We start from the raw sequence: 112,010 nt of genomic DNA on the forward strand, positions 1-112,010 counted from the left end.
CGGACTTGATCCGGGATCCATGGTGTGCAGGGGAGATGGACCCCGGGTCTTCGCCCGGGGTGACAAAGGCAAGATCTTCACCCGGGGTGAAAGAGGCAGGCTCTTCACCCGGGGTGACAGAGGCAGGCTCTTTGCCAGGGGTGAAAAAGGCAGGGTATTTGCCCGAGGTAACAAACTCAAAGAGTTGGCTTCTCGAGATACCAAACCAAGGGCAATCCCTGAGTTCGGCAATCCGAAAGACCCGGTTCAGCATTCGAAGATTGTCCAGAATCACTGGACGCCGCAAGATACATCAACCCCCATTGGGGTGACGCTGGTTCGCCAGTGGTTCGCCCCATGATTTCCAGGAGAACAACATGAGCAAAGCAGGATTGGTTCAAGACAAAGTCGTCGTCGTCACCGGCGCAGGTGGCGGCATTGGCCGCGACATCGCGCTGGCCATGGCGCGTGAAGGCGCCAAAGTGGTGGTCAACGACATCGGTGCTTCCGTGTCGGGCGAAGGCCAGGATACAGGCCCCGCGCAAAAAGTCGTGGACGAAATCAAAGCCATGGGTGGTCAGGCTGCGGCCAACACCGACAGCGTGTCCGACGCCGCAGGCGCAGCCCGCATCATCCAAACGGCCATCGACAGCTTTGGCCGCATCGACGTGGTGGTCAACAACGCAGGCATCTTGCGCGACCGCTTCTTCCACAAGATGAGCATGGACGAGTGGGACGCGGTGCTCAAGGTGCACCTGTATGGCGCCTTTTACGTCAGCCGCGCTGCCGCCACGCATTTCAAAGAGCAGGAAAGCGGCAACTACATCCACATGACCTCCACCTCGGGCTTGGTGGGCAACTTCGGCCAAGCCAACTACTCGGCGGCCAAGCTGGGTGTGACGGCACTGTCCAAGTCGATCGCGCTGGACATGCAAAAGTTCAACGTGCGCTCCAACTGCATCTCGCCCTTTGCCTGGAGCCGCATGATCGGCTCGATCCCGACCGAGACGCCCGAAGAGCAGGCCCGCGTGGAGCGCATCAAGCAGATGACGCCCGCCAAGATCGCGCCCATGGCGGTGGCCTTGGCCAGTGACGCTTCGGCCCATGTCAACGGCCAGGTCTTTGCCGTGCGCAACAACGAAATCTTTTTGATGAGCCAGCCGCGCCCGATCCGTTCGGTGCACCGCAGCGAAGGCTGGACCCCGCAATCCGTGCTGGACCAGGCCATGCCCGCGCTCAAGTCCAGCTTCTTTGACCTGGAGCGTTCGGGTGATGTGTTCAGCTGGGACCCGATCTGAGGCCGACACGATGAGCGACAACGCAAAAGGGGTGCTCGCGCAGCACCAGGCCGCCCTGGACGAAGGCCGCTTTCTGATTCAGAAGTGCGGTGGCTGCGACCAGCACATTTACTTCCCGCGTGAGGTCTGCCCGCATTGCGGCAGCGACGACTTGGCGCTGGTGGCCCCCTCGGGCTTGGGCACGGTGTATTCCGTGACCACGGTCCGTCGCAAGCCCGACGCGGGCGGCGACTACAACGTTTGCCTGATCGATCTGGACGAAGGCGTGCGCCTGATGAGCCGGGTGGAGATGAGCCCTGTCGATGCCGTGCAGGTGGGCCAGCGTGTGCAGGCCCGTGTGGTGCTTGAAAAAGACCAAGGCGTGGTGGTGTTTGACCCGGTCAGCACAGCGGCAAGCGCGGTCAAACCTGTGCCCCGTGGCCCGGCCGCCTCGGCGGCAGTGCACACCTCGTCGGGCCTGCAGGCCTTGCGCGGCAGCGCTGCCATCGCGGGCGTGGCCACCTTTGGTTGCGGCGAAGCGACGGGTTTCACCGAGATGGAAGTGCTGGCCCGTGCTGCCCGTGCGGCGGTGGCCGATGCCGGTTTGAAGATGAGCGACATCGACGGGCTGTGCACCGCCAGTGTGCTCTCCACCATGTGGCCCATGCCCGTCACCGAATACCTGGGCATCAACCCCCGCTACATCAACGGCACCATGCTGGGCGGCTCCAGCTTTGTGGCGCACCTGCTGCCCGCCATGATGGCTTTGCAGTCGGGCCAGTGCAATGCGGTGCTGGTCTGCTACGGCAGCACGCAGCGCACCTCCACCTTTGGCCGCGCCGAGATCGCCCAGGCACGCCGCGTGATGGACCCGCAGCCTTACGAAACCCCTTACGCGCCGATGCAGCCGCTGAGTGCTTATGCCTTGGCTACGCGTCGGCACATGCACCAATACGGCACGACACGTCACCAGCTCGCCGAAGTGGCGGTGGCCGCACGCGCCTGGGCGCAGCGCAACCCTGAAGCCTTCATGCGCGATCCCTTGTCGATCGACGATGTGCTGAAAGCCCGCATGGTGTCCGACCCGCTGTCCGTGCGCGACTGCTGCCTGGTCACCGACGGCGGTGGTGCCTTTGTGCTGGTGCGCGCCGATCGGGCGCGTGACCTGGCCAAGAAGCCTGTGTATGTGCTGGGCAATGCCACCGCCAACTGGAACCGCCAGGTCTCGTCCATGCACGACCTGACCGTCACTGCCGCCAGCCAGTCCGGCCGCGAAGCCTTTGCCATGGCGGGCATGAAGCCCGCCGACATGGGTGTGGTGCAGCTGTACGACGCTTTCACCATCAACACCTTGCTGTTTCTGGAAGACCTGGGCTTTTGCAAGAAGGGCGAGGCCGGTGACTTTGTGCAAAACGGCGGCATCGCGCCGGGTGGTCACTTGCCGGTCAACACCAACGGGGGGGGCCTGTCGTGCACGCACCCGGGCATGTACGGCATCTTCACTGTGATCGAAGCCGTGCGCCAGTTGCGCGGCGAAGGCGGCGAGCGCCAGGTCGCGGGTGTGAAAACCGCGCTGGCCCACGGCAACGGCGGCACGCTGTCGAGCCAGTCCACCGCCATCTTCGGCCTCGAAGAGGTGCTCTGAACACCATGAACACGCTGCTGGCCCAGCCCTTTGGCACCTTGCCCGCCCTGTTGGCGCACCACGCGGCCACGCGTGGCATGCATCCGGCGCTGGTGCTCGATGGGCAGGTGCTGAGCTTTGCCCAGCTGCAGGTGCGTGTGCAGCAGGTGGCTGGCGCTTTGCAACGCGATGGTGTGCGGCCTGGCCAGGCCATCGCCATTTGCGCGGCCACCTCACTCGCGTATGTCTGCACGTTTTTGGGTGCGGTGCAGGCCGGTGTCACAGTGGCGCCTTTGCCACCCACCGCCACGCCTGCGCAACTGCAGGCGCTCAGCGCCAATGCCGGTGCTGTGGCCGTGTTCGTGGATGCCGACACCGCAGCGAACTGGGCCGATGGGCCTGTGCGCTGCTGGTCGCTCGATGAACCTGCCTGGACTGAGTGGCTACAAGGTGCGCCGGTGCCCAGCCCGGTCACACGCCAGCCGGGCGAGCCATTCAACATCATCTATTCCTCCGGGACCACCGGCATGCCCAAGGGCATCGTGCAGTCTTGCGGCATGCGTTGGGCGCAGCTGCAGCGCTCCCCGGCCAACGGCTTCGGCCCTGATGCCGTCACGCTGCTGGCGATTCCGCTGTATTCCAACCTCACACTCACCTACCTGTTTGGTGCCATGGGCCTCGGCGGCACGGTCGTGCTGATGGGCAAGTTCGATGCGGGGCGTTATCTGACGCTGGCCGAAGAGCACCGCGCAACGCACGCGGTGTTGGTGCCCGTGCAGTTCCGTCGCCTGATGGACCACCCCAACTTTGACCGCACCGACCTGTCTCTGCTGCGTCGCCGTTTCTGCGCTGGAGCGCCGTTTGTGGCCGAGCTCAAGGCCGAGGTGTTGCGCCGCTGGCCGGGTGAGTTGACCGAGTACTACGGTCTGACCGAAGGCGGTGGCCGCACCGAGCTGCAGGCCCACCTGCACCCCGACAAGTTGCACACCGTGGGTCGCGTGAGCGCGGGCAACGACATCCGCTTGATCGACGAAGAAGGCCACGAGCTGCCACTCACCGCCACAGGCGAAATCGTGGGCCACTCGGCCACCATGATGAATGGCTACCACGGCTTGCCCGAAGCCACGCGTGAGACCGAATGGTTCGATGCCAGTGGCAAGCGTTTCATTCGCACAGGCGATGTCGGGCGCTTCGATGCCGACGGTTTTCTGGTGCTGATGGACCGGCGCAAAGACATGCTGATTTCCGGCGGCCTCAATGTTTACCCCAGTGACCTCGAAGAGGTCTTGCGCCAGCATCCTGCAGTGGCCGACGTGGCGGTGGCAGGCGTGCCTTCTGCACGTTGGGGTGAGACCCCTGTGGCTTTTGTTGTGCCCGTACTCGGTGCCCAGATCGACGAAGACGCCGTGTGCAGTTGGGCCAACACCCGACTGGGCAAAGCCCAACGTTTGGCGGCTGTGCAATTCGTCGACAGTCTGCCACGCAGCGAAGTGGGCAAGGTGCTCAAACGCCAGTTGCGCGAACAGTTGCAGCGTGCCGTTCCCTGAAATTTTCCTAACCCTTGAACCACCATGATCCGAGACCCCGAAACCTTTGAAGCCCTGCTCGACTCCGTGCGCCGTTTTGTGCGCGAGCGCCTGGTCCCTGCCGAGAACGAAGTCGCCGAGACCGACGAGATCCCCGAAGCCATCGTGCAAGAGATGCGCGAGATGGGCCTGTTTGGCTTGACCATCCCCGAGGCTTATGGCGGCCTGGAGCTGACCATGGAAGAAGAGTCACGCCTCTTGTTCGAGCTGTGCAAGACCTCGCCCGCTTTCCGTTCGGTGATCGGCACCACGGTGGGCATTGGCTCGCAAGGCATCTTGATGGATGGCACTGAAGAACAAAAAGCCTACTACCTGCCCAAGCTGGCCACGGGCGAGTTGTCGGCCTCGTTTGCGCTGACCGAACCTGAAGCGGGCTCGGACGCGGCCTCGCTGCGCACCACGGCCATCCTGGATGGGGACCACTATGTGGTGAACGGCACCAAGCGCTACATCACCAACGCGCCGCATTCCAAGATCTTCACGCTCATGGCGCGCACCAACCCGGCCGACAAGGGCGCGGGCGGTGTGTCGGCCTTCATCGTCGACGCCAAAACGCCGGGCATCAGCCTGGGCAAGATCGACAAGAAGATGGGCCAAAAAGGCGCCCACACCTGCGATGTGATTTTTGACAATGTGCGCGTGCCCGCCGCCAACCTGATCGGGGGCAAAGAGGGCCAGGGTTTCAAGACCGCGATGAAGGTGCTCGAAAAAGGCCGCATCCATGTGGCGGCTGTGTGCGTGGGCGTGGCCCAGCGCATCCTGGACGACGCGCTGCGCTATGCGGTGGACCGCAAGCAGTTCGGTCAGTCGATCGCCGAGTTCCAGCTGGTGCAGGCCATGCTGGCCGACAGCAAGGCCGAGCTGTATGCGGCCGAGTGCATGACGATCGACGCCGCCCGCAAACGCGACGAAGGCCGCAACGTGTCGACCGAGGCCTCGTGCTGCAAGATGTTTGCGTCCGAGATGTGCGGCCGTGTGGCCGACCGTGCGGTGCAGATCTTGGGTGGCGCGGGCTACCTGTCGGAGTACGGCATCGAGCGCTTTTACCGCGATGTGCGTTTGTTCCGCCTGTACGAAGGCACCACGCAAATCCAGCAAATCATCATCGGCCGCAACATGGTGCGTGAAGCGCGCGGCTGAGCAAACCCGATTCTTTTTTCACCACAAACCACCGAGGAGACAAGACATGAAAAAAACATTCACACGTCGCATGACCCTGGCCGCACTGAGCAGCCTGGCCCTGTTGGGGACCACAGGTGTGCACGCGCAAACGGCTTACCCGAGCCAGCCCATCAAATTCATCGTGCCCTACCCCGCAGGCGGGGCTACCGATGCGCTGGCCCGCATGGTGGCGCAAAAAATGCAAGACAGTTGGCAGCAAACGGTGGTGGTCGAGAACAAACCCGGCGCTGGCGGCACCATTGGCAACAACCAGGTGGCCAAGGGCCCTGCAGATGGCCACACGGTGTTGTTCAGCATTGTGGCGTTGGTGCAGCAAATGACCTTGATGAAGTTGCCTTATGACCCGCTCAAGGATTTCGCGCCCATCAGCCGCGTGGCCATCAGCCCCAGCGTGTTGGCCGCATCACCCACACTGCCCATCAACAACTTGGCCGAATTCACCAGCTTGGTCAAAGCCAATCCCGGCAAGCACAGCATTGGTTCTTATGGCCCCGGCACCTCGGCCCACCTGCAAGGCGCTTTGCTCAACCTGCAGTCGGGTCTGGACTTGATGCATGTGCCTTATCAAGGAGGTGCTCCTCTGGTCACGGCCATGATTGGCGGTCAGTTGTCCTCGGCTTTTCTGGATGCAGGATCTTCCAAGCAGCACCTGCCCAAGTTCAAATTGTTGGGCGTGACCGGTACCGAGCGCCTGTCCTGGCTGCCCAATGTGCCCACACTCAAGGAGCAGGGCCTCAACTCTTATGAGCCCATGGGCTGGTTCGGCCTGTTTTTGCCTGCGGCCACACCCAAGCCGGTGATTGATAAATTTTCGGCCGAGACCCAGCGCATCCTCAAGCTGCCTGAGGTGCGCGAGAAGATTGAAGCCATGGGCCTGATTCCGGGTGGTGAAACCACGGACAGCTTTGCCAAGGTCATGAAGAGCGATGCCGACATTTACGCCCGCATCATCCGCGACGCCAAGATCACCTTGAATTGAATCTGGCATGAAGACCCGCGTCACCGAAAGGCTGGGCATCCGCTACCCCATCATCCAGGGCGGCATGCAATGGGTGGGCAAGGCCGAGCTGGTCTCGGCGGTGTCCAACGCGGGTGGCCTGGGCGTGCTCACGGCATTGACCCAGCCCACGCCGCAAGCGCTCGCCCAAGAGATTGCCCGCACCCGCACCCTGACCGACAAGCCCTTTGGTGTGAACCTCACCATCTTGCCCTCGATCAATCCACCGCCTTATGCCGAGTATCTGCAAGTCATCATCGACAGCGGCGTGAAGATCGTCGAGACCGCAGGCAACAGCCCCAAGGACTTCATTGCCCGCATGAAAGACGCGGGCATCACCATCGTGCACAAATGCACCTCGGTGCGCCACGCCCTGAGCGCCGAGCGCAATGGGGTGGACATGATCAGCATCGACGGCTTTGAATGCGCGGGCCACCCCGGCGAGGACGATGTGCCTGGTCTGGTGCTGATCCCGCTGGCGGTGCGCGCGCTCAAAGTGCCTGTGATCGCCTCGGGCGGCATCGCCGATGGGCGTGGCATGGCCGCAGCCTTGGCCTTGGGAGCCGAAGGCGTCAACATGGGCACCCGCTTTCTGGTCACGCAAGAAGCGCCGGTGCACGACAACATCAAGCAGGCCCTGGTGGGCGCGAGCGAGCGCGACACGAAGCTGATGTTCCGCACTATGCGCAACACCACCCGTGCCTGGAGCAATGCCGTCTCGCAAGAGGTGGTGGCCACCGAAAACCGCGAAGGCGGTTGCAGCTTTGAAGACATCCGCCATCTGGTGGCTGGCCAGCGCGGCAACCAGGCCCTGCAATCGGGCGACGTCAACGGGGGTGTGGTCGCTGCAGGTCAGGTGATTGGCCTGATCGACGACGTGCCCACCTGCGCCGAGCTGATTGAACGGATGGTGGCCGAGTGCCGACAGCACCTGCGCCAAGCTTCGCGCTGGGCCGAATCCGAAACCTCTCTCGCTTCAGAACACGCCGCATGAGCAACGACATCGACACTTCAAGCCTTTACGACAAAGTGGCTTTCGCCAAACTGCTGGACCTGCGCCGCGAGTTCGCCGAAGGCGGTATCTCGCGCATGGTGCTCGACGCCCGCCCCGAGCTGACCAACAACTTCGAGAACGTGCACGGCGGCGTCATCATGACCATGCTCGACATGGCCATGTCGAGCGCTGCGCTGTCCAAGGCCGACTTCAAAAAAGCCGTCATCACCGTGGACATGTCGACGCACTTTTTGCATCCGGGCAAGGGCCGTCTGGTGGCCCATGGCCGTGCGGTGGGCGGCGGCAAGAGCATCTGCTTTTGTGAGGCCCACATTGAGAACGCCGCGGGCCAACGGGTGGCCAGCGCCATGGGCGCGTTCAAGTACGTGGACCCACGTTGAGCCAGGATTGACTCACCAACCACAACCGGAGACAAAAATGAACCTACAGAAACCTTCCCGTTTGCTTGCTCGACGCAGTTGGGTGACGGCCTTGTGCCTCACCCTGAGCGGTCTGACAGGCCATGCCTGGGCGCAGGCACCCAATGCGGCGGCCACGGTCAAGCTCATCGTGGGCTACGCCGCAGGCGGCCCGGTGGACTCGGCGGCGCGTGTGTTTGCGCCCGTGCTCAGCCGTGAGCTGGGCCAGCCTGTGATTGTGGAGAACCGCGCCGGTGCCGGCGGTGCCGTGGCGGGCAACTCGGTGGTCAAGGCCGCGCCCAACGGGCTGGAGTTGTTTTTTGCCGCCAGCCCCACCATGACCATCAGCCCCCATGTGCTCAAGGCCATGACGTTTGATCCACTCAAAGACTTGGCACCTTTGGCAACCATTCTCAGTTATGCCAATGTGTTGGTCATCAACCAGAACCAGCCCTTCAAGACGGTGCCCGAATTGGTCGCCTACGCCAAGGCCAACCCGGGCAAGTTGGCCTATGGTTCGGCGGGCATGGGCGCATCCAACCACCTGAGCGGCGAGCTGTTTGCGCGTCGGGCCGGCGTGACCATGACGCATGTGCCTTACAAAGGCAATGCGCCAGCCATGACCGATGTGATGGGCGGGCAGATCCAGATGATGTTCGACATCGTCGGGGGGGCCAAAACCTACATCGATGGCGGCAAAGTGCGTGCACTGGCCGTCACCTCCAAGGAGCGCAACCCGGCATTCCCGCAGTTGCCCAGCATGACGGAGTTGGGCATTCGTGATTACGACGTGGGCGGTTGGTACGGCCTGTATGGCCCACTGGGCATGGGTGCAGAAGCCAGTCAAAAAATCACCGCCGCCACGGCCCGCGCTTTGCAGGATGCCGAGTTGAACAAGCGCTGGGTCGATCAGGGCTACGTGATCTGGAACAACAAACCCGCCGATTTGGCCGAACGCATGCGCCGCGAACACGCGCTGTGGGCCGAAGTGACCAAGGGCATGACGTTCGAATAAACCATGTCTTCACAGCACACCCGCCCCCATACCTGCATTCACCACCTGTTTGACGAGCGCGCCGCGCAGGCACCCGAGCACCCCTTTCTTTTCATGCCCGATTGGGTGATGACTTTGGGCGAGTTGGCGGTGCAGGTGGATGCGCTCGAAGCCGAGCTGCGCGAAGTCGGGGTGCGTGTGGGCGACCGCGTGCTGGTGGCGGCCGAAAACTGCCCCGAGCATGTGGCGCTGGTGCTGGCCTGCAGCCGCGTGGGGGCCTGGGCTTGCGGCGTCAATGCGCGCATGACCGCGTCCGAGTTGGCAGGCTTTGCCGACAAAGCCGATGCTCGGGTGCTGTATTTCACAGTGGGGGTGTCTGCTGCCGCGCGTCAGCACGCGGTGCAGCATGACACCCAGCCCAGTGCTTTGCCGGCCTTGCAGCGCACACAGGTCAGGCCGCAAGCCAGCGCGCAAACCGGCGCATTGGCCGAGCAAGTCGCCGCCATCATCTTCACCTCGGGCACGACCGGCCAGCCCAAGGGCGTGATGCTCACGCACGCGGGCTTGCTGCAGTTTGGCAAGGTCTCGGCGCAGTCGCGCCAGCTGACGCCCGCCGACCGGTCTTACGCCTATTTGCCGATGACGCACATCTTCGGTCTGGGCACCGTGCTCATGGCCTCGTTGCATGCAGGCGCGGGCCTGCTCATGCGCAGCCAGTTCGACCCGGCCGACGTGTTCGACGCGCTGGCCCACCAGGGCCTGACGCAGCTGCAAGGCCCGCCTGCCATGTTCACCCGCTTGCTGGCCTGGCTCGACAGTCAGGGCATCGAGCACCCGGCAGCGCCCGAGCTGCGCTATGTCTACACGGGCGCTGCGCCGTTGGACCTGAGCGTCAAAAAAGCCATCGAGGCGCGCTTCAAGCACCCCCTGCACCATGGTTACGGCCTGTCGGAATACGCAGGCGCTTTGACCCTGTGCCGCCGGGGCGAGTGGCGTGATGACACCAGTGCCGGTTACCTGGTCGAAGGTGCCGAGCTGCGTATCGTCGACGCGCAAGGCCAAGACCTGCCCGCAGGCGAGACCGGCGAGATCTGGATGCGCGGCATGGGCCTGATGCCGGGCTATTTCCGCGACGCGGAGATCACCGACCAGGTCATGAAGCCTGGTGGTTGGTACGCCAGCGGCGATCTGGGCCGACAAGACGCCGATGGCGCTTTGCAGGTGGTGGGGCGTCTCAAGGAGATGATCATCCGCTCCGGCTTCAACGTGTACCCCGGTGAGGTCGAAGCCGTCTTTCTGGCCTGGCCCGGTGTGCAGCGAGCAGCCGTGGCCGGGCGCAAAACGTCCGACGGCAACGAAGACATCCTGGCCTTCATTGAAGCCAAGCCCGGTGCGCAGATCGATTTGGACGCCTTGAAGGCCCATGCCCACGAACACCTCTCGCCCTACAAACGCCCGTCTGCCGTGACCCTGGTGGCCGAGATGCCCATGACCCTGAGCGGCAAGGTGCTCAAGCGCGAGCTGGTCGAGCAGTGGCAAGCCAAAGTGGGCGCTGCGTGAGCCCTTCAGGTTCGCCAAAGATGGTCTTTCACAAAGACAGACCAGCGCACCGTTGAACTCAACGAAGATATGAGCATGAACACACCCATCACCCTGGATGCCGCCCAGGTTGCGCACTTGCGCACCTGGGAAGGGCGCAGCGAAACGCTGACCGACGAGATCGTGGCCGCTCCTTTGCGTGGACAAAGCGCCTTGCTCGACCGCGACGATGCCCGCCAAACCGCAGGCAGCGAAGTGCCGCCGCTGTGGCACTGGCTGTACTTTTTGCCGCAGGCGCGGCAAAGCCAGATCGGGCCCGATGGTCACCCTCTGCGCGGCGGCTTTTTGCCGCCCGTGCCGCTGCCGCGCCGCATGTGGGCCGGTGGCCGCCTGCAGTGGCAGGTCGACAACCCGCTGCGCGTGGGTGACGCCGCGCAAAAGCGCTCGCGCATCGCCTCGGTCAAACACAAGTCCGGCCGCACGGGCGACCTGTTGTTTGTCGAAGTCGAGCACGCCTTCCACAACGCCCAGGGCCTGTGCCTGACCGAAACCCACGACATCGTCTACCGCGCAGCGGCCGTGCCCGGCGCGCCCGAAGTGCCGCCCACGGCCGCCGAAACCGGTGCGCCCTGGCAGCGCGAGTTCGTGCCCGATCCGGTGTCGCTGTTTCGCTATTCGGCGCTCACCTTCAACGGCCACCGCATCCACTACGACCGCAGCTACGTCACGCAAGAGGAGGGCTATCCCGGCCTCATCGTGCACGGCCCCTTGATTGCCACCTTGCTGGTGGACCTGGTGCGCCGCCAAGTGCCTGAGGCGCGTGTGGCCTCGTTCCAGTTCCGCGCCGTGCGCCCCACCTTTGACCTGCACCCCTTCCGGCTGAACGGCCGGCCGTCTGCTGACGGCAAGACGATAGAGCTGTGGGCCTGCGACCACGAAGGCTGGCTCACCATGCAGGCGCAAGCCACCTTGGCCTGACATTTTCTGGCCTGCAACCTTTCACCGATTCAAACCATGCACACCACACCCGACCAATACCAGGACATCCGCGACGCCGTGCGCGACCTCTGCGCCCAGTTCCCTGACGAGTACCACCGCAAGGTCGACGAAAAACGCGCTTACCCCGAAGAGTTCGTTGACGCGCTCACCAAAGCCGGCTGGATGGCCGCCCTGATTCCGCAGCAATACGGCGGCTCGGGTTTGAGCATGTCCGAAGCCTCGGTCATCATGGAAGAGATCAACCGCTCGGGGGGCAACTCCGGCGCTTGTCACGGCCAGATGTACGTCATGAACTCGATCGTGCGCAGCGGCTCCGATGCACAAAAAAACACGCTCTTGCCCAAGATCGCCACGGGCGAGTTGCGCATCCAGTCCATGGGCGTGACCGAGCCCACCACGGGATCGGACACCACCAAGCTCAAAACCACCGCCGTCAAAAAGGACGGCCGCTGGGTCATCAACGGTCAGAAGGTCTGGATCTCGCGCATCCAGCACAGCGACCTGATGATCCTGCTGGCGCGCACCACGCCGGCCGACCAGGTCAAGAAACGCTCCGAAGGCTTGTCGTGTTTCCTCATTGATTTGAAGCAAGCGATCGGCAACGGCCTCACGGTGCGCCCTATCCTGAACATGGTCAACCACGAGACCAATGAGCTGTTTTTTGACAACCTCGAAATCCCCGAAGACGCGTTGCTGGGCGAAGAGGGCAAGGGCTTCAAGACCTTGCTCGACGGCCTGAACGCCGAGCGCACCCTGATCGCCGCCGAGTGCATCGGCGACGGCTACTGGTTCATCGATCGCGCCAGCAAATACGCCAGCGAGCGTGTGGTGTTCGGCCGCCCCATCGGCCAGAACCAGGGCGTGCAGTTCCCGATCGCTGACGCCTTCATCGAACTCGAAGCCGCCAACCTGATGCGTTGGAAGGCCTGCGAAAAAATCGACGCCCACCAGAACGCTGGTGCCGAAGCCAACATGGCCAAGTACCTGGCGGCCAAGGCCAGCTGGGAAGCGGCCAACGTCTGCCTGCAAACCCACGGCGGCTTTGGCTTTGCCTGCGAGTACGACATCGAGCGCAAGTTCCGCGAAACGCGCCTGTACCAGGTGGCACCGGTCTCGACCAACATGATCTTCAGCTACGTGGCCGAGCACATCCTCGGTTTGCCCCGTTCCTTTTGACATGACATCCCCAAGACCCCTGGACGGCATCACCGTCATCTCCCTCGAACACGCGATTGCTGCGCCGTTTTGCACCCGCCAGCTGGCTGATCTGGGTGCGCGCGTCATCAAGGTCGAACGCCCTGGCGCGGGCGACTTTGCGCGGGCCTATGACACGCGGGTGCGTGGCCAGGCCTCGCACTTTGTGTGGACCAACCGCTCCAAGGAAAGCCTGACGCTGGACCTCAAGCAACCGGGTGCGCTGGCCGTGCTGCGCGAACTGCTCCAAGACGCCGATGTGCTGGTGCAAAACCTCGCGCCTGGCGCGGCCGCCCGCATGGGCCTGTCGTTCGAGGCGCTCAGCCCCACGCACCCCAAGTTGATCGTTTGCGATATTTCCGGCTACGGCGAAGACGGCCCCTACCGCGACAAGAAAGCCTATGACCTCTTGATCCAGAGTGAGGCGGGCATGCTTTCCATCACCGGCACGCCCGAGGCCCCGTCCAAGGCGGGCAACTCGATGGCCGACATTTCGGCGGGCATGTACGCCTACACCAACATCCTCTCGGCCCTGCTGTTGCGCGGCAAGACCGGGCAGGGCAGCCACATCGACGTGTCCATGCTCGAAGCGCTGGGCGAGTGGATGGGCTACCCGCTGTACTACGCCTTTGAAGGCGCAGCGCCGCCGCCGCGCACGGCCGCGTCGCACGCCAGCATCTACCCCTATGGCCCGTTTGCCGCAGGCGATGGTGGCACCGTCATGCTGGGCTTGCAAAACGAACGCGAGTGGAAAGTGTTTTGCGAAGTGGTGCTGGGCGATGCAGCGCTGGCCACCGATGCGCGCTTTTGCACCAACGCCTTGCGCAACACGCACCGCGCCGAGTTGCAGCAACTGATTTTGGGCGTGTTTGCGGCCATGACCACCGCCGAAGTCGAAGCGCGCTTGGACCAGGCGCAAATCGCCAACGCCCGCATGAACGACATGGCAGGCGTTTGGGCGCACCCGCAACTCAAGGCCCGCCAACGCTGGCAACAGGTGGGCTCGCCCGCTGGTGACATTCCGGCCTTGTTGCCGCCCGGGCGCAACAACCGATACGACTACCGCATGGACCCTGTGCCCGCCGTGGGCGAGCACACCGAAGCCATCTTGCGCGAGCTGGGTCTCGACGATGCCGCGGTGCAAGCCCTGCGCAATAAGCAGGCCATTTGAGACAGAACACAAGGAGACAACATGACATCCCACACCGCCCAACTCGCCGCCTTCGCAGCAGGACTGCGCTTTGAAGACATCCCCGCGCCTGTGGTCAGCAAAATCGAAGACCTGCTGGTTGACTGGTTCGGCTCGGCCGTGGCCGGGCACGGCTCGCGTCCGGTGGAGACCATCACGCGCTTTGCCCGATCGATGGGGCCTGTGCAGGGTCCGTCCGAGGTGATCGTCGATGGTTCCAGCAGCTCGCCCTATGTCGCTGCCATGGCCAACGCCGCTGCCTCGCATGTGGCTGAGCAGGACGATGTGCACAACGGCTCGGTGTTCCACCCGGCCACCGTGGTGTTCCCGCCCGCTGTGGCAGTGGCCCAAGCCCTGGGCGCGAGCGGCCAGCAGCTGTTGACCGCTTCGGTCGTGGGCTATGAAGTCGGCATCCGCGTCGGTGAGTTTCTGGGGCGTTCGCACTACCGCGTGTTCCACACCACCGGCACCGCAGGCACGCTGGCCGCGGCCGCCGCCGTGGGCCACTTGTTGGGCCTGAACGCGCAGCAGATGCAGCACGCGCTGGGTTCGGCCGGCACGCAGTCGGCAGGCTTGTGGGAGTTTTTGCGCACGGCGGCTGACAGCAAGCAGCTGCACACCGCGCACGCGGCCGCTGCTGGCCTCATGTCGGCCTACTTGGCCAAAGATGGCTTCACCGGCGCAGCCGACATTCTGGAAGGCCCGCAAGGCATGGCCGCAGGCATGTCGAGCGATGCCGATCCGAGCCGCCTGGTGGACGGCCTGGGCACACGCTGGGCCACGGCCGAGACCTCGTTCAAGTACCACGCCAGCTGCCGCCACACGCACCCTGCGGCCGATGCGCTGCTGCACGTCATGCAGACGAATGGCTTGAAGCTCGATAATCTGGCCAAGGTCGTCACGCATGTGCACCAGGGTGCCATCGATGTGCTGGGTCCGGTGGTGCAGCCCACCACGGTGCACCAGAGCAAGTTTTCGATGGGCACGGTGCTGGCGCTGGTGGCGCAGCACGGCCATGCCGGCCTGACCGAATTCGACCGCGACTTTTTGAGCCAGCAGACCCAGGCGCTGCGCGACAAGGTGAGCATGGAACTTGACGCCGAAGTGGACGGCGCTTACCCCAAGCGCTGGATCGGCAAAGTGACCGTCACCACCATCGACGGCCGCGTGCTGCACGGCCGAGTGGACGAGCCCAAGGGTGACCCGGGCAACACGCTTTCGCGTCAAGAGATCACCGACAAAGCCTTGCGCTTGGCCGCCTTCAGCGGCGGTACCACACCCGAGGCCATGCGCCAAAGCGTGGACGCGCTCTGGCAAGTGGCCAGCTGGCCCAAGGTCGGCGCGCTGCTGTCATGAGCGGGTTGATGCACTCGCCGTCTGCATCGCCAGCCCAATCCTTGCCGTCATCCAAGCTGGCGCAGGCGCGCAGCTTCTTGTTTGTACCCGGCAACCGCCCCGAGCGCTTTGCCAAGGCCTTGGACAGCGGTGCCGACGCGGTCATCATCGACCTGGAAGATGCGGTGCCGCTGGACGCCAAAGACGCGGCACGCGCTGCACTGGCAGCGGCTTGGGCGGGCTTTGCTGCAGGGCAACGCGCACGCCTTTTGGTGCGCGTCAACCCCGCAGGCACCCCCTGGCACGAGGCCGACCTGGCCGCGCTGGGCCACTTGCCCGGCCTGGGCGCGGTCATGCTGCCCAAGGCAGAAAACCCGCAGCAGCTCGAACATGCCTTCATGGCCAGCGGCGTGCCGGTGCTGCCATTGATCGAAAGCGCTGAAGGCGTGGGCCAGATGGACGCGATTGCTCGCGCACAAGGCGTCCTGCGTTTGGGCCTGGGCCACATCGATCTGCAGGCCGATTTGCGCATCATCTGCGGACCCGATGAAGCCGAACTCGCCCCCATTCGGCTGGCCATGGTGGTGGCCTCGCGCCGCGCCGGTTTGCCCGCCCCGGTGGACGGTGTGACCACCGCCACGACCGACGCGCAGGTGCTGGCGCAAGACGCTCAGCGCAGCCGCCGCTTTGGCTTTGGCGCCAAGCTGTGCATCCACCCCGCGCAGGTGGCGGGCGTGCACCAGGCCCTGGCCCCGACCGAGGCCGAATGCGCCTGGGCCGAACGCGTGCTGGCAGCGGAAGTGGAGGCCCGTGGCGGCGCCTTCAGTGTGGATGGCAAGATGGTCGACCCGCCGGTGCTGCTGTTGGCGCGGCAAATTCTGCAGACGCCCCGCGCTTGAAAAGCTTCGTCAGGAGGGGCGGGCAGTGCATTCTGATCGGCGACAATCAGAGCTCTGCCCATTCAAGTCATGCACACCAAGACCTCCCCCCTCCTTCCCCTGATCCTCGCCATCGCCGCAGGCGCTCTGGCGCCCAGCTCGGTGGCCTTTGCCGCCAAAAACGCCACAGGCAAACACGCGGCCAGCAAAGCCGCTGTGCCCAAGAAGGCTGCGTCCGGCAAAAAATCTGCCGCCGCCGCGAACGCGCTGCCGCCACTGGCAGCGCAAGTCGCACTGGCCGACAACGCCCCCGCTCTGCCCGCCAAGGCTTGGTTGCTGATGGACTACGACTCCGGCCAAGTGCTGGCCTCGGCCAACGCCGAAGAAGCCTTGCCGCCCGCCTCGCTCACCAAGATGATGACCAGCTACATCGTCGAGCAGGCGCTGCGCTCGGGCAAGCTCAAGACCACCGATTTGGTCTCTGTCAGTGAAAACGCCTGGTGCCGGGGCACCAGTGCCGAGTCGTGCATGTACCTGCCGCTCAACAGCCAGGCCACCGTCATCGACATCCTGCGCGGCATCATCGTGCAGTCGGGCAACGACGCATCCAAGGCCATTGCCGAGCACATGGCGGGCTCCGAAGCGGGCTTTGCCAAACTGATGAACGCCGAAGCCCAGCGCCTGGGCATGACGAAGACCACCTTCGTCAACCCCACGGGCTTGCCCGACCCTGGGCACAAATCTTCGGCGACTGACCTCGCCATCCTGGCGCGCGCCATCATCAAGGACGGCTCCGAGTACTACCCCATCTACGCCGAGCGCGAGTTCAAGTACAACGGCATCAAGCAAGGCAACCGCAACGCCTTGCTTTACACCGACCCCACCGTGGACGGCCTCAAAACCGGTCACACCGCCGAGGCGGGCTACTGCTTGGTGACCTCGGCTAAGCGCAACGACATGCGCCTGATCACGGTCATTCTCAACACCCACAGCGCGCAGGCGCGTGCCGATCAGTCACGCGAACTGCTCGGCTGGGGTTACAGCCAGTTTGAGAAAGCCACACCCATTCAGCCGAACGCGGTGGTCGCTACGGCCAAGGTCGGCTTTGGCAAGGCCGACACGGTCGCCGCCGTTTTGGGCGCACCGTGGCTGTTGACCGTGCCGCGTGGCCAGCAAGTGCAGACCACTGTCGAGCTCAAGCCCGGCCTGGAAGCGCCGATTGCCAAAGGCGCTGTGATCGGCAAAGTGATCGCGACGTCGAACGGCAAGCCTGTGGGCGAAGCCCCGCTGGTGGCGCAAGCCGAAGTGGAACGCTCGGGCTGGTTGCTGCGCGCATGGCAGCATCTGCTCCAGCTGTTCGGCAAGTGATGTTCGGCAGGTCAACCAGCGACTGCCCATGTCTGTGCACTTTGACCTGGTTGACCTGCGCCTGATGGTGCGGGTGGCCGAAGCCAACAGCCTCACCAAAGGGGCCGAGGCTTCGTTCATCTCGCTGCCTGCGGCCAGCACGCGCATCAAGAACCTCGAAGAAAGCATCGGCGCCAAGCTGCTCAACCGCCACAGCCAGGGCGTCACGCTCACGCCGCCGGGCCAGGCCTTTGTGCACCGGGCGCGGCTGGTGTTGGGGCAAATCGAACACCTGCGCGGCGACCTGCAGGAATACGCCAGCGGCATCAAAGGCCACCTGCGCGTGTACGCCAACACCACGGCTCTCGGCGAGTTCTTGCCCGAGGTGCTCAAGCGCTACCTGGCCACGCACCCGGATGTGAACATCGACCTGCAAGAAAAGTTGTCGAATGAAATCGTGCGCGCTGTGATCGACGGCAAGACCGACATCGGCATCGTGGCCGGATCGGTGCGCACCGAAAGCCTGCAGACCTTGCCCTACCGGTCGGACAGCCTGGTGCTGGTGGTGCCCGAGCACCATGCCGTGGCCGACTTGCCCAGCATGCAACTGATTGACGCGCTGGAGTTTGACCATGTGGGCTTGCACGAAGCGAGCGCCTTGCATGCCTTTTTGAACCGCGAATGCGAGCACCTGAACAAACCGCTCAAGGTGCGCATCCAGGTGAGCAGCTTCGAGTCGGCCTGCCGCATGATCGAAGCCGGTGTGGGCGTGGGCGTGCTGCCCGAATCGGCCGCCCGCCGCCACGCCCGCAGCATGGCCATCCGCCTGGTGCCGCTGTCGGACGCATGGGCCTTGCGGTCCATGCAGATTTGCGTGCGCAGCCTGGACGAGCTGCCGACCTTTGCGCGGGACTTGATTGATTTGTTGTCAGAGGATGCGCGCTTGGCGGCGGCTTGAGCAATGGCGTGCGTGGAGGCAAGTCTTGAAAAGGCGATGTCTGTAAACGGCCAGAAGCAGTCGGTTGCGAGCAATTTCAATAGCAGTTATTCGCAGCTAACAATCACCGAAAGCGGTCAACCAACGCCTTTGAATGCATGCAGCATACGAACAACTTGTTAAGCACTAAACACCATGCACACCGGACTGCCACACTGATACTTGCATTCGGTCGAACGCAATTTTCCTGAGTCTGTGTCTACAGCGAATACAACGATTGAGTCACTTTCTTCGTTCAACACGTAGAGCCAACGTCCATCTTTTGACAGAGCAAAGAAACGAGGGGTTTTCCCCGCTGAGGGTTGACTTTGGATCAAGGTCAATCGGCCATCGCTCTGATCGATTCTGAAGACCCCAATCGTGTCCTCACCCCGATTTGAAACATACAAGCTGCGACCAGAGCGATCAACCTCGATTTCAGAAGATCGACTGTTGTCAACAAAGGTGTCGGCCAGACCGCTGATGATTTGAAAAGGACGCAGCTCACCGCTACTCGCATCAAACCGGCAGGCCATCACAGAGGAGTCCAGCTCATTGGCAATATAGGCCCATGGCTGTTTGGGGTGAAAAGCAATATGCCGAGGTCCGGAGGCCTCTCGACCTGAAGCGGCAGGGAACTCACCAGGGCGCAGTTGTCCGTCTTCGAATCGGAATACGAAGGTTTTGTCCAGGCCCTTGTCAGGCACAACCACGAACTGCCCGCTTGGATCGAAAGGGTTGAAGTGGGGTTTCGGAAAAGGTTGCTCTTTGCGGTGCGGGCCAGGTTCGCCTTCCAGCTTGACCAACTGTGTCAGAGCACCGATAGCGCCATTGGCTTGAATTTCGAGAACCGCCAGACTGCTGGTGATGTGGTTATGCGGCCAATTGCTGCCCCACAAAATTGCCTCTGCATTCGCATGTGCCAGTGAATCAACATAGGGGCGCAAATCCGAGTAAGGCGAAGTAAGCTTTGAGGATAAATAGGGGCCGGAGAGCTTTACGCAGAGTTGCCCAGTTCGGATCATTTCCAACATCTTTTGCCAGAGTGGCGCTTTGGTGCCCTCTTCGACGGAGGGCAAGCCCAGATGATCCAAGACAAACAAGCGATTGGAGCGACCAATGGTTCGAGCAACACCCGCCAGAACACCAAGCGATACGTGCAGCTGGATATGCCACGACTCTGGCAGAAGGGCATCCAATTCTTCAATGAGGACGGCCGCTTCGTCGGTATCGAAAGAGCGATTGACCACCATGTTCAAACGGGCTCCGACGACACCAGCTGCCATCAAAGCATCGAGATCTTCTTTGGACGAATCCTTTGATATGACCGCAACTCCTTTCGCGCGACCATTCAACTGCTCAACGGCATCCAACAGGCACCGGTTATCGGTGCCATAAACGCTGGGTTGGACCAAAACGGTACGTTGAAGGCCCGTCTGATCCAAATACCTAGTCAACTGCTGAGCGTTCGCTGTATCAGGTGTAAATTTTCTGGATGCAGCATAAGGATAACGCTCAGGATCAAAGACGTGGACATGGCAGTCGCATGGGATTGAACCCATGGTTACTGCGCCTGGATGTTTGCAGCCTTGACTGTTTGCTTCCAGTTATTAACCTCATCGGCAATGAACTTTTGAAATTCCGAAGATGAGTTCCCAACTGGTTCTGCCCCAAGGTCTCGGAGCTTCTGCGCAACTTCAGGCGTCTTCAATGCCTTGACGATCAATGATTGCAAGTTCGCGAGGACATCGGCGGGTACTTTGGCTGGAGCGACCACGCCAACCCAATGGGTCACACCAAATTTCTGAATACCAGCTTCACTGAATGTAGGCACGTCAGGCCATTTAGCAATGCGTTTGGCTTGTCCAACTGCAACCGCTTTCACGCGTCCTGAAGCCAACGGCCCTTCGGTGCTCGTGATGCTGTCAATCAGGACGTCAATCTCACCCGCCATCAGAGCCTTGATAGATTCACCGCCCCCTTTGTAGGGCACGTGTGTGAATTTGGCGCCCGTGACACTGCCCAACAGCTCGGTGGTCAGATGTGGTGTGCTTCCGATGCCCCCTGAGCCATAGTTGAGCTTACTCGGGTTCTTCTTAGCAAACTCCATCAATTCCTGAGCATTCTTGAATGGAGAGGTAGACGGGATCATCATCACCATCGGTGACTCGGCAACCTTGGTGACTGCTGCCAAATCTTTCAGAGTGTCGTAAGGCATCTTCGACTGCAGGGCGGGTGCCATGGTAAAGGGCCCGCTAATGAATGCCAGCGTGTAGCCATCTGGTGTAGCTTTGGCCACGGCATCCGTGCCAATCACTCCACCTGCACCAGCTTTGTTTTCGACCACAAACGACTGCCCAGTCAGCACTGTGAGTTGTTGCGCCAGAACACGTCCCATCACATCGTTAGGCCCACCCGCGGCAAACGGCACCACCAAGCGAACGGGTTTGGTCGGATAGACACCTTGGGCGAGTGCGGTACTGGATAGACAGGCCAACGACATGGCAGCCAGAACAAAGCGACGTTGAATGAGATTTCTCGAATTTTTCATAGAAGCTGAACTCTCAGGTTGATTTGACGAAGAGACTTGCGCAGGCACAAGAGCTGTGCAATTATTGTATCCTGCATTGAAATGATACAACAACAAATCATTTTTGTGCTATTATTTTGAGTATGAATGATTCAAAGATTGCTTTGATACACGCAACGCCTTTGGCGATGCAGCCCGTCAGTGAGGTTTTTGCAGCCCTTTGGCCAGAGGCCAAATGCCGCAATCTGCTCGATGACAGCCTCTCCCCCGATTTGCAAGAGCAAGGATTGACTGCCGCCATGGTCGACCGAATGGTGGGATTGGCCAGCTACGTCAAAAGTCAGGGCGCACAAGCGATTTTGTTCACCTGTTCAGCATTCGGCCCTGCGATCGATGCCGCAAAAAAGACACACAACATCCCCATCCTCAAACCCAACGAGGCGATGTTTGATGAGGCCCTGGACCTGTGTGAGCAACGGGGCAAACCATGTCGAATTGGATTGCTCACGACTTTTGCACCGGCATCGGTGTCGATGCTGGCTGAGTTTCAAGAGGCCATTGAACAAAGACGACTCTCCGTGGTTGTCGAAAGTGCATGTGCCACGGGTGCACTAGAGAAGCTCAATGCAGGTGATGCGCAATCCCATGACCAGCTGTTGCTGGATACGGCCACAGCCATGCCGATCTGCGATGTGTATGTACTGGGCCAGTTTTCCATGGCCCGCAGCCAAGCATTGGTACAAAAAGCACTCCAAAAACCCGTTCTGACCAGCCCCGCTAGTGCCGTGCGACGCCTGCAGTCTGCATTGGCTATTAACCCCATCAACCCTGCCCCCCTGAATTGACCGGAGAACTACATGAAATTCATCGTTTTGCCCTGCGACGGTATTGGTCCCGAAATTGTTGAAGCCTCTGTACAGGTACTCAAGGCTGCAGACGCACGCTATGGCCTGAATATCCAATTGGACTATGAGTCTGTTGGCTTTGACAGCTTGCGAGACCATGGAATTACTCTGCGCGACGAAGTGCTGGCCAAAGCCAAGACATACGACGGCATCATCCTTGGCACGCAGTCGCATGCCGACTACCCAGCACCCGAAAAAGGTGGTCGCAATGTATCTGCAGGCTTCCGAATAGGTCTAGACTTGTACGCCAACGTGCGTCCTGCGAAGACCCGTTCTTTCCTTGAATCGAACATGAAGGCTGGCAAATCGATGGATTTGGTCATCATGCGCGAGGCGACCGAGGGGTTCTATCCCGACCGTAATATGAGCCGCGGCTGGGGCGAAGTGATGCCCAGTCCCGACATGGCGCTGTCCACCCGCAAAATCACACGCCACTGCAGTGAGCGCATTGCCCGGCGCGCTTTCGAGCTGGCCATGACACGTCGTAAAAAAGTCACGGCCATCCACAAAGCCAACAGCTTTCATATGACCGACGGACTGTTCCTGGAGGCTGTACGCCATGTCGCCAAGGAGTTTCCGCAAGTTCAACTCGATGACCTTCTGGTCGACGCTTCCACTGCGCACCTGGTGCGTAACCCGGAAAGTTTTGATGTGCTGGTCGCTACCAATTTTTATGGCGACATCTTGTCGGACTTGTGCAGTGAGTTGTCAGGCAGTCTGGGCCTGGCTGGCTCAGTGATGGCCAGTGACGACCTGTGCTGCGCCCAAGCGCAACACGGCTCTGCGCCCACCATTGCCGGAAAAGACATTGCCAACCCGACATCGATGATTTTGTCGGTTGCGATGATGGTTCAGTGGATCGGAGACAAGCAGGGCAATAAGGCTCTGCGGCAAGCAGGTGACGTCATGACCTCTGCGGTAGATCTCGTGCTGGCGAATCCCGCCACACGTACACCTGACATCGGTGGCACCATGGGCTGCAAAGCTTTTGCTCAAGCCGTAGCTGACGCCGTCAAAAGCGTTTAAAGCTGCTCATGGGTAAAGTGTTGCTGGGCTGCATTGCCGATGATTTCACGGGGGCCACGGACCTGGCCAGCAATCTGGTTCGAAGTGGCATGCGGGTGGTGCAAACGATCGGCATCCCTGCGCAAGCATTGAGCGAAGACTGCGATGCAGTCGTTATCGCCCTTAAGACCAGAACCGTTGCTGCCAGCGATGCGATTTCGCAATCTCTTCAAGCCTTGACATGGCTTCAGGCTCAGGGAGCACAGCAGTTTTATTTCAAATATTGCTCTACCTTTGACTCCACTCCTGAAGGCAACATTGGCCCAGTGACAGAAGCCCTGATGGACGCACTGGGCGAAACTTTCACCATTGCATCACCTGCTTTCCCGGAGAACGGCCGCACCATTTTCAAAGGGCATCTGTTTGTCGGTGACGTGCTCCTGAGTGCTTCGGGCATGAAGGACCACCCCCTGACCCCGATGCGCAACAGCAACCTGGTTCAAGTGCTGCAAGAACAGACAAAGCGCCAGGTAGGATTGATTGAATACAGCACAGTGACCAAAGGGCCACTGGCAATTCGCGAGCGCATCTCGCAACTTAAAAAGCAAGGGATTGGCCTGGCCATCGTAGACGCCCTAAGCAATGAGGACTTGATGAAGCTGGGGCCAGCGCTTGCTGATCTGCGTTTAATTACCGCTGGTTCGGGTGTTGCCATTGGATTGGCACAAAATTTCGGCATCGAATCGAGCGATCAGGCAGTGCAACTTCCAAGAGCCAACGGGCGTAAAGCGATCATTTCAGGCAGCTGCTCAATCGCGACCAATGCACAAGTGGCACATTTTTTAGCCCAAGGTGGTGCCGGGTTCGCCATCGATCCGCTGTCCTTGGCCCAGGGCCAACCTACTTTGGATCATGCGATGCGATGGGTAGAGCAGCAGAGCCCTGATCATCCAGTCCTGATCTATGCGACCGCCACGCCTGAATCTGTCCGCGCTGTTCAATCCCAATTAGGCGTTGCCCAAGCGGGCGCCATGGTGGAAGAAGCACTATCCGGCATTGCTAAATGCCTCGTCTCTCGGGGTATTCATCAGTTGGTTGTGGCCGGCGGGGAGACCTCAGGGGCCTGTGTAAAGGCCTTGGGTATCGAGAGCATGCGAATCGGCACAGCTATCGCACCAGGCGTACCTTGGTGCCATGCCCCATCACCCTTCGCTCAAGGCGGGCACCTGCACATTACTTTGAAGTCGGGCAATTTTGGGACTGAAGACTTCTTTACCCAGGCATTTCAGAAGCTGGCATAGGTAGTGTGTACAGTGTCGAGCTAGTCTCTGAAATCCGCCACCATGCCCCCCTCACCGATTGCTCAGCCAAAAGTCAGCCCGCTAATTCCTACGTTGGCCATGCGGATCGTTGAGATGATCCGTCGCGAGAACTACATCATTGGTCATCGACTCACCGAGTTGGCTTTGTCCGAAGAACTGAATGTCTCTCGATCACCTGTGCGCAAGGCCTTGCAATATCTTGAAGGTCAAGGCGTAGTCACTTCGCTGCCACGCAAGGGTTTCCAACTTTCCAAATCGGCTTCCGAATTGGCTTCGGTGGACTTGAGTGCACCTGAAACTTCAGACGAAGATTTGTATCTGCGTATCGCCAATGAAAGAATTCATGGCGATCTGCCTGAAGATGTCCATGAGTCGGACCTGATGGAACAGTTCGGCACTACGCGTCTACAAATTCAACGCGTTCTTCACCGCATGGCCAGAGAGAGCATGATTGACCGCAAGCCTGGCCGCGGATGGGTGTTTCGCCCCTTGTTGACCAACAGCGATTCCCACCGGGAAAGCTACCGCTTTCGCATGATCATTGAGCCATCCGCAATTCTGGAACCAGGCTACCAACCCGATTTGGCCGAACTTGAAAAATGCCGGAGAGAGCAAGAGGAGTTACTTCAAGGCGGCATTGAGAAATGCTCACCTGCAGAACTCTTTAGGGCTGGCGTACACCTGCATGAAACAGTCGTTGCAGGCGCTAAAAACCGATTTCTTCTCGACAGCTTGCGCACCATTAACCAAATGCGCCGTGTAGTGGAATACGGCACCCGGCTGGATCGTTCACGCCTTCACCAACAATGCAGAGAGCATCTCGCCTTGATAGACCTTCTTGTAAAAGGTGAGCGCATGGAAGCCGCTCATTTTCTACGCCAACACCTCAATGGTGCTCGCATTTCAAAAATCGGAGAGAGCTGACTCTTTTGCACGAAATCTCGACTCTGCAATGACTTCTTTAGGCCGCAGATTCAGATTTTGAATGCCCGCTTCTGACACTGGCCACTGACTGCAATGGGTGGCGGTCCTTTTGCAGTCTCTGCGAAAGTTAAGAAGACATCCTCGACAACACATCAAACACTGCCGCTGTGTCGTGCTCGGCGTGCCCCAGGGCCATGGCCGCGTTGTAGACGGGCACGGTGGCGGCAAACAGGGGGGCGGGCACTTGGGCGTCGGCCAGTGCGGCGGCGATCAGCTTCATGTCTTTTTGCCAGATGCCGACTTTCATGGTGGCGGTGTGCCAGCCTTCGCCTTCCATCAGGGGGCCGCGCACTTGCAGCATGCGTGAGCCGCCCGCGCCGTCGCTGAGCACCTTGACGGCGTCTTGGGGTCGGATGCCCCAGCGCTGGCCCAACAGCAGCGCTTCGGCGGTCGACACGTTGTGGATGGCCACCAGCAAATTGGCCATCAGCTTCATCTTCATGCCCTTGCCAAAGGCGCCCAGGTCAAAGGTGCTTTTCGAGAAGCCTTCAAACACCGGCGCCAGTTGCTTGATCGCCGCTTTGGGGCCGCTGGCATAGACCGTGAGGTCTTTGTGCACGGCTTGCGCGCCGGTGCCCGACAAGGGGCAGTCGAGCATGACGATGCCTTGGGCTTTGAGGGTGTCGCGTGCGGCGGTTTTGTCGGCGATGTCGAGCGTGCTGGTTTCCACCACCAGCAAGTCGCGCTGGCCGACAGCAGCGATCTGCTGCGCCCCATCGTGCAAGGCCTCGGGCCCGGGCAGCGAGCTGATGATGACTTGGGCATCGCCCGCCAGATCGGCTGCCGATTTGCGCGCTGTGCCACCGGCTGCTTTGAAGCGCTTCATGGCTTTGGGGTCGGGGTCGTAGCCCGTGACTTGAAAGCCGGCCTTCATCAGGTTCACGGCCATGGCCAGGCCCATGATGCCGACGCCCAGCATGCCCACGCGTTCTATGGGCGCTTTCTGTTTGGCGGGTCGAGCCTTTGGGGCCGTGCGGGGTTTGGGGGCCGGAGTGCTCATGCGGTTTGCTGCTGGTCGAAGTCGATGGTGGGTGAGAAGGCGGTGGTCCGCAAGATCTTGGTGCTTTGTTCGACGACCACGTCCAGCTCCAGCAGCGCCTGACGGTAGACCGGCCAAGCGGGGTCGGCCTCCATCAGGGCGCGGCGGCGCTCGCGTTCGGCCAGGCTGGCAAAGCCCCACAGGTGCACCACCTCGTTGAGCGGGCCGATCTCTGACACATAAAACCCGATCAGGTGCCCGAGGTACTGGTTTTGCAGCGGCAGCGCCGCTTGCTCATACAGCTTCAGAAAGGCACCCGTGTGCAGGGCTTTGAGGGTGTAAGTGCGGTGCTCAACGATCACGGTGGCGTCCTCAGTCGACCTTGATGCCAAGGTCGTTGATCACCTTGTTCCAGAAGGCGTAGTCGCCGTTGGCCACGGTGTCGAGTGCAGCAGCAGTGGTGCCCGTGGGCGTGAGGCCCAGCTCAATCAGGCGGGCCTGGATCTCGGGCAGCTTCACGATCTTGACGATCTCGGTGTTGAGTTTGGCGATGATGTCGTTGGGCGTGCCGGTGGGCGCAAAAATGCCGTGCCAAGAACTGCCGATGACGCCGTTGACGTCGAGGTTGGCGTCAAACTCGGTCATGGTGGGCACGTCGGGCAAGCCGGGGATGCGCTGCGCACCCGAGATGCCCAGGGCCTTGACCTTGCCGGACTTGATCAGTGGAATCGCCGTGGTCGATGCTTCGACCGAGAGGCTCACCACGCCACTCATCACATCGGGCGAGGGGTTGGTTTTGTAGGGCACGTGGTTGAGCTTGATGCCCAGGCGCTGCGACCACACTTCCAGCGCCACATGGGGCTGCGAGCCGACACCCAAGGATGCAAAGTCGATCTTGCCGGGGTTCGCCTTGGCGTACGCCACCAGCTCTTTCATGTTGTTGTAGGGCGCCTTGGGTGTGGCGGTCAGCACATGGGGCACTTGCAGAATTTGGGAGACGGCCTTGAAGTCACGTGGTGGGTTGTACTTGGTGTCCCGGTAAACGTTGGGCGCGATGGCGTGTGTGGCCTTGACGCTGAAAAACAAGGTGTAACCGTCAGCCGGTGCGGTGCCAGCAGCCACCGCGCCGATCATGCCACCCGCGCCGGGCTTGTTGTCCACCACCACGGGCTGGCCCAGGGCGGCGCCCAGTTTGTCGCCAATCAGGCGGGCCACCACATCGGGCGAAATGCCGGCCGGAAACGGCACCACCAATTTGATGGGGCGATTGGGGTAGCCCGCAGATTGCGCAAAGGCACTGGGCATGGCACTGAGCGTGGTGGCGGCGGCGAGGGCGAGCAAATGACGGCGTTTCATGGTGTTGTCTCCTGAAGTGTTGAAGGAAAGAGATGATCGGTGTCGAAGGCTCAGAAGTTCACCTTCTGTGCGCCTTTGAGCGCGAGGATTTGCCGGGCCTCGTCGGGCGTGGCGATCTGAAGGCCCAGGCCTTCTATGATCTGGCGCGCTTGGCGTACCTGCTCGGCATTGCTTTTGGCCAGCGTGCCTTTGCCCAGCCAGAGGCTGTCTTCCAGGCCCACGCGCACATGGCTGCCCATGCTGGCGCCCATCGCGGCGATGCGCATCTGGTGACGCCCTGCGCCCAAAACAGACCATTGGTATTGGTCGCCAAACAAGCGGTCGGCGGTGCGGCGCATGTGCATCACGTCTTCGGGGTGGTTGCCAATGCCGCCCAAAATGCCGAAGACCGACTGGATGAAAAACGGCCCCTTGATCAGCCCCTTGTCGGCAAAGTGCGCCAGGTTGTACAGGTGCCCGATGTCGTAGCACTCGAGCTCAAAGCGGGTGTTGTTTTCTGCGCAGGCCCGCAAGGCGTATTCGATGTCCTTGAAGGTGTTGCGAAAGATCAGGTCGCGGCTGTTTTCCAGGTGCTCGCGTTCCCACTCGTGCTTGAACTCGGTGAAGCGGTCCAGCATCGGGAACAGCGCGAAGTTGAATGACCCCAGATTGAGCGACGCCACCTCCGGCGCAAACCGCATCGAGGGCTGAATCCGTTCATCAATGGTCATGAAGGGCGAGCCGCCGCTGGTCAGGTTAAGCACGGCGTTGGTGCGGCTTTTGATCTGCGGCAAAAACTTGCCGAAGGCTTCGGGGCTTTGGTCGGGCTTGCCCGTGACCGGGTCGCGTGCATGCAGGTGGATGATGGCCGCGCCCGCATTGGCCGCTTCCACCGAAGCTTCAATGATTTCCTCAGGCGTCACCGGCAGATAGGGTGACATGGACGGCGTGTGGATGGCGCCGGTGACTGCACAAGTGATGATGACTTTGTTCATCGGATGGACCGCTGAGTTTGAATGTCAGGCCATCGTAAGGACGAGTCACAGGGCGGCACACCACGTTAACCCCTAAGGGCAGACGCATGGGTTACAGCTGAGCGCGGTTCAGACGCTCAAATGATCCCCCGCTGCAACAGGCCCTGCACTTGCGCCTCACTCAAACCCAACTCATCGCGCAGCGTCTGCAAACTGTGCTCACCCAAGCGTGGCGGCGCACGGTGCGTCACGGGCGATGCTGACCAGTTCAGCGGGCTGCGCACCACGCGCACGGTTTGGCCCGAGCTGTGGGGCAGCTCGACCACCATGTGGCGGTGCTGGGTTTGCGGATCGGCAAAGACCTGGGCCATGTCGTTGATGGGCCCCGCTGGGACTGTGGCATCGCTGAGTTGTTGCAATAACTGCGCCCGCGACCGGTCGCGCACCAGGGCTTGCAAGGCGTCACGCAGTTCGCTGCGGTGGGCGATCCGTTGCATGTTGGTGGCAAAGCGGGGGTCGGCAGGCATGTCGGGTGCGCCCAGCACGGCGCACAGTTGCTGGAATTGCCCGTTGTTGCCTGCCGCGATGATGATGCGGCCGTCGGCGCAGTCAAACACTTCAGAGGGCGAGGCGATCGGGTTGGTGTTGCCCACGCGCTGTGGCGCCTTGCCATTCATCAGGTAGCCCACGGCCAGGTGGCCGTTGAAGGCCACGGTGGCGTCCAGCATGGCCGCGTCGATGGCCTGGCCTTCGCCGGTTTTTTGCCGGTGCATGAGCGCGCCCAGAATGCCGATGGTGGCGTACAGGCCGGTCACCATGTCGGTCATCGGGATGGCGGTGCGCATGGGGCCGCCACCGGGTTGATCGTCGGGCAGGCCGCAGGTGCTCATGGGTCCGGCCAGGCCTTGCAGGATGAAGTCGTAGGCGGGCTTGGGCGCATAGGGGCCGGTCTGCCCAAAGCCCGTGACCGAGCAGTAAATCAGCTCGGGTTTCAGGGCTCGCAGGCTGGCTTCGTCGAGGCCGTATTTGGCGAGAGAGCCGACTTTGTAGTTCTCGACCACCACGTCGCAGCGCAGCGCCAGATCGCGCACCAGCTGCGCGCCTTCAGGGGTGGCGATGTCCACCGTGACCGAGTGTTTGCCACGGTTGTAGGCCAGGTACAGCGCCGAGTCGTTGCTGGGCTGGCCCGTGGCCGGGTCCTGCAAAAAAGGCCCCATGCGCCGCGTGTCGTCGCCTTCGCCGGGCTTTTCGATCTTGTAGACGGTGGCACCCATGTCGGCCAGGATTTGCGTGCACATGGGCCCGGCAATGACGCGGGTCAGGTCGAGGATCTTGATGCCTTCGAGGATGGCGCTCATGGGGTGTCTCCAGTGGCGGGGTTGACCAGCACCGAGGCGGGCACGCGCAGCGGCATGTCCAGCAGCATCTGCGCAAACGATTTGCCCAGCGGGTCTGAGCGCAGGCTGCACACGCCGCCACCGCCCAGCGCCTGGTGCAAGACAAAGTTGAGCGCCTGCAAGCCAGGCACTTCGTAGCGCAGCACCGGACCTTGCACCAGGTGGCTGAAATAGGCCTGCACCTGATGGGTCTGCAACTGGGTGCGCAGCCAGGTCCAGGCGCGGGCATGGCGTGCGATCACCCCGATGTTTTCATCGTCGCCCTTGTCGCCGCTGCGCGCCCAGGCCAGGTCGATCAGGCGGCAGTCGTGCAGGGGTTCATCACTGGCTGTCGTCGGCTCGGCAGTCGCTGGCGCATGGCTGTAAACGGGAAGCGCGTTGGCAGTCGGCGGCACGGCCACGTCGCTCGCGTCTTGCACACCGTCACCCAGCTGCATCTGCAAGCGCACCTGGCTTTTGGGCACCAGAAAGGAACACAGCTTGATCACGGGCTGGATGTCGGCGCGGCCCGAAAACGAAGAGCGTGTGCCCGGCCCCATCGAGGTGCCGCTGCTCGCGCATTCGCGTTGTAACACCGCCAGCGCCTTGGCCTGTGCGTGGCGCACCGCGATGCGCAGCACCACTTCGCGGGCGGAGTGCGCCTGTGCGTGGGGGCCGTAGTGGGACTCGCCGCCCAGCAGTTCAATACAAGTCTCGCTGTAGTCGCTAAAGCCCTGCTGCGTCATTAACAGCCGTGAGCGCGCCAGCAGGGCCTGCGCGGTGCGCTCGGCTTTCAGCGCTGCGTCGATGCCGCGAATGGCCATCATCAACTGCAGCTGGTGACCGTCTTGCCAGGTGGCGTTGGCTTTGTAGTGGGTGGGGGCGGGCAGGCCGCGTGCGCCGCTGACTTGTACGGTGCCCATGCCCGTGCGCTCCACCTGCACATGCCGCCAGTCGCAGCACACGTCGGGCATCAGGTACTGCGCGGGGTCGCCCACTTCGTAGAGGATCTGCTCGGCCACCGCACCGGGGTGGATCAGACCGCCCGTGCCTTCGGGCTTGCTCAGTTCCAGGCTGCCATCTGGGGCCACGTCGATCACCGGGTAGCCGATGTTGGCCCAGTCGGGCACGTCTTGCCAGTCGGTGAAGAGCCCACCCGTGGCCTGCGCGCCGCACTCGATCAAGTGGCCCGCCAGCGTGCCCGCCGACAGGCGGTCCCAGTCCTGCCAGGACCAGCTGAATTCATGCACCAGCGCGCCCAGCACCACAGCGCTGTCCACACAGCGGCCGGTGATGACCACATCGGCCCCGGCGTCCAGGGCCTGGGCGATGCCGCGTGCGCCCACATAGGCGTTGGCCGACAGGGGGCGCTCGGGCAGTTGTGCGTCGGCGGTGGTGCGCAGGCCTTGGGCTTGCAGCGTGTCCATCTGTGGCATGAGGTCGTCGCCGGTGACCACGGCCACGCGCAGGGCAATGCCTTGCTTTTGCGCGACCTGCAGCAACGCATCGCGGCAGCCTTCGGGGTTCAGGCCACCCGCATTGGCGATGACCTTGATGCCCCGCTCGTGGATGGCCTTCAGGTGCGGCGTCATGACGGCCTGCACAAAGTCGGTGGCGTAACCCAGCGCCGGGTCTTTGGCCCGCGCTCGCGCCAAAATGGCCATGGTGGTTTCGGCCAGGTAGTCGTAGACCAGGTACTGCAGGCCGGGCACTTGCAGCAGCTGCGGCGTGGCCATGGCCGAGTCGCCCCAAAAACCGCAAGCCCCGCCGATGCGCACGCGTTGCATGGCCGTGCTCATGCCGCCTCCGCCTCGATCTGCAGCAGCAGCGTGCCCTTGAGCGCCTGCCCGCCCGCTTGCGCCAGCAGCTCGCACACCACGCCGGTGAAGGGTGCGGTCAGCGTGTGTTCCATCTTCATGGCTTCCAGCACCAGCAGGCGCTCGCCCGCCTGCACGGTTTGGCCGGGCGTCACCATGACCTGCAGCACACGGGCGGTGAGGGGCGCCAGCACGGCGCCACTGCCCGCTTCAGGTCCGGCCACTCGGTGCAGGGGCGGGCATTCAAAAGCCCAAGCGCGGCCTGCATGAAAAAGGTGCACGCCAGTGTCGGTGCGGGCGATGCAGACCTGCTCGCGCAGGCCATCGCATTCCACGGCCAGGGTGCTGCGCGCGCTGTCCAGCCATTGCACATGCGTGAAGCTCAGGCTGATCGGTTCACTCTCGGCGTGCTGCGGCGTGCACTGCACCTGCCATGCTGTGACTGGGTCTGATGCGGTGGGCTGGATGCGGTACTGCCAGCGCTGCTCACCCCATTGCAGCAGACCCATGGCCTGGCCTTGCGCCAACGTTGGGGCTTGCAGATGGCCTTGCGCGTCACAAGGCAGCGTGGCGGCTTGCACGGCCAGGGCCGCCAGCGCCACGGTGCGCGTGCTGGGCATGGGCGCTGCCGGGGGCAAGCCCATGCGCTCGGCCACAAAGCCGGTGTGCACGCCCGTGCCTTGCACGAACACGGCATCGCTCAGGCCATCGGCCAAAAAGCCCTGGTTGCTCGGCAAGCCCAGCAGCACGCAGTGGCGCACCGCCGACAGCAGTTTGCGGCGGGCCTCTTCGCGGTTGCGGCCATGCGCCACCAGCTTGGCCACCATCGAGTCGTAATGCGGGCTGACCTCGCCACCTTCGAGCAGCGCACTGTCGATGCGCACGTCGTGGTCCGACGGAGGCCGCCAGCGCAGCACCGGGCCGGTCTGCGGCAAAAAGCCCGCTGGCACGTCTTCGGCGGTGAGCCGCACTTCGATGGCGTGGCCTTGCAGCTGGATGTCTTGCTGCGCAAAGGCCAGCGCCTCGCCTGCAGCCACGCGCAACTGCCACTCCACCAGGTCCAGCCCGGTGATGGCTTCGGTCACCGCGTGCTCGACCTGCAGCCGGGTGTTCATTTCCATGAAGTAAAAGTGGCCCTCGGCGTCCAGCAAAAACTCCATGGTGCCCGCGCCGATGTAGCCCAGCGTGCGCGCACTGTGTACGGCCGCCTCGCCCATGCGCTGGCGCAGCGCAGCGTCCACGGCTGGAGACGGGGCTTCTTCGATCACCTTTTGGTGGCGGCGCTGCACCGAACAATCGCGCTCGCCCAGGTGCACCACATGGCCGTGGCTGTCGGCCAGCAGCTGGATCTCGACGTGGCGCGGTGTGCTCACGGCCCGCTCCAGGATCAGCTCTGCGCTGCCAAAGGCGGTGCGCGCTTCCGAGCGGGCCGAGGCCAGCGCGGCGGGCAAGTCGCTCGCTTGCTGAACCAGCCGCATGCCGCGTCCGCCGCCGCCTGCAGCGGCTTTGCACATGATGGGGTAGCCGATGCGCTCGGCTTCGCGCACAAAGGTTTCGTCGCTTTGATCTTGATCTTCATACCCCGGAATGCAGGGCATGCCCGCCGCCTGCATCAGCCGCTTGGCCCCGGCCTTGTTGCCCATGGCGCGGATGTTGTCGCCCGAGGGGCCGATGAAGACCAGGCCTGCGGCATCGACCGCGTCGGCAAAGGCATCGTTTTCGGAGAGGAAACCGTAACCCGGGTGAATGGCGTCGGCCCCGGTCATTCGGGCGGCATTCAGGATGGCGTCGATGTTCAGGTAAGACTGCGCCGGGGCGGCGGGGCCGATGCACACGGCGCGGTCGGCGGCGCCCAAATGCGGGCTGTGGCGGTCGGCTTCGGAATACACGGCCACCGTGCCATAGCCCATGCGGCGCACGGTGCGCAGCACGCGCAGCGCGATCTCGCCCCTGTTGGCCACCAGCACGGTGTGAAAGGGGCGGATGTTTTTGTTCACGCTCATGGGCAACTCAGGCAGTGGATGACGAAGATGAAGACAAGGCAGTGATGCGGCCATGCAGCAGCGCCACATCAGCTGCTTGCAGCGTGGCGGACCAGGTGGGGACGCGACGCTCGCGGAAAGCGGCGATGCCTTCAGCCCCTTCGCTGCGCATGCATTGCGCAAAGCGCTGCGCGGCATCGTCGAGCCAGGCACCGAGGCCGTCATCAAGTGAGGCATCACCGGCCACGTCTCCACGCGACAGCAGGGCCTTGAGCGAGCGGTTGGCTTGCGGACCGCAGGCCAGGATGCGGCTGATCCATTGCGCCTGCAACGTGTCTAGCGCCTCGCTGTCAGCGGCCAGCGCATCCACCAGGCCCAGTGATTGCGCCAGCGTGCCGCTCACGCGCTCACCGCTTAGCCCCAAGCGCAGCGCCACACGGCGGCCCACGCGGGCCTGCACAAAGGGGGCGATCTGCGCCGGGATCAGGCCCAGGCCGGTTTCGCTCAGGGCAAAGCGGGCGTCTTCGGTGGCCAGCACGATGTCGGCGCAGCAGGCCAGACCCATGCCGCCGCCCATGGCCGCGCCTTCGACCACCGCCAGCACGGGCATGGGCAAGGCCGTCAGGGCTTGCAGCAGATGGCCAAAAGCGCGGTTGCGGCTGACCACCGGATCGCCTTTGCTGTGGTCGGTGGCCTGCAGGCGAGACTGGAAGTTGCCCACATTGCCCCCTGCACAGAAAAAGCCCGCGCTGCCGCGCAGCACCACAGCGCGCACCTTGTCGTCTTGTGCGGCTTGAATGAAGACATGGGCCAGCTCGGCCACCATCTCGGGCGACAGGGCGTTGCGTGTGTCGGGCCGGTGCAGCGTGACCCAGAAAATGTCGTGGGCGTGCTGCACCAAAAGGTGTTCGTAGTTCATGGGGTCTCCTTCAGCCAGCCAGGTCCATCAGCCCCATCTTGCGGGCGATCACCATCAGCATCACCTCGTCGGCGCCGCCGCCAATCGAGCCGAGCCGGTAGTCGCGGTAAGCGCGCGAGACACGGTTGTCCCAGGTGTAGCCCATGCCACCTTGGAACTGCATGCACCAGTCGGCCACGTCGCGGCCCAGGCGCCCGGCCTTGAGTTTGGCCATCGAGGCCAGCTCGGTCACGTCTTGCCCTTGCACATAAGCGTGGGTGGCCATGTAAATCAGGCCACGCAGGGCTTCGATCTCGGTCTTGAGTTCGGCCAGCTTGTACTGGATGAACTGGTTGTCGAGCAGTGGTTTGCCAAAGGCCACGCGCTGGCGCAGGTAGGTGGCGGTCTCATCGATCAGCTCGATGCTGGCCAGGCGGCGTGCCGCGCCGTCCAGGCGCTCTTCCTGGAATTGCTTCATCTGGTAGATGAAGCCCATGCCTTCTTCGCCAATGCGGTGGCGCACGGGCACGCGCACTTCGTCAAAAAAGATCTGCGCGGTGTCCGAGCTCCACATGCCGAACTTCTTGATCTTTTGCACCTCGATGCCCTTGGCGCGTCGGCCTGCCGCGTCTTTGAGCGGCACGATGATGAGCGATTTGTTTTTGTGCGAGGGGCCGTCCGAGGTGTTGCACAGCAGGCAAATCCAGTCGGCCTGGGTGCCGTTGGTGATCCACATCTTGGAGCCGCTGATGACGTAGTCGTCGCCGTCGCGTCGGGCGCGGGTCTTGAGCGAAGACACGTCCGAGCCCGCGCCTTGCTCGCTCACGCCAATGCTGCAGACCACTTCGCCTGCAATCGCTGGGGCCAGAAACTCGCGCTTGAGTTCGTCCGAGCCGAAGCTGGCCAACGCAGGCGTCGCCATATTGGCCTGCACACCAATGCCCATGCCCACGCCCTGGGCCTTCACATGGCCAATGGCTTCGGCGGCGGCCAGCGCGTAGCTGAAGTCCAGCCCCATGCCGCCATAGGCCTCGGGCTTGGTGATGCCCAGAAAACCGAGCTGCCCCATCTTGCGAAAGAGTTCGTGCGCCGGAAAGGTTTCGGCGGCTTCCCATTCGTGGACAAAGGGGTCGATCTCTGCGCTGATGAAGCGGCGGATGCTGGCCATCAGTTCGTGGTGTTCGGCGGTGTAAATCATGTGAGACTTTCCTCGGAGATTCAGAAACGGGGCACGGCGAACTGCATCGCGTGCGGTGTGCGGGCGGCGGCTTCGCGCACGGTGGCCAGCACCAGGGCCAGCACGTCGCGGGTCTGACGCGGGTCGATGATGCCGTCGTCCAGCATATGCCCGCTGGTGTAGAAGGCGCTGGCCTGGCTTTCAAACAGGCCCACGATCTCGGCTTTTTGGGCCAGAAGGCGAGATTCGTCGACCGGCTTGCCGCTGCGCTCGGCTTGCTGGCGCGCCACGATGTCGAGCGTGGTGGCGGCTTGCTCGCCGCCCATGACGGCGGAGCGGGCGTTGGGCCACGAAAAACAAAAGCGCGGGTGAAAGGCCCGTCCGCACATGCCGTAGTTGCCTGCGCCAAACGAGGCGCCGCAGTGGATGGTGATGTGCGGCACTTGCGAATTGCTCAGCGCCTGGATCATCTTGGCACCGTGTTTGATCATGCCGGCCTCTTCCGAGGCGCGGCCCACGATGAAGCCGGTGGTGTTTTGCAAAAACACGATGGGTGTGCCCGACTGGTTGCACAGGTGGATGAACTGCGCTGCCTTGGTGGCCCCGGCCGGATCGATGGGGCCGTTGTTGCTGATGAAGGCCACCGCATAGCCGTCGATGCGGGCGTGACCGCACACGGTGGCGCTGCCGTAGTCGGGCTTGAAGTCCAGCCAGGCCGAGTCGTCCACCAGCCGGGCAATGACTTCGCGCATGTCGATGGGCTGGCGGTGCTCCAGCACCATCACACCCGCCAGTTCGTCGGGCGACAGCCGGGGTGGGCGCGGGGCTTGGGTGGGCGCGGGCACGGCAGCACGCGGCCAGTCGATGGCGGCGAGCACATCGCGGGCCAGTGCAATCGCGTGGGCATCGTTTTGCGCCACGTACTCGGCCAAGCCGCTCACGGTGGCGTGCATGTCGGTGCCGCCCAGCGCCTCGTCGGTGGCGATCTCGCCCGTGGCCGCTTTGAGCAAGGGTGGCCCCGCCAAAAAGGCCTTGGCCTGTCCGCGCACCATGATCACGTAATCCGACAGGCCTGGCATGTAGGCACCACCTGCGGTGGACGAGCCGTGCACCACGGTGAGCACGGGCAAACCCGCCGCCGAGAGGCGCGCCAGGTTGTAGAACATGCCGCCGCCTCGAATGAATTTCTCAACCCGGTATTTGCGCAGGTTGGAGCCCGCCGACTCGACCAGGTGCACAAAGGGCAGCTTGTTTTGCAGCGCGATCTCCTGGCAGCGCATGAGCTTTTGGTTGCCCGCTTCGGTCAAGGCTCCGGCGTCAATGCCCGAGTCGGTCACCACCACCATGCAGCGCACGCCGCTGACCTGGCCGATGCCCGCCAGCTGCGAGCCGCCGGGCACGCAGCGCGACAGGTCAGGGTCGTCCATGCCGTAACCGGCCAAGGTGGCCAATGGCAAAAACGGCGCGCCGGGGTCCAGCAACTGCGCCAGCCGCTCGCGGGGCAGCAAGGCACCGCGTTTGGCAAAGCGCGAGGCCGATTGGGCCGAGGCGTCGCTGGCGCGCTGCTCCAGCGCATGCCAGGCGTCGATCAAGGCCAGCATGCCCTGGCGCTGCGCCGCAAAGGCTTCGGAGGCCGGATGGATCTGGGTCTGAAAAGTGCTCATGCACCGATTGCAGCGCAGCCCACGCACCGTGAACATGCCCGGCAAACCCGATGTGCATAATGTGCACATGGTGCTTTCCCTAGGGGTCTGCCCTGTGAAGTGGTCAATGGTCAAAGTGTTGTGGTTTGTAGGTCGGTGGCTTGAGCCCCGACAAGTGCCTACGCCCAAGCTCACAACGTCGGTGCTGAAGCGACCGACCTGCGAGGTGAATGTGCAAAAAATGCAAACTTCAAAGTCCCCTCGCCCGGGCGCGCAGAGCATCGAGCGCGCCATGGGCTTGGTGAACCTGGTCGCCCGCCACCACGATCAGGGCATCAGCCTGCAAGCCTTGGTGCAGGCCAGTGGTCTGGACCGCACCACCGCCTGGCGCATGTTGGGCAGCCTGCAGCACGCCGGGCTGGTCGAGCGCGATGCACCCAGCGGCCTTTACACCCTGGGCGTGCAGGCCACGGCCTGGGGCGCGGCCAGTCTGGGGCAGGCGGCCTTGATCCGCCAGTGCCAGCCGGTCATGAAGACCCTGGCGCGCCTGAGCGGGGACAACGTGTTTCTGGTGCTGCGCCTGGGCGACTACAGCCACTGCCTGCACCTGGAGCAGGGCGCCCATGCCGTGCCGTCCTTTCGCCAGACGGTGGGCGAGACGCGTCTGCTGGGCCTGGGTGTGGCCAGCATCGCCATGCTGGCCGCGCTGGACGATCCGGCGGTCCAGCAGCACCATGCGCAGCACCGCGACGCGTATGAACTCGAAGGCGTCACGCGTGCGCAGCTCATGCGCTGGGTGCAAAGCACACGGCAACGTGGCTTTGCTTACCGCAACACCGCGGGCATCGCAGCGGTGGGGCTGCACTGGGCCTTGGGTCAGGCAGCGATTGCCGCCTTGTCCATTGGCGCGTCACGCGTGCGTCTGCCGTTGAGTCGGGCACCGGAGCTGGCTGCGCTGATGCGCAGTCAGTGGCCGGTGTTGGGCGGTGGTGCTTGAAGCACCCTTGGCAGGTTTTGCCAGCGGTTTTGTGCTTTTCAGCCATTTGAGCTGTTCCCTGCTGCCCTTAACCTGAGGGCCAACAAGGAGACGAGACATGAATGGATTCCCGGTTGACCGCAGGCAGGCGCTGGTGGCGCTGTCGGCCATGGCGGTTGGGGGCGTGGCCCAGGCCCAGAGCCGACCCGCAGACGCCTTCCCCACCAAACCAATCCAGCTGGTGCTGCCCTTTCCCCCGGGCGGCTCGATGGACCCGATTTTTCGCACCTTGGCCGAGGCCGCATCCAAAGAGCTGGGCCAACCGGTGGTGCTGATGCACAAACCCGGCGCGGGCGGGGTCATGGGCACAGCAGCCTTGGCCACCATGCCCGAGTCAGACGGCTACACCGTGGCCGTGATGCACAACTCGGTGATCCGTGCGCCGCTGGTGCAAAAGGTCAACTTCGATCCGCTCAAGGACTTCACTTACCTGATTGGGCTGTTCAACCTGACCACCGGCATTTGCGTGGCGGCTGATGCACCCTGGCAGACGCTGGGCGATTTGTTGGCCGATGCCAAAAAGCGCCCCGGTGCGATCAGCTGGGGCACGGTGGGGGCGATCAGCATCAACCGCATCGTGGCCGAGCGCCTGGCCAAAATGGCGGGCACCTCGTTCAACATGGTGCCTTTCAAGGGGGGTGGCGAGGCCTTCACCGCGCTGATCGGGCGGCACCTGGATGTGTACGGTGACCCCGGCTTTGGCGCTCAGGTGCGCGGGGGCAAGGCGCGCTTGCTGGCCACTTTCACTCAGGAGCCGCTCAAGGCCTATCCAGGTGTGCCCACCGTGAAGGCGGCGGGTTTTGACATCACCATCGATTCGCCCATGGGCTTGGTCGCGCCCAAGAACTTGCCGCCCGCGATTGCGGCCAAGTTGGCGGCGGCGTTCCGCAAGGCTTCGGCCGACGTGGCGCACCAAACCCAGCTGGAGAGCTTTGACATGCAGCCCAACTTGATGACGGGCGAGGTCTACACCGCTTACGCCCGCACAGCCTATGAGCGCGATGCCAAGATGCTCAAGGACATCGGCTTCAAGCTGGAATGAAAGTGCGCCCATGAAGCCCGTCACCTCCGACGACCCCAAAGCCATTTTTGCGAAAACGCCCTTCACGCGCCTGATCGGGATGCAGCGTGATTACTCCGAAGGCGGCAAGGCACAAATCTCGCTCGACCCGCATGCTGATTTGGGCAATGTGATCGGCGCGGTGCACGGCGGCGTGGTGGTCACGCTGCTCGATGTGGTGATGGCCAGTGCAGCGGTGTCGCGGGTGGATTTTCAGAAGACCGTGGTGACCTTGAACCTGGACACCAGCTTTCTGGAGCCAGGCCGGGGCCCTTTGACCGCGCAAGGCGAGGTGGTGAGCTGTGACGATGACGTGGCCTGGTGCCAAGCCAAAGTCTGCGATGCGCAAGGCCGTGTGGTGGCCAAGGCGCAGGGCTCCTTCCGTTACTTGCCCAGACCCCAGTGAAGCGGGCGCGTTCAAGCTCGCATTCAAGGACACCACATGAGCCCTTCCCATGAAACCCCAGCCACGCTGCCCCGCAGCGCTGTGATGGCCATGCTCGACGAGGCCATGCTCCAAGCCGCTTCGGCACGCGTCAACGGCGGCAATGCCGAGCACAGGCCAGTGCGTGCGGTGGTGGCGGTGGACCTGCACCTGTCGTTCATGCGCCCCGCCACAGGCCAAGCCGTGGCCACCGCCCAGGTGGTGGGCGGCGGCAAGACCATGGTGTTTTGCGAAGCGCAGTTGCGCAACGCCCCGGGCGATGTGGTCGCGCAGGCGATGGGCACCTACCGCGCCCAAAACGCTTGATGGCCCAGCGCTTCAGCGCTTGACGTTCACCACCACGCGGCCACGCACTTGGCCGGCCAGAATCTCGGCACCCAGACTGATGGCGTCGGCCAAGCCCACTTCGCGGGTGATGCGCTCCAGCTGCGCCGCATCCAGGTCTTGGGCCAGTCGCGCCCAAGCGGCTTCGCGAACGGCGCGTGGGGCCATCACGCTGTCGATGCCAGCCAGCGTCACGCCGCGCAAGATGAAGGGTGCCACGCTGGATGGAAAGTCCATGCCCTGGGCCAAGCCGCAGGCGGTGACCACGCCGCCGTATTTGGTGCTGGCGCAGGCGTTGGCCAGGGTGTGGCTGCCCACGGTGTCGACCACGCCCGCCCAACGCTCTTTGGCCAGTGGCTTGCCGGGGGCAGACAGTTCGGCCCGGTCCATGACGTCGGCTGCGCCCAGTTGGCGCAGGTAGTCGGCCTCTTGCAGGCGGCCTGTGCTGGCCACCACGCGGTAACCCAGCTTGGCCAGCAGCGCGATCGCCACGCTGCCCACGCCGCCGCCTGCGCCCGTGACCAGAATGTCGCCCTTGTCGGGCGTGACGCCGTGCTTTTCAAGCGCCATCACGCACAGCATGGCGGTGTAGCCTGCGGTGCCAATGGCCATGGCCTGGCGCGGGGTGAAGGCGGCAGGCAACTTGACCAGCCAGTCGCCTTTGAGGCGCGCCTTTTGCGCCAGACCGCCACTGTGGCTTTCGCCCACGCCCCAGCCGTTCAGAACGACTTTGTCGCCCGCTTTGAACAGTGGGTGCTGGCTCTCGGTCACGCTGCCCGACAGGTCGATGCCGGGCGTGAGCGGGAACTTGCGCACCACGGGCGATTTGCCGGTGATGGCCAGGCCGTCTTTGTAATTGACGGTGGAGTAGTCCACCTGCACCGTCACATCGCCCTCGGGCAAGGCGCTGTCGTCCAGCGTCTTCAAGGTGCAGCGGTAACCGGCATCGTCTTTTTCAATTTGCAGGGCTTGGTAGCTCATGGGGGTCTTTCGGGTTCATCGGGTGGAGGGATGGATGCCCGCGTGCGCGGGCACGACGAATCAGGGTGTCACGGGGATCAAGCGGTTCATATCAGGTGCTTCATTTGCGGTTGACCAGCACAATGCCTACCGCCACCAGCCCCAGGGCCATCAGCAAGGTGGGGGTGGCCGACTCGCCCAGCCAAAGCGTGCCGAACAGCAAGGCAAACAGCGGGGTCAAAAACACGAAGACCGAAATCTTGGTGGCGGGGTAGCGGCCCAGCATCCACATCCAGGCGAGGTAACTGGCAAAGGCCCCGATCACGGTTTGCGCCAGCATGGAGCCCCAGGCCATAGCGCTCCATTGGAAGGACCAGGTCTCGCCCAAGGCCACCGACAGCCAGGGCACGGCCAGCGCGGTGGCGGCGATTTGGTAGAAGAGCAGTTTCTCAGGCGAAATGCGCGTCAGGTTGTTGGCACGGATGGACACCGTGGTCAGGCCCCACAAGGCGCCTGCGGCCAGGCCCAGCAGATCGCCCAGTGCACTGTTGTTGCCCGCGCCCAGACCCTCGCGCATGGCAAAGGCCACCGCCACAAAGGCGCAGGCCATGCCCAGCCATTGCAGGGGCCGCAGGCGTTCGGACTTCACAAACAAGGGCACCAGCGCGGCCACCCAAAACGGCGAGGTGTACAGAAACACCGTCAGGCGCGAAGCGGTGGTGTAACGCAGGCCCAGGTAAATGCAGGCGAATTCAGCCGCGAACAAACCACCGGCCAAAAGGCCTGCCCACAAGGAGCCGTCGCGCTCGAACAGGCGAATGCCGCGCACGCGGCACCAGACCAGGAGCAGTACGCATGCGCCCATGCAGCGCAAGCTGGCCTGAAACAGCGGCGCCACCTCGTCCATGATGGACTTGACCAGCACCTGCTGCAGACCCCAAAACATGCAGCAGACCAGCAAGATGCCCACCGCCAAACCGTCCAGATGCTCTTTGCGTGAATTCATGCTGGGCATTGTGCCGCGCCCCAGAGGGGTGGGCTGTCACCTTGGGCGTGCAGCGTGCAGGTAATATGCCTGCACAAGGTTTTTTGAATTCACGCCACATGTTGCTTCCCCATTTCACCGCGCTGGGCGCTGGCCCGATTGTCTTGATGCTGCACGGGGCAGGGGGCAATTTCCGCAGTTTTGCGCCGCAGGTGGAACGCCTAGCCCATGCGGGCTACAAGGCGGTGGCCTGGGACATGCCGGGCTACGGCCACAGCGTGCCGGTGGAGCCTTATGGGCTCAAGGGCCTGGCACACAGCGCCATCGCTTTGATCGAGGCCTTGCTGCCCGCCGATGCCCCGGCGCCCAAGCGGTCGGTGCATCTGGTGGGCCACGGCCTGGGCGGCATGGTGGCGCAAGAGCTGATCATGCGCAGGCCCGACCTGGTGCGCCGCTTGGTGCTGGTGGGCAGCACCAGCGGGCCCGACTCGGGCTGGGCACAAGATGCCGTCAGTCAAACCTTGCTGCTGGATGCCGCTGCGGATGCCGATCGGCCGCAATGGGCGCAGACCGTGGTCGCTGCGCAGACGGGCCCCCAGGCCCTGGCCGAAGGGGTGATGCTGGCCAGGCATTGCATGGCGCAGGTCTCGCCTGTCACCTACCGCCACGCCTTGCAGGCGCAGGCCGCTTTTGACCGCGATGCGGCCTTGTCACACATCCATGTGCCCACCCTGTTGATCAGGGGCGAGCACGACCCCTTGGCGCCGATGGCCGCGCTCGAACGCATGGCGCAACGCATCCATGGCGGCCGCTGGGTGCAGATGCCCGGCGTGGGCCACTGGCCACAGCTGGAGTCGCCCGAGGCCTTTGAGGCCTTGTTGCTGGATTTTTTGGATGAGCCGCCTGTGCATTGGACGCATTGACGTGGGACGCAGGGAGCGAGAAAACAATGAACGCATTTGAAAAACACATGGCCGCGCTGCCAGCGGGCACTTTGAACCGCCGCGACTGGCATCGCTTGGCCTTGGCGGCGGCCATGACGCCTTGGCTGGGCGCTTGTGCCCAAGCGCAGGCTGTGAGCAGCTCGGCCGATGCCGCCCAGGGTCCGCGCTGGCAGTCCGATCCCTTCAGCCTGGGTGTGGCCAGTGGTCAGCCCCAGCCTGACAGCGTGGTGCTCTGGACGCGCCTGCGCATCACCGAAGCCGATGCAGCCCACATGGCCCAGTCGGTGGGCGTGGTGTGCGAGCTGTTTGCCGACGCCGCTTTGCGCCAACCGCTGCGCCAGTGGCGCGTGCAGACCGATGCCAGCCGTGCGCACAGCGTGCATGTGGTCGCCAATGGGCTGCAAGCCGGGCGCCATTATTGGTACCGCTTTGTGTGCGGCAGCGCCACCAGCCCGGTGGGCCACACCCGCACCAGCCCGGGCGTGAACGACGCGGTGGACCGCTTGCGCATCGCTTTGGCCTCTTGCCAGCATTTTGAGCAGGGCTACTTTGTGGCGCACCGCGAAATGGCCCAGCGCGATCTGGACTTGGTGCTGTTTGTGGGCGACTACATCTACGAAAGCACCAACCCGCAGTACATGTTGCGCAAGCACGAAGGCGGTGTGCCCAAGCAGCTGGATGAATACCGCGAACGCCATGCGCAGTACAAGGGCGATGCGGACTTGCGCGCCTGCCATGCCGCGCACCCCTGGGTGATGACCTGGGACGACCACGAGGTCGTGAACGACTACGCCAACGACCTGGACCGCAACTACACCGATCCGCAGGTGTTTTTGCGCCGCCGTGCGGCGGCGTATCAGGCCTACTTTGAACACATGCCGGTGCGCTTGGGGCCCGATGCGAACAACGCCAGCCAGATGCGCATCCACGACCGCATGGCCTGGGGCCGACTGGCCGACCTGTGGACCCTGGACTGCCGCCAGTACCGCGACCACCAGGCCTGCCCTGACCCGATGCGCGGCGGTGGCCGTGTGGTGGTGGGCTGCGATGCGCTGGCCGACACCTCGCGCACCATGCTGGGTGCGGCGCAAGAACAATGGTTCACCGAAAGCCTGACGCGCAGCAACAAGCGCTGGAAGCTGGTGGCTCAGTCCACCCAGATGAGTTCCAGTGGCGTCAATACGCCGCTGGGGCGCAGCGCTTTCACCGACGGCTGGGATGGCTATCCGCAGGCCCGTGCCCGCATGCTCGGCAGCGTGGCCCAAGCGGGACTCAAAGACGTGGTGGTGCTCGGCGGCGATGTGCACATGAACGTGGCCGCGCAACTGCGTGTGCAGCCCAATGACGAGCGCTCGCCGATTGTGGCCAGCGAACTGGTGACCACCTCGATCACTTCACGGGGCTTGGGCGAAAAGTTGCTGGCGCAGATCCGGGACAGCAATCCCGATATCCTGCATGCGCGCTCAGATGAGCGGGGCTACACCCTGCTGGACGTGCGGCCGCAAGGCATCAGCGCCCAGTTCAGGACCACGCCCAACCCCGCAAAAGCCGATGGGGTGCTCAAAACCCAGGCGCAATTCCAGATCCAGGCGGGTGTGGCGGGCGTTCAGAAAGCTTGATCGCTTTGCGCCTTTGGTGCGCATCCCGGATTCTTTGCATGCCGTCCTGGACTCGGTGCACGTCATAGCGGACACCCTGCATGTCATCCCGGACTTGATCCGGGATCCATGACTTGCCCGACTTCAACGCACCAGCAGCAACGGCACTTTGCAGTGCGCCAGCACCTGCGTGGCCACCGAGCCCATCACCAGGTTGCCCAAGGTGCCGTGGCCGTGCGAGCCCATCACCAGCAGGTCGAATTTGCCGCTGTCGGCCGCTTTCGAAATGAGCTCGCCAGCGTGACCGATCTTGGTGATGCTTTTGGCATCGATGCCATGGCGGCTCAGGAAAGTGGACACCGGGGCTAGCACTTTTTCGGCTTCTTCGCGCTGGTAAGTTTCGACCACCTCTTTGCCAACGGCTGCGCGTGCGCGGGGAGGCAATTGAGGCTGTACCGTGATCAAGGTGTATTTGTTGGAGGCACTGAAGAGCTCATCATGCGTGGCCAGGTAAGCCAACATTTTTTTGGTGAATTCACTGCCGTCAACGGCCAACAAGATTTTCATGAGGGGCTCCTTGGTTAGGTTAAGGCTTGATCATAAGGACTTGCACATGCCCTGTATTGACTTTGGTCAAGATGGCCTTCGTGGGCAGGCCACATGGGTGTGGTGGACCACAGATCAAGCCGTCAACAGTTGCTGAGGCTTGAAGAGGATCTGCTCGCCTTTGTGCGCATAGCCCAAAGGGTTGGCGACCACGCGGCAGCCTTGGTGCGTGTAGTCGCTGGGGCAATGCAAATGGCCGTGCAGCCAGAGCTGCGCTTGGGGCAGCAGGGCATCGAGCGCGTTGCAAAAACCGGCCGTGCCTGGTGTCTCGCCGTAACGCGGGTCGGCGCTGCGCAGGCTGGGCGCAAAGTGCGTCACGACCACGGTGGGGCCGTCAAATGGGGCATTCAATGCGGCGCTCAACCAGTCCTGGCACAACAAGGCTTGCTCACGCATGCCTTCGGCCAGCCAGGCCTCGCCCCGGCGCGTGGTGCCGGTTTTGCGCAGGTAATAGTTGGCGGCGCGAAAAGCCTTGTCGCGTGCTTTCAGCTGGCGGGTGTACTGGCTGTTGGGGTGGCTGAAATGTGCCGGTATTTTCTCGGGCAAGGGCTTGCCTGCCAAGGGGCCGAGCGCGTCAAAGTCGGACCACAGCGTGGTGCCGACAAAGCGCACCCCGCCCAGCTGCACCACCTCACGCTCCAACCAGGTGATGCCCAGGCGGGCACAGGTGGCTTGTAAGCGTTGATGCGCTGTGTCGAAGTCCAGGCCATCGTATTCGTGGTTGCCGGGCACAAACAGCACCGGCGTGGGCCAGCCGTTTTGTGGCGAGAAGCGGCCCAGGCCAAAGTCGGCATCGCCTGAGGCGCTGAGGGCCGAGTTGTTTTGGTAAGAACCGATGTCACCGGCCAGCACCAGCACATCGGCACCGGGGGCGGGTGTGGGCATGAAGCCGGGGTTGCTTTCCAGGTGCAAGTCCGACAGAAGCTGAATGTTCATGGGGTGCTCTCGGGCATGAAGGCTTGCTGCGCCACTTGCAGCAGTTGGCTGCGCAGCCATTGGTGAGCGCTGTCGTGGTGCAGGCGGCGGTGCCACAGCGCTTCGACGTGCACCGGCGGCACGTCAAAGGGCAGCTCGCGCAGCACCAGTTGGTCGGCCATGCCGGTGGTGGGCACAAAGTGGCGGGGCAGCACGGTGAGCAAATCGGAGTTGACCACGACTTGCCCGGCGGTGAAGAACTGGTTGACGGTGACCACGATGCGTCGCTGATGGCCGATGGAGGCCAGTGCCTCGTCCACAAAGCCATAGGGTCGGCCGGAAAAGCTCACCAGCAGATGCCGCGCTGCGCAGTAGCTTTCGGTGCTCAAAGCCTGCTCGGCCATCGGGTGGCCTTTGCGCATCACGCAGACGTATTCACCGGCGTACAGGCGCTGGTGTTCAAAAGTGACGGCCTCACCGGCTTGGGCGCGGGCGGTCAAGTCGGTCAGCACCGCCGGAAAGTAGCCCATGGCCATGTCGGCCGCGCCATCGCTGAGCAGGCGGCGCGGGTCGCGCGTGGTCAGCGGCACCACGCGCAGCGAGACGCCCGGTGCTTCGCTCTCCAGCCGCCTGGCCAGGCCGCCCATGAGTTCGGCCGCCGTGGCATCGGCCATGGCCAGCACAAAGGTGCTGCTGGCTTGAGCGGGCACAAACAGGCTGGGCACGATGGCTGCCTGCAGCTGGCGCAAGGCCTCGCGCACGCTTGGCCACAGGGCCAATGCACGGGGTGTGGGCTCGATCCCGTGGCCGTGGCGGCGCACCAGCTCGTCGTCCAGCGCATCGCGCAGGCGGCGCAGCGCGTTGCTGACCGCAGGCTGCGTGAGCGACAGGTTGCGTGCCGCCCGGGTCAGGCTGCGTTCGGCCATGACCTCGTCAAAGACCCGAAGCAGGTTCAGGTCCAGGGTGCGAAAGGAGGCGGGAATGGGGGTGTTCATGGGGCGGTCAGGGGTCGATGGCTCAACTCATCACCAATGTGAATGATACACATCATGAATATAAAGTTGAACAATACCCGTATTAACCCTAATATTCAGTCCATGGTTTTGATAACTTTGCTTTGCAAACACACAAAACCCTTTTGAAGGGAATACAAAATGAACACAACTGTTTCGAAATCTGTCTTGGGCCAAGTGCCCGCAGCCTCTGCCCAAGCGGTGGCACCCGCCACTTCTGCCAAGGCCTTGGCCACTTTGTTGCTGGCCGCCGGGGTTGCGGCCTTGGTCGTCATGACCGACCAAATGATCGATGACTGGGCGGAAACCCACGTCATCGCTTCCTGGTTGGCCCTGTGGGCTGTGGCGGTGCTGGCCATTGGGGCCTTGCGCGGCGTGACCCGCATGCTGGCCCAAAAAACAATGGCCAATTTGGACGGCTGGTCGGCCCATGTGGCGCGCCGCCGCGCTGACCAACGTCTGTGGGCCATGGCCCAGAACGACACCCGCATGATGCGCGACCTGCAAACCGCCATGGACCGCGCCGACGACGACAGCGCGCCTGCCAAGGATGTGCACGCGCTGATGAGCCGCCGCGTGGAGCGCATGGTGGCCAGTCGCCTGTACTACATCTGATCTGCCCTCAGGCGGGACAATCCAAGCCTCCTTCGGGAGGCTTCTTTCATGGGGCTTGCGGTTTCAGGGCTCGGCCGTCTCAGGCGCTTGCCTGGAGGCCAGGTAGATGCCCGGCAAGATCAGGCCCGCGCCCAGGATGTGGTGCCAACCCATCGGCTCGCCCAGCACGGCCCATGCGGTCAAGCCGCCATACAAAGGCCCCAGGTAGAGGCTGGCGGCCACGCGGCTGGCGCCGAGCACTTTTTGGCAAAAACCATAGGCCCAGTAGGCGCCGATGCCCGGCACCACGGCTGCGGCCAGCACCAGCCAGGTGGCGGTGGCTGACCAGGCGGGCCGGTCGGCCGACCACCATTCGGCCATGGCAAAAGGCAGCAAGACCAGTGAGCCGCCCAAAGCCGTGGTGGCCAGACGGGCCGTGGCGCCCAGTGGGCTGGGCCATTTCTTGAGCAACAGCGCGTATGCGGCCCAGGCCGTCATGCACAGCACGATCCAGCCATCGCCCGCCACCCAGTGCACCTGGCCCAGCGACAGCCATTGGCCTTTGACCACCACATGGAAGACCCCCGCCATGGCGATCAACACGCCCGCGGCTTGCCGCCACGAAAAGCGCTCGCCCAGCCACAAGACCGCACCCACCGTGATCAGCACGGGTGAGGCGGCGTAGATCAGGGCGATGTTGATGGCTGAGGTGGTCTGTGCCCCTCGGTAAACCCAGGCGCCGCAAATGAGCATGCCCAAGGCGCCCAGCACCAGGTATTGCCATGCCACTTTCAGTGTGCTTTGGCGTTGGCGCCACAGTTCGCTGCGGGCCACAAAGGCCAGCACCAGCCCGGCCAGCCCCCAACGGCCCAGGGCCAGCACATGGGGCTGCACCACGCCGGGCGCGGTGCGCGCCACGATGTAATTGACCGACCACATGGCCGGCGTGAACCAGAGCAGCCACAGGGCCAAACGGTGGCGGGATTCAGGGGTTTTCAAAAATGACATATGCCAGCGATTGTGCCGGGCAAAAAAACGCCCCGGTTTGTGGCCGGGGCGCTTGCAAGGTGTGGCGCCGGTGAGGCGCAATGCCTGATGGGTTCAGCCGAGGCGCTTTTCCAGGTCGGCTTTGGTGTCCAGCAGCGCTTGGGGCAGGTGGAAAGCCAATTGGGCAAAGTGCTCGTCGTGCAGCTTGAATTCGGCTTGCCAGGCGGCTTTGTCGATGCTGGTGACCGACTTGAACTGCTCGGCGGAGAAGCTCACGCCGTTCCAGTTGATTTCGCTGTACGTGGGGGCCACGCCGAACATGGTCTGCTCGCCTTGGGCCTTGCCTTCGATGCGGTCGATCATCCACTTGAGCACGCGCATGTTGTCGCCGTAACCGGGCCACACGAAAGAGCCGGCCTCGTCCTTGCGGAACCAATTGACGCAGTACATGGCGGGCAACTTGAAGCCAGCGGCCTGGGCCTTGGCACCGGTGTCCAGCCAGTGCTGGAAGTAGTCGCTCATGTTGTAGCCGCAGAAAGGCAGCATGGCGAATGGATCGCGGCGCACCACACCTTGCGCGCCAAAGGCGGCGGCGGTGGTCTCGGAGCCCATGGTCGCGGCCATGTACACGCCTTCGGTCCAGCTGCGCGCTTCTGTCACGAGCGGCACGGTGGTCGAGCGGCGGCCACCGAACATGAAGGCGTCAATCGCCACACCTTTGGGGTCGTCCCAGGCGGGGTCGAGGGCTGGGTTGTTGATCGCAGCCACGGTGAAACGGGCGTTGGGGTGCGCGGCTTTGGTGCCTTTTTCTTTGGCGATGGCCGGTGTCCAGTCATTGCCTTGCCAGTCGATCAGGTGATCGGGCAGCGCGCCGGTGTCTTTTTCGATGCCTTCCCACCAGACGTCGCCGTCGTCGGTCAGGGCCACGTTGGTGAAGATCACGTCCTTGTGCAGGCTCAGCATGCAGTTGGGGTTGGTCTTCATGTTGGTGCCAGGGGCCACGCCAAAGTAACCGGCTTCGGGGTTGATGGCGTACATCTTGCCGTCGGCATTGGGCTTGATCCAGGCGATGTCGTCACCGATGGTGGTGACTTTCCAGCCTTCGAACGCCGCTGGCGGCACCAGCATCGAGAAGTTGGTCTTGCCGCAGGCGCTGGGGAAAGCCGAAGCCACGTGGTACTTCTTGCCCTCGGGGCTGGTCACGCCCAGGATGAGCATGTGCTCGGCCAACCAGCCTTGCTCGCGGCCCATGTTGGAGGCGATGCGCAGCGCAAAGCACTTCTTGCCCAGCAGCGCGTTGCCGCCGTAGCCCGAACCGTAAGACCAGATCTCGCGGGTGGTGGGGAAGTGAACGATGTACTTGGTGGTGGGGTTGCAAGGCCAGGCGGTGCTGTCCTTTTGACCAGCGGCCAAAGGTGCGCCCACGGTGTGCATGCAAGGCACGAACTCGCCGTTGGTGCCCAGCACGTCGTACACGGCCTTGCCCATGCGGGTCATCAGTTTTTGGTTCACGGCCACGTAGGCGCTGTCGGTCAGCTCGATGCCGATGTGGCTGATGTGCGAACCCAGAGGGCCCATGGAGAAAGGCACCACATACATGGTGCGGCCGGCCATGCAACCGTCAAACAGCGGGTTCAGCGTGGCGCGCATTTGCGCAGGTTCCATCCAGTTGTTGGTGGGGCCGGCGTCTTCTTTCTTGTCCGAGCAGATGTAGGTGCGGTCTTCCACGCGGGCCACGTCCGAAGGATCGGTCCAGGCCAGGAAAGAGTTGGGGCGCTTGGCGGGGTTGAGCTTCTTGAAGGTGCCCGCAGCCACCAGCTCGGCGCACAGGCGGTCGTATTCTTCTTGCGAGCCGTCACACCAATAGATGTTGGCGGGCTTGCACAGGGCGGCCATTTCGGCGACCCAGGCGATCAGCTTGGCGTTTTTGACGTAAGCCGGTGTGTTCAGGTTCAGGCCCTGCATCACGGGTGAGTTCATGGGAAAGCTCCAAAGTTTAAAAATCGTTTTTTCAAAGGCTCTGGGCAGGGGCTTTGAAAAAACGAATCGGTTTGAAATGGGGGTGTCACACAGGCCATGTAACCGCCTGGTAACTGCGCGGGCCTCGATTTTAGGGAGGCTGGCCAATTTGTGCCTGTCATTGGGGTCGAAAATCAGTTTAAATCTATGCAAAAAATGCATGATGTTATGCCAGGCCATCTTGCCGGGGTGCTTTCAAGGCGGCGCGATTGAAAAGGCGCGGTGCACGTCAAGGCGGTCCAGAAAAAACAAAACCCGCAAAGCCGAAGCTGTTGCGGGTTGTTGGCGGTGCAGACGCGGCGCCTGCACCCAGGGGCTGAGAACCTCAGGCCATGAAGACGGCGATGAAGGCCAGCAAGAAAATCAGTACGGCGCCAGCGGCCGGAATGATCACGGGGATGTGCTTGACCACGTTTTCCACGGGATCGTCAGATGTGTGTGCGTCGTTGTGAGCGGACATGGGTTACCTCAAAACAAGAATGCTCGTATTGTAGCCAAGCCCGGCCAGCGCTTGCCTTACATCAAGGCGTAGGTCGTGCTGGCCCGGAAAACGCTCTTGCCATCGTCGGCCCCGGCCAGGTCGATTTCGCCAAAGGCCATGGCCTTGCCGGCCCGCAACACCCGGGCGGTGATCAGCGCGTCTTGCCCAGACAGGGGTTTCATGAAGGTGCTGGACAGCTGCACCGTGCTGCAAGGGCGGAACTCGCCAAAGTGCTGGATCAGAGCCAGCACCATGGCCGTGTCGGCCGCCGCCATCATGGCCTGGCCACAGAGCATGCCGCCCACACGCGAGAGCTGATCGCTTTGCGGCAGGCGCAGCGTCACGCTGTCACTGTGGATGGCTTCGACGCTCAGATTCAGGGCTTGCACCCAGGGGGCAAACAGCTCGCGCAAGGCTTGTTGCAGGGTGTCGGTGGTCATGGCAAAGCTTTCTCGAGAGGTCTTCGTTGGATTTTGGCGCAAGCGGGCGAGGGCATCGGGTCACCGGCAAGACGGAATGACGGCTTTTTGAACACACAATGCAGACTGGATCGACATCCCCTGATCAAGGAGCACTTCATGCAAACGAAGAAAAAAGAACGCCAGATGCGCTGGTACCCCAGCGTCATGTGCCTGGTGGCCAGTCTCTGGGCAGTGCATGCCCAAGCGGCCGATGCCTGGCCCAGCAAACCCATCCGCATCATCGTGGGCTACCCGGCAGGGTCTTCGCCGGACGTGCAGGCCCGTTTGATCGCTGAGCCCTTGGCGCGTGCCTTGGGGCAATCGGTGGTGGTGGACAACAAGCCCGGTGCCAGCAGCAACATCGGCGCCGATGCCATCGCCAAGGCCGAAGATGGTCACACCATCGGCGTGATCGGCAACGGGCCACTGACCAGTTCCAAGTTTTTGTATGCCAAATTGACGTATGACCCGAGTACCGATTTCGCCCCCATTGCACTGATCGGCACGGCGCCCCTGGTGTGGGTGACGGCCAAGCCCGCAGCCGAGCGCACACCGTCGGCCTTCATCACCCAGCTCAAGGCCGACGGTGACAAGCAAGCTTATGGTTCAGTGGGCCCCGGCTCGGGTGGGCACCTGGGCATGGAGTTGCTCAAGCAGGCCTTGGGCATTCAGCCGATTCACGTGCCCTTCAATGGGGGCCCTCCTATCCTGAACGCCATCATCGGCGGGCAGGTGCAGATGACCTTGCTGCCCGCTTCGACCGTGAACCCGTTGATTCAAGCGGGCAAGCTCGAAGCCGTGGCGGTGACCTCGGCCAAGCGCACGCCGTTGGCGCCCACCTTGCCGTCGATGGACGAGATCGGTGCCAAAGGCGTCAACATCGAAGTGTGGAACGCGGTTGTGGCCCCGGCCCGCATGCCTGTTGCCCACCAGGCCCGGCTGAGCCAGGAGCTTGAAAAAATCCTCGGCTCCCGCGAGATCCGCCAGAAGTTGTTCCTGCAAGGCTGGAAGGTGGACGATGCCAGTGCCAAAGGCCTGGCCGCACGCATCCAGCAAGACACGCAGACTTACCGCGACATCATTGCGCGCAACAAGATCAAGATCGATTGATCTGTCCGCTGTCCGCATGGCTTGCCCCTGCTGCAGGTGTCAGGAATGTAACGGCGGCTTGACGGTGATCGCTGGGCAGGATTAAAGTGAAAGCGCTGACGTTGGGCGACTGACTGAAGCATTCTTGAGGCACATTCATGCGCCTCGCCCATCAGAACGACAACTCTTCTTTTGGGCAAACTTTGGGACGATCCTCTCGTGACGCCCCATCAGCCCGACCGGTTCGCCGGTCGGGCTTGTCATTTGTGGGGCCGACATTCAACGCACAGTGCGGCCCGTCTCAAGGCTCGTGTTGCGCCAGGTACATGCTCCCGCTGAGCTCGCCAGGATTGAACATGGGCGATGTGCGGGTGCTCTCCAAATCGATCCCGATGCGCATGGCCTGCGACAGTCCGCCCAGCTCATCGGCCAGCGTAGCCAACACATCGTCGATGGACAGCAAGCCCATCAAGCGCCCGTTGGGCTCGGTGACAAAGAGGCGCCGAACGCCGTGCTTTTGCATGGCTTGAACCGCTTCGTGCACCGAGGCGGTGCCCGGCACGCCAATCAGCTGCGCGTGACTGTAGACCCCGATCGGGTGCTCCTCGGGCAAGCGGCCTTGCGCCAGCAGATGGACCACCAGATCGCGATCGGTCACGATGCCCACCACGCGGGCCGGGTCTTCCGGGTCGGTCAAGGCCAGGGCGCCGACATGGTTGACGCGCATCAGCTCGGCTGCTTTTTGCACCGATGCTTCGGCACTGAGGGAGAGGATGTCCCGTTGACACAAGCTGGCCAGGTTCATGGTGCCATCCTCACCAAACGGTCTTTCAGGCTGCCTTCGACCCACAGGTCTTTGCCTTTGCCCAGCAGGGTCTGGTAGTCCGCGTCTGTGAGCATTTTCTGGTTCATGGCGAGCGATTGATCGACGCTGTCGAAGTCCATGTACCAGTAGAGTTTGGTGTGGCCAAAAACCTCGACGCCAAAGCGCATCTTCACGTGGTAAGTCTTGTTCACATAGGCGCAGACCTCGGTGGCAAAGCGGATGGCTGCGGCCATGGATGCTGCGTTCTTGACGCGCACGGTACGGGTAAAAAGGTGCATGAAACGCTCCGTTGAAAGGACAGGCGTTCATGTTGGCTCTTGGGTGCTCGATGGACGGTGCGCTCTGTCACGCAGACGGGCGACGATGACCTGGGTGAATCCGCGTGCGGCATCATCGGTGCGGCAGCACACGCCGCAAAGTTTGGAGCGCTTCAGGTGTTGGAGAACAGACGGTGGATCGAGCTGCGCAACCAGGCGTGGCCGGGGTCTTTTTGCAAACGCTGGTGCCAGTGCAGCTGCACATCGATCACCGGCGCCTTGACCGGCGTGGGTACCGTGCGCACCTGGCCGTGTTGCACGCAAAATGCGGCCAGGTCTTGGGGCACGGTGGCGATCAGGTCGCTGGACTCGATGATGGGCAGCAGGCTCAGAAAGTTGGAAATTTCGAGCACCACACGCCGGGTGATGCCTTGCTGTTGCAGGAATTTCTCAAACACATGTTCACGGCCATGCGGCTTGACCACCACGTGCGATGCGGCGGTGAACTGGGCCAGACTGATTAGTTCGCCAATGCCGGGGTGGTCTTGTCGGACCAGGCACACATGCGATGAACGCATCAGCTGCTGCTGGTAAAAGCCCGCTTTGTGCAAATCCGGAAAGTAGCCCATGGCCATGTCGGCGGCACCCGACTCCAGGCTTTCGGCGGCGGCATGGCGCGGCATGGCCAAGGTGCGCAGGTTCAGGTGGGGGGCCTCTTGCGCCAGCATGGCCAAAATGCGGGGCAAGAAATTCGCTTCGCCGATGTCGGGCATCAGCACCGTGAAGGTGCGTGTGGACGTGCGCGCCTCGAAGCGGGTGGGCTGCAGGATCTCGCTGTGCACGGTCTGCACCACTTGCCGGATGGCCGGGCTCAGTTGCAGGGCCCGGGGCGTGGGTTTCATCTCCAGCCCGGCGCGGATGAACAAAGGGTCTTCAAACAGCAGCCGCAGGCGCCGCAGGGCCGCGCTCATCGCAGGCTGGCTCAGGTGGATGGCCTCGCCCGCGCGGGTCACATTGCGGTGTTCCAGCATGGCGTGAAAAGCCACCAGCAGATTCAAATCCATGCCTGAAGTATTCATCAAACAAATTCTACCTATTTAAATAATTGACTGGATGAATTCGGGTGGACTCCCTAAACTGATAAAAAACCGCTTGACCCACCTCCATTCCATGGGAGACCCCGAATGACCGTTCTCAGTTTGGCCACGGCCCAAAAAATCATCGATGCGGCCTTGGCCCATTCCAAATCCCAAGGCTACAAACCCATGGGCATTGCCGTGCTCGACGAGGCCGGTCAGCTCAAAGCCTTTGCCCGCGAAGACGGTGCCAGCATGTTCCGTTTTGACATCGCCCGGGCCAAGGCCTGGGGGGCGGTGGGGATGGGCGCATCCAGCCGGGTGCTGGCCCAGCGCGCCAAGGACAACCCCAACTTTTTTGTCTCGCTGGCCGCCACGGCCGAAGGCAAGTTCTTGGCGCAGCCTGGCGCGGTGCTGGTGAAAAACGCCGCCGGTGAGGTGCTGGGGGCCGTGGGCGCCAGCGGCGGCACAGGCGACGAAGACGAGGCGATCTGCATCGCGGGCATTGAAGCTGCAGGCCTGATCGCTGGCTGAAAGCATGCACGCTCTTGCGGCATGTGGCTGTGGGGTGGATGTGCATGCGCACGTCATCCCGCACGATTTCCCGGACTGTCTGGGCAGTGCGGCGCCTGCGGGCTGGCCGTCCATGGCGCCTGCGCACGCCTGCCACCGCCACGTGATGATCGATGGCAAGAACTACCGCACGGTGTCTGACAAGTGCTGGTCGACCACCAAGCGCCTGGCCGATTTCGACGAGATGGGCCTGGGTTTGCAGGCGATTTCGCCCATGCCCGAGCTGCTCTCGTATTGGCTGGCCCCGGCGGTCGGCGCGCAACTGGTGCGCTACCTCAATGAACAAATCGCCCTGATGGTGTCCGAGTCGTCTGGCCGTCTGGTGGGTTTGGGTGCGGTGCCCTTGCAAGACATGGACCTGGCGCTCAAAGAGCTGCAGCACATCCGGCACGGCCTGGGCTTGGTGGGGGTGGAGATTGGCAGCAACATCAACGGCGTGCCGATCGGTGACCTGCGCCTGGACCCGTTTTTTGAAGCCTGCGAAGCACTGGACCTGGCGGTCTTTGTGCACGCTTTGCGCCCCACGGGCATGGACCGCCTGGTGGGCCCGGCACCTTTGCAGCAGGTGCTGGCTTATCCCAGCGATGTGGGGCTGGCTGCGGCGTCCGCGTTGACGGGCAATTTGATGCTGCGCCATCCGCGCCTGCGCATCGCGTTCAGCCATGGCGGGGGCACCCTGGCCATGCTGCTGCCCAGGCTGGAGCAGGCCATGTCGGTCTTTCCGGCATTGCGTGAGAGCGTGCAGCGCTCGCCCACCGAGCAGGCGCGGTCTTTTTATTACGACACCCTCGTGTTCGACACGCCCACCTTGCAGCACCTGGTGCAGCTGTTTGGGGCAACGCAGCTGATGATCGGCACCGACTACCCCTTCAATTTTCATGATGCGCGGCCTGTGCAGCGCATTGCCCAAGCCGGCTTTGATGCCGGGGTGACCCAACAACTGGTGCAGGCCAATGGCCTGCGATTTCTGGGCTTGCCCGCCACTACATTGAACCCATTGCCATGACCCATGCATCTTCTTTGGTAGGCGCTTTGCGCAGTGTGGCCCTGACGGTGCCCGACCTGGAATTGGCCGAGGCGTTTTTCACCAACACCTGGCATTTGCAGGTGGCCGCTCGCACGCCCGATGCGCTGTACTTGCGCGGTGCGGGCACCGATCACCACCTGCTGGCCTTGCACCAGGCGCCCGGCGCGGCTCAAATTTTGCACGTCACGCTCAGGGCGCGCAGCCTGGAGGCACTGGCCATGGCTGCGCAAAAAACCGAGACGGCAGGCGGTCGTGTGCTGGCGGCGCCTGCTGCCTTGACGGAGCCTGGCGGTGGTCAGGCGGTCACCTTGGCCGACCCCGACGGCCGCGTGTTCCGTCTGGTCCACGGCGATGAGCAGGTCAACGCCATCGATGCGCCCGACATGCCCGTGCGCCTGGCCCATGTGGTGCTCAACAGCAGCCATGTGGAGGACACCCGCCAATTCATGGAAAAGGCCTTGGACTTTTCCTTGTCGGACCGCACCCGCATCATGGCCTTCATGCGTTGCAACAGCGACCACCACAGCGTGGCTTTGGGCGACACCGACAACAATGCGCTGAACCACATCGCTTTTTTGATGCCCGATCTCGATGCCGTGATGCGCGGCGGTGGGCGCATGAAAGACGCGGGCTACCCCATCGAGTGGGGCCCTGGCCGTCATGGCCCGGGCGACAACGCTTTCAACTACTTCGTCGGGCCGTTTGACATCGTGATCGAGTACACGGCCGAGGTCGAACAAATCGACGACAGCTACCAGACCGGGCAGCCCACAGACTGGACCTGGCCGACAGGTCGTGTGGACCAATGGGGCATCTCCCAGCCCCCGAGTGCTCGCCTGAAAGAAGCGCAGCGTGCCGTCTTGTTTGCCCGATAAAGGAGTTTCCGTGTTCGACGTTGCCATCATCGGATTTGGCCCCACCGGCGCGGTGGCCGCAGGCCTGTTGGGCTTGCAAGGCATCCGCACCTTCGTCTGCGACGAGTTGACCGAGGTGTACGACAAGCCCCGTGCGATTGCGCTGGACCATGAAATCATGCGGGTGTTCCAGCAGCTGGGCATCGCGCAGGCGCTGGAGCCGTTCATGGAGCCTTTCACCAACTCCGAGTTTTACGGGGTGGACGGCCAGCTGATCAAATGCATGTCCACCGTGGCGCCGCCTTACCCGCTGGCCTTCTCGCCATCGCTGGTGTTCACCCAGCCGGCCATGGAAAAGTTGTTGCGCGAACGTGTGGGCGGCATGTCCTCGGTGCAGGTTGAACTGGGTTGCAAAGTCACCGGCCTGCAGCAAAGCGATGACGCGGTCACGCTCACCGTGGCCGATGCGCAAGGCCAGACCCGAGAGGTCTCGGCACGCTACCTGATCGCCTGCGACGGGGCGTCGAGCTTTGCACGCAAACAGGTGGGCATCGAATTGCAAGACTTGGGTTTTGACGAACCTTGGCTGGTGGTCGATGTGCTGGTCAACAACAAAGGTCTGGCCAAACTGCCCAAGGTCAGCGTTCAGTACTGCGAGCCGCAAAGGCCGTGCACCTATGTGATCGGCCCCAAAAACCACCGCCGCTGGGAAATCGCCCTCAACCCCGGCGAAGACCCCCAAGCCATGGCCACGCCCGAGGCCACCTGGAAGCTCTTGTCGCGTTGGCTGCAGCCCGATGAGGCCACACTGTGGCGGCAGGCGAGTTACCAGTTCCATGCCTTGGTGGCCAAGGATTGGCGTCACAAGCGGGTGTTCTTGGCGGGCGACGCCGCGCACCAGCAGCCGCCGTTTTTGGGCCAGGGCATGTGCCAGGGCATCCGCGATGCGGCCAACCTTTGCTGGAAGCTGGCCGATGTGCTCCAAGGCCGCGCCAGCGATGCTTTGCTGGACAGCTATGGCACCGAGCGCAAAGGCCATGTGACCGAGCTGACCTCGCGCATCAAGGGCATTGGCCAATTGGTCGGCCAGCGCGATGTGCAAAAGGCCAGGGAGCGTGACGCCCGTTTGCTGGCCGAATGCGGCGGTCAGGTCAAGCCCATGCCACGGCAGAACGTCCAGCCCGCGCTGGTCGGGGGCTGTCTCGACGGCTCGGGGCATGCGGCCGTGGGCACTTTGTTCCCGCAAGCCTGGATCGAGCAGGCCACAGGCCCAGTGCGCATGGACGAGTTGCTCGCTTGTGGCTGGCGCTTGCTGCTCCAAACCGGCGCGGAGGCGGCATTTTCACAAGCGGCTGCCCACGCACATCCTGGCCTGAACCTTCGGGTGCAAGGCTTGAATGCGCCGGGTTTCCAAGAGTCCTCCGGCGTGCTGGAGGCCTGGTTCGAACGCATGGGCTGCCAAGCCGCGCTTGTGCGACCGGACCATTACGTTTACGGCGCGTTCAACACCGCGCAAGACCTCCAGGCGGCGTTGCTGGCGCTCAGGCCCTGAATGCCTTTTTATTGAACCGATTTCACTTTCCTCACTGCAACACCACCATGAAATTCCTCAGCTATTCATTTCAGGGCCAAGCCTCTTGGGGCCTGGCCACCGACACCGGCGTCGTTTCCCTGGGCAGCGCCAACTACCCCACTTTGCGCAGCGCTCTGGCCGATGGCATGCTCGAAAAACTGGGCGCTGCAGCCCAGGGTCAGCCTGACACCTGCACGCTGGCGCAGATCACGTATTTGCCCGTCATCACCGACCCCGGCAAGATCATCTGCATCGGGCACAACTACGAAGAGCACCGCGTGGAGACCGAGCGCGACAAGACCGAAAACCCCACTGTGTTTTTGCGCGTGGCCGATTCGCAAACCGGGCACCTGCAACCCTTGTTGATGCCCCCCGAGTCGGACCATTTCGACTACGAAGGCGAGATCGCCGTGGTGATTGGCAAGGGCGGTCGCCGCATTGCCCGCGACCAGGCTTGGGAGCACGTGGCCGGTTACAGCGCCTACAACGACGGCTCGGTGCGTGACTGGCAGCGCCACACCACGCAGTTCACGCCCGGCAAGAACTTTGTGGGCACCGGTGCCTTTGGCCCTATTTTGGTCACCCGTGGCGAGATCGCCGATGGCGAAGAGCTGAGCCTGACCACCCGCCTGAATGGCCAGGTCATGCAGCACGCGACCACGGCCATGCTGATTTTTCCGATCCCGCGCTTGATCGAGTACGTCTCGACCTTCACCACCTTGGCCCCCGGCGACGTGATTGTCAGCGGCACGCCCGGTGGCGTGGGCGCTCGCCGCCAGCCGCCGGTGTGGATGAAAGAGGGCGACCTGGTCGAGATCGAGGTGTCCAAGATCGGTGTGCTGCGCAACCGCGTCGAAAGAGAAAAGCTTTGACGGCATGGCCCCTTCTTTGCAAGATGGGGCATGGCGTCGCCGCAGGTTCAAACGTGTGACTTTTTAATAATGAAACAGGAGACAAGCATGCAAAGACGATCGTTCAACAAGGGCTTGCTGGGTGCGGCCGCCGCCGTGGCCACGGGTTTGCAGGGTGTGGCCTGGGCACAGGCCTGGCCCGCGCGGCCCATCAAATGGATCTTGTCGCAACCCGCCGGTTCTGGTCCCGACATCCTGGCGCGTTTTGTGGCCGACAACCTGAGCCGCCGCTTGGGCCAGCCCATCGTGGTGGACAACCGCCCGGGGGGCCAAAACGTCATTGGCGCCCAAGCGGCCATGCGCTCGCCCGCAGACGGCTACACCTTCTATTACGCGACCACCGCGGCCATGGTCACCAACGTCTTCACCTTCAAGGCGCTGCCTTACGACCCTGAAAAAGACTTTGCGCCCGTCCGTTTGATCGGTCGCAGCCCGTTTGTGATTGCAGCGGGCCCAGCCTTCACCGGCAACAGCCTGGCCGACGCGATTGCCCAAACCAAGGCCCAGCCCGACAAACTGGCCATGGCCACCGAAGGCCCCAAAACCTTCTCGGGCATGCTGGCCGATTCGTTTGCGGCCATGGCGGGCATCAAGTTCACGCACGTGCCTTACAACAAAGCGCCAGACGCTATTCAGGACCTGATCGGTGGCAGGGTGAACTTCATCTGTTTGCCTGAGGCGGCTTTGCTCAGCTACATCCGTTCGGGCCAGATCAAGGCCTTGGCGGTGAGCTCGGCGCAACGCACGGCCAACCAGCCGTCTGTGCCCACTTTGTCCGAGACCTTTGCCGGTTTTGAATACACCGGCTGGAACGGCCTGTTTGCGCCTGCGGGCACGCCTGCGGCCATTTTGGACAACGTCAGCCGCGAGCTGGAAGCGGTGCTCAAACAGCCGGAAGTGGCACAGCGCCTGCTGACGCTGGGCTCCATCCCGGAGACCAAGATGAACGTGGCCGAGTTTGACGCCTTCATGCGGGCCGAAAGAACCCGCTGGGCGGGCATCGTCAAGACCATCGGCATCAAGCCCGAGTAATAAAAAAAGGGGCCGTGTGAACAGCCCCTTGGCTTTGCGGGTGGCGCGGCGGTCTTAACCGGCCAGACCCACAAACACGTTTTGCACGTCGTCGTTGTTGTCGATGGCGCCCAAAAAGGCCTCGACTTCTTCGAGCTGCTCGGCGCTCAGGTTGGCCGGGTCGACCGGGTTTTTGGGTTTGTAGCCCAGTTTGGCCGACACCACGGTGAAGCCGAAGTTGGGCAGGGCGCGGCTGACCAGGTCCAGGTCGGTCGCTTCGGTGATGAACACCGTCACGCCGTCTTCGTCGGCGGGCTCAAAGTCCTGTGCACCGGCTTCGATGGCGGCCAGTTCGGCGTCCGCGTCCGCTTGGGCTGGTTCGGCCTCGATCAAGCCCACATGGTCAAAGTCCCAGGACACCGAGCCCGATGTGCCTTGCTGGCCTTTGCGGAACAGGACGCGCATTTCGGACGCGGTGCGGTTGACGTTGTCGGTCAGCACCTCGATCATCACCGGCACCTGGTGCGGCGCGAAGCCTTCGTAGATCACGCGGTCAAAGCTCACCGCATCGCCCAACAGGCCCGCGCCCTTCTTGATGGCGCGCTCCAGCGTTTCCTTGGGCATGGAGACCTTGCGGGCCTGCTCGACCACCAGGCGCAGGCGCGAGTTGGCGGCCGGGTCGGCGCCGTTGCGGGCCGCGATCATGATGTCCTTGGCCAAGCGGCCAAACAATTTGCCTCTGGCGTCTGCGGCTTGTGCTTTGCCTTTGGCTTTCCATTGCGCGCCCATGGGGTGTCTTTCTAGGTTGGTGGCCGTGCTCAAGGCGCTGGCCGGGTCATCGGGCGCCAGCTCAGCTGGTCTGGCGCGTGTTGCAAGGCTGCCAGTTTAATCGCCCGGCTGTCGGGGGGCTGGGCACGATGGCTCGGATGTGGGCACCCGTAAGCAAAACAGGGCGCCATTTGAGATAAAGTGTCGGGTTAATCCGCCTTAAAAGGGCGGTTGAGCGAATCTGCCCGACACACCGCCGGGCACATATTCATTTTTCACATCCCTGATGACGAGACGACCCATGGCAGCAGACAAATCCAAAATCATTTACACCCTGACCGACGAAGCCCCTTTGTTGGCCACCGCTTCTTTCTTGCCGATCATCCGCACCTTCACCGCCTCGGCCGGTATCGAAGTGGCCGAGAGCGACATCTCGGTGGCCGGTCGTATCCTGGGTGAGTTTTCTGACCTGCTGCCTGCCGAACAACGCGCGCCCAACAACCTGGCCGAGCTGGGCAAGCTGACCCTCAAGCCCGAAGCCAACATCATCAAGCTGCCCAACATCAGCGCTTCGGTGGGTCAGTTGACCGCCGCCATCAAGGAACTGCAAGCCAAGGGTTACGCCCTGCCTGACTACCCCGAGAACCCCACCACCGACGAAGAAAAAGCCCTCAAGGCCCGTTATTCCAAGTGCACCGGCTCGGCCGTGAACCCCGTTCTGCGTGAAGGCAACTCGGACCGCCGCGCGCCCCGCGCCGTGAAAGAGTTCGCCCGCAAGAACCCCCACAGCATGGCCGAGTGGAGCCAGGCTTCGCGCTCGCACGTCTCGCACATGCACAACGGCGACTTCTACCACGGTGAAAAGTCCATGACCCTGGACCGCGCCCGCGACGTGAAGATGGAGCTGATCACCAAGAGCGGCAAAACCATCATCCTCAAACCCAAGGTTTCCCTGCTCGACCGTGAAGTCATTGACAGCATGTTCATGAGCAAGAAGGCGTTGGTCGAGTTCTACGAAAAGGAAATCGAAGACGCCCGCAAGACCGGTGTGATGTTCTCGCTGCACGTCAAGGCGACCATGATGAAGGTCTCGCACCCCATCGTGTTCGGCCACTGCGTCAAGATCTTCTACAAGGAAGCCTTTGAAAAGCACGGCGACCTGTTCAAGGAACTGGGCGTGAACGTCAACAACGGCATGGCCGATCTGTACAACAAGATCACCAGCTTGCCCCAGTCCAAGCAAGACGAAATCAAGCGTGACCTGCACGCCTGCCACGAACACCGCCCCGAGCTGGCCATGGTGGACTCGGCCAAGGGCATCACCAACTTCCACTCGCCCAACGACGTGATCGTGGACGCCTCCATGCCCGCCATGATCCGCAACGGCGGCAAGATGTGGGGCGCCGACGGCCGCCTGAAGGACGTGAAGGCCGTGATGCCCGAGTCGACCTTCGCCCGCATCTACCAGGAGATCATCAACTTCTGCAAATGGCACGGCGCGTTCGACCCCAAGACCATGGGCACGGTGCCCAACGTCGGCCTGATGGCCCAGCAGGCCGAGGAATACGGCTCGCACGACAAGACCTTCGAGATCACCGAAGACGGCGTGGCCAACATCACCGACCTGGCCACCGGCGAAGTGCTGCTGAGCCAGGACGTGGAACAGGGCGACATCTGGCGCATGTGCCAGGTCAAGGATGCCGCCATCCGCGACTGGGTCAAGCTGGCCGTGACCCGCGCGCGCAACTCGGGCATGCCGGTGGTGTTCTGGCTCGACCAGTACCGCCCGCACGAAGCGCAGCTGATCACCAAGGTCAAGATGTACCTGCACGAGCACAACACGGCCGGTCTGGACATCCAGATCATGAGCCAGGTGCGTGCCATGCGTTACACCCTGGAGCGCGTGGTGCGCGGCCTGGACACCATCAGCGCCACCGGCAACATCCTGCGCGACTACCTGACCGACCTGTTCCCGATCATGGAACTGGGCACCTCGGCCAAGATGCTGTCGGTGGTGCCTTTGATGGCCGGCGGCGGCATGTACGAAACCGGTGCCGGCGGCTCTGCGCCCAAGCACGTGCAACAGCTGGTGGAAGAAAACCACCTGCGCTGGGATTCGCTGGGTGAATTCCTGGCCCTGGCCGTGTCGCTGGAAGACCTGGGCCTGAAAACCGGCAACAACAAGGCCAAGGTTTTGTCGGCCACGCTGGATGCCGCCACGGGCAAACTGCTGGACAACAACAAGAACCCCTCGCCCAAGACCGGTCAGCTCGACAACCGTGGCAGCCAGTTCTACCTGGCCATGTACTGGGCTCAGGAATTGGCTGCACAAACCGAAGACAAAGAGCTGGCAGCCCAGTTCGCGCCTTTGGCCAAGCAACTGACCGACAACGAGAAGAAGATCGTGGACGAGCTGAACGCCGTGCAAGGCAAGCCAGTCGACATCGGCGGCTACTACATGCCCGACCAAGCCAAGCTGGCCGCCATCATGCGCCCCAGCGCGACCTTCAACGCGGCCCTGGCCAGCGTCAAGGCCTGATCGGTTAACCGGTCCTGAAAGCCACCCGAGCGCAAGCCCGGGTGGCTTTTTTCATGGCCGCTTCGGTCTCTCAGCGGCTGTAAGCCAAGCCCGACGCCACGCCACCAAACAGATCGCCCTCGACCAGCGGCACATCGGGAAAAGCGGTTTGCAAGGCGCGCTGAAACGTGCGCAACGCCGATGAACCACCGGTCAGGTAAATCGCGTTGATCTGGCTGTCGTTCAAACCGGCTGCCTCAACGCATTGGCGTGCACAAGCCACGGTGCGCTCCAGCAAGCCCGCCAAGTGCGCTTGCATGTCGGCCACACCCAGGGCCGCTTGCAGGCTGGGCTCGATCAAGGACAGGTCAATGCGCGTGTCCGCATCGGTGACCGAGCAACGGATCTTGGCCTGTTCCACCTCGTGGGCCATGAGGTGGCCGTGGCGCTCGGTCAGCACCTGCATCAATCGTTCGTGCAGGCGCGGGTCGCTGTAATTGCTGCGCAGGGTCTTGGCGTGCGCGATGGCTTTGGGCTGGTATTGCCAATGGATCAGGTGCCAGGTCGACAAGTCAAAGAAAACCCGGCTGGGCACTTCGCGCAGCTCCGGCCCGAGGTGCCGGTAGCCCAAGAGCGGCATGACCTGTTCCAGGCTGAGTTTTTGGTCGTAGTCGGTCCCGCCAATGTGCACGCCCGTGGTGGCCAAAATATCGGCGCTGCGGTTGGCTTGCTGCATGCGCTCAGGCCCCAGGCGCACCACCGTGAAGTCCGAGGTGCCGCCGCCCAAGTCGACCACCAGCACGGTGCTGTCCTTCGTCAAGCGACGCTCGTAGTCCAGTGCCGCAGCGATGGGCTCCAGCTGAAACGACACCTCTTCAAAACCCACAGCCTGCGCCGCTTGGCGCAACGAGGTTTCGGCTTGCGCATCACGCTCGGCATCATCGTCCACAAAGTGCACGGGCCGGCCCATCACCACCCGTGTGGGCGCAAAGCCCAGCGAGGCTGCAGCGCGTTCGCGCAGCGTGGTCAAAAAAGTGCCGATGATGTCCTGAAAGCTGATTTGCTGGTGGCCAATCTGGGTGGTCTCCATCAGCAGTGGGCTGCCCAGCAGGCTTTTGAGCGAGCGCATCAAGCGGCCCTCGGTCCCCTCCAGGTAGTGGCCAACGGCATCGCGCCCAAAATGCGTGGTGCCGTCTTCGGCGTTGTAGAACACGGCCGTTGGCATGGCCAGGGCATCGCCCTCCAAAGCGATCAAGCGGGAGGTGCCCAGTGGGTCGGCCCAGGCCATGGCCGAATTGGAAGTGCCGAAATCAATGCCGAGCGTGCCGGGGTGCGATGAGGTCATGAGCAGGAGCGTGGCACGGGCTGTGCCGGGGAAAGCAAGGCATCGGTGTGAATGTGCCGATGCCGGTTTGAGGACCGGCGATTGTGCCAGCCCGCAGGCTGTTTTTCGCGCAGAGGGCGCTGCAAATCGTGGAAAATCGGAACCCGTTCGTATTCCACTTTCAAAGTCACCCATGACCGAAGCCACACAGCGCCCTGAATTGCCCGATCACCTGTCCATCGACCCGCGCAGCCCTTTCCACATCCGCGCCGTGTTCGAGCACGACATCGGCATCCGCTTCAACGGCAAGGACCGCAACGATGTGGAGGAGTACTGCATCAGCGAAGGCTGGGTGCGTGTGCCCGCCGGCAAAACGCTGGACCGCAAAGGTCAGCCCCTGCTGATCAAGATCAAGGGCAAGGTCGAGGCGTTCTACCGCTGATATTTTGGGGTGGCATCACGCCGCCCCCTTGCACACCCGCAGCACCTGCTCGCCATAGGCTTCGAGCTTTTTCACGCCCAGCCCGCTGATGCCTTGCAGGTCGGCCAGACTTTGCGGTGCGTGCTCGGCAATGGCAGCCAGCGTGGCGTCGTGGAAGATCACATAGGCCGGCAGGTTGTGCTCTTTGGCCACTTCGGCACGCCAGGCCTTGAGGTTGATGTAGCGCACCATCGCGTCTTGGCCCAGGTTGGCTGCTGCCGGGCTGGGGGCGCTGCGTGAGCGGCTTTTCTTGTCGCTGCGCTGGCTGGTGCTTTCGCGCAGCTGCACCGGTACTTCGCCCTTGAGCACGGCGCGTGAGGCTTCGGTCAGGTGCAGGGTGCTGAACCCGTCCTCGGTGTGCACATGCAATGCGCCAATCGCGATCAGCTGGCGCATCACGGCGCGAAGTTGTTGTTCGCTGTATTCGGCACCCAGGCCAAACGTGCTGATGCTTTCGTGGCCGCGCTGCACCACCTTGTCGGTCTTCTTGCCGCGCACGATGTCCATGGTGTGGCCCGCGCCAAAGCTGTGGCCGCTGATCTGGTGGGTGCGGTAGACGGTGGACAGCAGCTTGCGTGCGGCGTCGGTGCCGTCCCAAACCTCGGGGGGTTGAAGACAGTTGTCGCAGTTGCCGCAAAAGGGCATGTACACACCTTGCGCCTCGTCGCTCTTGGCATAGGCTTCGCCAAAGTAACTCAGCAGCCGCACCCGGCGGCAGTCGGTGGCTTCGGCCAGGGCCAGCAACGCGTCCAGCTTGCCGCGCATGACCTGTTTGAATTCTTCTTCTGCCGGGCTCTCGTCGATCATGCGGCGCTGGTTGACCACGTCTTGCAGGCCATAGGCCATCCACGCGTCCGACGCCAGGCCATCGCGCCCGGCGCGGCCCGTCTCCTGGTAGTAGCCTTCGATGTTTTTGGGCATGTCCAGGTGCGCCACAAAGCGCACATCGGGCTTGTCGATGCCCATGCCAAAGGCCACGGTGGCGACCATCACCACGCCCTCTTCGCGCAGGAATTCGTTCTGGTGGCGCTGGCGCACGGCCGCGTCCAGCCCCGCGTGGTAGGGCAGGGCATGGATGCCCGCTTCGCACAGCATGGCCGCGACCTCTTCGACCCGCTTGCGCGACTGGCAATAGACCACGCCCGCCTCTTCGGGGTGCTCGCGCTCGATGAAGCGCAGCAGCTGGGTGCTGGCGTCTTTTTTCTCGACGATGGTGTAGCGGATGTTGGGCCGGTCAAAGCTGCTGATGAACAGCTCGGCGCTTTCCAGCTGCAGCCGCTCGACGATGTCGGCCCGCGTGAGCGCATCGGCCGTGGCCGTGAGCGCCACACGCGGCACGCTGGGGTAGCGCTCGTGCAGCACCGTGAGGCCCCGGTACTCGGGCCGAAAGTCGTGGCCCCATTGGCTCACGCAATGCGCTTCGTCAATGGCAAACAAGCTCAGCAGCCCGCGCTCGAGCAGCGAATCCATTTGCGCCAAAAAGCGCGAGGTGGTTACACGTTCGGGTGCGGCATACAGCAGCGTGATTTCGCCGCGCAATAAGCGGCGTTCGATGTCGCTGGCCTCTTCGCTGGTCAGGGTCGAGTTGAGAAACGCCGCACTCACACCCGCTTCGTGCAGCGCGCCCACCTGGTCGTGCATCAGCGCGATCAGCGGCGAGACGACGACGGTGATGCCGTGGCCTGCCCGCTGGCGCGCAATGGCCGGGATTTGGTAGCACAGTGATTTGCCCCCGCCTGTCGGCATGAGCACCAGCGCATCGCCCCCGGCTGCCACATGGTCAATGATGGCTTGCTGCGGGCCGCGAAAGGCGTCGTAGCCAAATACTTCGCGCAGGATGGGGAGGTGAGGGGACACGTGGGATGTGGCAGCTTTGTAGAGGTGGTGATTGTCCGCTATTGAGCGTGCGTTTTTGGCGGGTTTTGTGTGGGTGAGTGGGGGCGGGCACCGGGTTCCTCATACGGCGGGGGTACGCCAAAATCGTCACCCTGTGCCCACCCCCACTCACCCACACAAGACCATGGACAGCGTTAACATCCCAGCCCATGCACACCTCTGCCCTTGTTCTGTTTTCTGGTGGCCAAGACTCCACCACCTGCCTGGCCCATGCTTTGTTGCGTTACGAACGCGTTGAAACCCTCGCGTTTGACTACGGCCAGCGCCACAAAGTGGAATTGGACGCCCGGCTGAACGTGCTGGCGGCCATCAAGGCGCGATTCCTGCAATGGGCTGCCAAGCTGGGCGAAGACCACCTGCTGGATGCGGGCATCCTGGGCCAGATCAGCGAAACGTCTTTGACCCGAGACACGGCCATCGAGATGGAAAGCTCGGGCCTGCCCAACACCTTTGTGCCGGGACGCAACTTGCTGTTCCTGACCTTGGCGGCCGCTTTGGCCTACCGCCGGGGCTTGCAGGTCATCGTCACCGGCGTGTGCGAGACCGATTTTTCGGGCTACCCCGACTGCCGCGACGACACCATGAAGGCCATGCAGGTGGCCTTGTCGCTGGGCATGGACCGCAAGTTGTTGATCGAAACCCCACTCATGTGGATCGACAAGGCCCAGACCTGGCAGTTGGCGCACGATCTGGGCCAAAAGGCCGATGCACAAGGCGGCGGGCAAGCGCTGGTGGACCTGGTCGTGGAGCACACCCACACCTGCTACCTGGGCGACCGCAGCCAGCGCCACGACTGGGGGTATGGCTGCGGCCAGTGCCCGGCTTGCCAGCTCAGGGCGGCGGGCTTTGCGCGGTACGCCAAGACTTGAGCCTGGTCGTGCCCACATGGACCCCGGGTCTTCGCCCGGGGTGACATTTTGAGCATCGCCCGAACTTGGTAAATACCACCTTAGGCTTTGAGCGTGTTACCCCGGATTTAGAACGTGTTACCCCGCACGGCTTGCATGTCATTCCGGACTGCTTGCATGTCATCCCGGACTTGATCCGGGATCCATCAGGGTCTACCGCTGACCCTTTTTACAATACACCCCATGAAACCCCTGACCTACACCCGCGCCCAGGCGCTGCCCGAGATCCTGAAAACCCGCATCGCCATCCTCGACGGGGCCATGGGCACCATGATCCAGCGCTTCAAATTGTCCGAAGCCGACTACCGGGGCGAGCGTTTCAAGGACTTCCCCAAAGACGTCAAGGGCAACAACGAGCTGCTGAGCCTGACCCGCCCGGACGTGATCCGCGACATCCACGAAGGCTATCTGGCTGCCGGGGCCGACATGATCGAGACCAACACCTTTGGCGCGACCACCGTGGCCCAGGCCGACTACGACATGCAGCACCTGGCCCGTGAGATGAACCTGCAGTCCGCCAAGCTGGCCCGCGCCGCTTGCGACAAATTCTCCACCCCCGACAAGCCGCGTTTTGTGGTCGGCGCTTTGGGCCCCACGCCCAAAACCGCCAGCATCAGCCCCGACGTGAACGACGCCGGTGCCCGCAATGTGACTTTTGAAGAATTGCGCGCCGCCTATTACGAGCAGGTCGAAGCCCTGGTCGAAGGCGGCTCCGACGTTCTGTTGGTGGAAACCATTTTTGACACGCTCAACGCCAAGGCCGCGCTGTTCGCCATCGAAGAATTCTTTGAAGCCAGCGGCGAGCGCCTGCCTCTGATCATCAGCGGCACTGTGACCGACGCCTCCGGCCGCATCTTGAGTGGCCAGACCGTGACCGCTTTCTGGCACAGCGTGCGCCATGCCCAGCCCCTGGCCATTGGCCTGAACTGCGCCTTGGGTGCCACGCTGATGCGCCCCTACATCCAGGAACTCAACAAGGTCGCGGGCGACACCTTCATCAGCTGCTACCCCAACGCCGGCCTGCCCAACCCCATGAGCGACACCGGCTTTGACGAAACGCCCGAAGTGACCAGCCGACTGCTGCACGAATTTGCTGCCGAAGGCTTGGTCAACATCGTGGGCGGCTGCTGCGGCACCACGCCCGACCACATCGGCGCGATCAGCCAAGCGGTGGGTCCGCTGGCCCCACGCAATGTGCATGGCGGTTTCTTCTACAAAGAAGCGGCCTGATCCTTTGCCCGACATCGTCTGAACAGACGATGTGCAGCCGCTAGCGCTGCGGCACCATGACCCTCAGAACGCGCCCTCTGGCGCACAAGAGGTGGATGCATGGCGGGACCGCTGACAGGCATGAAGGTGATCGAGATGGCCGGGATCGGCCCGGGGCCGTTTTTGTGCCATGGTGCTGGCCGACCTGGGGGCCGATGTGGTGCGCGTTGGCAAGCAACAGATTGAAAGCCCCCCATGCAAGACATCCTCGATATCCAGCAAGACGGCGGCGTTCTGCGCCTGACCATGAACCGCCCCGAGCGGCTCAACGCTTTGAACCCCGCGCTGGCCACGGCATTGCGCGAGTGCTTTCAGGGCTTGTACCGGCGCACCGACATCCGCGTGGTCATCCTGCAAGGGGCGGGGCTCAGCTTTTGCGCGGGCCTGGACCTCAAAGAGCAACCCGGCCAGGACCTGGGCACCAGCGACATGCTGGCGGTGCAGTACAGCATCCGCGACATCATGCTGGCCATGCGGCGCTGCCCGCAGCCCATCATCAGCATCGTGCAGGGCGCGGCCAGTGGTGGCGGCTTTGCGCTGGCGCTGGCCTCCGACATCCGGCTGGCCACGCCCGACGCCCGCATGAACGCTTCGTTCCTGCGCATCGGGCTCACGGGCTGCGACATGGGCGTGAGCTATTTCCTGCCGCGCATGGTGGGCAGTTCGGTGGCAGCGCAGTACCTGCTGACCGGTCGCTTCATGGACGCGGCGCGTGCACATGCCCTGGGGCTGGTGAGCACGGTGGCCCCCTTGAGCGAGCTGCAGCAGGAGGCGCAGGCCCTGGCTGAAGACATGCTGCGCACCACGCCGCTGGGGCTGCGCTTGACCAAAGAGGCCTTGGGTCTGAGTCTGGACATGGGCAGCCTCGAAGCCGTCATGGCCATGGAAGACCGCCAGCAGGTGCTGTGCACCCAGACTGAAGACTTTCAGGAAGGCCTGCAGGCCTTTTTGCAAAAACGCCCGCCGCACTACAGCGGTCAATGATGCCTCACCGACACTTTGGAGAACACGCGATGACACTGGACGATCTGATCTACAAACCCGGTTTGCTGGCGGGCCAGCGCGTGCTGGTCACGGGCGGGGGCACGGGCCTGGGCCGCGTGATGAGCGAGGCCCTGCTGCTGCTCGGGGCTGAAATCCACATCTGCGGGCGACGTGGCGCGGTGGTCGAGCAAACCGCCAGCGAGTTGATGGCCCAGCACGGCGACGCTTGGTGCCCTGGGTGTGCGACATCCGCAGCGACGAAGCGATCCAGGCCATGCTCGACAACATTTGGCAAACGCACGGCCCGCTGGACGGGCTCATCAACAACGCGGCGGGCAACTTTGTGAGCCGCACCGAAGACCTGTCGTCGCGGGCCTTTGATGCGATTGCCAACATCGTGTTCCGCGGCAGCTTCTACATGACGCTCGAATGCGGCAAGCGCTGGCTGGCCGAGGGGCGCAAAGCGTCGGTGATTTCCATCCTCACCACCTGGGTGTGGAACGGCTCGGCCTTCACCGTGCCTTCGGCCATGGCCAAGGCCGGGCTGCATGCCATGACCCAGTCGCTGGCGGTCGAGTGGGGCGGGCGCGGCATCCGCCTGAACGCCATCGCGCCCGGCCTGTTCCCGACCGAGGGCATGAGCGCGCGCCTGAACCCGGGCGGTGGCGAGCACAAGGCTGAGCGCAACCCGATGGGCCGCACCGGCCGCATGCCTGAGCTGGCCAACCTGGCCGTGTTCCTGATGGGGCCTGGTTCGGAGTATCTCAACGGCCAGACGATCGCCATCGACGGTGCGCAGTACCAGGCCACGGGTGGCAACTTTGCACACTTGGTCAGCTGGAGCGATGCCGATTGGCAACACGCCCGCCAGAACATTGAAAAAACCAACGCGACCGACCGCCGCAAGCGGCTGTAGGAGCGACGCCCCCGTCGCGATGGTTTGTGCAGGATCGCGACGAGGGCGTCGCTCCTACAAAAGAGGTGCCTTTAGCCGATCAGCCCCAGCCGCCGCGCAATCGCCACGGCCTGGGTGCGGCTGTGGGCGTCGAGCTTCATGTTGATGTTGCGCAAGTGGGTGCGCACTGTGCTGTCCGAGACGTAAAGTTTCTCCGCCATGGCGCTGTTGGAGTAGCCCTCCACCAGCAACTGCAACACCCGGATTTCCTTGCGCGTGAGGGGCTCCAGGGGGCCTTGGGCGGGCGCTGGCATTTTGTCCACATCGACCGGCAGCGGACCGAAGGCCTGCACCAAGCGTTGCAGGTAGTCGCCCATCAGCGGGTCGCGCACCGCACGGCTGTTGTGCTGTGCCAGGCAGCGCTGCACCAGCGCACCCAGGGCAGGGCCCTCGTCGATGATCTGCCGCATGAAGCCTTCCTGGCAGGCCCATTGCAGCGCAGTGCCCAGCGTGGACAAGGCCGCCGGTGTGTCCCCCAAGCGCTGCAGCGCCAGTGCACGTAGCAGGCGCAAGCTCAGCACCCGGCGCTGGCGTGAGGCGGCCACGGCGGCGTCCAGTTCGGCATCCGCTTGCCGCAGGGCGCGTGCGGCGTCGCCAAAGGCGGTCTCCCAGCGGATGCGGGCCAGCGCCAGGTATTCGATGTCGTTGGCCAGGAGGCGCTGGTCTTGTTCGCGTTGCCACACGGCGGGGTCATTGGCCCGTTCCAGCTCGTCGTGTGCGGCGCTGCCGTGGCCTTGCAGCAGCAACAGGCGTGCCCTTTCAAGTTTGGCGGTGGCCACCACACGCGGCAGTTTGCGCTGGTGGCCCAGGTATTCCAGCTCGGTGAGGGCTTGCCACGCGGCGTCCACATCGCCCTGGATGAAGGCGATGCGCGAGCGCATGGCGTGGCTCAGGATCATGTGGTCGGGCAGCCCCACGTCGCGGGCCACCGGCAAATAGACGTTGAGCAGGTGGTCCGCTTCATCGAGCGCGTTGGCTTCGTAGACGATGCTGGCGTACAGCACCCCGGCCCAGGCGTTGCCGTGGGTGTGCAGCAGGTTCACCGCGTGGGTGGCGTCCACCGCCAGCCGAAAGCGCGCACTGGCCTGGCGCAGGCGGCCTTGCTGCAAGTCCAGCAAGCCCTCGGTGGATTCGCTGTACATGCGGTTGAAGGTGCTGTTGTCGCTGTGCTGCTTTTTGGCCGCATCCAGCAACATTTGGGCTTGTTTGGGGTGTCCGGTCATGGCGGTGGTGTGGGCCATGGCATTTAACAATGTGGTGATGGCGAAACAGTTGCCCGCTGGCAAACAGTCCAGAGCTTTGCGACCAGCTGCAATGGCTTCTTCTTTTCGGTCCTGCATGGCCAGCAGCAGCGGACGCACACACATGGCATCGTTTTTGAAGCGTTCATCGTGCACGCCGCTGGCTTCTTGTTGCTCCAGCAAGTTCATGGCGCTGAAGGATCCGTGTGTGAAGCTTGTCGCCCAGATTGCGGCCATCACCAGACGCGGGCGCTGCCGCAGCTCGGCGGCAGGCAGGCTGCTGCACCAGCGGTACAGCATGCGCATGCGGCCTTGCTCCAGAAAGTCTTCTGCATGTTGCTCCAGCAATTGCATGGCCAGCGGAAAGTCACCGCCTTCGATGGCGTGTTCGATCGCGGGCACCGGGCGACCTTGTGATTCGTACCAGCCCGAGGCCGCCAAGTGCAGCCGGGCCACATCGTCCGCAAACTCTTTGTGCAACTGCTGGCGCAGGTGGTCGGCAAACAGGCTGTGGTATCGCCAGGTGGGCAGCTCGCTGGCCACGGGCGTCAAAAACAGGTGGTCGGTGTCCAGCTGTTGCAAGAGGGCTGCGCAATCGGCATGGGGGTTGAGTGCCGCGCACACCGAGGCGTCGAGTTGCCTGAGGATGCTGGTGCGCAGCAAAAAACGGCGGATGTGAGCAGGTTGGCGGGCCAGCACATCTTCGGCCAGGTAGTCGGCCACAGCCCGGTTGGAGCCCGAAAATCGCGTCACAAAATCTTCCGGATCGACCGCGCCGTCCAGCGCCATGGCCGCCAGCCAGAGGGCGGCGACCCAGCCTTCGGTTTTTTCGTGCAGGCGAAACAGCTGGTCGGCGCTGAGTTTGTGGGGGTGCGGGCGCTGCTCAAAAAACCGAGCAGTGTCTTGCAGGCTGAAGCGCAGACGCTCGGCGTCGATCTCGATCAATTGCCCACGCACCCGCAATCGCGCCAGGCCAATCTGCGGCAGGCCGCGCGAGCCAATCACCAGCAAGCCTTGGCGCGGCAGGTTGTGCGCAATCTCGCGCACGATGCTCAGCAGCGATGCCTCGTGGATGGCTTCGAATTCGTCCAGAAACAGTGCAAATGGTGTGTCGATGCGCGACAAGGCTTGCACCGTGTCGTTGCCCGGCAGGCCCAGTTGCCGCACGGCGGTGTCCAGGCAGTTCAGAAAACGCGAGACGTCGTTGTCGGCCCGGTCCAGTGTCAGCCAAGCGGTGGCCACGCCTGCATCTTCCAGGCGCACACGCGCTTGCATCATGGCGGTGGTCTTGCCAAAACCAGCCGGGGCGCGCACCAGCACCAGTTGTCCTGCACCCCGGCAGATCGTCTCGCAAAGGCCTGCACGCGCCACCTGCGAGGCGTCGTGTGCGGGCGGATTGAACTTGCTTTCCAGCCCCAGCGTGATCGAACTCGCTGAAACGGGGGGTGTCAGGTTGTCGGGTTCGAATGGGGCGGGCATGAAGGCAGGTCAGGGCAAACCAGTGGGATCAAAGGGGGATTAAAAAGGCAAATTCCATTATGAGCCCAGCAGCTGGGCAGCCACGGTCACCGGTTTGTCATGCACAAGCTCAAACCCGCCCTGATTTCGTCGCTTAAGACGATGCCACGCCAGTGGCAACTTTTTAGACTGAAGCCAAGACGGTACCGTGCCGCCATCAGGAGAGTTGCAGTGTTTCAAGGCCAAAGTATCCGAGTCGTTCCGCTGGCCGAAGCCGGGGTGTTTGAGCTGATGTTTGACCGCCAGGGCGAGTCGATCAACAAGCTCGACGACCGCACCGTGAACGAGTTGCGCCAGGCAACCCAGGCGCTGGCGGCCCAGCCGGGCCTCAAGGGCGTGCTGGTCAGCAGCACCAAGGACGTGTTCATCGTCGGCGCCGACATCACCGAGTTCGGTGCCAAGTTCAGCCAGTCGGCGGCGCAGATCACCGCCGGTGTGGCCCACAGCAACGAGGTGTTTGTCGCGTTTGAAGACCTGCCCGTGCCCACCGTGGTGGCGATCAATGGCTTTGCGCTGGGCGGCGGGTTGGAGATGGCGGTGTCGGGCAGCCTGCGCGTCATGTCCTCCACGGCCCAGATCGGGGTGCCCGAGGTCAAGTTGGGCTTGTTTCCGGGCTTTGGCGGCACGGTGCGTTTGTCGCGCCTGGCCGGTGTGGCCGTTGCCATGGACTGGGTGGCCAGCGGCAAACCCCAAAAGGCCGCCGCTGCGCTGGCCGCCGGGGTGGTGGATGACACGGCCCCACCCGAACAATTGCGCGAACGCGCCCTGGACTGGCTGCGCCGCGCCATGCAAGGCGAGGTGGACTGGTCAGCGCGCCAGCAGCGCAAGCGAGAGCCCGTGGCCATGGCCGCCAGCGAGGTGCAGGCGATGACCACCGCCCAGTTGGACAGCATGGCACGCACCGGCGCGCCGCACCAGCCTGCGGCCCGCATGGCGGTCGAGATGATGGCCCAAGCGGCGTTGTGTGACCGCGCAGGGGCGCTGGCGCTGGAGGCCCAAGCCTTTGGCGAGGTGGCACGCACCCAGGCGGCCGTGGCCATGGTGCAGACCTTTTTGAACGACCAGGCGGTCAAGAAAATCGCCAAGCGCCACGCCAAGGCGGGCCGGCCCGTGCAGCGCGCCGCTGTGCTGGGCGCGGGCATCATGGGTGGCGGCATCGCCTACACCAGCGCCCTCAAAGGGGTGCCGGTGCGCATGAAAGACATCCAGCAAGCTGGACTCGATCAAGGCATGGCCGAGGCGAACAAGCTGCTGCAGCGCCAGGTCAAGGCAGGCCGCATGGACGCGGCCAAGGCCGACCAGGTGCTGGCCTCCATCACCCCGCAACTGGGGTTTGAAGGTTTCGACCAGGTGGACTGCGTGGTGGAAGCCATTGTCGAGAACTTGGCCATCAAGAAAACCGTGCTGGCCGACCTGGAAGGCCGCATCGGCGCAGACACCCTGATCGCCTCCAACACCTCCAGCCTGCGCATCGACGACATGGCGGCGGCCTTGAAGCACCCCGGGCGTTTTGTAGGCATGCATTTCTTCAACCCGGTGCATGTGATGCCGCTGGTCGAAGTGGTGCAGGGCAGCCACACGCAGCCCGAGGCCTTGTCCACTGCCGTGGGCTATGCGGCCGCCATGGGCAAGGTGCCCATCGTGGTCAAGGACTGCCCGGGCTTTTTGGTCAACCGCGTGCTGACCGCCTACATGCGCGGCTTTCTGGAGCTGGTGCGTGACGGCGCTGACTTTGTGAAAGTGGACCAGGTCATGGAGGCCTTTGGCTGGCCCATGGGCCCGGCCTATCTGGAAGACGTGGTGGGCATGGACACGGGCAGCCATGTGAGCGATGTGATTTCGGCCGGTTACCCCGAACGCATGCCGCGCATCGAGCACGACGCCTTGCGCCTCATGGCCAGCCAGGGCCGCTTTGGTCAGAAAAATGGCATCGGCTTTTACCGTTACGAAGCCGACCCGAATGGCAAACCCCGCCGCAGCCCGGCGCCCGACAGCCATGCGCTGCTGGCGTCCATCCAGCCGCAGGGCCTCAAAGACTTCAGCGCCCAGGACATCCAGGACCGCATGATGCTGCCCCTCATCGTCGAAGCCGCGCACGCGCTCGAAGACGGCGTGGTCGGCAGCGCCGCCGAGCTGGACATGGCCATGCTGCTGGGCATCGGCTTTCCGGCCTACGCGGGCGGCCCGCTCAAATACGCCGACTGGCTGGGCCTGCCAGAAGTGGTGGCCCGCTGCGAACGCTGGCAGCACCTGGGCGCAGCTTACGCCCCCACCGCCCGCATGCGCGAGATGGCCGCCACAGGGCAGCGTTATTACCCCGTTTGAACACCAGGAGACACATCCATGAAACTCGATTCACAAGTGACCGCCGTCATCACCGGCGGGGCCTCGGGCCTGGGCGCGGCTACGGCGAGGCAACTGGCCAGCCATGGCGTCAAGGTGGCCTTGTTTGACCTGAACGAGGCGCAGGGCGAAGCCCTGGCCCAAGAGCTGGGGGGCATCTTTTGCAAAGTCGATGTGACCTCCGAAGAGCAGGTCGATGCCGGGTTTGCCAAAGCGCGTGCGGCGCTGGGCCAGGAGCGCATCCTGGTCAATTGCGCAGGCACGGGCAACGCCATCAAGACGGCCAGCCGCGACAAAGCCACGGGCGAAATCCGGTCCTTCCCCACCGCCAACTTTGACCGCATCATCCAGATCAACCTGGTGGGCACTTTCCGCTGCATTGCCAAGTCGGCCGCAGGTATGCTGACCCTCACGCCGCAAGAAGACGGTGAGCGCGGCGTGATCATCAACACCGCCTCGGTGGCCGCCCAAGACGGCCAGATGGGCCAGGCCAGCTACTCGGCCAGCAAGGCGGGCATCGTGGGCATGACGCTGCCCATTGCCCGCGACCTGATGGGCGACGGCATCCGCGTCAACACCATCTTGCCCGGCATCTTCAACACCCCGCTGCTGCAAGCCGCGCCCGACAACGTCAAGGCCGCGCTGGCCGCGACCGTGCCTTTCCCCAAACGCCTGGGCGAGCCGCCCGAATACGCCCACCTGGCCGAAACCCTGATCACCAACCGCTACCTCAACGGCGAGTGCATCCGCATCGACGGGGCCATCCGCATGGCACCGCGCTGAGCCGCGCACCCCGCTTTCTGTCGCTCCGCTTTGCCCAAAATCGTCTGTTCTGACGATGTGGGTGGGCGGGTGTGGACACCAGAATGACCTTCATTGGCCAACTTTCGGGAATACAACATGTCTGAAGCATTCATCGTTGCCGCCACCCGCACCGCAGGCGGGCGCCGGGGCGGGCGCCTGTCCGGCTGGCATCCGGTTGATCTGGCGGCGCAGGTCCTGAACGACTTGGTGGACCGCACCGGGGCCGATCCGGCGCTGATCGAGGACGTGTTCATGGGTTGCGTGAGCCAGGTGGGCGAGCAATCCACCAACGTGGCGCGCAATGCGGTGCTGGCCTCGCGCCTGCCCGAGTCGGTGCCCGGCACCTCGATTGACCGGCAGTGCGGCTCGTCGCAACAGGCGGTGCACTTTGCGGCCCAGGCCGTCATGTCGGGCGCGATGGACATCGTGATCGCGGCGGGCGTCGAGTCCATGACGCGGGTGCCCATGTTCAGCCCGTCTGCGCTGGCCTCCAAGGCCGGCATGGGTTCTTACCAAAGCGATTGGGTCAACCAGCGTTACAACAACGTGGCCTTCAGCCAGTTTGTGGGCGCCGAGATGATGGCCCGCAAATACGGTCTGAGCAAAGACGAGCTGGACCGTTACGCCTTGCTGAGCCACCAGCGTGCCCTGGCCGCGACCCAGGCGGGCGCATTCAAGAACGAAATTTTGCCCGTGGCGGTGCGCACCGCAGACGGGTCCGCATCGGGCGAAATGCACACGGCTGACGAAGGCATCCGCGCCGAAGCGTCGCTGGAGAGCATCCAGAGTGTCAAATTGCTGCAAGAAGGCGGCGTCATCACCGCTGCCAATGCCAGCCAAATTTGCGACGGCGCGACCGGGGTGATGATCGTCAACGAGCGGGGCCTGAAGGCCTTGGACGTGCAGCCCCTGGCCCGCATCCACCACATGACCATGATCGGCCACGACCCGGTCATCATGCTCGAAGCCCCCATCCCGGCCACCGAGCGGGCCCTGAAAAAAGCGGGCATGAAGATCGACGAGATCGACCTGTACGAGGTCAACGAAGCCTTTGCCTCGGTGCCGCTGGCCTGGCTCAAGGCGCTGGGGGCCGACCCGGCGCGCCTGAACGTCAACGGCGGTGCGATCGCGCTGGGTCACCCGCTGGGTGCTTCGGGCACCAAGCTCATGACCACCCTCGTGCACGCGCTGGCTCAGCGCGGCAAGCGCTACGGCCTGCAGACCATGTGCGAAGGCGGCGGCATGGCCAACGTGACCATCATCGAGCGCCTGTGATGCACAGCGGCGTGCCTGAATCCGGCCAGCCCCTGCTCAGCATTTCAGGTGTCACGGTCCGCTTTGGCGGCATCGTGGCCCTGGACGGGGTGTCGTTCGATGTGCATCGGGGCGAGATTTGTGCCCTGATTGGCCCCAACGGCGCGGGCAAAAGCACCTTGTTCAATTGCCTCTCGCGCCTGTATGTGTGCGACAGCGGCACCATCGCCTGGAACGGCCAAGCGCTCAACCAGCTGCCGCGCCACCGCATGGCCGGTCTGGGCATCGGCCGCACCTTCCAGAACCTGGCGCTGTTCAAAACCATGACCGTGCGTGAAAACGTGCTCGTCGGCAGCCACAGCCAGCACCATGCGGGCTTTTTGCGCAATGCGTTTCGCCTGCCCGGTGTGGCGCAGGTGGAAGCGCTAGCGGCGGCCAAGGCCGATGAACTGATCGAATTTTTGGGCCTGCAGGCCGAGGCCCACCGTGTGGTGGGCGACTTGCCTTTTGGCACGCAAAAGCGGGTCGAGTTGGCACGCGCCCTGGCCTCGCAGCCGCAGTTGCTGCTGCTCGACGAGCCCGCTTGCGGCTTGAACCACGAAGAACTGCACAGCTTGGGTGCGCTGATCCGCGACATCCGCGACCGCCTGAAGGTCACGGTGCTGCTGGTAGAGCACCACATGGGCCTGGTCATGGGCATCTCGGACCGGGTAGTGGCCCTGAATTTTGGCAAGAAGATCGCCGAGGGCACGCCTGCGCAGGTGCGCCAGCACCCCGAGGTGATCCGTGCCTACTTGGGCGAATCAGAGGAAACCGCATCATGAGCACGTTGCTGGAAGTGCGCGACCTGCATGCGCGTTATGGAAACACCCAAGTGCTGCACGGTCTGAACCTGGATGTGGCCGAGGGCCAGGTCACGGCCTTGCTGGGCGCCAACGGTGCGGGCAAGACCACCACCTTGCGGGCGCTGTGCCAGCTGATGGTGCAGACCACCGGCAGCATCACCCTCGAGGGCGTGGCCTTGAACAGCCGCAACACCGAACAGATCGCCCGCCTGGGTGTGGGCCATGTGCCCGATGGGCGCGGCACCTTCATGGCGCTGAGCACCGAAGAAAACCTGCGCCTGGGCGCTTTCAGCCGCGCCAGCCGAGAGGGCTTGGCGCAGGACATGGACAAGGTCTACGGCTACTTTCCCCGGCTGCGTGAGCGGGCCAGCCAGCAGGCGGGCACCTTGTCGGGCGGTGAACAACAAATGCTGGCGATTGGCCGCGCCCTGATGGGCAGGCCCCGTTTGTTGTTGCTGGATGAGCCCTCGTTTGGTTTGGCCCCGCTGGTGGTCAAGGACATTTTTGCCATCATGCGGCGCATCAACCAGGAGGAAAAAGTTTCCATCCTGTTGGTCGAGCAAAACGCCAAGCTGGCGCTGGACATTGCCGACACCGCTTACCTGCTGGAAACCGGACGCGTGGTGTTGCACGGCTCGTCCAGTGACATGCGCAGCAACGATGCGGTGCGCCGCGCCTATCTGGGCGAATAAGGGATTGACCGATGAATGAATTGCTGCACCAAACACTCTCGGGCCTGGCCACTGGCGGTATTTATGCCAGTGTGGCGCTGGCCCTGGTGATGATTTACCAAGCCACACACCACATCAATTTCGCGCAAGGCGAGATGGCCATGTTCTCCACCTTTCTGGCCTGGATGCTGCTGGACGCGGGGCTGCCGTATTGGGGGGCTTTTGCCTTGACGGTGCTGCTGTCTTTTGTGCTGGCGGCAGCCATCGAGTTTGCGGTCATTCGGCCCATGCACAAGGCGCCGGAGTTGTCGGTGGTGGTGGTCTTCATCGGCTTGCTGGTGATCTTCCACAGCCTGGCGGGCTGGCTGTTTGGTTACACCATCAAGACCTTCCCCAGTCCTTTTCCGGCAGGGGCCTGGTATGGCTCGCAGCTCATGTCGGCGCACGAGGTGGGGGCCATTTTTGTGGCGCTGGTCATGGTGGCTTTGCTGTTTTCGTTTTTCCGTTTCACACCGCTGGGCTTGGCCATGCGGGCTGCCGCGCAAAACGCCAACTCGTCACGCTTGGTGGGCATTTCGGTCGGGCGCATGCTGATGCTGGGCTGGGGCCTGGCCGGCGCCATTGGCGCCGTGGCCGGGATGATGGTGGCCCCTGTGGTGTTTCTGGACCCCAACATGATGACCGGCGTTTTGCTCTATGCCTTTGCCGGTGCGCTGATTGGTGGCATCGACAACCCGGTGGGCGCGGTCTTGGGCGGCTTCATTGTGGGCGTGCTGGAAAACCTGATGGGCAGCTATGTGGTGGGCACCGAGCTCAAACTGACGGTGGCGCTGGTGCTGATCGTGGGGGTGTTGATCGTGCGGCCCTCGGGCCTGCTCGGCAAAAAAATTGTGACGAGGGTCTGAACCATGAAACCGAGTGCGACCCTGAACGCCTCTTTGCCGACGGCCATTGCCGGTTTGTCTGAGCGCACCGTCAAAGCCGGTTTGCTGGTGCTGCTGATCCTGGCCGTAGGCCTGGCCTTTGTGGCCAAAGGCTACCAGCTGTTCCAGGCCACCATGGTGGTGGCCTATGCGATCGCGCTGGTGGGCCTGAACATGCTGACCGGCTACAACGGCCAGATTTCGCTGGGCCACGGGGCCTTCTTTGCGCTGGGGGCCTATGTCACCGGCATCTTGATGGAACACGCCGCTGTGCCTTATTGGGCCACGTTGCCTACAGCGGCTGTGGTGTGTTTGTTGGTGGGTTACCTGTTTGGTCGACCCGCGCTCAAGCTCGAAGGCCTGTACCTGGCGCTCGCCACCTTTGCGCTCGGCGTGGCCATGCCGCAGTTGCTGAAATACAAACACCTCGAAGCCTGGACCGGTGGTGTGCAAGGCATTGTCTTGATGAAGCCCGATGCGCCTTGGGGTCTGCCGCTCACGCAAGACCAATGGCTGTACCTGTTTGCCCTGGCGGTGGCGGTGGTGATGTTCTGGATCGCGCACAACCTGCTGCAAAGCGGCACGGGCCGGGCCATGCGGGCCATCCGCGACCATGCCATGGCAGCCGAAGCCATGGGTGTGGACAACCGGCACTACAAGTCCATGACCTTTGGCGTGTCGGCTGCTTACACCGGCGTGGGCGGCGCCCTGTCGGCGATTGCGGTGCAGTTTGTCTCGCCCGATTCGTTCACCCTGTTCTTGTCCATCTCTTTGCTGGTGGGCATTGTGGTGGGTGGCGTGGGCACGCTGTGGGGCGCTTTGTATGGCGCCATCTTCATCATGTTCGTGCCCAACCTGGCCGAAAAAGTCTCCAAGGCCGCGCCTTGGGCGGTGTATGGCGTGGTGCTGATCTTGTTGATGTTTGTCATGCCCGGCGGCGTGGTGGGTTTGCTGCGCAAGCTGCAGGCCTGGCGTGCTGCCCGAAGCCATTGATTTCTTGGAGACCCCATGGCCGATGAACACCCGATCCTGCTGGAGCGCCAAGGCGATGTGGCCTGGCTGCGCCTGAACATCCCGCAACGCCTGAATCCTTTGGCGCAAACGTTGCAAGTGGCCCTGCGCGAGCAATTGGCCGCCCTGCGCGAAGACCGCTCGGTGCGGGCGCTGGTCATCACCGGCGTGGGCAAGGCCTTTTGCGTGGGGGCTGATTTGGGCAGCATGCGGCCGCCTTCTGACCAAAGCCTGGGCGAGCAAACGGCCGACGCGATGGAGGCCCTGTCCAACCGCCTGATCGAAGACATCCGCAGCTTGCCTTTTCCGGTGGTGAGCGCGGTCAACGGCCCTTGCGCGGGCGCGGGTGTGGGTGTGGCGCTGGCCGCCGACGTGGTGGTGGCGGCGCAGTCGGCTTACTTTTATTTGCCCTTCATGCCGCGTCTGGGCATCGTGCCGGACCTGGGCAGCACCTGGTTTTTGCAGCGCTCGGCTGGGCGTGCACGGGCTGTGGGCCTGAGCTTGCTGGGCGATCGTTTGCCTGCCCAGCAGGCCCTGGACTGGGGTTTGATCTGGGCTTGTGTCCAAGATGATCAACTGGCTGAACAGGCCCAAGCGCTGGCACAGCGTCTGGCGCAGTTGCCCGCCCATGCGGCGCAGGAAATCCGGCGCACCTACGACCACGCCGAAAGTGCCAGCTTGCAAGCGCAGCTGTACTACGAGGCCTCGCGCCAGCGCGAGCTGATCGATCGGCCCGAATTTTCTGAAGGTGTGCGGGCTTTCCTGGAAAAACGCGAGCCCAAGTTCCCGCCGCGCTGAGGCCTTTGCAATATCGTCAGTTCCGACGATGCTCTGTACTGGGCAGCTTTCTACGATGGCATGGACTCTGGCGTCATGCTTCTTTGACGGGTTGTGATGCTGGGGTTCGATTTCTTTTCTTCATAAAAATCAGGAGACAACATGTCCAAATCTTTTGATGCCGGTCTGCGCCGGTCCCTCAAACTCGGTGCCGGCATGTTGCTGGCCAGCGCTTTCCCCTTGGTGTCGCATGCCCAGAAAAAATACGACCCCGGTGCCAGCGATACCGAAATCAAGCTCGGCAACCTGAACCCGTATTCCGGCCCCGCCTCGGCCTACGGCACGGTGGGCAAAGCCATGCAGGCCTACTTTGACAAGGTCAATGCCACAGGCGGCGTGAATGGCCGCAAGATCAACTTCATGACGTTGGACGATGCCTACAACCCGGCCAAGTCGGTGGAGCAGACCCGCAAGCTGGTCGAGCAAGACGAGGTGCTGCTCATGTTCGGCTCGTTGGGCACGGCGCAAAACATCGCGGTGCAGCGTTACCTCAACGCCAAAAAAATCCCCCAGCTGTTCATCAACACGGGCGCCACCCGCTTTGGCGACCCCAAGACCAACCCCTGGACTATGGGCTGGCAGCCCACCTACCAGGCCGAAGGCCGCTTGTATGCCAAGCACATTCTGCAGACCAAGCCCAACGCCAAAATTGGTGTGCTGATGCAAAACGACGACTTCGGTAAGGACTACATGAAGGGCCTGCTCGATGGGCTGGGCGACAAGGCCAAGACCATGGTCACCCAGCACCTGACTTACGAGGTGAGCGACCCCACGATCGACAGCCAGATGGTGACGCTCAAGTCCGCAGGCTGCGATGTGTTCGTGAGCATCACCACACCCAAGTTCGCGGCCCAGGCGATTCGCAAAGCTGCTGAGATCGGTTGGAAGCCCACCCAGTACCTGGTGAGCGTGTCGCAGTCGGCCAGTTCCGTGCTCAAGCCTGCGGGGCTTGAAAACGCGGTGGGCATCATCTCTTCCACCTACTTGCTGACCCCCTTGGACCCTGCGGCTGCGGGCAACAAGGACGCGGCCGAATACGCCGCGACCATGAAGCAGTACTACCCATCGGGCGACCCTGAAGATACCCTCAATGCCAACGGCTATTCGACAGCCGCAACCATGGTGCAGGTGCTGCGCATGGCGGGCGACAACCTCACGCGCGAAAACATCATGAAGCAGGCGGCCAACATGAATTTCACACCGCCCATGTTGTACCCCGGCATCGACATCAAGACCACGCCCGACGATTTCTTCCCGATCCAGAAGAAGGCACTGCAACGCTTCAACGGCAAGACCTACGAAACCATCCTTCAGGCCACCGCCGGTTGATGTGTCCAAGGCGGGAAGCCTGAATGGCTTCCCGTCGTTCAAAATCCAGGAGACCTTTATGTTGCAAGGCCTGATGCAAGACCGTCCGTTGCTCATTTCTTCATTGATCGAGCATGCGGCCCGATTTCACCCGGACACCGAAATCGTGTCCCGTCTGCCCGAAGGGCACGTGCACCGCACCACCTGGAAGGGCATTGCACAGATGTCCCGGCAAGTGGCCCAGGCCATGCAGGTGCTGGGCGTCAAGCAAGGTGACAGGGTGGGGACGCTGGCCTGGAACTCTTACCGCCACCTGGCGCTTTACTACGGCGTGTCCGGCTGTGGCGCGGTGCTGCACACCGTCAACCCGCGCCTGTTTCCCGAGCAGATTGACTACATCGTCAACCACGCTGAAGACCAGGTGCTGTTTTTTGACCTGACCTTTGCGCCACTGGTGGCCCAGCTGGCACCCTCGCTCAAGACCGTCAAGACCTTTGTGGCCATGACCGACAAGGCGCACATGCCCGACATCGGTGTGCCCAATGTGCTGTGCTTTGACGACTTGCTGGCTTCGCAAAGCAGCGACTACACCTGGCCTGAATTCGATGAGCGCAGCGCTTCTTCGCTGTGCTACACCTCGGGCACCACGGGCAATCCCAAGGGTGTTTTGTATTCGCACCGCTCCACGCTGCTGCACACGCTGATGGAACTGGCTCCCGACACCTTTGGCGTCAGCTCAACAGAAACCCTGCTCTTGATCGTGCCCATGTTCCATGCCAATGCATGGGGCATGCCTTATGCCGCCGCGATGGTGGGGGCCAAGCTGGTGCTGCCTGGTCCGCACCTGGACGGCGAAAGCGTGTTCAATCTGATGCAGCAGGAGCGTGTGACTTTCTCGCAAGGCGTGCCCACGGTGTGGATGATGCTGTTCCAGTACCTGGACGCGAACCCGCACTTGGACCCCAAATCACTCGGCGTCAAGCGCGTGGGCATTGGCGGCGCTGCCGTGGCGCGTGGCATGCTCGAACGCTTTGAAAACCAGTTCGGTGCCGAGGTGGTGCAAGGCTGGGGCATGACCGAGACCAGCCCGATTGGCGTGATCAGCAAATTGCTGCTCAAGCACGCTCATGTGCCTGCCGAAGAGCTGATCAAGACCAAGCTCAAACAAGGCCGGGGCGTCTGGGGCGTGGACCTGAAGATCGTTGATGAAAACGGCCAGGCCTTGCCCTGGGACGGCGTGGCGTTTGGCCACCTGCATGTGCGTGGCCCCTGGATTGCCAGCGGTTATTACCGACGCGAGGGCGGAGAGGTGCTCGACGACGAAGGCTACTTCCCCACGGGCGACGTGGCCACCATCGATCCCGACGGTTACCTGCAACTGGTGGACCGCGCCAAGGACGTGATCAAGTCGGGCGGCGAATGGATTTCATCGATCGATGTGGAAAACACCACCAACTCGCACCCCGGGGTGGCCGAATCGGCGGTGATTGGTGTGGCGCATCCCAAGTGGCAAGAGCGCCCGCTGTTGCTGGTGGTGCGCCGTGCCGGTGTGCAGCTTGAAGCCAAGGATGTGATGGACTACCTGTCCACGCGCATTGCCAAATGGTGGCTGCCCGACGACATCGTGTTCGTCGACACCTTGCCGCACACGGCCACGGGCAAACTGCTCAAGACCAAATTGCGTGAACAGTACCGAGACCACCGCTTGCCCACGGCTTGATTTCACGCTTCAGAAAAATGGCCGCTTGGTGCGGCCATTTTTAATCCCACACGGATTCAGAAAATGATCATGCCCCGGGCATTGCGTCCTTGAGCCAGGTCGTCAAAGGCCTGAGGGGCTTCTGCCAGTGTGTAACGGTGGGTGATGAGTTCGTCCAGTTTCAGCTTGCCACTGCTGTAGAGCGACATCAGGCGCGGGAAGTCTTCGCGTGGTCGTGCAGACCCGTAGTAGCTGCCTTTGAGTGTTTTTTCTTCCAGCGTGAGCGAAACGGTTTTGAGCGTGGTGGTGTCTTGCATGCCTGCAACGCCAACAACCACGGCGGTGCCGCCTTTGCGCAAGGCGCCATAAGCCTGCGCCACCACGCTGCCCAGGCCCACGCACTCAAACGCATAGTCTGCGCCGCCACCGGTCAGCTTTTTCAAGGTCTTGACCAGGTTGTCCTCCGCCGCTGCATTGACCGTGTGGGTGGCACCAAACAAGCGGGCCATGGCCAGTTTGTGATCCGAGCGGTCAACTGCAATGACCATGGCCGCGCCCGCGATGGCACAACCCTGAATGGCGTTCAGGCCCACCCCTCCGGCACCGAAGACCACGGCGATCGAGCCCGCCGTCAGCTTGGCTGTGTTGACCACAGCCCCCACGCCGGTCATGACACCACAGCTGATGAGGGCACAACAGTCCATGGGAATGTCGGGTCGATCCACCTTGATCACATTGTCCATGTGCAGCGTGGCGTACTCGGACATCACGCCGCAGCCGCACAAAATGTTCAAGGGCAGACCTGCCATGTCGTGGGTGCGGACGGTGCCGTCGGGCAAGGTGAATGCTGTACGGGCATTCTGGTCGCACAGTTGCGGCTGGCCCGTCATGCAATACCGGCAATGCCCGCACATGCTGACAAAAGACGTGATCACGCGGTCACCGACTGCCAGCCCTTTGACGCCTTCGCCCAAGGCCACGACATGACCTGCGCCTTCATGACCGAGCACGACCGGGGGTGGCAGCGGAATGATGCCTTTGGCGGTCGACAAGTCGCTGTGGCATACGCCACAGGCTTGCATCTTGATCATCACCTCGCCATGCTGCGGGGGGTCGACCCAGATGTCTTCAACGGTGACGGTGCCCGTGTTGTCGCGGGCAATGACGGCGCGTGATTTTTGTCGCATGGGGTTCTCGCTGATGAGGGTATGCAGGCGCTAGGGTGCCTCGAATATTTTCAGCAGTGCGGCTGGCGATAGCATCGTCGCTTGCGACGAATTCTCAATCTTGCTGACGTGCACGCAGTCTGACGGCGCTGCTGCTATCGGACAGTGAGGCCGCGCTCAGTTGTCGGGCCCATGCCTGACTGCGCTGCTGCTCCAGGACCAGGGCCTCGCCCATGGGCAATTTGTAGCCGTCCCCAATCAGGCGTTTGTAGGCTTGTGCCATCTCCGGGGGCGCCGTGGCGATGTCCTTGGCCAAAGCGAAGGTTTGTTCATCCAAGGTGTCGTTGGGGACGCATCGGTTGATCAGCCCCCAGCGTTCTGCCTGGGCTGCACCCATGAAGTTGCCACTCATGGACAACTCCATGGCCCTGGCCTGACCGACAAGTCGACTCAACTTCTGTGAAAGCCCCCATCCTGGCAAGACGCCCATTCGCACATGGGTGTCGGCAAACCGGGCGCTGCTGCTGGCCAGAACCATGTCGCAAGCCAATGCCAGCTCCAAACCACCCGTGACGGCCACACCCTGAACGGCTGCGATGGTGGGCCAGGGCATGGCCGCCAGAGCGGCCACCGGATCGTTGTGCAGTCCCGAAAGCGGCAGCCCATGTGTGGACAGCTCTTTCAGGTCCAGTCCTGCGCAAAATGTCTGATTCGCGCCTCTCAACACCAGCACGCGAACGCGGCTGTCTTTGGCCAGCTGTTGCAACAACTGCACCAGCGCCTCACGCAGCGCACTGTTCAGTGCGTTCATGACCTCGGGCCGATTCAAGGTCACCGTGGCGATGCCGTGTTCGGATTGCTCCAGCAAAAGAATGTTTGACATCGTGAATCCTGTGGTGTTCGTGAAGGACCCAGTGTGCAGGACATTCAGCCTTTCAAATTCGTCGATTTGGACGACGTTCAAAAAAATCGGGGCGCACAAAATGACCCATCTCTTCATTTGAAAAGAAAAGACCATGGTTTCATACCGCATGCTGATCAACGGCCAGTTGGTAGACAGTCCGCAAACGCTTGACGTGTTGAACCCCGCAACCGAGGCGGTTTTGGCGACTGTGCCCGATTGCAGCATGGATCAATTGGATGCGGCCGTGGCAGCTGCCCGCCGCGCACAGCCTGCTTGGGCCGCTCAGGGCATCGAGGCGCGCCGCTTGCTGTTGCGCGAGATGATCCGTCGCATTGAGCCACGCGTCGCGCAATTGTCAGAACTTCTGACACAGGAGCAGGGCAAGCCTTTGACCATGGCCGCAGGTGAACTCAAAAGCATGCTGCGGTTCATGAAAGGGCTGAGTGAACAGACTTTGCCGGAATCGGTCAACGAGGACAGCGCGGTTCGTCGCAGTGTGACCCGGCGCATTCCGTTGGGCGTTGTTGCTGCTTTGTCGCCCTGGAATTTTCCGGCGTTGCTGTCCTGGTGGAAAGTCGTTCCGGCTTTGCTGACGGGCAATACGGTGGTGCTCAAGCCTTCGCCCATGACGCCTTTGACAGTTTTATCCATCGCCGAATGGATGGTCGATCTGTTCCCCCCTGGTGTGCTCAATGTGATCGTGGGCGGGGATGCGTTGGGCCCACGCCTGACGTCTCATCCGGGCATAGACAAGGTCAGTTTCACAGGGTCGACAGAGACCGGGCGTCGGGTCATGGCCGCAGGGGCCAGCACGCTCAAACGCCTGACGCTGGAGTTGGGGGGCAACGATGCGGCCATTGTGTTGCCAGATGTTGACCTGGCTAAAGCCGTGCCTCAGTTGTTCTGGTCAGCCTTTGCCAACAGTGGGCAGGTGTGCGTGGCGACCAAACGCCTGTATGTTCATCGTGATATCTACCAAGCCTTTGCCCAGGCGTTTGTGGCCTATGCGGCAACAATCAAAGTCGGACCTGGGCTGGATGCCAGCACACAGCTGGGGCCCGTGCAAAACAAACCGCAATACCTGCGCGTGCGCGCACTCATTGAGCACAGCCGTCAGGCGGGCCATCCCATCTTGTTTGAAGGCGACATCCCTGAGGGACCGGGGTATTTTGTGCCTGTCACGGTGTTCGATAACCCTCCGGATGACAGCCGTGTTGTGGCAGAAGAAGCATTTGGCCCAGTCCTGCCATTGCTGAGTTTTGATACGGTGGATGAAGCCATCCGCCGGGCCAATGCGTCCAGCTACGGTTTGGCCGGTTCTGTCTGGACGCGTAACCTCAATGAGGCCATCGACATTGCGCAAAGGTTGGAGACAGGCAATGTGTACATCAACGAATCGTTCTATCTTTCACCCAATGCGCCTTTTGCCGGTCACAAACAGTCAGGCTTTGGTGTCGAAATGGGGGAGGACGGCCTTTTGAGCTTCACGCAACCGCAAACCTTGATGATTCGCCAGGATCTGTTTTGAGCAGACCTTGCTCATGCTGCTTGTAGCAACATGCGCTGCAATTCCAGCAATTCTTGAGGCGTCAGTCCGATCGCACCGTGCAGGTACTCGCGCATGCCACCGTGCTGCGCGTCCACCGCCTCAAAGGCCGCATGCAAAAACTCCGGCTGCACTTGCCAGAGCACCTTCATCACATGGGCGTGGCCTTGGCCTTCCAGGCTGGGGTCGCGCCGGTACAGCTGGTTGGTGAGTAAATAGTCGTGCTCGATGGTGTCACGCTCAACGCCCAGCGCTGACAACAGCAGCGCTGCCGCAAAACCCGTGCGGTCTTTGCCTGCCGTGCAGTGAAACACCTGTGGTGTGGGCTGCTCCAGCAGATGCTTCATGAACCGCCCATACGTGCCTGCGTTGCGGTTCACAAAATCGCGGTAGGTCTCGCGCATCAGCTCCACCGTCTCTTCGGTGGTGGGCACGATGCCTTGGGCCACCAGCGCCTGCATGCGGGCGATCACGGTGGGCTCGATGGTCAGGGCCACACGCTGCACGCCCGGGATGTCGTAAGGCGTGGCGGTGTATTCGGCCACCCCCCGAAAGTCCAGACTGTGGCTCACCCCCAAGGCCTGCAAACGCGCCACATCGGCATCGCTCAGCCCCGCCAGATGGTCCGAGCGGAACACCTGACCACGGCGTACGCGTTGGCCGTTTGTCGTCGGGTAGCCGCCGACATCGCGGAAGTTGGAGGCGCCTTGCAGCAGAGCGGGGGTTACCGGGGTCATGGGGGCATCGTGGAGAAAAGAAGTCTCCATTGTCGTTGCCCCGCAGCGGCCAGCTTGTTGCTGCAGGCGACAAACCCCGCTTGGCCAAGGTGAAAGTGCGGGCATGCCCCTTTTGTGGCACACCGCTTGCTTGTCTTGGGCATGCACCTCGATTTGAACCCGCTCCAACCCGTCGGCCCGGGGGTCTCCAGCGCCTGGCGTGACCCCTTGGGCCTCATGCTGGCCTCCACAGGCGAGGGCGTGTTCGGGGTCGATCTGGAGGGGCTGTGTGTTTTCATCAACCCGGCCGGGGCCCGCATGATCGGTTTTGAACCGCAACAGGTGCTGGGGCAAAACATGCATGTGCTGACACACCATTCCCATGGTGATGGCGCGCATTACCCCATGGACGACTGCCCCATTTACAACGCCTTTCGGCGCGGCGAGCCCTGCCGCATCGACAGCGAAGTGTTCTGGCGCGCAGACGGCAGCAGCTTCCCGGTGGAGTATTCGAGTTACCCCGTCTTTGACCAGGGGCAGGTGCGTGGTGCGGTGGTCACGTTTGTGGACATCACCGAGCGCAAGCGGGCCGAAGACGCTTTGCACCAGGCCAAAAACGAACTGGAGGCGCGGGTGACCGAGCGCACCCGTGCGCTGGAAACGGCTTTGCAGCAGTTGCGTGAATTGGCCGCTTGGTCCGAGGCTGTGCGCGAAGAAGAGCGCACCCGCATTGCCCGCGAGGTGCACGACGAATTGGGCAGCTTGCTGGTGGCCCTGAAGATGGATGTGGGTTGGCTGGACAAGCGCTTGTCCGAGCAAGAGCAGCGGGCCTTTGAGGAGGCGCAAAGCATGCGTGAAAAGATGCGTGGCAAATGCCAGAACATGAGCCGCTTGATCGAAAACGCCGTGGTCAACGTGGGCCGCATCATCACCGACTTGCGCCCCAGCATCCTGGACCACCAGGGCCTGTGGGGGGCGCTGGAGTGGCAGGCGCAGGAGTTTGTGCAGTCGGCTGAACAACAACTCAAATGGTGCATGGAGGTCAACGAGCAGCGGGCGTTGCCCGAGCCCATGGCCATGGCCGTGTTCCGCATTTTTCAGGAAATGCTGAGCAACGTGGGCCGCCACGCTCAGGCCCGCACGGTGGATGTGGACATGGTCGAGCGCGAGGGCTGGCTGCACTTGTCCGTGGAAGACGATGGCTGCGGTGCCTTGCCACAGGTGTTTGAGTCACCGCAGGCCTACGGCATCCTGGGCATGCGTGAGCGGGCGCGGCACTTTGGCGGCGTGATCGACATCGACAGCCAACCCGGCAGGGGCACCCGCATGCGGCTGTCCATGCCCTTGCCCGTTCTTGAGACTGCGCCATGAGCGCGACAGTGCGCGTGCTGCTGGGCGACGACCACAAGATCGTGCGCGAAGGCCTGAAGATGGTGCTGGCCGATGACCCTTTGCTGCAAGTGGTGGCCGAAGCCGATACCGGCCCCGGCGTGTTGGACGCCGTGCAACAACTGCAAGGCCCGCAGGGCATCGACGTGGTCCTGCTCGACATCGCCATGCCGGGCATGGACGGGCTGGATGTGTTGCAGATCCTGCGTCGGGACTGGCCCGGCTTACCAGTGCTGATGCTCAGCACCTATCCGGAGAAACAATATGCGGTGCGTTGCATCCAATTGGGGGCCTCGGGTTACCTGAACAAAAGCACCGATCCCGATGACCTGATGGCGGCGCTGCGGCGTGTGGCGGCAGGCGGCATGCACGTCACGCCCACCACGGCCGAGGCGCTGGCCAGCCTGGTGAGCCAGGGCTGCACCAAAAGCGGGATTGAACTGCTCTCGCACCGTGAGCACCAGGTCTACCTTTTGTTGACGCAAGGCCACACCGTGACCGAAATTGGTGCGCAATTGAGTTTGGCCCCTAACACGGTGAGCACTTACCGTGCACGCATCCTGGAAAAGACGGGCACCAAGAACGATGTGGAACTGGCTTTGTACGCACAAAAAGTGACTTTGTCGTCCCGGGCGTAGACCCGGGGTCCATCGTCCAGCGCGGTCGTTTGCAAACGCCAGCGCCGCGCAGTGGATCCCGGATCAGAGTCCGGGATGACCGCAGCGACAGCTTCGCCCTGACATTTTCAAACTTCACAGGTCCGGGTCCACCGCAGCAGATGGGTGCTTGAACGCCAGTCGGGGCTGAAGCCACCGATCGCAAGCCGGTGGCGTCGGGGTTTTTTGTAGGGCCAGCCCTACACCGCGTCGACAAGCGCGGCACGAAATGAAGCTTTGCGCGCTCAATGGCATGCCCAAGCTGTTTTCTGGCCCGCAGCTTGCATGGAGACAGACATCTTCAACCCCGTGAGGCCGCCATGTCTGAATTCTTTGATCCGTACAACGCCGACCGCCCCTTGATGCTCAAGTGCAGCTGCGGCCGTGACCATTCACCTGCAGACCACCACGCCGAGGTGGCCGCCGATGCCGCCGCCGCCCAGCTGCGTGCCCGCTCGGAAACCGCTGAGTTCGAGGCCTACAGCCAGGAGTTCATCGAAGCCACCTTGGTCAAATCGCTGTTCCCGCAAGATGAAGAGCGCCGCATGTTCTTGCGCGCCGTAGGCAAGAAAACCGCCATGGCCGCCATTGCCAGCGTGTTGCCCGTGGCCAGCTTGCAGGCCATGGCGCAAAGCAAAGGCCCACTGGAAAAAACCAAGCTCAAGATCGGCTTCATTCCAATCACCTGCGCCACGCCACTCATCATGGCGCACCCCTTGGGCTTTTACCAAAAGCAAGGCTTGGAAGTCGAAGTCACCAAAACCGCAGGGTGGGCTTTGGTGCGCGACAAGATGATCAACAAGGAATACGACGCCTCGCATTTCCTCTCGCCCATGCCTCTGGCCATCAGCATGGGGCTGGGCTCGAATGCCACGCCCATGAACGTGGCCACGGTGCAAAACGTCAACGGCCAGGCCATCACACTGGCCATGAAGCACAAAGACAACCGCGACCCCAAAAACTGGAAGGGCTTCAAGTTTGGCGTGCCCTTTGACTACTCGATGCACAACTTTTTGCTGCGCTACTACCTGGCCGAAAACGGCATCAACCCCGACACCGATGTGCAGATCCGCGTGATCCCACCCGCTGAGATGGTGGCCAACTTGCGTGCGGGGAACATCGACGGTTTCCTGGGCCCCGATCCGTTCAACCAGCGTGCGGTGTTTGACGAAGTCGGCTTCATCCACATCCTGACCAAAGACTTGTGGAATGGTCACCCTTGCTGCGCCTTTGGTACCAGCACCGAGTTCATTCAAAAGAACCCCAACACCTTTGCTGCGCTGTACCGCGCTGTGCTCACGGCTGCGGCCATGGCGCGTCAAGCCGACAACCGTGAGTTGATCGCCAAGGTGATCGCACCTGCGCAGTACCTGAACCAGCCGGAAGCCGTGCTCAATCAGGTGCTGACAGGCAAGTTTGCCGACGGTCTGGGCAAAGTCATGAACGTGCCCGACCGCGCTGACTTTGACCCCATGCCTTGGCAGAGCATGGCGGTGTGGATGCTCACGCAAATGAAGCGCTGGGGTTATGTGAAGGGCGATGTGAACTACAAACAAATCGCCGAAAAGGTGTTCCTGATCACCGATGCGCGCAAGCACATGAAAGACCTGGGCCAGCCCTTCACCGCAGGCCCTGCCTATGCCAAGCACACCATCATGGGCAAGCCCTTTGATGCCGCCAAGCCTGAGGAATACCTCAAGAGCTTTGCGATCAACAAGATGGGTTGATCCACATGAAGACCTCTCACCTCAATTTGCGAGCGGCCATGGTGTCGCTGCTCATGTTCCTGGTGTTTCTGGGCGCGTGGCAACTGTCGGCCACCGCACCGTCGGTGGCCGGTGCGTCCAAGGCGGGCATGACGGCCGATGAAATCGAGTACCAGAAGATGATGGGCAAGGACCCGGGTGCGGTCAAAAGCATGGGCTTTCCGCCGCCGCTCGAAGTGGGCAAAGCCATCGTCGGGCATCTGTCGGATCCGTTTTATGACAAAGGCCCCAACGACAAGGGCATTGGCATTCAACTGGCGCATTCGCTGGGCCGCGTGGGCTTGGGTTTTTTGCTGGCCGTGCTGGTGGCGCTGCCCGTGGGTTTCATGATTGGCATGTCGCCGCTCATGCGCAAAGCGTTTGACCCCTTTGTGCAGGTGCTCAAGCCCATCAGCCCCTTGGCCTGGATGCCCTTGGCGCTGTACACGCTGAAAGACTCGGAGGTCAGCGGCATTTTCGTGATCTTCATCTGCTCGGTCTGGCCCATGCTGATCAACACCGCCTTTGGTGTGGCTGCGGTCAAACGTGACTGGCTCAACGTGGCGAGCACGCTGGAAGTGCGTCCTTTGCGCAAAGCGTTTCAGGTGATCTTGCCAGCGGCGGCGCCGACCATCGTCACCGGCATGCGCATCAGCATGGGCATCGCCTGGCTGGTGATCGTGGCAGCCGAAATGTTGGTGGGCGGCACTGGCGTGGGTTACTTCGTGTGGAACGAGTGGAACAACCTGTCTCTGGTCAATGTGATCTTTGCGGTGCTGGTGATTGGTGTGGTCGGCATGTTGCTGGACCTGGCTTTTGCCCAAGTGCAAAAGGCGGTGACCTATGTGGAGTGAAACCACTGAACGCGAGCTGATCGCGCCTTTGCCCACCGACATTTTTGCACCCCAACCCAAGGCCAAAGCCATGAACGCTTTCCTCAAAATTGAAAAACTGGGCAAGTCCTACCAAAGCGAAAAGCCGGTTTTTGCAGACGTGAACTTCACCATCGACAAGGGTGAGTTTGTTTGCATCATCGGCCACTCGGGCTGCGGCAAGACCACCATCCTTAACGTGTTGGCTGGCCTGGATACGGCCAGTGAGGGTCACGCTTTCATGGACGGCCGCGAGATCGCAGGCCCCAGCCTGGAACGCGGTGTGGTGTTCCAAAGCCACGCGCTCATGCCTTGGCTCACCGTGCGGCAAAACATCGCGTTTGCCGTCAAGTCCAAATGGCCTGAATGGAAGACGCCGCAAATCAATGTGCATGTGGAAAAGCATGTCGGCATGGTGGGTTTGTTGCACGCCATCGACAAAAAACCGAGCCAGCTGTCGGGCGGCATGAAGCAGCGCGTGGGCATCGCCCGGGCCTTTGCCATCCAGCCCAAGATGCTGTTGCTCGACGAGCCCTTTGGTGCACTCGATGCGCTCACGCGCGGCACGATTCAGGACGAACTGATGAGCATCGTGCGCCAGACGCAGCAGACGGTCTTCATGATCACGCACGACGTGGACGAAGCGATTTTGTTGTCGGACCGCATCTTGCTCATGAGCAACGGCAACGAGTCGGGTGGCAGTTATGTGCCCGGTGGATTGGCCGAAGTGGTGGTCAACCCGCTGCCGCGCGAACGCACCCGCGCCCAGCTGCACCACCTGCCCGGCTACTACGACATGCGCAACCACATCGTCGATTTTTTGGTGTCACGCGCCAAAGCACATTGAATTGTTTCATCCCTGATTTTTCATCAACCCCCTCAAGAGGTCTTTCATGAACCGTTTAGAAGTCACCGAAAAAATCATCTCCACCAAAGTGGCCAAAGGCATCAAGTGGAGCGACGTCGCCGAGAAAGTCGGCCTGTCCAAAGAATGGGTCACCGCTGGGTGCCTGGGCCAAATGACCTTTGACGCCAAGCAAGCCAAAGTCATCGGCAAGATCTTTGGCTTGACGGCCGACGAGATCAAATGGCTGCAAGTCGTGCCCTACAAAGGCTCCCTGCCCAGCCAGGTGCCCACTGACCCGCTGATCTACCGCTGGTACGAAATCGTGAGCGTGTACGGCACCACCATCAAAGAACTGATCCACGAAGAGTTCGGCGACGGCATCATGAGCGCCATCGACTTCAGCATGGACATCGTGCGCCAGCCCGACCCCAAAGGCGACCGCGTGAACGTGGTGCTGTCGGGCAAATTCTTGCCTTACAAGCAGTATTGAGCTGCTTGCCCTGCGGGGCACCAAAAAGCCGTGGTGAACATCGTCCACCACGGCTTTTTGCTGTGGGCAGATCAGTGCAAGGACAAAGGCAGCGAAGTGGTTTTCACGCGCACCACCGCATCGCGCACGGTGTAAGGCTGGGCGCAGGGCTGCTCGGCGTTGTCCGGCCAATGCGCCTCGCGCTGGCAAGCACAGACCAAGGCGGCTGTCAGCGTTTGGGCTTGGCGCAAGATCGGCTCGATGAAGCGGCTGGACTGGCCGTTCACGCTGATGCAGTCGCCCAGGGCGTAGATGTGGGGCATGCTGGTTTGCAGGGTTTGCGCATCCACGGCGATGCCGTTTTGCCAGTCCAGCCCCGCGCTGCGCGCCAAGCGGGTGGGCGTGACCAAACCGGTGGCAGCAATCACCTGATCGGCCAGCACGACTTGCCCGTCGCTGGTGCGCAGTTGGTACTGCGCGCCTTGGCGCTGCAAGTCTTGCAGTTGCATTGCGCCCATGAAGTGGATGGGCAAGCCAGACCAAGCGGCCAGCAAGGGCTCGCCCGCTTGGTCGGCTGGCCAGCGGGCCAGGGGCCGCGCTTGGGTGTCGATGAGTGTCACGCGGTGTCCGCCCAGGGCCAAGTCGTTGGCCAATTCGCTGCCAATCAAACCGGCCCCCACGATGGCCACATGCTGGGGCTTGGCACCCAGCGCGGCTTGAAAGCGCTGGTAAGCCTGCAGGTGGTTGATGCGCCAGCACAGGTCGGCGCGCAAGGGCGCAGGCAATGCGGCTTCGGCCCCATGTGCCAGTACCAGTTGGGCGTAAGGCACGGGCCCATGGGTGGTGCGCAGCGTGCGGCTTTCGGTGCAGATGTGCAGCGCTTGCGTGTGCGCCAACAGCCGCACTTGCCAGCGCGCTGCGGCCTCGGCGCCGGTTTCCTTCACCATCGTTTGGGGCTTGATGTGTCGTGCCATGGCCACCGACAGCAGGGGTTTGTCGTACACGTCTCCAGCGCAAGCCGTGACCAAGGTGATGGGGGTGTTGGGCAATTGGGCGCGCAGGTTTTGCACCAGTTGCCAGCCTGCCTTGCCCGCCCCCACCACCACGATGCCGGGCGCTGAGCGTGGGGCCGACAAGTGCGCGCTGGCTTGGCAAGTTGCGCTGTTTTTGAGGGCGCTCAGGTCTGGCGCCACATAAAACTCAAAGTCTGACTTGGTCACGCCGCACAAAGGGCATGCCCAGTCCTCGGGGATGTCGGCAAAGCGCGTGCCCGCCAGCAGGCCGCTGTCGGGGTCGCCTTCTTCTTCGTTGTAGATGTAGCCGCAGGCGTGGCAAATGTAGAGCTGCCAAGCCGCGTCGGCGGGCAGCACAAGTGGGGTGTCGTTCATGCGGGCATCTCCTGGGCGCTCAGTCGGGTCATCTCTTTGCGCAAATGCTTGATGGCGGGCGTGACGATGGCCACAAACTGCGCTTCGCGCACACGGCGCTGCACTTCAGACTGCATCAGGTAACCCCGCGCGCCTTGGTGCATCAAGGCCGAGTTGGCAGCGCGCAAGGACAGTTCGGCCCCGTGGCTGCGGGCGTCCAGCACGTTGATGAAATAGTCGGTCGAGGTGTCGAAAGGCGTTTCGGCCAGCTTCATGATGCGGGCCACCAGCGCGTCCAATTCGGCTTGCAAATCGGCCGGCCGGTCTTCGAGGTATTGGTTCACATGGCCCAATTGGCCTTCGACGGTCCACATGCTGTCGATGGCACCCTGAACAATGCCGGCCGCCATGCCGCACTGCAGTAGCACAAAGCCGCCGCGAATGCGCGCGATCAAGGGCTTGGCTGGGTCGGCCACCAGATCGTCGCTGCCAACGAACAGGTCTTTGCAATGCACACTGAATGTGCCGGTGCCTTCCATGCCCGAGAACTCGGGGCAGGCTTTGAGCGTGACCCCAGGCGCATCGCAGCGCAGCATGAACATGATCTCGCGGCTGGCCCCCACATCGTTCGTCGCCACGGCAGCAATTGCGCCGAAGTAATGGTCGGCGGCCAGGTTGCTGACCCAGGGCAGGGTGCCGTTGATGCGGTAACCGCCCTCAACGGGTGTGGCCTTGAGCAGCAAGGCTTCGATTTGCGCGAAGCTTTTCATCGGGTTGGACAAGCCGGTGCCGCCCAGCGTGTCGCCGCGCACATGGCGCGCCAGGCGTTCGCCTTGCAGCGCCGGATTGCCCGAAGCCTGCATGTACAGCCCGGCCACGGATTGGCACCACATCATGAAACCTGTGGCCCCACACACCTTCGATGCTTCGGCCATGGCCGCAATGGCCAGGCCATAGTCGCCCGGTGTGCCGTCGGCTTTGGGCAAGTGGGCGCTCATGGCCCCTGCGGTTGCCAGCTGTTTCAGCACGGACTCGGGGTAGGTGCCTCGGTCAATTGCATAGGCCTGTTGCGCCAAGGGTCCTTGGGCGATGGCACGTACCGCGCTGAGGAGCGGGATGGAAGGGGTGGCCAGTACAGGGGGCAGGTTGGCGGGATTCATAAAAAGCTCCAATGGGGGGCGCTCTTGATCAGAGCGGGGGCTGAACGGGGATGAATGCTTCAACAGGTGCGGCTTGCGCCTGTTGCACCGCTTCAGGCCATCGAGATTTCGAAGGGGATCGGGTTGCGCATGCTGTTGGCCACGGGCGAGTAAAAGTTGGCGTGTTGCACGATCTCGTCCAGCACTTCGCGTGGTGCGTCACCTTCGACCAGCACCTTCACGCGGATGGCCTGAAAGCCCATTTGGTGTGGCGTCATCTCCAGTGCACCGCCCGCCCCCCAGGCTGCGGGGTTGCCAATGTCGCCTTCCAGAAAGACTTCGAGTTTGCTGAGCTTGACGCCCTTCCAGGTGGCCACGGCGGTCACGCCCACGGCGATGCATCCGCCCAGGCCCGACAGCACGATCTCGCCGGGTGCTGGGGCGGTGTCTTCGCCAAACAGGTGCAGCGGCTCGTCCACCACCACGGTGTGCTTGTCGCCAACAGAAGACAAGGAGCGGTACTGGCCTTCCATGACGGTGTGAACCTTGTTGGTGCCGCGCCGCGCCGGGTTGGCTTTGCCGCCTGCGGCAAATGTGGCCAGGCCTTGGGCGTCGATGGGGCGCAAACAGGCTTTGACGGTGGTGGGGGTGTCGAGGGTGGCAGCTTCGGTCATGGCAAATCCTTGGGCGTTGAGGGTTGAAAAACAGGGCATCCAGCGATGCCTGTGCCCATGACTTTGCAAAGGCCGTGCCAGGGATGGGGGTGGGCAGTTGATTGCGTGTTTGAAGCACGCAAGTGCTTGATATGAAAGGATTTTCAGCTGCCAAGATGCTGCAAGCCGTGCGCCCTCACCACCGCTCTTGGATGCCGTGGACCCAGGGTTTGGACATTGTGTTGACAATGTGTAAACACAATGTACGGTCAGCGCAAACCGGCTTTGCGCAGGCGGTAGGCAAACTGCCGCAAAGTCAACCCCAAGCTCTGGGCGGCGCGAGACTGGTTGCCCTGGTGTTGCGCCAGGGCTTGCTGCAAGACCTGCACCGTGTGGGAGTGCGCGTTTTCGTAAGCCCGCACGCCCAGCGACGCCGTGCCAGCGGGTTCGGGTGCTCGATGCTGTCCAGCGGGCAATGGCGTGGAGGGCATCATTGCCGGTGACATGGTCGGTGCCATGGCTGGCGTGGCCCAGGCTTGCGGCAAATAGGGCTGCAATTGCTCGGGTGTGAGCAAGGTTTGATCGGCCAACAGCACCATGCGCTCGATGCAGTTGCCCAACTCGCGGATGTTGCCGGGCCAAGGATGCTGCGTCAGCGTGTCCAGCGCCTCGGGGCTGAGGTACACGTTTTTCTGGTGCGCCTGGTTGGCGCGGTTCACAAAGTGCAAGGCCAGCTCGCGGATGTCGCCGGGGCGCTCGGCCAGCGATGGCAGCCGGATCGGGATCACGTTCAGGCGGTAGTACAGGTCTTGCCGAAAGCGCCCGGCTTGCACTTCGGCCGCCAGGTCGCGGTTGGTGGCCGCCACCAGGCGTACATTGACTTGGACTTCGCGCTGGCTGCCCAGCCGCACCACGGTACCTTCTTGCAAGGTGCGCAGCAGCTTGGACTGCAAGGTCAAGGGCAGCTCCCCGATTTCGTCCAAAAAAATGGTGCCACCGTGTGCCTGCTCGAACCAGCCGGGCCGGGCCTGGTTGGCCCCGGTGAAGGCACCACGCTCATGGCCAAACAGCTCCGACTCGAACAAGGTGTCCGGAATCGCTGAGCAATTGACCTTGATGAACGGCTGCGTTGATCGCGGGCTGGCCAGGTGCACGGCCCGCGCAAACAGCTCTTTGCCCGTGCCTGACTGGCCCAGCAGCAGCACCGTGGCTTGCGATTGCGATACCCGCTCCAACTCGGACAAAGCCTGCAACAAAGGGGGCGAGCTGCCGATCAGCCCATACCGTGCGGCATGTGTGCTGAGCGCCTGCGACAAGGCCGCGTTGCGCGCCCGCAAGTGCCGTGTCTGCTCATTGACCAACTGCTCCATGTGCAGCACCTGCCCCGCCAAAGTGGCCAGCACTTTCAGCACGGCCAAGTCGTCGTTTAAATGCCGCTGACGGCTGCGGATGCGGTGGCAACCGAGCACGCCCACGGTGCTGGTGCCCAAGGTGATGGGCAAGGCCAGATACGCCACGGTCTCGTTGGGAAACTGCACTGGGCTGACCGAGCGGAACAAAAACAGCGGCTCGTGCGCAATGTCCTGAACAATCGAAGGCAAGCCGCTTTGCAGTACCCGCCCGGTGATGCCTTCGCCTTCGGCATACACCCCCCGTCGCATTTCCATGGCCGTCAAGCCATAGGCGAGGCGAATCGATGCGGTGTGACTTGACGGATGTGGATCGCCAGGGACAGGGGTGTCGCGTAGCACCACGCGCCCCCGGTTCAAGCCCAGCAACTCACTCATCAAATGCAGCATCTCGCGCAGCACCTCGCCCGAAGACAGGCTGCGCCCCACCCATTTCATGACCTCGCGCATGAGCAACAGCTCTTGCTCGCGCCAGTGCGCATCGGTCGGGGAGGGGGCTGAAATGGGGGCGGTGGGCATGCTTTGCAGGCAAGCAAGCTTTGGACCAGGGGGGCGATGGCCAAGCAATGTGGCAACCTGGCCGATGGGTTTGAATTTCACCCGGTTAAAATCCAGCCTTCCCCAAGGAGCGTTGCAGCCTGCCTCTACCCATGAGCATGCAGGTCAGGCTTGGGGCCTTCAATTCCTGATTGTTTTGCACAACGACGCTCACCTGTAAGCCCAAGGTGAGCCTGTGTCTGTTGTCGCGTCTTCCATCGTGTCTGTTCCCCCCATGAAGTTGTCCGGTCTGGAGCCTGTCTCCATCGGCGAGGGGTCGCTGTTCGTCAACGTGGGTGAGCGCACCAACGTGACCGGCTCCAAGGCCTTTGCCCGCATGATCTTGAACGGCGAGTACGAGCAGGCTTTGGCCGTGGCGCGTCAGCAGGTCGAAAACGGTGCGCAGGTGATCGACGTGAACATGGACGAAGCCATGCTCGACAGCCAGGCGGCCATGGTGCGGTTTTTGAACCTGATGGCCGGGGAGCCCGACATCGCCCGCGTGCCGGTGATGGTGGATTCGAGCAAATGGACGGTGATCGAAGCCGGTCTGCGCTGCATCCAGGGCAAGGGCATCGTCAACTCGATCAGCATGAAAGAGGGCGTGGAAGAGTTCAAACGCCAGGCCAAGCTGGTCAAGCGCTATGGTGCAGCCGCCGTGGTGATGGCGTTTGACGAAAAAGGCCAGGCCGACACCTACGAACGCAAGATCGAAATTTGCGAGCGCGCTTACCGTGTGCTGGTCGATGAGGTGGACTTCCCGCCCGAAGACATCATTTTTGACCCCAACATTTTTGCCATCGCCACCGGCATCGAAGAGCACAACAACTACGCGGTGGACTTCATCGAAGCCACGCGCTGGATCAAGCAACACCTGCCGGGCGCCAAGGTGTCGGGCGGCGTGTCCAACGTGTCTTTCAGCTTCCGAGGCAACGACCCGGTGCGCGAAGCGATCCACACCGTGTTCCTGTACCACGCCATTCAGGCGGGCATGGACATGGGCATCGTCAACGCGGGCATGGTCGGTGTGTACGACGACCTGGAGCCCACGCTGCGCGAGCGTGTCGAAGACGTGGTGCTCAATCGCCGCCCTGACGCAGGCGAGCGCTTGGTCGAAGTCGCCGACAGCGCCAAAGGCGCAGCCAAAGACGAGTCCACCAAACTGGCCTGGCGCGGCACATCCGATGCGCCTGTGGGCGTGGCGCAGCGCCTGAGTCATTCGCTGGTGCACGGCATCACCGACTTCATTACCGAGGACACCGAAGAGGCCTACCGCGAAATTTTGGCCAAGGGTGGCCGCCCACTGCATGTGATCGAAGGCCCGCTGATGGACGGCATGAACGTGGTCGGTGACCTGTTCGGCCAGGGCAAGATGTTCTTGCCGCAGGTGGTCAAGAGCGCCCGCGTGATGAAGCAGGCCGTGGCGCATTTGCTGCCCTACATCGAGGCCGAAAAACTCGCCAAGGAAGCGGCGGGCGAAGACGTGAAGGCCAAGGGCAAGATCGTGATCGCCACCGTCAAGGGCGACGTGCACGACATCGGCAAGAACATTGTCACGGTGGTCTTGCAGTGCAACAACTTTGAAGTGGTGAACATGGGCGTGATGGTGCCCTGCCACGAAATCTTGGCCAAGGCCAAAGAAGAAAACGCCGACATCATTGGCCTGTCGGGCCTGATCACGCCCAGCCTGGAAGAGATGCAGTACGTGGCCGCTGAGATGGAAAAAGACCCGTACTTCCGCGAGCGCCAGATGCCGCTGCTGATCGGCGGTGCCACCTGCAGTCGCGTGCACACCGCTGTGAAGATCGCGCCCAACTACTCAGGCCCTGTCGTCTATGTGCCCGATGCCTCGCGCAGCGTGAGCGTGGCACAAGGCCTCTTGTCTGAGCAAGCCGCCAACTACATCGCCGAGCTGAACGCCGACTACGCCAAGGTGCGCGAGCAGCACGCCAATAAAAAGCAGACCCCCATGTGGACGCTGGCGCAGGCCCGCGCCAACAAGACGCCGATCGATTGGTCGCAAGGCGTACCCGCTGCGCCCAAGTTCACAGGTCGGCGCGTGTTCAAGAACTACGACTTGGCCGAGATCGCGCAATACATCGACTGGGGTCCGTTCTTTCAGACCTGGGATTTGGCCGGGCCTTTCCCCGCCATCCTCGACGACGAGGTGGTGGGCGAGCAGGCGCGCAAGGTGTATGCCGATGGCCAGGCCATGCTGCAAAAAATCATCGACGGCCGCTGGGTCACGGCCAACGCCGTGCTGGGGCTGTACCCCGCCAACAGCGTTCATGATGACGACATCGCGCTCTACACCGACGAGTCGCGCCAGCAGGTCGCCATGACCTGGCGCGGCCTGCGTCAGCAGACCGAAAAGCACATGATCGACGGGGTCATGCGCCCCAGCCGCTGCCTCGCCGACTTCGTCGCACCGCAAGGCACAGCACCAGACCATGTGGGCGTGTTCGCTGTCACCGCAGGCATTGGCGCCGACAAACGTGCCGCCGCTTTTGAAGCCGCGCACGACGACTACAGCGCCATCATGCTCAAGTCACTGGCCGACCGCCTGGCCGAAGCGCTGGCCGAGTGCCTGCACAAAAAAGTGCGCACCGACCTGTGGGGTTACGCGTCAACCGAGGCGCTGAGCAACGAAGACCTGATCGCCGAAAAATACCAGGGCATCCGCCCCGCACCCGGCTACCCCGCTTGCCCCGACCACAGCGCCAAACAGGCCATGTTCGACTTGTTGCAATGCGAAGACATCGGCATGGGCCTGACCGAAAGCCTGGCCATGACGCCTGCAGCCAGCGTGAGCGGCTTTTACATCGCGCACCCCGAGGCGCAGTATTTCAACGTCGGCAAAGTGGGCGATGACCAGGTGCAAGACCTCGCGCAGCGCAGCGGCGTGGAAGTCAAAGACCTGCAACGCCTGTTGGCCCCCAACCTGTAAACACCATGCAACACATCTGGACGGCTTGCGGCCACCAACACCTGAGCCCCAACGAGCGGGGTTGGCTGGTGCCCAGTCCAGACTATTGGCGGCTGTGGCTGCAGCGCCCTGAAATGGCGCTGGTGCCCGAGTCGTGCAAGGAAGAAATTCGCTTGCACAAAGCGCTGCTGGAGGCGCCGCTGATGCAGGTTGCCCCCGCGAGTCTCAAAGCCTTCAAGGACGAAGATGCGCGCGAAAACTACGCGCTGTTCTTGCGTTTCCGCGACGATGTGGAAAACGCAGGTTCGCTGGAGTCGGCCTACATGGGCTGGATGAAAAGCGGTCACATCCAGCTGCCGCCCTTGTTCATCGATCTGGTGGTGCAGGCCATCGTGTGCCAGGTGCTCAGCGACGTGGACGATGCCTGGGTCTGGCGTGCCGCCGAGCTGCTGTTCAGACGCCAACGCATCACCGTGCGCGATGGCCGTGTGCTGTCGGGCGACAGCGACACGCTCGACACCTTGCAAGCCACCGGTGGCCTGGGCGAGATGGGCCGCTTGTTGATGGAAGGCGGTGCGCCGCTCAAGGCGGTTGATGTGAAGGTGCTGCACCAGGACAACGAAGATCGTTACCTGACGCAGCGCGAAGGCCTCGGCCGCTATGCCTTCTTGCTCGACATGACGCACGAAATCCAGAACGAATTGCCGCACGGCTTGATCTTGAAAATGGTCAATGCCCGCTCAGGCCTCAAAGCCCTGGCCACCGTGCTGAGCCGCTGGGTGCAACATTTCCTGGGTCTGTCGGTCAAGATCGAGCCGGTGCAAAAAGTCGATGACCCAGCTTGGCGCTGGCATGTGGGCCTGGACGTTACGGCCACCGCTTTGCTCAATGATTTGTACCAAGGCCATGAGCTGGACGCCCAACGGCAGCAACAACTCATCAGCCTGTTCACGCTGCGTTTTGACCACCCGCAAGACATGCGTGCCGAGGTGCAAGGCAAGCCGGTTTATTTGGGCCTGGCCATGAATGATCAGAGTTTGCTCAAACTCAAACCGCAAAACCTCTTGCTCAATTTGCCTTTGGCCGCTTCGGTCTGAGTGCGGCCCCGCGCATCACCAGCGCAAGCAGCGTGACCCCAAGACAGCGCCCAGCAGGCCGACAGCGACGATGCCCGCCACGTACCAGAGGCTGAAAAAAGCAAAGCTGGTTTCGGTGCAATGCAAAGAGTAAATGCTGGCCGCCAGGCTGCCAGCCATCACCCCGGCTATGGCACCGGTCAGCGCAGGGCGTGTGGGGGCCAGTTGGTCCAGGGCCCAGAGCAAAGCGCCCAGCACCGGCAAGGACAAGAGCGCAATATTGACCGAGCACACTTGCCACGAAGCGCCCATCCACTGTGCGCTCCGCTCAGCTGCATCGGCTTGCCAGGACTGCACCAGCCCCAGGCTGAGCATGGCCAGCCACGACAAGCCCAGCCCCGTCCAGGTGTGCCCGGCCTTCATGCCAGGGCGTGACAGGCGCAACAAACCATAGACGCTGAACCCCATCAAGGACAGCAGCCACAGCATCTTGACGATGAAGGCCGGGCGCATGGACATCTCCTGAAGTTGGGGGTTGATGCCCCACAGGCCGGCCATCAGCGCGGCACAGGCCAGGCCACCGATCAGCACCGGGCGTGTCAGTTGTTGCCGCGCAGGCAAGCGGGTTTGCAGCGTGTCGCTGGCCAGCAAACCGATCAGGTCTTGTGTTTTCATTTTTGAACTCCCCATTTCGCCATCAAGGTTTTCAGGCCCCGATGGATGTTGACTTTGACCGAGGCTTCGCTTTGTCCGGTGCGCTCGGCGGTTTCGCTGATTGAAAGTCCCTGCAAGCGTGTGTGTTCGATGGCCTCACGCTGCTTGGCAGGCAGCTCGGCCAGCACCTGTTCCAGATCGCGCTGGGTATCGCTGGCCTCGTGTTCACCTTCCACCAGCAATGTTTCGCTCCAGTCATCGATGTCCTCATGCAAGCTTTCGCGGCGACCGTGCGCACGCAAGTGGTCCACCCATTTGTAGCGTGCAATCGCATACGCCCAGGCCGTCAGCGGCTGATCGCTTTGGTAGGTGTGGCGCTTTTGGTGGATGGCCATCAGGATTTCTTGCACCAGGTCCTCGACATCGCTCAGGCGTGATTGCAGACGGTTTCGCAAAAAGCCGCGCAGGTAGCCACTGAGCAAGGTCAGTGCACGTTCATAGCAAGCGCTGTCTCCGTTCAGAGACCGCATCCAAAGGCCATGCAATTGGGTTTCGAGGGTGGCCAGGCTTTCGCTCATGTCGTGAGTTCGTGTTGGGAGTCGAAAAAGTTACAGATACAAAAAGAAACAAGTCCGTCTGGTTTTACGTAACTTTGGAATGCATTGAGGCGGATTACACCATGACCGCCACGGACAAGGAGCACTTCGACATCGTGTTCGAGCAGTCACTTCCAACCTTTCAACTTCTGGAGATTTTTCATGAACAAGCAACAACTGATCACCCTCGCTTTGGGTTCCGCATTCGCCGCTGTGGCCGCATTGCCCGCACAAGCCGCTGGCAACCCCTTTGCTGCCAAGACCCTGGACGCTGGCTACCAAGTCGCTCAGGCCGACATGAAGGCCAAAGACGGCAAATGCGGCGAAGCCAAGTGCGGCGCTGACAAAAAAGGCGCAACCAAGGCCAAAGACGGCAAGTGCGGCGAAGCCAAGTGCGGTGCCGACAAGAAAGCCAAAGAAGGCTCTTGCGGTGGCGACAAAAAGAAAGACGCTTCTTGCGGCGCCAAGAAGTCTTGATCCAAGGCTGAACTCGTCGGCGAATGTCCTGCACACCGCGCTGTGCCGAGCATTCGCTGACGCCCCATTTCTACAAGGCGATGAACATGGCTCTTACACCTTTGAATCCAGCCGGTCTGGGCTTTCGCCGCGAGCTGATCCCGGCATTGCAACAAGCGGTGCCACCCGAGATTGGCTTTTTTGAAATCGCCCCCGAAAACTGGGCCGGTATGGGCGGGCGATCGGCCCATACCTTGCGCGCCTTCACCGAGCGCCACCCTTTTGTGTGCCACGGCCTGTCGCTGTCACTGGGCGGCCCCGGTGCACTCGACGAAACCCTGCTGCGCCGCACCCGCGACTTCATGCGCACGCACGGCATCACCCTGTTCACCGAACACCTGTCTTGGTGCGCTGACGACAGCCACCTGTATGACTTGTTGCCGATTCCCATGACCGAAGAAGCAGTCCGCTACACCGCCGAGCGCATCGCTCGCGCACAAGACATTCTGGGCATGCGCATCGGCGTGGAAAACGCGTCCACCTACATCGCCCCGCCCGGTGCCGAAATGACCGAAGCCGAATTCGTGCGTGCCGTGGTTGAGCAAGCCGACTGCCTGCTGCACCTGGACGTGAACAACATCTACGTCAACAGCCGCAACTTTGGCTTTGACCCGCACGCCTACCTGCGCCAACTGCCGCTGGAGCGCACCTGCTATGTGCATGTGGCGGGCCACTATGTGGAAGACGATGGCCTGCTCGTGGACACCCACGGCAGCGATGTGATCGACCCCGTCTGGCAATTGCTGAGCGAAGCCTATGCCCACATCGGTCACGCCGTGCCCACCTGCCTGGAGCGCGACTTCAACATCCCCGATCTGCCCACGATCACGCAAGAGGTGGCGCAGATCACGCGCTTGCAGCAAGCCGCTTTTGGCGAGCAAGCCACCCCACAGCGGCGGGTGGCCTGATGCTGGCGTTCCAAGAATTTCAGCACGCGCTGGCCGCTCACCTGCGCGACCCGCACCACATGCGCCGGCCAGCCGGTGTGCCCGCCCGTCGCATGGCGGTTTACAACGAGCTGCTGTTCAACAATGTGTGTGGTTTCGTGGACAGCTGCTTTCCGGTATGCCGACAGCTGCTGGGCGAGTCGCGCTGGCGCAGGCTGTGCCGCACCTTCTACCGCGACTGGCCCTCGCACACACCCTGGTTTCGCGAGATCCCGCGTGAGTTTGTGCGCTACCTCCAAGAGGCCCACATCGCCCAGCCGCTGCCGCGCTGGCTGGCCGATCTGGCCCATTACGAATGGGCCGAGCTCGCGGTCGATGTGATGGACGTCACGCCCGTGGTGCACCAGCCGCAGGGCGACTTGATGCAAAGTCGCGTGGTGCTCAACCCGGCGCGTGTCGATGTGGCCAGCGAATGGCCCGTGCACCGCATCGGCCCGGCCTGGCAACCGCGCCAGACCGAGCCGACCTTTCTGGTCGTCTTTCGCGACGCCGAGCACCAAGTGCAGTTCAGTGAAATCAATGCCGTCACCGCCCGCGTGCTGGCGCTGCTGGACGAAGGCCGCACCGGACAAGAGGCGTTTGAACAACTGGCCCATGAGATGGCCCACCCGGACCCGCAAGCCCTGATGGGCTTTGGGCTGCAACTGCTCACCAGCCTGCGCGAGCAAGGCCTTGTTTTAGGAGCACAACCATGAACCGCTTTACATACTTGGCCCGTCAAGGCCTCAACACACTTGACCATATGGGCCTGTGGATCGGCCTGCTCAGCGTTCGCCTGTTGCTGGCTTGGGAGTTTGGTGAAGCCGGTTTTGAAAAGCTGCACGGCAGCAACTGGTTTGCCGACATTCAGGACCAATTTCCCTGGCCCTTCAAGCTGATCCCGGCCGACATCAACTGGGCGCTGGCCACGGGCTTCGAAGTTGTTGGTGCCATCGCCTTGTTGGTGGGCTTGGGCACGCGATTTTTCTCGGCTTCACTCATTGTGCTGACCACCGTAGCCATGCTCAGCGTGCACTGGCCCGAGTCCTGGTCCACCCTGGGGGAGTTGTGGCAAGGCTATGCCCTGACCGATAAAGGCCACGGCAACTTCAAGCTGCCCCTGATCTACATCGCCATGCTGCTGCCCCTGGTGTTCGTGGGGCCGGGGCGCTTGTCGCTGGATGCGCTGGTGCGCAAACTTTGGCCTTGAATGGTCTACAGTCGGTGGGGTGCGTCTTGTGGCGCGTTCCATCGCTGTACCCCATGTCCCAATTTATCAACCTCAGCCAGTCAGGGTTTCAAGCCGCCGTTTCACAAGGCATCGGTCGCAGGCAGCTTTTGCTGTTGGGCGCAGCCGCACTGAGCCCGTCAATCGTTCACGCTGCCAGCAGCTGGCCCGACACCGTGCGCGCTGCACGCGGCCAAACCGTTTACTTCAACGCCTGGGCGGGCAGCGAGCGCATCAACGCTTACCTGCAATGGGCGGCCGGCGAGTTGCAGCGCGACTTTGGCGTCAAGTTGCAGCACGTCAAGATCAGCGACGCGGCCGATGTGGTCAAGCGCGTTCGCGCCGAAAAGCAAGCGGGGCGCAAAGACACCGAAGGCACGGTGGACCTCATCTGGATCAATGGCGAAAACTTTGCAGCCATGAAACGCGATGCTTTGTTGTCTGCGCCCTTTGCTCAAACCCTGCCCAACTTCCAGTGGGTGGACACAGCCGGCAAGCCCACCACGCTGGTGGATTTTTCGGTGCCCACCGACGGGCTCGAGTCGCCCTGGGGCATGGCGCAGCTCACGTTTTTTGCCGATGCCAAACGCCTGCCCCAACTGCCGCAAAGCATGGCCGAACTGCTGGCCCTGGCCCGCAGCCAACCGGGGCGCATCACCTACCCGCGCCCGCCCAACTTCCATGGCACCACCTTCGTCAAGCAGGCCCTGATCGAGCACGCGCCGGATGTGAAAGTGCTGGCCCAGCCCGTGACGGCTGCCGCACTGGAAGCGCAAGCCGCGCCGCTGTGGCGCTTTTTGGATGCGCTGCATCCGCACCTGTGGCGCGGGGGCAAACAGTTCCCGCAAAACTCGGCCGCGCAGCGTCAGATGATGGCCGACGGTGAGTTGCTGCTGGCCTTGACTTTCAACCCCAACGAAGCGGCCAACGAGATCGCCGCCAAGCGCCTGAGCGCCACGGTGCAAAGCTGGCAGTTCGCCAAAGGCACCATTGGCAACACGCACTTTGTGGCCATCCCCTACAACGCGCCCAGCAAAGCGGGCGCACAAGTCGTGGCCAACTTTTTGCTCTCGCCCGCCGCGCAAGCTCGCAAGGCCGACATCGATGTGTGGGGTGACCCCACCGTGCTCGATGTGGCGCGCCTGCCTGCCGCTGACCGCGCACGCTTTCAGTCCACGCCCCACGCCGGGCAAGTGCGCCAAAGCGCTCCGGCCTTGCCCGAACCCCATGCCTCGTGGGTCGAGGCGCTTGAAAAAGAATGGACCCGCCGCTACGGAGTGTGACACGTCGCTGCGCAAAAAACGGTCATTCCGAATTTAAAGCGCGTCATGCCTGGCACGCTTCATTGTCATCCCGGGTCTTCGCGCGGGATGACGACAGCAGGGCCGTCCCTTCAGCACCCCTTAGGGTTAACATCAGCGCTCACCAATATGGTTAGCCCACGCAGACCGCGCCGCTTCTGGCCCTGCCCTGCACCCCCGGCCCTTCATGCCCCGCAAGCATTCTTTTCCTGCCGTTCTTTTCACGCTGGCCTTGCACTCGCTGGCTTTGGCGTGGGCCATGGGCTGGGTCTTCAAACCTTCGGATACGCCACCCCTGCCTAAAACCAAAACCACGGTGGTGTCTCTGAACCTGCTCAAGCCAACGGACCTGCCGCAGCGCGAGCCCATCCAGCGCAAGCCCATCACCGCCCCGACCCAGCAACCCGCCCCGGCTTTGCCGCCGGTCACCACCACGCCCGCAGCGCCAACCACCCAGCCCAATGCGCCCCGCGCCACCATGGCCGCACCCCCGCCGCCCACGGCCGAAGAATGGGCCTTTGCCGCCGGTTACACCAACAAGAACAGCAAGGGCTACCGCTACAGCTGGGGCCAGCAAGTGCGCAGCATGATGGGCACCGCCGTGGAAGGCCCCGACCAAGGCTTTGTGCGCTTTCGCATCGAGATCGCACCCAACGGCACGCTGGTGCAACTGCAAACGCTGTGGACCACCTCGCCCGTGGCCGAAAAACTGGCGCGTCAGGCCATACACAACATGCCCCCGCTGCCGCCCACA

The 112,010-nt window shown here is 62.6% G+C and carries 102 protein-coding genes, 3 pseudogenes and 1 riboswitch (1 of these 106 running past the window's edge); of the genes and pseudogenes, 68 read left to right on the forward strand and 37 right to left on the reverse strand.

Annotated features, from left to right (window positions below; genetic code table 11):
- The 18 genes and pseudogenes from Q1W40_RS05665 to Q1W40_RS05750 all read left to right on the forward strand — a co-directional run.
- On the forward strand, positions 1-340 hold a 340-nt coding region (locus Q1W40_RS05665), incomplete at its 5' end, for a hypothetical protein (protein WP_300709800.1).
- A 16-nt stretch (positions 341-356) separates the two neighbouring features.
- Positions 357-1,277: an SDR family NAD(P)-dependent oxidoreductase gene (locus tag Q1W40_RS05670; RefSeq protein ID WP_300709802.1), complete on the forward strand. Its 921-nt coding sequence runs from the start codon at positions 357-359 to the stop codon at positions 1,275-1,277.
- 10 nt (positions 1,278-1,287) lie between these two features.
- Positions 1,288-1,605: pseudogene (locus Q1W40_RS05675) on the forward strand (zinc ribbon domain-containing protein); the annotation flags it as partial.
- 138 nt (positions 1,606-1,743) lie between these two features.
- Positions 1,744-2,901 carry a thiolase gene (locus Q1W40_RS05680; RefSeq protein ID WP_300710104.1) on the forward strand — a complete coding sequence of 386 codons (1,158 nt, stop codon included), beginning with the start codon at positions 1,744-1,746 and terminating at the stop codon, positions 2,899-2,901.
- A 5-nt stretch (positions 2,902-2,906) separates the two neighbouring features.
- A complete protein-coding gene (locus Q1W40_RS05685) occupies positions 2,907-4,427 on the forward strand; it encodes a class I adenylate-forming enzyme family protein (protein WP_300709804.1) in 1,521 nt (506 codons plus the stop codon).
- Between the two features lie 24 nt (positions 4,428-4,451).
- Positions 4,452-5,606 (forward strand): acyl-CoA dehydrogenase family protein, encoded by a 1,155-nt coding sequence (locus Q1W40_RS05690; protein ID WP_300709806.1) that lies wholly within the window; start codon positions 4,452-4,454, stop codon positions 5,604-5,606.
- A gap of 46 nt (positions 5,607-5,652) precedes the next feature.
- Positions 5,653-6,627: a tripartite tricarboxylate transporter substrate binding protein gene (locus Q1W40_RS05695; RefSeq protein ID WP_300709808.1), complete on the forward strand. Its 975-nt coding sequence runs from the start codon at positions 5,653-5,655 to the stop codon at positions 6,625-6,627.
- A gap of 7 nt (positions 6,628-6,634) precedes the next feature.
- Positions 6,635-7,639, forward strand: coding sequence for a nitronate monooxygenase family protein (locus Q1W40_RS05700; protein ID WP_300709810.1), 1,005 nt, complete (start codon positions 6,635-6,637; stop codon positions 7,637-7,639).
- Complete coding sequence (locus Q1W40_RS05705; RefSeq protein WP_300709812.1) at positions 7,636-8,040, forward strand: PaaI family thioesterase; 405 nt, start codon at positions 7,636-7,638, stop codon at positions 8,038-8,040. Before Q1W40_RS05700 ends, Q1W40_RS05705 begins: the two co-directional genes overlap by 4 nt.
- Positions 8,041-8,077: 37 nt before the next feature.
- A complete protein-coding gene (locus Q1W40_RS05710) occupies positions 8,078-9,073 on the forward strand; it encodes a tripartite tricarboxylate transporter substrate binding protein (RefSeq protein WP_300709814.1) in 996 nt (331 codons plus the stop codon).
- Positions 9,074-9,076: 3 nt separating this feature from the next.
- Complete coding sequence (locus tag Q1W40_RS05715) at positions 9,077-10,612, forward strand: class I adenylate-forming enzyme family protein (RefSeq protein WP_300709816.1); 1,536 nt, start codon at positions 9,077-9,079, stop codon at positions 10,610-10,612.
- Between the two features lie 69 nt (positions 10,613-10,681).
- Complete coding sequence (locus Q1W40_RS05720) at positions 10,682-11,569, forward strand: MaoC family dehydratase N-terminal domain-containing protein (protein WP_300709818.1); 888 nt, start codon at positions 10,682-10,684, stop codon at positions 11,567-11,569.
- A 36-nt stretch (positions 11,570-11,605) separates the two neighbouring features.
- A complete protein-coding gene (locus tag Q1W40_RS05725) occupies positions 11,606-12,766 on the forward strand; it encodes an acyl-CoA dehydrogenase family protein (RefSeq protein WP_300709820.1) in 1,161 nt (386 codons plus the stop codon).
- 1 nt (position 12,767) lies between these two features.
- Complete coding sequence (locus tag Q1W40_RS05730) at positions 12,768-13,955, forward strand: CaiB/BaiF CoA-transferase family protein (RefSeq protein ID WP_300709822.1); 1,188 nt, start codon at positions 12,768-12,770, stop codon at positions 13,953-13,955.
- Positions 13,956-13,976: 21 nt separating this feature from the next.
- The gene (locus tag Q1W40_RS05735; protein ID WP_300709824.1) at positions 13,977-15,329 is read left to right on the forward strand and encodes an MmgE/PrpD family protein; all 1,353 of its coding nucleotides are present in this window, start codon (positions 13,977-13,979) and stop codon (positions 15,327-15,329) included.
- Positions 15,330-15,337: 8 nt separating this feature from the next.
- Positions 15,338-16,207 carry a CoA ester lyase gene (locus tag Q1W40_RS05740; protein WP_300709826.1) on the forward strand — a complete coding sequence of 290 codons (870 nt, stop codon included), beginning with the start codon at positions 15,338-15,340 and terminating at the stop codon, positions 16,205-16,207.
- Between the two features lie 69 nt (positions 16,208-16,276).
- Positions 16,277-17,554: a D-alanyl-D-alanine carboxypeptidase family protein gene (locus tag Q1W40_RS05745; protein ID WP_300709828.1), complete on the forward strand. Its 1,278-nt coding sequence runs from the start codon at positions 16,277-16,279 to the stop codon at positions 17,552-17,554.
- Positions 17,555-17,582: 28 nt separating this feature from the next.
- Positions 17,583-18,491, forward strand: a complete 909-nt coding sequence (locus Q1W40_RS05750; RefSeq protein ID WP_300709830.1) for a LysR substrate-binding domain-containing protein — start codon at positions 17,583-17,585, stop codon at positions 18,489-18,491.
- Positions 18,492-18,649: 158 nt separating this feature from the next.
- Here the strand turns inward: Q1W40_RS05750 and Q1W40_RS05755 are convergent, their stop codons facing one another.
- Both Q1W40_RS05755 and Q1W40_RS05760 read right to left on the reverse strand, forming a co-directional pair.
- Positions 18,650-20,071 (reverse strand): beta-propeller fold lactonase family protein, encoded by a 1,422-nt coding sequence (locus Q1W40_RS05755; RefSeq protein ID WP_300709832.1) that lies wholly within the window; start codon positions 20,069-20,071, stop codon positions 18,650-18,652.
- 2 nt (positions 20,072-20,073) lie between these two features.
- Entirely contained in the window at positions 20,074-21,060 is a 987-nt protein-coding gene (locus Q1W40_RS05760) for a tripartite tricarboxylate transporter substrate binding protein (RefSeq protein ID WP_300709834.1), read from the reverse strand.
- Between the two features lie 122 nt (positions 21,061-21,182).
- Here Q1W40_RS05760 and Q1W40_RS05765 point away from each other — a divergent pair, with 122 nt between their 5' ends.
- Genes Q1W40_RS05765 through Q1W40_RS05780 form a run of 4 tightly spaced genes read left to right on the forward strand, consistent with a single transcriptional unit; the run spans position 21,183 to position 25,195 of the window.
- Positions 21,183-21,884, forward strand: a complete 702-nt coding sequence (locus tag Q1W40_RS05765; RefSeq protein ID WP_300710106.1) for an aspartate/glutamate racemase family protein — start codon at positions 21,183-21,185, stop codon at positions 21,882-21,884.
- A gap of 12 nt (positions 21,885-21,896) precedes the next feature.
- A complete protein-coding gene (locus Q1W40_RS05770) occupies positions 21,897-22,970 on the forward strand; it encodes an isocitrate/isopropylmalate dehydrogenase family protein (protein ID WP_300709836.1) in 1,074 nt (357 codons plus the stop codon).
- 8 nt (positions 22,971-22,978) lie between these two features.
- A complete protein-coding gene (gene otnK / locus Q1W40_RS05775; RefSeq protein ID WP_300709838.1) occupies positions 22,979-24,250 on the forward strand; it encodes a 3-oxo-tetronate kinase in 1,272 nt (423 codons plus the stop codon).
- Positions 24,251-24,292: 42 nt separating this feature from the next.
- Positions 24,293-25,195, forward strand: coding sequence for a GntR family transcriptional regulator (locus Q1W40_RS05780; protein ID WP_300709840.1), 903 nt, complete (start codon positions 24,293-24,295; stop codon positions 25,193-25,195).
- Between the two features lie 127 nt (positions 25,196-25,322).
- On the opposite strand, the gene Q1W40_RS05785 is transcribed toward Q1W40_RS05780, so the two are convergent.
- The 10 genes from Q1W40_RS05785 to Q1W40_RS05830 form a co-directional block, all read right to left on the reverse strand.
- On the reverse strand, positions 25,323-26,255 hold the full coding sequence (locus Q1W40_RS05785; RefSeq protein ID WP_300709842.1) for an NAD(P)-dependent oxidoreductase: 933 nt from the start codon (positions 26,253-26,255) through the stop codon (positions 25,323-25,325).
- On the reverse strand, positions 26,252-26,596 hold the full coding sequence (locus tag Q1W40_RS05790) for an NIPSNAP family protein (protein ID WP_300709844.1): 345 nt from the start codon (positions 26,594-26,596) through the stop codon (positions 26,252-26,254). The genes Q1W40_RS05785 and Q1W40_RS05790 overlap by 4 nt, the downstream gene beginning before the upstream one ends.
- 10 nt (positions 26,597-26,606) lie before the next feature.
- Positions 26,607-27,590 carry a tripartite tricarboxylate transporter substrate binding protein gene (locus tag Q1W40_RS05795; protein WP_300709846.1) on the reverse strand — a complete coding sequence of 328 codons (984 nt, stop codon included), beginning with the start codon at positions 27,588-27,590 and terminating at the stop codon, positions 26,607-26,609.
- Positions 27,591-27,640: 50 nt separating this feature from the next.
- Positions 27,641-28,564 (reverse strand): 3-keto-5-aminohexanoate cleavage protein, encoded by a 924-nt coding sequence (locus tag Q1W40_RS05800; RefSeq protein ID WP_100173001.1) that lies wholly within the window; start codon positions 28,562-28,564, stop codon positions 27,641-27,643.
- A 116-nt stretch (positions 28,565-28,680) separates the two neighbouring features.
- Positions 28,681-29,901, reverse strand: coding sequence for a CaiB/BaiF CoA-transferase family protein (locus Q1W40_RS05805; RefSeq protein ID WP_300709854.1), 1,221 nt, complete (start codon positions 29,899-29,901; stop codon positions 28,681-28,683).
- A complete protein-coding gene (locus tag Q1W40_RS05810) occupies positions 29,898-31,718 on the reverse strand; it encodes an acyclic terpene utilization AtuA family protein (RefSeq protein WP_300709856.1) in 1,821 nt (606 codons plus the stop codon). The genes Q1W40_RS05805 and Q1W40_RS05810 overlap by 4 nt, the downstream gene beginning before the upstream one ends.
- On the reverse strand, positions 31,715-33,739 hold the full coding sequence (locus Q1W40_RS05815; protein WP_300709858.1) for a biotin carboxylase N-terminal domain-containing protein: 2,025 nt from the start codon (positions 33,737-33,739) through the stop codon (positions 31,715-31,717). Before Q1W40_RS05815 ends, Q1W40_RS05810 begins: the two co-directional genes overlap by 4 nt.
- 7 nt (positions 33,740-33,746) lie before the next feature.
- The gene (locus Q1W40_RS05820; protein ID WP_300709860.1) at positions 33,747-34,637 is read right to left on the reverse strand and encodes an enoyl-CoA hydratase-related protein; all 891 of its coding nucleotides are present in this window, start codon (positions 34,635-34,637) and stop codon (positions 33,747-33,749) included.
- Between the two features lie 10 nt (positions 34,638-34,647).
- Positions 34,648-35,814, reverse strand: a complete 1,167-nt coding sequence (locus Q1W40_RS05825) for an acyl-CoA dehydrogenase family protein (RefSeq protein WP_300709862.1) — start codon at positions 35,812-35,814, stop codon at positions 34,648-34,650.
- A gap of 20 nt (positions 35,815-35,834) precedes the next feature.
- Complete coding sequence (locus tag Q1W40_RS05830; protein WP_300710108.1) at positions 35,835-37,457, reverse strand: carboxyl transferase domain-containing protein; 1,623 nt, start codon at positions 37,455-37,457, stop codon at positions 35,835-35,837.
- Between the two features lie 220 nt (positions 37,458-37,677).
- Here Q1W40_RS05830 and Q1W40_RS05835 point away from each other — a divergent pair, with 220 nt between their 5' ends.
- From Q1W40_RS05835 to Q1W40_RS05850, 4 genes are all read left to right on the forward strand, one after another.
- On the forward strand, positions 37,678-38,433 hold the full coding sequence (locus tag Q1W40_RS05835; protein WP_300709864.1) for a helix-turn-helix domain-containing protein: 756 nt from the start codon (positions 37,678-37,680) through the stop codon (positions 38,431-38,433).
- Between the two features lie 97 nt (positions 38,434-38,530).
- Entirely contained in the window at positions 38,531-39,514 is a 984-nt protein-coding gene (locus Q1W40_RS05840; protein WP_300709866.1) for a tripartite tricarboxylate transporter substrate binding protein, read from the forward strand.
- Positions 39,515-39,524: 10 nt separating this feature from the next.
- The gene (locus Q1W40_RS05845; protein WP_300709868.1) at positions 39,525-39,938 is read left to right on the forward strand and encodes a PaaI family thioesterase; all 414 of its coding nucleotides are present in this window, start codon (positions 39,525-39,527) and stop codon (positions 39,936-39,938) included.
- Between the two features lie 36 nt (positions 39,939-39,974).
- Positions 39,975-40,283, forward strand: a complete 309-nt coding sequence (locus tag Q1W40_RS05850; protein WP_300709871.1) for a PaaI family thioesterase — start codon at positions 39,975-39,977, stop codon at positions 40,281-40,283.
- Positions 40,284-40,295: 12 nt separating this feature from the next.
- Here the strand turns inward: Q1W40_RS05850 and Q1W40_RS05855 are convergent, their stop codons facing one another.
- Together Q1W40_RS05855 and Q1W40_RS05860 are read right to left on the reverse strand one after the other, a co-directional pair.
- Entirely contained in the window at positions 40,296-41,282 is a 987-nt protein-coding gene (locus Q1W40_RS05855; protein ID WP_300709873.1) for an MDR family oxidoreductase, read from the reverse strand.
- Between the two features lie 100 nt (positions 41,283-41,382).
- Positions 41,383-42,276 (reverse strand): DMT family transporter, encoded by an 894-nt coding sequence (locus tag Q1W40_RS05860; RefSeq protein ID WP_300709875.1) that lies wholly within the window; start codon positions 42,274-42,276, stop codon positions 41,383-41,385.
- Between the two features lie 89 nt (positions 42,277-42,365).
- Here Q1W40_RS05860 and Q1W40_RS05865 point away from each other — a divergent pair, with 89 nt between their 5' ends.
- Entirely contained in the window at positions 42,366-43,169 is an 804-nt protein-coding gene (locus Q1W40_RS05865) for an alpha/beta hydrolase (protein ID WP_300709877.1), read from the forward strand.
- 26 nt (positions 43,170-43,195) lie between these two features.
- A complete protein-coding gene (locus Q1W40_RS05870) occupies positions 43,196-44,809 on the forward strand; it encodes an alkaline phosphatase D family protein (RefSeq protein ID WP_300709879.1) in 1,614 nt (537 codons plus the stop codon).
- Between the two features lie 123 nt (positions 44,810-44,932).
- Here Q1W40_RS05870 and Q1W40_RS05875 read toward each other — a convergent pair whose 3' ends face one another.
- From Q1W40_RS05875 to Q1W40_RS05885, 3 genes are all read right to left on the reverse strand, one after another.
- A complete protein-coding gene (locus Q1W40_RS05875; RefSeq protein WP_300709881.1) occupies positions 44,933-45,355 on the reverse strand; it encodes a universal stress protein in 423 nt (140 codons plus the stop codon).
- Between the two features lie 114 nt (positions 45,356-45,469).
- Positions 45,470-46,330, reverse strand: coding sequence for a metallophosphoesterase (locus tag Q1W40_RS05880; protein WP_300709883.1), 861 nt, complete (start codon positions 46,328-46,330; stop codon positions 45,470-45,472).
- Positions 46,327-47,304: a LysR family transcriptional regulator gene (locus Q1W40_RS05885; RefSeq protein WP_300709885.1), complete on the reverse strand. Its 978-nt coding sequence runs from the start codon at positions 47,302-47,304 to the stop codon at positions 46,327-46,329. Before Q1W40_RS05885 ends, Q1W40_RS05880 begins: the two co-directional genes overlap by 4 nt.
- 159 nt (positions 47,305-47,463) lie before the next feature.
- Here Q1W40_RS05885 and Q1W40_RS05890 point away from each other — a divergent pair, with 159 nt between their 5' ends.
- Complete coding sequence (locus Q1W40_RS05890; RefSeq protein ID WP_300709887.1) at positions 47,464-47,937, forward strand: hypothetical protein; 474 nt, start codon at positions 47,464-47,466, stop codon at positions 47,935-47,937.
- 63 nt (positions 47,938-48,000) lie between these two features.
- Here the strand turns inward: Q1W40_RS05890 and Q1W40_RS05895 are convergent, their stop codons facing one another.
- From Q1W40_RS05895 to Q1W40_RS05910, 4 genes are all read right to left on the reverse strand, one after another.
- On the reverse strand, positions 48,001-48,924 hold the full coding sequence (locus Q1W40_RS05895) for a DMT family transporter (RefSeq protein ID WP_300709889.1): 924 nt from the start codon (positions 48,922-48,924) through the stop codon (positions 48,001-48,003).
- A 93-nt stretch (positions 48,925-49,017) separates the two neighbouring features.
- Positions 49,018-50,883 (reverse strand): phosphoenolpyruvate carboxykinase (GTP), encoded by a 1,866-nt coding sequence (locus Q1W40_RS05900; protein WP_300709891.1) that lies wholly within the window; start codon positions 50,881-50,883, stop codon positions 49,018-49,020.
- A gap of 364 nt (positions 50,884-51,247) precedes the next feature.
- Positions 51,248-51,382, reverse strand: coding sequence for a hypothetical protein (locus Q1W40_RS05905; protein ID WP_255350435.1), 135 nt, complete (start codon positions 51,380-51,382; stop codon positions 51,248-51,250).
- A gap of 56 nt (positions 51,383-51,438) precedes the next feature.
- The gene (locus Q1W40_RS05910; RefSeq protein WP_300709897.1) at positions 51,439-51,843 is read right to left on the reverse strand and encodes a PaaI family thioesterase; all 405 of its coding nucleotides are present in this window, start codon (positions 51,841-51,843) and stop codon (positions 51,439-51,441) included.
- 138 nt (positions 51,844-51,981) lie between these two features.
- Here Q1W40_RS05910 and Q1W40_RS05915 point away from each other — a divergent pair, with 138 nt between their 5' ends.
- Positions 51,982-52,974, forward strand: a complete 993-nt coding sequence (locus Q1W40_RS05915) for a tripartite tricarboxylate transporter substrate binding protein (RefSeq protein WP_300709899.1) — start codon at positions 51,982-51,984, stop codon at positions 52,972-52,974.
- 280 nt (positions 52,975-53,254) lie between these two features.
- On the opposite strand, the gene Q1W40_RS05920 is transcribed toward Q1W40_RS05915, so the two are convergent.
- From Q1W40_RS05920 to Q1W40_RS05930, 3 genes are all read right to left on the reverse strand, one after another.
- Entirely contained in the window at positions 53,255-53,758 is a 504-nt protein-coding gene (locus Q1W40_RS05920) for a CBS domain-containing protein (RefSeq protein WP_300709901.1), read from the reverse strand.
- The gene (locus Q1W40_RS05925) at positions 53,755-54,057 is read right to left on the reverse strand and encodes a hypothetical protein (protein WP_300709903.1); all 303 of its coding nucleotides are present in this window, start codon (positions 54,055-54,057) and stop codon (positions 53,755-53,757) included. Before Q1W40_RS05925 ends, Q1W40_RS05920 begins: the two co-directional genes overlap by 4 nt.
- Before the next feature lie 152 nt (positions 54,058-54,209).
- The gene (locus Q1W40_RS05930) at positions 54,210-55,100 is read right to left on the reverse strand and encodes a LysR family transcriptional regulator (RefSeq protein WP_300709905.1); all 891 of its coding nucleotides are present in this window, start codon (positions 55,098-55,100) and stop codon (positions 54,210-54,212) included.
- A gap of 120 nt (positions 55,101-55,220) precedes the next feature.
- Here Q1W40_RS05930 and Q1W40_RS05935 point away from each other — a divergent pair, with 120 nt between their 5' ends.
- The 6 genes from Q1W40_RS05935 (at position 55,221) to Q1W40_RS05960 (ending at position 61,082) form a co-directional block, all read left to right on the forward strand.
- A complete protein-coding gene (locus tag Q1W40_RS05935; RefSeq protein ID WP_300709907.1) occupies positions 55,221-55,646 on the forward strand; it encodes a heme-binding protein in 426 nt (141 codons plus the stop codon).
- A 4-nt stretch (positions 55,647-55,650) separates the two neighbouring features.
- Positions 55,651-56,691, forward strand: a complete 1,041-nt coding sequence (locus Q1W40_RS05940) for an amidohydrolase family protein (RefSeq protein ID WP_300709909.1) — start codon at positions 55,651-55,653, stop codon at positions 56,689-56,691.
- Complete coding sequence (locus Q1W40_RS05945) at positions 56,688-57,587, forward strand: VOC family protein (protein ID WP_300709911.1); 900 nt, start codon at positions 56,688-56,690, stop codon at positions 57,585-57,587. The genes Q1W40_RS05940 and Q1W40_RS05945 overlap by 4 nt, the downstream gene beginning before the upstream one ends.
- 10 nt (positions 57,588-57,597) lie before the next feature.
- Positions 57,598-59,118, forward strand: a complete 1,521-nt coding sequence (locus Q1W40_RS05950) for a bifunctional 3-(3-hydroxy-phenyl)propionate/3-hydroxycinnamic acid hydroxylase (RefSeq protein ID WP_300709913.1) — start codon at positions 57,598-57,600, stop codon at positions 59,116-59,118.
- Between the two features lie 47 nt (positions 59,119-59,165).
- Positions 59,166-60,011 (forward strand): fumarylacetoacetate hydrolase family protein, encoded by an 846-nt coding sequence (locus Q1W40_RS05955; RefSeq protein WP_300709915.1) that lies wholly within the window; start codon positions 59,166-59,168, stop codon positions 60,009-60,011.
- An 87-nt stretch (positions 60,012-60,098) separates the two neighbouring features.
- Positions 60,099-61,082, forward strand: a complete 984-nt coding sequence (locus Q1W40_RS05960; RefSeq protein WP_300709917.1) for a tripartite tricarboxylate transporter substrate-binding protein — start codon at positions 60,099-60,101, stop codon at positions 61,080-61,082.
- A gap of 54 nt (positions 61,083-61,136) precedes the next feature.
- Here Q1W40_RS05960 and Q1W40_RS05965 read toward each other — a convergent pair whose 3' ends face one another.
- Complete coding sequence (locus tag Q1W40_RS05965; RefSeq protein ID WP_300709919.1) at positions 61,137-61,850, reverse strand: YebC/PmpR family DNA-binding transcriptional regulator; 714 nt, start codon at positions 61,848-61,850, stop codon at positions 61,137-61,139.
- Positions 61,851-62,130: 280 nt separating this feature from the next.
- Between Q1W40_RS05965 and Q1W40_RS05970 the strand changes: the two genes are divergently transcribed.
- The gene (locus tag Q1W40_RS05970) at positions 62,131-64,368 is read left to right on the forward strand and encodes an NADP-dependent isocitrate dehydrogenase (protein ID WP_300709921.1); all 2,238 of its coding nucleotides are present in this window, start codon (positions 62,131-62,133) and stop codon (positions 64,366-64,368) included.
- Positions 64,369-64,438: 70 nt separating this feature from the next.
- Here the strand turns inward: Q1W40_RS05970 and Q1W40_RS05975 are convergent, their stop codons facing one another.
- Positions 64,439-65,692: an Hsp70 family protein gene (locus tag Q1W40_RS05975; RefSeq protein ID WP_300709923.1), complete on the reverse strand. Its 1,254-nt coding sequence runs from the start codon at positions 65,690-65,692 to the stop codon at positions 64,439-64,441.
- A gap of 172 nt (positions 65,693-65,864) precedes the next feature.
- Here Q1W40_RS05975 and Q1W40_RS05980 point away from each other — a divergent pair, with 172 nt between their 5' ends.
- Positions 65,865-66,113, forward strand: a complete 249-nt coding sequence (locus tag Q1W40_RS05980) for a DUF3297 family protein (RefSeq protein ID WP_300709925.1) — start codon at positions 65,865-65,867, stop codon at positions 66,111-66,113.
- A gap of 15 nt (positions 66,114-66,128) precedes the next feature.
- Here the strand turns inward: Q1W40_RS05980 and recQ are convergent, their stop codons facing one another.
- Positions 66,129-68,009 carry a DNA helicase RecQ gene (gene recQ / locus Q1W40_RS05985; RefSeq protein ID WP_300709927.1) on the reverse strand — a complete coding sequence of 627 codons (1,881 nt, stop codon included), beginning with the start codon at positions 68,007-68,009 and terminating at the stop codon, positions 66,129-66,131.
- Positions 68,010-68,197: 188 nt separating this feature from the next.
- Between recQ and queC the strand changes: the two genes are divergently transcribed.
- The 5 genes and pseudogenes from queC (at position 68,198) to Q1W40_RS06010 (ending at position 72,125) form a co-directional block, all read left to right on the forward strand.
- Positions 68,198-68,917: a 7-cyano-7-deazaguanine synthase QueC gene (gene queC, locus Q1W40_RS05990; protein WP_300709929.1), complete on the forward strand. Its 720-nt coding sequence runs from the start codon at positions 68,198-68,200 to the stop codon at positions 68,915-68,917.
- A 222-nt stretch (positions 68,918-69,139) separates the two neighbouring features.
- Positions 69,140-70,186: a homocysteine S-methyltransferase family protein gene (locus Q1W40_RS05995; protein ID WP_300709931.1), complete on the forward strand. Its 1,047-nt coding sequence runs from the start codon at positions 69,140-69,142 to the stop codon at positions 70,184-70,186.
- A gap of 99 nt (positions 70,187-70,285) precedes the next feature.
- A pseudogene (locus tag Q1W40_RS06000) lies at positions 70,286-70,400 on the forward strand (CoA transferase); the annotation flags it as partial.
- 20 nt (positions 70,401-70,420) lie between these two features.
- Positions 70,421-71,209, forward strand: coding sequence for an enoyl-CoA hydratase-related protein (locus Q1W40_RS06005; protein ID WP_300709933.1), 789 nt, complete (start codon positions 70,421-70,423; stop codon positions 71,207-71,209).
- Positions 71,210-71,238: 29 nt separating this feature from the next.
- Positions 71,239-72,125 (forward strand): annotated as a pseudogene (locus tag Q1W40_RS06010) (SDR family oxidoreductase).
- Between the two features lie 71 nt (positions 72,126-72,196).
- Here Q1W40_RS06010 and Q1W40_RS06015 read toward each other — a convergent pair.
- Complete coding sequence (locus tag Q1W40_RS06015; protein WP_300709935.1) at positions 72,197-74,884, reverse strand: LuxR C-terminal-related transcriptional regulator; 2,688 nt, start codon at positions 74,882-74,884, stop codon at positions 72,197-72,199.
- A gap of 210 nt (positions 74,885-75,094) precedes the next feature.
- Between Q1W40_RS06015 and fadB the strand changes: the two genes are divergently transcribed.
- The 10 genes from fadB to Q1W40_RS06065 all read left to right on the forward strand — a co-directional run bounded on the left by fadB (position 75,095) and on the right by Q1W40_RS06065 (position 86,639).
- Complete coding sequence (fadB, locus tag Q1W40_RS06020) at positions 75,095-77,248, forward strand: fatty acid oxidation complex subunit alpha FadB (protein WP_300709937.1); 2,154 nt, start codon at positions 75,095-75,097, stop codon at positions 77,246-77,248.
- Between the two features lie 18 nt (positions 77,249-77,266).
- Positions 77,267-78,049 (forward strand): SDR family NAD(P)-dependent oxidoreductase, encoded by a 783-nt coding sequence (locus Q1W40_RS06025; RefSeq protein ID WP_300709939.1) that lies wholly within the window; start codon positions 77,267-77,269, stop codon positions 78,047-78,049.
- A gap of 117 nt (positions 78,050-78,166) precedes the next feature.
- Positions 78,167-79,345, forward strand: coding sequence for an acetyl-CoA C-acetyltransferase (locus Q1W40_RS06030; RefSeq protein WP_300709941.1), 1,179 nt, complete (start codon positions 78,167-78,169; stop codon positions 79,343-79,345).
- On the forward strand, positions 79,345-80,148 hold the full coding sequence (locus Q1W40_RS06035; RefSeq protein ID WP_300709943.1) for an ABC transporter ATP-binding protein: 804 nt from the start codon (positions 79,345-79,347) through the stop codon (positions 80,146-80,148). Before Q1W40_RS06030 ends, Q1W40_RS06035 begins: the two co-directional genes overlap by 1 nt.
- Positions 80,145-80,861 carry an ABC transporter ATP-binding protein gene (locus Q1W40_RS06040; RefSeq protein WP_300709945.1) on the forward strand — a complete coding sequence of 239 codons (717 nt, stop codon included), beginning with the start codon at positions 80,145-80,147 and terminating at the stop codon, positions 80,859-80,861. The genes Q1W40_RS06035 and Q1W40_RS06040 overlap by 4 nt, the downstream gene beginning before the upstream one ends.
- 11 nt (positions 80,862-80,872) lie before the next feature.
- Entirely contained in the window at positions 80,873-81,745 is an 873-nt protein-coding gene (locus tag Q1W40_RS06045) for a branched-chain amino acid ABC transporter permease (RefSeq protein ID WP_300709946.1), read from the forward strand.
- 3 nt (positions 81,746-81,748) lie between these two features.
- Complete coding sequence (locus tag Q1W40_RS06050; RefSeq protein ID WP_300709948.1) at positions 81,749-82,756, forward strand: branched-chain amino acid ABC transporter permease; 1,008 nt, start codon at positions 81,749-81,751, stop codon at positions 82,754-82,756.
- A 15-nt stretch (positions 82,757-82,771) separates the two neighbouring features.
- Complete coding sequence (locus Q1W40_RS06055) at positions 82,772-83,572, forward strand: enoyl-CoA hydratase-related protein (protein WP_300709950.1); 801 nt, start codon at positions 82,772-82,774, stop codon at positions 83,570-83,572.
- A 141-nt stretch (positions 83,573-83,713) separates the two neighbouring features.
- Positions 83,714-84,940: an ABC transporter substrate-binding protein gene (locus Q1W40_RS06060; protein WP_300709952.1), complete on the forward strand. Its 1,227-nt coding sequence runs from the start codon at positions 83,714-83,716 to the stop codon at positions 84,938-84,940.
- A gap of 58 nt (positions 84,941-84,998) precedes the next feature.
- A complete protein-coding gene (locus Q1W40_RS06065) occupies positions 84,999-86,639 on the forward strand; it encodes a 3-(methylthio)propionyl-CoA ligase (RefSeq protein ID WP_300709954.1) in 1,641 nt (546 codons plus the stop codon).
- A gap of 56 nt (positions 86,640-86,695) precedes the next feature.
- Here Q1W40_RS06065 and Q1W40_RS06070 read toward each other — a convergent pair whose 3' ends face one another.
- Together Q1W40_RS06070 and Q1W40_RS06075 are read right to left on the reverse strand one after the other, a co-directional pair.
- Positions 86,696-87,805: a Zn-dependent alcohol dehydrogenase gene (locus tag Q1W40_RS06070; protein WP_300709956.1), complete on the reverse strand. Its 1,110-nt coding sequence runs from the start codon at positions 87,803-87,805 to the stop codon at positions 86,696-86,698.
- Positions 87,806-87,899: 94 nt separating this feature from the next.
- On the reverse strand, positions 87,900-88,667 hold the full coding sequence (locus Q1W40_RS06075; RefSeq protein ID WP_300709958.1) for an enoyl-CoA hydratase: 768 nt from the start codon (positions 88,665-88,667) through the stop codon (positions 87,900-87,902).
- Between the two features lie 133 nt (positions 88,668-88,800).
- Here Q1W40_RS06075 and Q1W40_RS06080 point away from each other — a divergent pair, with 133 nt between their 5' ends.
- Positions 88,801-90,216, forward strand: coding sequence for an aldehyde dehydrogenase family protein (locus tag Q1W40_RS06080; protein WP_300709960.1), 1,416 nt, complete (start codon positions 88,801-88,803; stop codon positions 90,214-90,216).
- 11 nt (positions 90,217-90,227) lie between these two features.
- Here Q1W40_RS06080 and Q1W40_RS06085 read toward each other — a convergent pair whose 3' ends face one another.
- Positions 90,228-90,971 carry a tyrosine-protein phosphatase gene (locus tag Q1W40_RS06085; protein ID WP_300709961.1) on the reverse strand — a complete coding sequence of 248 codons (744 nt, stop codon included), beginning with the start codon at positions 90,969-90,971 and terminating at the stop codon, positions 90,228-90,230.
- Positions 90,972-91,112: 141 nt separating this feature from the next.
- On the opposite strand from Q1W40_RS06085, the gene Q1W40_RS06090 reads away from it, so the two are divergent.
- The 6 genes from Q1W40_RS06090 to cynS all read left to right on the forward strand — a co-directional run bounded on the left by Q1W40_RS06090 (position 91,113) and on the right by cynS (position 96,949).
- Entirely contained in the window at positions 91,113-92,321 is a 1,209-nt protein-coding gene (locus Q1W40_RS06090; RefSeq protein WP_300709963.1) for a PAS domain S-box protein, read from the forward strand.
- A complete protein-coding gene (locus Q1W40_RS06095) occupies positions 92,318-92,977 on the forward strand; it encodes a response regulator transcription factor (protein ID WP_300709964.1) in 660 nt (219 codons plus the stop codon). The genes Q1W40_RS06090 and Q1W40_RS06095 overlap by 4 nt, the downstream gene beginning before the upstream one ends.
- Positions 92,978-93,315: 338 nt before the next feature.
- Positions 93,316-94,722, forward strand: coding sequence for a CmpA/NrtA family ABC transporter substrate-binding protein (locus Q1W40_RS06100; RefSeq protein ID WP_300709966.1), 1,407 nt, complete (start codon positions 93,316-93,318; stop codon positions 94,720-94,722).
- Positions 94,723-94,727: 5 nt separating this feature from the next.
- A complete protein-coding gene (ntrB, locus tag Q1W40_RS06105) occupies positions 94,728-95,594 on the forward strand; it encodes a nitrate ABC transporter permease (protein ID WP_300709967.1) in 867 nt (288 codons plus the stop codon).
- Positions 95,584-96,459 (forward strand): ABC transporter ATP-binding protein, encoded by an 876-nt coding sequence (locus Q1W40_RS06110; RefSeq protein ID WP_300709969.1) that lies wholly within the window; start codon positions 95,584-95,586, stop codon positions 96,457-96,459. The genes ntrB and Q1W40_RS06110 overlap by 11 nt, the downstream gene beginning before the upstream one ends.
- A 46-nt stretch (positions 96,460-96,505) precedes the next feature.
- Positions 96,506-96,949 (forward strand): cyanase, encoded by a 444-nt coding sequence (gene cynS, locus Q1W40_RS06115; protein ID WP_108413457.1) that lies wholly within the window; start codon positions 96,506-96,508, stop codon positions 96,947-96,949.
- A gap of 71 nt (positions 96,950-97,020) precedes the next feature.
- On the opposite strand, the gene Q1W40_RS06120 is transcribed toward cynS, so the two are convergent.
- The 4 genes from Q1W40_RS06120 to Q1W40_RS06135 all read right to left on the reverse strand — a co-directional run bounded on the left by Q1W40_RS06120 (position 97,021) and on the right by Q1W40_RS06135 (position 102,015).
- Positions 97,021-98,316, reverse strand: coding sequence for an FAD-dependent oxidoreductase (locus tag Q1W40_RS06120; RefSeq protein WP_300709972.1), 1,296 nt, complete (start codon positions 98,314-98,316; stop codon positions 97,021-97,023).
- On the reverse strand, positions 98,313-99,455 hold the full coding sequence (locus Q1W40_RS06125) for an acyl-CoA dehydrogenase family protein (protein WP_300709974.1): 1,143 nt from the start codon (positions 99,453-99,455) through the stop codon (positions 98,313-98,315). Before Q1W40_RS06125 ends, Q1W40_RS06120 begins: the two co-directional genes overlap by 4 nt.
- A gap of 92 nt (positions 99,456-99,547) precedes the next feature.
- Complete coding sequence (locus tag Q1W40_RS06130) at positions 99,548-100,108, reverse strand: OsmC family protein (RefSeq protein ID WP_300709976.1); 561 nt, start codon at positions 100,106-100,108, stop codon at positions 99,548-99,550.
- Positions 100,109-100,356: 248 nt separating this feature from the next.
- Positions 100,357-102,015 carry a sigma 54-interacting transcriptional regulator gene (locus Q1W40_RS06135; RefSeq protein ID WP_300709978.1) on the reverse strand — a complete coding sequence of 553 codons (1,659 nt, stop codon included), beginning with the start codon at positions 102,013-102,015 and terminating at the stop codon, positions 100,357-100,359.
- 98 nt (positions 102,016-102,113) lie between these two features.
- Positions 102,114-102,213, forward strand: a riboswitch (S-adenosyl-L-homocysteine riboswitch).
- 55 nt (positions 102,214-102,268) lie between these two features.
- Here Q1W40_RS06135 and metH point away from each other — a divergent pair.
- Complete coding sequence (gene metH / locus Q1W40_RS06140) at positions 102,269-104,980, forward strand: methionine synthase (protein WP_300709980.1); 2,712 nt, start codon at positions 102,269-102,271, stop codon at positions 104,978-104,980.
- A 5-nt stretch (positions 104,981-104,985) separates the two neighbouring features.
- Entirely contained in the window at positions 104,986-106,056 is a 1,071-nt protein-coding gene (locus tag Q1W40_RS06145) for a DUF6352 family protein (RefSeq protein ID WP_300709983.1), read from the forward strand.
- 15 nt (positions 106,057-106,071) lie between these two features.
- Here Q1W40_RS06145 and Q1W40_RS06150 read toward each other — a convergent pair whose 3' ends face one another.
- Positions 106,072-106,710, reverse strand: a complete 639-nt coding sequence (locus Q1W40_RS06150; RefSeq protein WP_300709985.1) for a DUF1109 domain-containing protein — start codon at positions 106,708-106,710, stop codon at positions 106,072-106,074.
- Entirely contained in the window at positions 106,707-107,267 is a 561-nt protein-coding gene (locus Q1W40_RS06155) for a sigma-70 family RNA polymerase sigma factor (RefSeq protein ID WP_300709987.1), read from the reverse strand. The genes Q1W40_RS06150 and Q1W40_RS06155 overlap by 4 nt, the downstream gene beginning before the upstream one ends.
- A 180-nt stretch (positions 107,268-107,447) precedes the next feature.
- Here Q1W40_RS06155 and Q1W40_RS06160 point away from each other — a divergent pair, with 180 nt between their 5' ends.
- The 6 genes from Q1W40_RS06160 to Q1W40_RS06185 all read left to right on the forward strand — a co-directional run.
- Positions 107,448-107,762: a hypothetical protein gene (locus Q1W40_RS06160; RefSeq protein WP_300709989.1), complete on the forward strand. Its 315-nt coding sequence runs from the start codon at positions 107,448-107,450 to the stop codon at positions 107,760-107,762.
- 86 nt (positions 107,763-107,848) lie between these two features.
- Positions 107,849-108,709, forward strand: coding sequence for a DUF692 domain-containing protein (locus Q1W40_RS06165; protein ID WP_300709991.1), 861 nt, complete (start codon positions 107,849-107,851; stop codon positions 108,707-108,709).
- Positions 108,709-109,443, forward strand: a complete 735-nt coding sequence (locus tag Q1W40_RS06170; RefSeq protein ID WP_300709993.1) for a putative DNA-binding domain-containing protein — start codon at positions 108,709-108,711, stop codon at positions 109,441-109,443. The genes Q1W40_RS06165 and Q1W40_RS06170 overlap by 1 nt, the downstream gene beginning before the upstream one ends.
- Positions 109,440-109,937: a DoxX family protein gene (locus Q1W40_RS06175; protein WP_300709995.1), complete on the forward strand. Its 498-nt coding sequence runs from the start codon at positions 109,440-109,442 to the stop codon at positions 109,935-109,937. The genes Q1W40_RS06170 and Q1W40_RS06175 overlap by 4 nt, the downstream gene beginning before the upstream one ends.
- 53 nt (positions 109,938-109,990) lie before the next feature.
- Positions 109,991-111,238, forward strand: a complete 1,248-nt coding sequence (locus Q1W40_RS06180) for an ABC transporter substrate-binding protein (protein ID WP_300709997.1) — start codon at positions 109,991-109,993, stop codon at positions 111,236-111,238.
- A 205-nt stretch (positions 111,239-111,443) separates the two neighbouring features.
- A protein-coding gene (locus tag Q1W40_RS06185) for an energy transducer TonB (protein WP_300709999.1) crosses the window boundary here: on the forward strand, positions 111,444-112,010 show its 5' portion. It continues 294 nt past the right edge of the window; only the first 567 of its 861 coding nucleotides appear in the window; the start codon lies at positions 111,444-111,446; its stop codon lies beyond the right edge, outside the window.

The sequence above is a fragment of the Limnohabitans sp. genome (assembly GCF_030158565.1).
In the GTDB taxonomy this organism is placed as follows: Bacteria; Pseudomonadota; Gammaproteobacteria; order Burkholderiales; family Burkholderiaceae_C; genus Limnohabitans_A.

Excerpts from the sequence above, each read along its gene's own strand:
- Q1W40_RS05670 (WP_300709802.1), top strand. The coding sequence starts at position 357 with ATGAGCAAAGCAGGATTGGTTCAAGACAAAGTCGTCGTCGTCACCGGC.
- Q1W40_RS05685 (WP_300709804.1), top strand. The coding sequence starts at position 2,907 with ATGAACACGCTGCTGGCCCAGCCCTTTGGCACCTTGCCCGCCCTGTTG.
- Q1W40_RS05690 (WP_300709806.1), top strand. The coding sequence starts at position 4,452 with ATGATCCGAGACCCCGAAACCTTTGAAGCCCTGCTCGACTCCGTGCGC.
- Q1W40_RS05695 (WP_300709808.1), top strand. The coding sequence starts at position 5,653 with ATGAAAAAAACATTCACACGTCGCATGACCCTGGCCGCACTGAGCAGC.
- Q1W40_RS05700 (WP_300709810.1), top strand. The coding sequence starts at position 6,635 with ATGAAGACCCGCGTCACCGAAAGGCTGGGCATCCGCTACCCCATCATC.
- Q1W40_RS05705 (WP_300709812.1), top strand. The coding sequence starts at position 7,636 with ATGAGCAACGACATCGACACTTCAAGCCTTTACGACAAAGTGGCTTTC.
- Q1W40_RS05710 (WP_300709814.1), top strand. The coding sequence starts at position 8,078 with ATGAACCTACAGAAACCTTCCCGTTTGCTTGCTCGACGCAGTTGGGTG.
- Q1W40_RS05715 (WP_300709816.1), top strand. The coding sequence starts at position 9,077 with ATGTCTTCACAGCACACCCGCCCCCATACCTGCATTCACCACCTGTTT.
- Q1W40_RS05720 (WP_300709818.1), top strand. The coding sequence starts at position 10,682 with ATGAGCATGAACACACCCATCACCCTGGATGCCGCCCAGGTTGCGCAC.
- Q1W40_RS05725 (WP_300709820.1), top strand. The coding sequence starts at position 11,606 with ATGCACACCACACCCGACCAATACCAGGACATCCGCGACGCCGTGCGC.
- Q1W40_RS05730 (WP_300709822.1), top strand. The coding sequence starts at position 12,768 with ATGACATCCCCAAGACCCCTGGACGGCATCACCGTCATCTCCCTCGAA.
- Q1W40_RS05735 (WP_300709824.1), top strand. The coding sequence starts at position 13,977 with ATGACATCCCACACCGCCCAACTCGCCGCCTTCGCAGCAGGACTGCGC.
- Q1W40_RS05740 (WP_300709826.1), top strand. The coding sequence starts at position 15,338 with ATGCACTCGCCGTCTGCATCGCCAGCCCAATCCTTGCCGTCATCCAAG.
- Q1W40_RS05745 (WP_300709828.1), top strand. The coding sequence starts at position 16,277 with ATGCACACCAAGACCTCCCCCCTCCTTCCCCTGATCCTCGCCATCGCC.
- Q1W40_RS05750 (WP_300709830.1), top strand. The coding sequence starts at position 17,583 with ATGTCTGTGCACTTTGACCTGGTTGACCTGCGCCTGATGGTGCGGGTG.
- Q1W40_RS05755 (WP_300709832.1), bottom strand. The coding sequence starts at position 20,071 with ATGGGTTCAATCCCATGCGACTGCCATGTCCACGTCTTTGATCCTGAG.
- Q1W40_RS05760 (WP_300709834.1), bottom strand. The coding sequence starts at position 21,060 with ATGAAAAATTCGAGAAATCTCATTCAACGTCGCTTTGTTCTGGCTGCC.
- Q1W40_RS05765 (WP_300710106.1), top strand. The coding sequence starts at position 21,183 with ATGAATGATTCAAAGATTGCTTTGATACACGCAACGCCTTTGGCGATG.
- Q1W40_RS05770 (WP_300709836.1), top strand. The coding sequence starts at position 21,897 with ATGAAATTCATCGTTTTGCCCTGCGACGGTATTGGTCCCGAAATTGTT.
- otnK (WP_300709838.1), top strand. The coding sequence starts at position 22,979 with ATGGGTAAAGTGTTGCTGGGCTGCATTGCCGATGATTTCACGGGGGCC.
- Q1W40_RS05780 (WP_300709840.1), top strand. The coding sequence starts at position 24,293 with ATGCCCCCCTCACCGATTGCTCAGCCAAAAGTCAGCCCGCTAATTCCT.
- Q1W40_RS05785 (WP_300709842.1), bottom strand. The coding sequence starts at position 26,255 with ATGAGCACTCCGGCCCCCAAACCCCGCACGGCCCCAAAGGCTCGACCC.
- Q1W40_RS05795 (WP_300709846.1), bottom strand. The coding sequence starts at position 27,590 with ATGAAACGCCGTCATTTGCTCGCCCTCGCCGCCGCCACCACGCTCAGT.
- Q1W40_RS05800 (WP_100173001.1), bottom strand. The coding sequence starts at position 28,564 with ATGAACAAAGTCATCATCACTTGTGCAGTCACCGGCGCCATCCACACG.
- Q1W40_RS05805 (WP_300709854.1), bottom strand. The coding sequence starts at position 29,901 with ATGAGCGCCATCCTCGAAGGCATCAAGATCCTCGACCTGACCCGCGTC.
- Q1W40_RS05810 (WP_300709856.1), bottom strand. The coding sequence starts at position 31,718 with ATGAGCACGGCCATGCAACGCGTGCGCATCGGCGGGGCTTGCGGTTTT.
- Q1W40_RS05815 (WP_300709858.1), bottom strand. The coding sequence starts at position 33,739 with ATGAGCGTGAACAAAAACATCCGCCCCTTTCACACCGTGCTGGTGGCC.
- Q1W40_RS05820 (WP_300709860.1), bottom strand. The coding sequence starts at position 34,637 with ATGAACTACGAACACCTTTTGGTGCAGCACGCCCACGACATTTTCTGG.
- Q1W40_RS05825 (WP_300709862.1), bottom strand. The coding sequence starts at position 35,814 with ATGATTTACACCGCCGAACACCACGAACTGATGGCCAGCATCCGCCGC.
- Q1W40_RS05830 (WP_300710108.1), bottom strand. The coding sequence starts at position 37,457 with ATGAGCACTTTTCAGACCCAGATCCATCCGGCCTCCGAAGCCTTTGCG.
- Q1W40_RS05835 (WP_300709864.1), top strand. The coding sequence starts at position 37,678 with ATGCAAACTTCAAAGTCCCCTCGCCCGGGCGCGCAGAGCATCGAGCGC.
- Q1W40_RS05840 (WP_300709866.1), top strand. The coding sequence starts at position 38,531 with ATGAATGGATTCCCGGTTGACCGCAGGCAGGCGCTGGTGGCGCTGTCG.
- Q1W40_RS05845 (WP_300709868.1), top strand. The coding sequence starts at position 39,525 with ATGAAGCCCGTCACCTCCGACGACCCCAAAGCCATTTTTGCGAAAACG.
- Q1W40_RS05850 (WP_300709871.1), top strand. The coding sequence starts at position 39,975 with ATGAGCCCTTCCCATGAAACCCCAGCCACGCTGCCCCGCAGCGCTGTG.
- Q1W40_RS05855 (WP_300709873.1), bottom strand. The coding sequence starts at position 41,282 with ATGAGCTACCAAGCCCTGCAAATTGAAAAAGACGATGCCGGTTACCGC.
- Q1W40_RS05860 (WP_300709875.1), bottom strand. The coding sequence starts at position 42,276 with ATGCCCAGCATGAATTCACGCAAAGAGCATCTGGACGGTTTGGCGGTG.
- Q1W40_RS05865 (WP_300709877.1), top strand. The coding sequence starts at position 42,366 with ATGTTGCTTCCCCATTTCACCGCGCTGGGCGCTGGCCCGATTGTCTTG.
- Q1W40_RS05870 (WP_300709879.1), top strand. The coding sequence starts at position 43,196 with ATGAACGCATTTGAAAAACACATGGCCGCGCTGCCAGCGGGCACTTTG.
- Q1W40_RS05875 (WP_300709881.1), bottom strand. The coding sequence starts at position 45,355 with ATGAAAATCTTGTTGGCCGTTGACGGCAGTGAATTCACCAAAAAAATG.
- Q1W40_RS05880 (WP_300709883.1), bottom strand. The coding sequence starts at position 46,330 with ATGAACATTCAGCTTCTGTCGGACTTGCACCTGGAAAGCAACCCCGGC.
- Q1W40_RS05885 (WP_300709885.1), bottom strand. The coding sequence starts at position 47,304 with ATGAACACCCCCATTCCCGCCTCCTTTCGCACCCTGGACCTGAACCTG.
- Q1W40_RS05890 (WP_300709887.1), top strand. The coding sequence starts at position 47,464 with ATGAACACAACTGTTTCGAAATCTGTCTTGGGCCAAGTGCCCGCAGCC.
- Q1W40_RS05895 (WP_300709889.1), bottom strand. The coding sequence starts at position 48,924 with ATGTCATTTTTGAAAACCCCTGAATCCCGCCACCGTTTGGCCCTGTGG.
- Q1W40_RS05900 (WP_300709891.1), bottom strand. The coding sequence starts at position 50,883 with ATGAACTCACCCGTGATGCAGGGCCTGAACCTGAACACACCGGCTTAC.
- Q1W40_RS05905 (WP_255350435.1), bottom strand. The coding sequence starts at position 51,382 with ATGTCCGCTCACAACGACGCACACACATCTGACGATCCCGTGGAAAAC.
- Q1W40_RS05910 (WP_300709897.1), bottom strand. The coding sequence starts at position 51,843 with ATGACCACCGACACCCTGCAACAAGCCTTGCGCGAGCTGTTTGCCCCC.
- Q1W40_RS05915 (WP_300709899.1), top strand. The coding sequence starts at position 51,982 with ATGCAAACGAAGAAAAAAGAACGCCAGATGCGCTGGTACCCCAGCGTC.
- Q1W40_RS05920 (WP_300709901.1), bottom strand. The coding sequence starts at position 53,758 with ATGAACCTGGCCAGCTTGTGTCAACGGGACATCCTCTCCCTCAGTGCC.
- Q1W40_RS05925 (WP_300709903.1), bottom strand. The coding sequence starts at position 54,057 with ATGCACCTTTTTACCCGTACCGTGCGCGTCAAGAACGCAGCATCCATG.
- Q1W40_RS05930 (WP_300709905.1), bottom strand. The coding sequence starts at position 55,100 with ATGGATTTGAATCTGCTGGTGGCTTTTCACGCCATGCTGGAACACCGC.
- Q1W40_RS05935 (WP_300709907.1), top strand. The coding sequence starts at position 55,221 with ATGACCGTTCTCAGTTTGGCCACGGCCCAAAAAATCATCGATGCGGCC.
- Q1W40_RS05940 (WP_300709909.1), top strand. The coding sequence starts at position 55,651 with ATGCACGCTCTTGCGGCATGTGGCTGTGGGGTGGATGTGCATGCGCAC.
- Q1W40_RS05945 (WP_300709911.1), top strand. The coding sequence starts at position 56,688 with ATGACCCATGCATCTTCTTTGGTAGGCGCTTTGCGCAGTGTGGCCCTG.
- Q1W40_RS05955 (WP_300709915.1), top strand. The coding sequence starts at position 59,166 with ATGAAATTCCTCAGCTATTCATTTCAGGGCCAAGCCTCTTGGGGCCTG.
- Q1W40_RS05960 (WP_300709917.1), top strand. The coding sequence starts at position 60,099 with ATGCAAAGACGATCGTTCAACAAGGGCTTGCTGGGTGCGGCCGCCGCC.
- Q1W40_RS05965 (WP_300709919.1), bottom strand. The coding sequence starts at position 61,850 with ATGGGCGCGCAATGGAAAGCCAAAGGCAAAGCACAAGCCGCAGACGCC.
- Q1W40_RS05970 (WP_300709921.1), top strand. The coding sequence starts at position 62,131 with ATGGCAGCAGACAAATCCAAAATCATTTACACCCTGACCGACGAAGCC.
- Q1W40_RS05975 (WP_300709923.1), bottom strand. The coding sequence starts at position 65,692 with ATGACCTCATCGCACCCCGGCACGCTCGGCATTGATTTCGGCACTTCC.
- Q1W40_RS05980 (WP_300709925.1), top strand. The coding sequence starts at position 65,865 with ATGACCGAAGCCACACAGCGCCCTGAATTGCCCGATCACCTGTCCATC.
- queC (WP_300709929.1), top strand. The coding sequence starts at position 68,198 with ATGCACACCTCTGCCCTTGTTCTGTTTTCTGGTGGCCAAGACTCCACC.
- Q1W40_RS05995 (WP_300709931.1), top strand. The coding sequence starts at position 69,140 with ATGAAACCCCTGACCTACACCCGCGCCCAGGCGCTGCCCGAGATCCTG.
- Q1W40_RS06005 (WP_300709933.1), top strand. The coding sequence starts at position 70,421 with ATGCAAGACATCCTCGATATCCAGCAAGACGGCGGCGTTCTGCGCCTG.
- Q1W40_RS06015 (WP_300709935.1), bottom strand. The coding sequence starts at position 74,884 with ATGCCCGCCCCATTCGAACCCGACAACCTGACACCCCCCGTTTCAGCG.
- Q1W40_RS06025 (WP_300709939.1), top strand. The coding sequence starts at position 77,267 with ATGAAACTCGATTCACAAGTGACCGCCGTCATCACCGGCGGGGCCTCG.
- Q1W40_RS06030 (WP_300709941.1), top strand. The coding sequence starts at position 78,167 with ATGTCTGAAGCATTCATCGTTGCCGCCACCCGCACCGCAGGCGGGCGC.
- Q1W40_RS06035 (WP_300709943.1), top strand. The coding sequence starts at position 79,345 with ATGCACAGCGGCGTGCCTGAATCCGGCCAGCCCCTGCTCAGCATTTCA.
- Q1W40_RS06040 (WP_300709945.1), top strand. The coding sequence starts at position 80,145 with ATGAGCACGTTGCTGGAAGTGCGCGACCTGCATGCGCGTTATGGAAAC.
- Q1W40_RS06045 (WP_300709946.1), top strand. The coding sequence starts at position 80,873 with ATGAATGAATTGCTGCACCAAACACTCTCGGGCCTGGCCACTGGCGGT.
- Q1W40_RS06050 (WP_300709948.1), top strand. The coding sequence starts at position 81,749 with ATGAAACCGAGTGCGACCCTGAACGCCTCTTTGCCGACGGCCATTGCC.
- Q1W40_RS06055 (WP_300709950.1), top strand. The coding sequence starts at position 82,772 with ATGGCCGATGAACACCCGATCCTGCTGGAGCGCCAAGGCGATGTGGCC.
- Q1W40_RS06060 (WP_300709952.1), top strand. The coding sequence starts at position 83,714 with ATGTCCAAATCTTTTGATGCCGGTCTGCGCCGGTCCCTCAAACTCGGT.
- Q1W40_RS06065 (WP_300709954.1), top strand. The coding sequence starts at position 84,999 with ATGTTGCAAGGCCTGATGCAAGACCGTCCGTTGCTCATTTCTTCATTG.
- Q1W40_RS06070 (WP_300709956.1), bottom strand. The coding sequence starts at position 87,805 with ATGCGACAAAAATCACGCGCCGTCATTGCCCGCGACAACACGGGCACC.
- Q1W40_RS06075 (WP_300709958.1), bottom strand. The coding sequence starts at position 88,667 with ATGTCAAACATTCTTTTGCTGGAGCAATCCGAACACGGCATCGCCACG.
- Q1W40_RS06080 (WP_300709960.1), top strand. The coding sequence starts at position 88,801 with ATGGTTTCATACCGCATGCTGATCAACGGCCAGTTGGTAGACAGTCCG.
- Q1W40_RS06085 (WP_300709961.1), bottom strand. The coding sequence starts at position 90,971 with ATGACCCCGGTAACCCCCGCTCTGCTGCAAGGCGCCTCCAACTTCCGC.
- Q1W40_RS06090 (WP_300709963.1), top strand. The coding sequence starts at position 91,113 with ATGCACCTCGATTTGAACCCGCTCCAACCCGTCGGCCCGGGGGTCTCC.
- Q1W40_RS06095 (WP_300709964.1), top strand. The coding sequence starts at position 92,318 with ATGAGCGCGACAGTGCGCGTGCTGCTGGGCGACGACCACAAGATCGTG.
- Q1W40_RS06100 (WP_300709966.1), top strand. The coding sequence starts at position 93,316 with ATGTCTGAATTCTTTGATCCGTACAACGCCGACCGCCCCTTGATGCTC.
- ntrB (WP_300709967.1), top strand. The coding sequence starts at position 94,728 with ATGAAGACCTCTCACCTCAATTTGCGAGCGGCCATGGTGTCGCTGCTC.
- Q1W40_RS06110 (WP_300709969.1), top strand. The coding sequence starts at position 95,584 with ATGTGGAGTGAAACCACTGAACGCGAGCTGATCGCGCCTTTGCCCACC.
- cynS (WP_108413457.1), top strand. The coding sequence starts at position 96,506 with ATGAACCGTTTAGAAGTCACCGAAAAAATCATCTCCACCAAAGTGGCC.
- Q1W40_RS06120 (WP_300709972.1), bottom strand. The coding sequence starts at position 98,316 with ATGAACGACACCCCACTTGTGCTGCCCGCCGACGCGGCTTGGCAGCTC.
- Q1W40_RS06125 (WP_300709974.1), bottom strand. The coding sequence starts at position 99,455 with ATGAATCCCGCCAACCTGCCCCCTGTACTGGCCACCCCTTCCATCCCG.
- Q1W40_RS06130 (WP_300709976.1), bottom strand. The coding sequence starts at position 100,108 with ATGACCGAAGCTGCCACCCTCGACACCCCCACCACCGTCAAAGCCTGT.
- Q1W40_RS06135 (WP_300709978.1), bottom strand. The coding sequence starts at position 102,015 with ATGCCCACCGCCCCCATTTCAGCCCCCTCCCCGACCGATGCGCACTGG.
- metH (WP_300709980.1), top strand. The coding sequence starts at position 102,269 with ATGAAGTTGTCCGGTCTGGAGCCTGTCTCCATCGGCGAGGGGTCGCTG.
- Q1W40_RS06145 (WP_300709983.1), top strand. The coding sequence starts at position 104,986 with ATGCAACACATCTGGACGGCTTGCGGCCACCAACACCTGAGCCCCAAC.
- Q1W40_RS06150 (WP_300709985.1), bottom strand. The coding sequence starts at position 106,710 with ATGAAAACACAAGACCTGATCGGTTTGCTGGCCAGCGACACGCTGCAA.
- Q1W40_RS06155 (WP_300709987.1), bottom strand. The coding sequence starts at position 107,267 with ATGAGCGAAAGCCTGGCCACCCTCGAAACCCAATTGCATGGCCTTTGG.
- Q1W40_RS06160 (WP_300709989.1), top strand. The coding sequence starts at position 107,448 with ATGAACAAGCAACAACTGATCACCCTCGCTTTGGGTTCCGCATTCGCC.
- Q1W40_RS06165 (WP_300709991.1), top strand. The coding sequence starts at position 107,849 with ATGGCTCTTACACCTTTGAATCCAGCCGGTCTGGGCTTTCGCCGCGAG.
- Q1W40_RS06170 (WP_300709993.1), top strand. The coding sequence starts at position 108,709 with ATGCTGGCGTTCCAAGAATTTCAGCACGCGCTGGCCGCTCACCTGCGC.
- Q1W40_RS06175 (WP_300709995.1), top strand. The coding sequence starts at position 109,440 with ATGAACCGCTTTACATACTTGGCCCGTCAAGGCCTCAACACACTTGAC.
- Q1W40_RS06180 (WP_300709997.1), top strand. The coding sequence starts at position 109,991 with ATGTCCCAATTTATCAACCTCAGCCAGTCAGGGTTTCAAGCCGCCGTT.